General features: G+C 69.7%; 103 protein-coding genes and 1 pseudogene (2 of these 104 running past the window's edge). 51 read left to right on the forward strand and 53 right to left on the reverse strand.

Annotation, left to right across the window (positions count from 1 at the left end; translation table 11 throughout):
- From ACODR1_RS00305 to ACODR1_RS00330, 6 genes are all read left to right on the forward strand, one after another.
- Positions 1-578 carry the 3' portion of an SURF1 family protein gene (locus ACODR1_RS00305; protein WP_488878668.1) on the forward strand. It extends 109 nt beyond the left edge of the window, so only the last 578 of its 687 coding nucleotides appear in the window; its start codon lies beyond the left edge, outside the window; it ends in the stop codon at positions 576-578.
- Positions 578-1,975 carry a threonine synthase gene (thrC, locus tag ACODR1_RS00310; RefSeq protein ID WP_488878669.1) on the forward strand — a complete coding sequence of 466 codons (1,398 nt, stop codon included), beginning with the start codon at positions 578-580 and terminating at the stop codon, positions 1,973-1,975. Before ACODR1_RS00305 ends, thrC begins: the two co-directional genes overlap by 1 nt.
- Before the next feature lie 200 nt (positions 1,976-2,175).
- The gene (locus tag ACODR1_RS00315; RefSeq protein ID WP_488878670.1) at positions 2,176-3,447 is read left to right on the forward strand and encodes a M16 family metallopeptidase; all 1,272 of its coding nucleotides are present in this window, start codon (positions 2,176-2,178) and stop codon (positions 3,445-3,447) included.
- A gap of 42 nt (positions 3,448-3,489) precedes the next feature.
- Entirely contained in the window at positions 3,490-4,068 is a 579-nt protein-coding gene (locus ACODR1_RS00320; protein WP_101716064.1) for a GNAT family N-acetyltransferase, read from the forward strand.
- A 46-nt stretch (positions 4,069-4,114) separates the two neighbouring features.
- Positions 4,115-5,782: a putative bifunctional diguanylate cyclase/phosphodiesterase gene (locus ACODR1_RS00325; protein WP_488878671.1), complete on the forward strand. Its 1,668-nt coding sequence runs from the start codon at positions 4,115-4,117 to the stop codon at positions 5,780-5,782.
- Between the two features lie 13 nt (positions 5,783-5,795).
- On the forward strand, positions 5,796-6,101 hold the full coding sequence (locus tag ACODR1_RS00330) for a hypothetical protein (protein ID WP_488878672.1): 306 nt from the start codon (positions 5,796-5,798) through the stop codon (positions 6,099-6,101).
- A 4-nt stretch (positions 6,102-6,105) separates the two neighbouring features.
- Here ACODR1_RS00330 and ACODR1_RS00335 read toward each other — a convergent pair whose 3' ends face one another.
- The 3 genes from ACODR1_RS00335 to ACODR1_RS00345 form a co-directional block, all read right to left on the reverse strand.
- Positions 6,106-6,933, reverse strand: coding sequence for an SDR family oxidoreductase (locus ACODR1_RS00335; protein WP_488878673.1), 828 nt, complete (start codon positions 6,931-6,933; stop codon positions 6,106-6,108).
- 102 nt (positions 6,934-7,035) lie between these two features.
- On the reverse strand, positions 7,036-7,668 hold the full coding sequence (locus ACODR1_RS00340; protein ID WP_488878674.1) for a LysE family translocator: 633 nt from the start codon (positions 7,666-7,668) through the stop codon (positions 7,036-7,038).
- A gap of 88 nt (positions 7,669-7,756) precedes the next feature.
- A complete protein-coding gene (locus tag ACODR1_RS00345) occupies positions 7,757-8,206 on the reverse strand; it encodes a biopolymer transporter ExbD (RefSeq protein WP_058349874.1) in 450 nt (149 codons plus the stop codon).
- Between the two features lie 222 nt (positions 8,207-8,428).
- Between ACODR1_RS00345 and ACODR1_RS00350 the strand changes: the two genes are divergently transcribed.
- Positions 8,429-9,451, forward strand: coding sequence for a WD40 repeat domain-containing protein (locus tag ACODR1_RS00350; protein ID WP_488878675.1), 1,023 nt, complete (start codon positions 8,429-8,431; stop codon positions 9,449-9,451).
- Between the two features lie 24 nt (positions 9,452-9,475).
- Here ACODR1_RS00350 and ACODR1_RS00355 read toward each other — a convergent pair whose 3' ends face one another.
- The 8 genes from ACODR1_RS00355 to ACODR1_RS00390 form a co-directional block, all read right to left on the reverse strand.
- On the reverse strand, positions 9,476-10,792 hold the full coding sequence (locus tag ACODR1_RS00355; protein WP_488878676.1) for a bifunctional folylpolyglutamate synthase/dihydrofolate synthase: 1,317 nt from the start codon (positions 10,790-10,792) through the stop codon (positions 9,476-9,478).
- 130 nt (positions 10,793-10,922) lie between these two features.
- The gene (locus tag ACODR1_RS00360; protein WP_101716057.1) at positions 10,923-11,846 is read right to left on the reverse strand and encodes an acetyl-CoA carboxylase carboxyltransferase subunit beta; all 924 of its coding nucleotides are present in this window, start codon (positions 11,844-11,846) and stop codon (positions 10,923-10,925) included.
- Positions 11,847-11,858: 12 nt separating this feature from the next.
- Positions 11,859-12,686 carry a tryptophan synthase subunit alpha gene (trpA, locus tag ACODR1_RS00365; RefSeq protein WP_488878677.1) on the reverse strand — a complete coding sequence of 276 codons (828 nt, stop codon included), beginning with the start codon at positions 12,684-12,686 and terminating at the stop codon, positions 11,859-11,861.
- Between the two features lie 146 nt (positions 12,687-12,832).
- The gene (trpB, locus tag ACODR1_RS00370) at positions 12,833-14,065 is read right to left on the reverse strand and encodes a tryptophan synthase subunit beta (protein WP_488878678.1); all 1,233 of its coding nucleotides are present in this window, start codon (positions 14,063-14,065) and stop codon (positions 12,833-12,835) included.
- A gap of 17 nt (positions 14,066-14,082) precedes the next feature.
- Entirely contained in the window at positions 14,083-14,727 is a 645-nt protein-coding gene (locus ACODR1_RS00375) for a phosphoribosylanthranilate isomerase (RefSeq protein WP_488878679.1), read from the reverse strand.
- A gap of 60 nt (positions 14,728-14,787) precedes the next feature.
- Positions 14,788-15,057, reverse strand: a complete 270-nt coding sequence (locus ACODR1_RS00380) for an usg protein (protein ID WP_101714085.1) — start codon at positions 15,055-15,057, stop codon at positions 14,788-14,790.
- A 229-nt stretch (positions 15,058-15,286) separates the two neighbouring features.
- Positions 15,287-16,051: a 3-oxoacyl-ACP reductase gene (locus ACODR1_RS00385; RefSeq protein WP_488878680.1), complete on the reverse strand. Its 765-nt coding sequence runs from the start codon at positions 16,049-16,051 to the stop codon at positions 15,287-15,289.
- A 143-nt stretch (positions 16,052-16,194) separates the two neighbouring features.
- Entirely contained in the window at positions 16,195-17,616 is a 1,422-nt protein-coding gene (locus ACODR1_RS00390) for a sensor histidine kinase (protein WP_488878681.1), read from the reverse strand.
- Between the two features lie 262 nt (positions 17,617-17,878).
- On the opposite strand from ACODR1_RS00390, the gene ACODR1_RS00395 reads away from it, so the two are divergent.
- Positions 17,879-18,379 (forward strand): NINE protein, encoded by a 501-nt coding sequence (locus tag ACODR1_RS00395; protein WP_488878682.1) that lies wholly within the window; start codon positions 17,879-17,881, stop codon positions 18,377-18,379.
- 53 nt (positions 18,380-18,432) lie between these two features.
- On the opposite strand, the gene ACODR1_RS00400 is transcribed toward ACODR1_RS00395, so the two are convergent.
- Positions 18,433-20,715, reverse strand: a complete 2,283-nt coding sequence (locus ACODR1_RS00400; protein ID WP_116487590.1) for an NADP-dependent malic enzyme — start codon at positions 20,713-20,715, stop codon at positions 18,433-18,435.
- Positions 20,716-20,954: 239 nt separating this feature from the next.
- Here ACODR1_RS00400 and dapB point away from each other — a divergent pair, with 239 nt between their 5' ends.
- The 4 genes from dapB to ACODR1_RS00420 all read left to right on the forward strand — a co-directional run bounded on the left by dapB (position 20,955) and on the right by ACODR1_RS00420 (position 25,731).
- Positions 20,955-21,758 (forward strand): 4-hydroxy-tetrahydrodipicolinate reductase, encoded by an 804-nt coding sequence (dapB, locus tag ACODR1_RS00405; RefSeq protein ID WP_488878683.1) that lies wholly within the window; start codon positions 20,955-20,957, stop codon positions 21,756-21,758.
- A 118-nt stretch (positions 21,759-21,876) separates the two neighbouring features.
- Entirely contained in the window at positions 21,877-25,143 is a 3,267-nt protein-coding gene (locus ACODR1_RS00410) for an intermembrane phospholipid transport protein YdbH family protein (RefSeq protein WP_488878684.1), read from the forward strand.
- Between the two features lie 37 nt (positions 25,144-25,180).
- Entirely contained in the window at positions 25,181-25,360 is a 180-nt protein-coding gene (locus ACODR1_RS00415) for a YnbE family lipoprotein (protein ID WP_058349385.1), read from the forward strand.
- Positions 25,361-25,374: 14 nt separating this feature from the next.
- Complete coding sequence (locus tag ACODR1_RS00420) at positions 25,375-25,731, forward strand: YdbL family probable chaperone protein (protein ID WP_101716047.1); 357 nt, start codon at positions 25,375-25,377, stop codon at positions 25,729-25,731.
- A 304-nt stretch (positions 25,732-26,035) separates the two neighbouring features.
- On the opposite strand, the gene ACODR1_RS00425 is transcribed toward ACODR1_RS00420, so the two are convergent.
- Positions 26,036-27,850, reverse strand: coding sequence for a vWA domain-containing protein (locus ACODR1_RS00425; protein ID WP_488878685.1), 1,815 nt, complete (start codon positions 27,848-27,850; stop codon positions 26,036-26,038).
- Between the two features lie 128 nt (positions 27,851-27,978).
- On the reverse strand, positions 27,979-28,761 hold the full coding sequence (locus tag ACODR1_RS00430; RefSeq protein ID WP_165261107.1) for an SDR family NAD(P)-dependent oxidoreductase: 783 nt from the start codon (positions 28,759-28,761) through the stop codon (positions 27,979-27,981).
- A 57-nt stretch (positions 28,762-28,818) separates the two neighbouring features.
- On the opposite strand from ACODR1_RS00430, the gene ACODR1_RS00435 reads away from it, so the two are divergent.
- Complete coding sequence (locus tag ACODR1_RS00435; RefSeq protein WP_488878686.1) at positions 28,819-29,241, forward strand: YkvA family protein; 423 nt, start codon at positions 28,819-28,821, stop codon at positions 29,239-29,241.
- Positions 29,234-29,866 (forward strand): lysoplasmalogenase, encoded by a 633-nt coding sequence (locus ACODR1_RS00440; protein ID WP_488878687.1) that lies wholly within the window; start codon positions 29,234-29,236, stop codon positions 29,864-29,866. The genes ACODR1_RS00435 and ACODR1_RS00440 overlap by 8 nt, the downstream gene beginning before the upstream one ends.
- Positions 29,867-30,071: 205 nt before the next feature.
- Here ACODR1_RS00440 and ACODR1_RS00445 read toward each other — a convergent pair whose 3' ends face one another.
- A complete protein-coding gene (locus tag ACODR1_RS00445; protein ID WP_488878688.1) occupies positions 30,072-31,433 on the reverse strand; it encodes a glutamate--cysteine ligase in 1,362 nt (453 codons plus the stop codon).
- 258 nt (positions 31,434-31,691) lie between these two features.
- Positions 31,692-32,408 carry a 16S rRNA (uracil(1498)-N(3))-methyltransferase gene (locus tag ACODR1_RS00450; RefSeq protein WP_488878689.1) on the reverse strand — a complete coding sequence of 239 codons (717 nt, stop codon included), beginning with the start codon at positions 32,406-32,408 and terminating at the stop codon, positions 31,692-31,694.
- Between the two features lie 63 nt (positions 32,409-32,471).
- Here ACODR1_RS00450 and ppk2 point away from each other — a divergent pair, with 63 nt between their 5' ends.
- Positions 32,472-33,248 carry a polyphosphate kinase 2 gene (gene ppk2, locus ACODR1_RS00455; protein WP_488878690.1) on the forward strand — a complete coding sequence of 259 codons (777 nt, stop codon included), beginning with the start codon at positions 32,472-32,474 and terminating at the stop codon, positions 33,246-33,248.
- Positions 33,249-33,356: 108 nt separating this feature from the next.
- Here ppk2 and ACODR1_RS00460 read toward each other — a convergent pair whose 3' ends face one another.
- A complete protein-coding gene (locus ACODR1_RS00460) occupies positions 33,357-33,893 on the reverse strand; it encodes a redoxin family protein (protein WP_488878691.1) in 537 nt (178 codons plus the stop codon).
- A 231-nt stretch (positions 33,894-34,124) separates the two neighbouring features.
- Here ACODR1_RS00460 and ACODR1_RS00465 point away from each other — a divergent pair, with 231 nt between their 5' ends.
- Both ACODR1_RS00465 and ACODR1_RS00470 read left to right on the forward strand, forming a co-directional pair.
- A complete protein-coding gene (locus ACODR1_RS00465) occupies positions 34,125-34,745 on the forward strand; it encodes a helix-turn-helix domain-containing protein (RefSeq protein WP_488878692.1) in 621 nt (206 codons plus the stop codon).
- Between the two features lie 71 nt (positions 34,746-34,816).
- Positions 34,817-35,566 (forward strand): SDR family oxidoreductase, encoded by a 750-nt coding sequence (locus tag ACODR1_RS00470; RefSeq protein WP_488878693.1) that lies wholly within the window; start codon positions 34,817-34,819, stop codon positions 35,564-35,566.
- Between the two features lie 5 nt (positions 35,567-35,571).
- On the opposite strand, the gene ACODR1_RS00475 is transcribed toward ACODR1_RS00470, so the two are convergent.
- From ACODR1_RS00475 to ACODR1_RS00485, 3 genes are all read right to left on the reverse strand, one after another.
- Positions 35,572-36,351 (reverse strand): hypothetical protein, encoded by a 780-nt coding sequence (locus ACODR1_RS00475; protein ID WP_488878694.1) that lies wholly within the window; start codon positions 36,349-36,351, stop codon positions 35,572-35,574.
- 150 nt (positions 36,352-36,501) lie between these two features.
- Positions 36,502-38,907, reverse strand: a complete 2,406-nt coding sequence (locus ACODR1_RS00480) for a TonB-dependent receptor (RefSeq protein ID WP_488878695.1) — start codon at positions 38,905-38,907, stop codon at positions 36,502-36,504.
- A 313-nt stretch (positions 38,908-39,220) separates the two neighbouring features.
- A complete protein-coding gene (locus ACODR1_RS00485; RefSeq protein WP_488878696.1) occupies positions 39,221-40,717 on the reverse strand; it encodes a S10 family peptidase in 1,497 nt (498 codons plus the stop codon).
- A gap of 372 nt (positions 40,718-41,089) precedes the next feature.
- Here ACODR1_RS00485 and lpdA point away from each other — a divergent pair, with 372 nt between their 5' ends.
- Positions 41,090-42,493 carry a dihydrolipoyl dehydrogenase gene (gene lpdA, locus ACODR1_RS00490; RefSeq protein ID WP_488878697.1) on the forward strand — a complete coding sequence of 468 codons (1,404 nt, stop codon included), beginning with the start codon at positions 41,090-41,092 and terminating at the stop codon, positions 42,491-42,493.
- A gap of 62 nt (positions 42,494-42,555) precedes the next feature.
- Here the strand turns inward: lpdA and ACODR1_RS00495 are convergent, their stop codons facing one another.
- Positions 42,556-43,368: a hypothetical protein gene (locus ACODR1_RS00495; RefSeq protein WP_488878698.1), complete on the reverse strand. Its 813-nt coding sequence runs from the start codon at positions 43,366-43,368 to the stop codon at positions 42,556-42,558.
- 323 nt (positions 43,369-43,691) lie between these two features.
- Between ACODR1_RS00495 and ACODR1_RS00500 the strand changes: the two genes are divergently transcribed.
- The gene (locus ACODR1_RS00500) at positions 43,692-43,985 is read left to right on the forward strand and encodes a GIY-YIG nuclease family protein (RefSeq protein ID WP_488878699.1); all 294 of its coding nucleotides are present in this window, start codon (positions 43,692-43,694) and stop codon (positions 43,983-43,985) included.
- A gap of 167 nt (positions 43,986-44,152) precedes the next feature.
- Here ACODR1_RS00500 and ACODR1_RS00505 read toward each other — a convergent pair whose 3' ends face one another.
- A complete protein-coding gene (locus tag ACODR1_RS00505; RefSeq protein ID WP_488878700.1) occupies positions 44,153-46,159 on the reverse strand; it encodes a methyl-accepting chemotaxis protein in 2,007 nt (668 codons plus the stop codon).
- A gap of 275 nt (positions 46,160-46,434) precedes the next feature.
- On the opposite strand from ACODR1_RS00505, the gene ACODR1_RS00510 reads away from it, so the two are divergent.
- Positions 46,435-48,390 carry a sulfatase-like hydrolase/transferase gene (locus ACODR1_RS00510; RefSeq protein ID WP_488878701.1) on the forward strand — a complete coding sequence of 652 codons (1,956 nt, stop codon included), beginning with the start codon at positions 46,435-46,437 and terminating at the stop codon, positions 48,388-48,390.
- 198 nt (positions 48,391-48,588) lie between these two features.
- Here ACODR1_RS00510 and ACODR1_RS00515 read toward each other — a convergent pair whose 3' ends face one another.
- Together ACODR1_RS00515 and ACODR1_RS00520 are read right to left on the reverse strand one after the other, a co-directional pair.
- Positions 48,589-49,503: a tyrosine recombinase XerC gene (locus tag ACODR1_RS00515; RefSeq protein ID WP_488878702.1), complete on the reverse strand. Its 915-nt coding sequence runs from the start codon at positions 49,501-49,503 to the stop codon at positions 48,589-48,591.
- Between the two features lie 145 nt (positions 49,504-49,648).
- A complete protein-coding gene (locus ACODR1_RS00520) occupies positions 49,649-50,329 on the reverse strand; it encodes a DUF484 family protein (RefSeq protein WP_488878703.1) in 681 nt (226 codons plus the stop codon).
- A 145-nt stretch (positions 50,330-50,474) separates the two neighbouring features.
- On the opposite strand from ACODR1_RS00520, the gene ACODR1_RS00525 reads away from it, so the two are divergent.
- Positions 50,475-52,637, forward strand: a complete 2,163-nt coding sequence (locus ACODR1_RS00525; protein ID WP_488878704.1) for a primosomal protein N' — start codon at positions 50,475-50,477, stop codon at positions 52,635-52,637.
- Between the two features lie 135 nt (positions 52,638-52,772).
- On the opposite strand, the gene ACODR1_RS00530 is transcribed toward ACODR1_RS00525, so the two are convergent.
- Positions 52,773-54,335, reverse strand: coding sequence for an MDR family MFS transporter (locus ACODR1_RS00530; RefSeq protein WP_488878705.1), 1,563 nt, complete (start codon positions 54,333-54,335; stop codon positions 52,773-52,775).
- A gap of 309 nt (positions 54,336-54,644) precedes the next feature.
- On the opposite strand from ACODR1_RS00530, the gene ACODR1_RS00535 reads away from it, so the two are divergent.
- Together ACODR1_RS00535 and ACODR1_RS00540 are read left to right on the forward strand one after the other, a co-directional pair.
- Positions 54,645-55,121, forward strand: a complete 477-nt coding sequence (locus tag ACODR1_RS00535; RefSeq protein WP_488878706.1) for a copper chaperone PCu(A)C — start codon at positions 54,645-54,647, stop codon at positions 55,119-55,121.
- A gap of 132 nt (positions 55,122-55,253) precedes the next feature.
- Entirely contained in the window at positions 55,254-57,368 is a 2,115-nt protein-coding gene (locus ACODR1_RS00540) for a M13 family metallopeptidase (RefSeq protein WP_488878707.1), read from the forward strand.
- Between the two features lie 193 nt (positions 57,369-57,561).
- Here the strand turns inward: ACODR1_RS00540 and ACODR1_RS00545 are convergent, their stop codons facing one another.
- The gene (locus ACODR1_RS00545; protein ID WP_488878708.1) at positions 57,562-58,467 is read right to left on the reverse strand and encodes an alpha/beta fold hydrolase; all 906 of its coding nucleotides are present in this window, start codon (positions 58,465-58,467) and stop codon (positions 57,562-57,564) included.
- 74 nt (positions 58,468-58,541) lie between these two features.
- On the opposite strand from ACODR1_RS00545, the gene ACODR1_RS00550 reads away from it, so the two are divergent.
- Positions 58,542-58,976, forward strand: coding sequence for a DUF488 domain-containing protein (locus tag ACODR1_RS00550; RefSeq protein ID WP_477029323.1), 435 nt, complete (start codon positions 58,542-58,544; stop codon positions 58,974-58,976).
- Positions 58,973-59,581, forward strand: a complete 609-nt coding sequence (locus ACODR1_RS00555) for a class I SAM-dependent methyltransferase (protein WP_488878709.1) — start codon at positions 58,973-58,975, stop codon at positions 59,579-59,581. Before ACODR1_RS00550 ends, ACODR1_RS00555 begins: the two co-directional genes overlap by 4 nt.
- Here ACODR1_RS00555 and ACODR1_RS00560 read toward each other — a convergent pair.
- A pseudogene (locus ACODR1_RS00560) lies at positions 59,568-59,699 on the reverse strand (hypothetical protein); the annotation flags it as partial. The gene ACODR1_RS00555 and the pseudogene ACODR1_RS00560 overlap by 14 nt on opposite strands.
- A 13-nt stretch (positions 59,700-59,712) precedes the next feature.
- Entirely contained in the window at positions 59,713-60,501 is a 789-nt protein-coding gene (locus ACODR1_RS00565) for an SH3 domain-containing protein (RefSeq protein WP_488878710.1), read from the reverse strand.
- A gap of 124 nt (positions 60,502-60,625) precedes the next feature.
- On the opposite strand from ACODR1_RS00565, the gene ACODR1_RS00570 reads away from it, so the two are divergent.
- On the forward strand, positions 60,626-61,483 hold the full coding sequence (locus ACODR1_RS00570; protein WP_488878711.1) for a crotonase/enoyl-CoA hydratase family protein: 858 nt from the start codon (positions 60,626-60,628) through the stop codon (positions 61,481-61,483).
- 146 nt (positions 61,484-61,629) lie between these two features.
- On the opposite strand, the gene ACODR1_RS00575 is transcribed toward ACODR1_RS00570, so the two are convergent.
- The 5 genes from ACODR1_RS00575 to ACODR1_RS00595 all read right to left on the reverse strand — a co-directional run bounded on the left by ACODR1_RS00575 (position 61,630) and on the right by ACODR1_RS00595 (position 67,030).
- A complete protein-coding gene (locus ACODR1_RS00575; RefSeq protein ID WP_488878712.1) occupies positions 61,630-62,730 on the reverse strand; it encodes an SGNH/GDSL hydrolase family protein in 1,101 nt (366 codons plus the stop codon).
- Between the two features lie 74 nt (positions 62,731-62,804).
- Complete coding sequence (locus ACODR1_RS00580) at positions 62,805-64,052, reverse strand: pentapeptide repeat-containing protein (protein ID WP_488878713.1); 1,248 nt, start codon at positions 64,050-64,052, stop codon at positions 62,805-62,807.
- 81 nt (positions 64,053-64,133) lie between these two features.
- Entirely contained in the window at positions 64,134-65,093 is a 960-nt protein-coding gene (locus tag ACODR1_RS00585) for a magnesium transporter CorA family protein (protein WP_101716018.1), read from the reverse strand.
- An 83-nt stretch (positions 65,094-65,176) separates the two neighbouring features.
- Positions 65,177-65,863 (reverse strand): CHAP domain-containing protein, encoded by a 687-nt coding sequence (locus ACODR1_RS00590; RefSeq protein ID WP_101716017.1) that lies wholly within the window; start codon positions 65,861-65,863, stop codon positions 65,177-65,179.
- A 69-nt stretch (positions 65,864-65,932) separates the two neighbouring features.
- Positions 65,933-67,030 carry an acyltransferase family protein gene (locus tag ACODR1_RS00595; RefSeq protein ID WP_488878714.1) on the reverse strand — a complete coding sequence of 366 codons (1,098 nt, stop codon included), beginning with the start codon at positions 67,028-67,030 and terminating at the stop codon, positions 65,933-65,935.
- Between the two features lie 117 nt (positions 67,031-67,147).
- On the opposite strand from ACODR1_RS00595, the gene ACODR1_RS00600 reads away from it, so the two are divergent.
- On the forward strand, positions 67,148-67,939 hold the full coding sequence (locus tag ACODR1_RS00600; protein WP_101716015.1) for a TerC family protein: 792 nt from the start codon (positions 67,148-67,150) through the stop codon (positions 67,937-67,939).
- Between the two features lie 314 nt (positions 67,940-68,253).
- Here ACODR1_RS00600 and ybaL read toward each other — a convergent pair whose 3' ends face one another.
- Positions 68,254-69,903 carry a YbaL family putative K(+) efflux transporter gene (gene ybaL / locus ACODR1_RS00605; protein ID WP_488878715.1) on the reverse strand — a complete coding sequence of 550 codons (1,650 nt, stop codon included), beginning with the start codon at positions 69,901-69,903 and terminating at the stop codon, positions 68,254-68,256.
- 71 nt (positions 69,904-69,974) lie between these two features.
- Between ybaL and ACODR1_RS00610 the strand changes: the two genes are divergently transcribed.
- The 6 genes from ACODR1_RS00610 (at position 69,975) to ACODR1_RS00635 (ending at position 77,696) form a co-directional block, all read left to right on the forward strand.
- Positions 69,975-70,235, forward strand: coding sequence for a helix-turn-helix domain-containing protein (locus ACODR1_RS00610; RefSeq protein ID WP_101716119.1), 261 nt, complete (start codon positions 69,975-69,977; stop codon positions 70,233-70,235).
- Between the two features lie 32 nt (positions 70,236-70,267).
- Positions 70,268-72,046, forward strand: a complete 1,779-nt coding sequence (locus ACODR1_RS00615) for a cation:proton antiporter domain-containing protein (RefSeq protein WP_488878716.1) — start codon at positions 70,268-70,270, stop codon at positions 72,044-72,046.
- A gap of 351 nt (positions 72,047-72,397) precedes the next feature.
- Positions 72,398-73,597 (forward strand): OmpA family protein, encoded by a 1,200-nt coding sequence (locus tag ACODR1_RS00620; RefSeq protein WP_488878717.1) that lies wholly within the window; start codon positions 72,398-72,400, stop codon positions 73,595-73,597.
- A 604-nt stretch (positions 73,598-74,201) separates the two neighbouring features.
- On the forward strand, positions 74,202-76,076 hold the full coding sequence (locus ACODR1_RS00625; protein ID WP_488878900.1) for a ribonucleoside-diphosphate reductase subunit alpha: 1,875 nt from the start codon (positions 74,202-74,204) through the stop codon (positions 76,074-76,076).
- Between the two features lie 367 nt (positions 76,077-76,443).
- Entirely contained in the window at positions 76,444-77,277 is an 834-nt protein-coding gene (locus ACODR1_RS00630) for a lipid A-modifier LpxR family protein (protein WP_488878718.1), read from the forward strand.
- A gap of 95 nt (positions 77,278-77,372) precedes the next feature.
- The gene (locus ACODR1_RS00635) at positions 77,373-77,696 is read left to right on the forward strand and encodes a hypothetical protein (protein ID WP_488878719.1); all 324 of its coding nucleotides are present in this window, start codon (positions 77,373-77,375) and stop codon (positions 77,694-77,696) included.
- Positions 77,697-77,863: 167 nt separating this feature from the next.
- Here ACODR1_RS00635 and ACODR1_RS00640 read toward each other — a convergent pair whose 3' ends face one another.
- Positions 77,864-78,265, reverse strand: a complete 402-nt coding sequence (locus ACODR1_RS00640) for a winged helix-turn-helix transcriptional regulator (RefSeq protein ID WP_488878720.1) — start codon at positions 78,263-78,265, stop codon at positions 77,864-77,866.
- A 104-nt stretch (positions 78,266-78,369) separates the two neighbouring features.
- On the opposite strand from ACODR1_RS00640, the gene ACODR1_RS00645 reads away from it, so the two are divergent.
- Positions 78,370-79,104, forward strand: a complete 735-nt coding sequence (locus ACODR1_RS00645) for an SDR family NAD(P)-dependent oxidoreductase (protein ID WP_488878721.1) — start codon at positions 78,370-78,372, stop codon at positions 79,102-79,104.
- 7 nt (positions 79,105-79,111) lie between these two features.
- Here ACODR1_RS00645 and ACODR1_RS00650 read toward each other — a convergent pair whose 3' ends face one another.
- Positions 79,112-79,552, reverse strand: coding sequence for a copper-binding protein (locus tag ACODR1_RS00650; protein WP_488878722.1), 441 nt, complete (start codon positions 79,550-79,552; stop codon positions 79,112-79,114).
- 139 nt (positions 79,553-79,691) lie between these two features.
- Between ACODR1_RS00650 and ACODR1_RS00655 the strand changes: the two genes are divergently transcribed.
- Positions 79,692-80,303 carry a hypothetical protein gene (locus tag ACODR1_RS00655; RefSeq protein ID WP_488878723.1) on the forward strand — a complete coding sequence of 204 codons (612 nt, stop codon included), beginning with the start codon at positions 79,692-79,694 and terminating at the stop codon, positions 80,301-80,303.
- On the opposite strand, the gene ACODR1_RS00660 is transcribed toward ACODR1_RS00655, so the two are convergent.
- The 4 genes from ACODR1_RS00660 to ACODR1_RS00675 all read right to left on the reverse strand — a co-directional run bounded on the left by ACODR1_RS00660 (position 80,275) and on the right by ACODR1_RS00675 (position 84,404).
- A complete protein-coding gene (locus ACODR1_RS00660) occupies positions 80,275-81,531 on the reverse strand; it encodes a patatin-like phospholipase family protein (RefSeq protein WP_488878724.1) in 1,257 nt (418 codons plus the stop codon). The two genes, ACODR1_RS00655 and ACODR1_RS00660, sit on opposite strands and share 29 nt — an antisense overlap.
- A gap of 4 nt (positions 81,532-81,535) precedes the next feature.
- Positions 81,536-82,201, reverse strand: coding sequence for a PAQR family membrane homeostasis protein TrhA (trhA, locus tag ACODR1_RS00665; RefSeq protein WP_058350211.1), 666 nt, complete (start codon positions 82,199-82,201; stop codon positions 81,536-81,538).
- Between the two features lie 86 nt (positions 82,202-82,287).
- A complete protein-coding gene (locus tag ACODR1_RS00670; protein ID WP_488878725.1) occupies positions 82,288-83,055 on the reverse strand; it encodes a sulfite exporter TauE/SafE family protein in 768 nt (255 codons plus the stop codon).
- Positions 83,056-83,237: 182 nt separating this feature from the next.
- On the reverse strand, positions 83,238-84,404 hold the full coding sequence (locus tag ACODR1_RS00675) for an MFS transporter (protein ID WP_488878726.1): 1,167 nt from the start codon (positions 84,402-84,404) through the stop codon (positions 83,238-83,240).
- Positions 84,405-84,503: 99 nt separating this feature from the next.
- On the opposite strand from ACODR1_RS00675, the gene ACODR1_RS00680 reads away from it, so the two are divergent.
- Both ACODR1_RS00680 and ACODR1_RS00685 read left to right on the forward strand, forming a co-directional pair.
- Positions 84,504-85,445: a LysR family transcriptional regulator gene (locus tag ACODR1_RS00680; RefSeq protein WP_488878727.1), complete on the forward strand. Its 942-nt coding sequence runs from the start codon at positions 84,504-84,506 to the stop codon at positions 85,443-85,445.
- A gap of 44 nt (positions 85,446-85,489) precedes the next feature.
- Positions 85,490-85,774 (forward strand): hypothetical protein, encoded by a 285-nt coding sequence (locus ACODR1_RS00685; RefSeq protein ID WP_488878728.1) that lies wholly within the window; start codon positions 85,490-85,492, stop codon positions 85,772-85,774.
- 83 nt (positions 85,775-85,857) lie between these two features.
- On the opposite strand, the gene ACODR1_RS00690 is transcribed toward ACODR1_RS00685, so the two are convergent.
- From ACODR1_RS00690 to ACODR1_RS00705, 4 genes are all read right to left on the reverse strand, one after another.
- Positions 85,858-86,466: a hypothetical protein gene (locus ACODR1_RS00690; RefSeq protein ID WP_488878729.1), complete on the reverse strand. Its 609-nt coding sequence runs from the start codon at positions 86,464-86,466 to the stop codon at positions 85,858-85,860.
- A gap of 181 nt (positions 86,467-86,647) precedes the next feature.
- A complete protein-coding gene (locus tag ACODR1_RS00695) occupies positions 86,648-87,694 on the reverse strand; it encodes an aspartate-semialdehyde dehydrogenase (protein ID WP_488878730.1) in 1,047 nt (348 codons plus the stop codon).
- A gap of 220 nt (positions 87,695-87,914) precedes the next feature.
- The gene (locus ACODR1_RS00700) at positions 87,915-88,166 is read right to left on the reverse strand and encodes a hypothetical protein (protein ID WP_488878731.1); all 252 of its coding nucleotides are present in this window, start codon (positions 88,164-88,166) and stop codon (positions 87,915-87,917) included.
- On the reverse strand, positions 88,163-88,834 hold the full coding sequence (locus ACODR1_RS00705) for a glutathione S-transferase family protein (RefSeq protein WP_488878732.1): 672 nt from the start codon (positions 88,832-88,834) through the stop codon (positions 88,163-88,165). The genes ACODR1_RS00700 and ACODR1_RS00705 overlap by 4 nt, the downstream gene beginning before the upstream one ends.
- A gap of 133 nt (positions 88,835-88,967) precedes the next feature.
- Here ACODR1_RS00705 and ACODR1_RS00710 point away from each other — a divergent pair, with 133 nt between their 5' ends.
- Entirely contained in the window at positions 88,968-90,005 is a 1,038-nt protein-coding gene (locus tag ACODR1_RS00710; protein ID WP_101715996.1) for a ribonucleotide-diphosphate reductase subunit beta, read from the forward strand.
- Between the two features lie 164 nt (positions 90,006-90,169).
- On the forward strand, positions 90,170-91,036 hold the full coding sequence (locus ACODR1_RS00715) for a 2-dehydropantoate 2-reductase (RefSeq protein ID WP_488878733.1): 867 nt from the start codon (positions 90,170-90,172) through the stop codon (positions 91,034-91,036).
- Here the strand turns inward: ACODR1_RS00715 and ACODR1_RS00720 are convergent.
- The 3 genes from ACODR1_RS00720 to ACODR1_RS00730 all read right to left on the reverse strand — a co-directional run bounded on the left by ACODR1_RS00720 (position 91,033) and on the right by ACODR1_RS00730 (position 93,586).
- On the reverse strand, positions 91,033-91,413 hold the full coding sequence (locus tag ACODR1_RS00720) for a YidB family protein (protein WP_116569170.1): 381 nt from the start codon (positions 91,411-91,413) through the stop codon (positions 91,033-91,035). The two genes, ACODR1_RS00715 and ACODR1_RS00720, sit on opposite strands and share 4 nt — an antisense overlap.
- 157 nt (positions 91,414-91,570) lie before the next feature.
- Positions 91,571-91,975, reverse strand: coding sequence for a DUF6491 family protein (locus ACODR1_RS00725; RefSeq protein WP_488878734.1), 405 nt, complete (start codon positions 91,973-91,975; stop codon positions 91,571-91,573).
- Positions 91,976-92,332: 357 nt separating this feature from the next.
- Positions 92,333-93,586, reverse strand: a complete 1,254-nt coding sequence (locus ACODR1_RS00730) for a dicarboxylate/amino acid:cation symporter (RefSeq protein WP_488878735.1) — start codon at positions 93,584-93,586, stop codon at positions 92,333-92,335.
- 227 nt (positions 93,587-93,813) lie between these two features.
- On the opposite strand from ACODR1_RS00730, the gene ACODR1_RS00735 reads away from it, so the two are divergent.
- Positions 93,814-95,268: an AMP nucleosidase gene (locus ACODR1_RS00735; RefSeq protein WP_488878736.1), complete on the forward strand. Its 1,455-nt coding sequence runs from the start codon at positions 93,814-93,816 to the stop codon at positions 95,266-95,268.
- 131 nt (positions 95,269-95,399) lie between these two features.
- On the opposite strand, the gene ACODR1_RS00740 is transcribed toward ACODR1_RS00735, so the two are convergent.
- The 3 genes from ACODR1_RS00740 to ACODR1_RS00750 all read right to left on the reverse strand — a co-directional run bounded on the left by ACODR1_RS00740 (position 95,400) and on the right by ACODR1_RS00750 (position 97,842).
- Complete coding sequence (locus ACODR1_RS00740; protein ID WP_488878737.1) at positions 95,400-96,611, reverse strand: TonB family protein; 1,212 nt, start codon at positions 96,609-96,611, stop codon at positions 95,400-95,402.
- Entirely contained in the window at positions 96,608-96,970 is a 363-nt protein-coding gene (locus tag ACODR1_RS00745; RefSeq protein ID WP_488878738.1) for a BlaI/MecI/CopY family transcriptional regulator, read from the reverse strand. Before ACODR1_RS00745 ends, ACODR1_RS00740 begins: the two co-directional genes overlap by 4 nt.
- A 113-nt stretch (positions 96,971-97,083) precedes the next feature.
- The gene (locus ACODR1_RS00750) at positions 97,084-97,842 is read right to left on the reverse strand and encodes an alpha/beta fold hydrolase (RefSeq protein WP_488878739.1); all 759 of its coding nucleotides are present in this window, start codon (positions 97,840-97,842) and stop codon (positions 97,084-97,086) included.
- Positions 97,843-97,918: 76 nt separating this feature from the next.
- Between ACODR1_RS00750 and ACODR1_RS00755 the strand changes: the two genes are divergently transcribed.
- The 4 genes from ACODR1_RS00755 (at position 97,919) to ACODR1_RS00770 (ending at position 102,739) form a co-directional block, all read left to right on the forward strand.
- Positions 97,919-98,692 (forward strand): tyrosine-protein phosphatase, encoded by a 774-nt coding sequence (locus ACODR1_RS00755; protein WP_488878740.1) that lies wholly within the window; start codon positions 97,919-97,921, stop codon positions 98,690-98,692.
- 480 nt (positions 98,693-99,172) lie between these two features.
- A complete protein-coding gene (locus ACODR1_RS00760) occupies positions 99,173-100,603 on the forward strand; it encodes an MFS transporter (protein ID WP_488878741.1) in 1,431 nt (476 codons plus the stop codon).
- Between the two features lie 40 nt (positions 100,604-100,643).
- Entirely contained in the window at positions 100,644-101,975 is a 1,332-nt protein-coding gene (pabB, locus tag ACODR1_RS00765; protein ID WP_488878742.1) for an aminodeoxychorismate synthase, component I, read from the forward strand.
- The gene (locus tag ACODR1_RS00770) at positions 101,972-102,739 is read left to right on the forward strand and encodes an aminotransferase class IV (protein ID WP_488878743.1); all 768 of its coding nucleotides are present in this window, start codon (positions 101,972-101,974) and stop codon (positions 102,737-102,739) included. The genes pabB and ACODR1_RS00770 overlap by 4 nt, the downstream gene beginning before the upstream one ends.
- 4 nt (positions 102,740-102,743) lie before the next feature.
- Here the strand turns inward: ACODR1_RS00770 and ACODR1_RS00775 are convergent, their stop codons facing one another.
- The 3 genes from ACODR1_RS00775 to ACODR1_RS00785 all read right to left on the reverse strand — a co-directional run bounded on the left by ACODR1_RS00775 (position 102,744) and on the right by ACODR1_RS00785 (position 104,404).
- Positions 102,744-103,295 carry a TadE/TadG family type IV pilus assembly protein gene (locus tag ACODR1_RS00775; protein WP_488878744.1) on the reverse strand — a complete coding sequence of 184 codons (552 nt, stop codon included), beginning with the start codon at positions 103,293-103,295 and terminating at the stop codon, positions 102,744-102,746.
- Positions 103,292-103,870, reverse strand: a complete 579-nt coding sequence (locus tag ACODR1_RS00780; RefSeq protein ID WP_488878745.1) for a TadE/TadG family type IV pilus assembly protein — start codon at positions 103,868-103,870, stop codon at positions 103,292-103,294. The genes ACODR1_RS00775 and ACODR1_RS00780 overlap by 4 nt, the downstream gene beginning before the upstream one ends.
- Before the next feature lie 102 nt (positions 103,871-103,972).
- Positions 103,973-104,404, reverse strand: coding sequence for a pilus assembly protein N-terminal domain-containing protein (locus ACODR1_RS00785; protein ID WP_488878746.1), 432 nt, complete (start codon positions 104,402-104,404; stop codon positions 103,973-103,975).
- A gap of 313 nt (positions 104,405-104,717) precedes the next feature.
- On the opposite strand from ACODR1_RS00785, the gene ACODR1_RS00790 reads away from it, so the two are divergent.
- From ACODR1_RS00790 to ACODR1_RS00820, 7 genes are all read left to right on the forward strand, one after another.
- Positions 104,718-104,894, forward strand: a complete 177-nt coding sequence (locus ACODR1_RS00790; protein WP_488878747.1) for a Flp family type IVb pilin — start codon at positions 104,718-104,720, stop codon at positions 104,892-104,894.
- Positions 104,895-104,921: 27 nt separating this feature from the next.
- The gene (locus tag ACODR1_RS00795) at positions 104,922-105,098 is read left to right on the forward strand and encodes a Flp family type IVb pilin (protein ID WP_488878748.1); all 177 of its coding nucleotides are present in this window, start codon (positions 104,922-104,924) and stop codon (positions 105,096-105,098) included.
- A 171-nt stretch (positions 105,099-105,269) separates the two neighbouring features.
- Positions 105,270-105,782 (forward strand): A24 family peptidase, encoded by a 513-nt coding sequence (locus ACODR1_RS00800; protein ID WP_488878749.1) that lies wholly within the window; start codon positions 105,270-105,272, stop codon positions 105,780-105,782.
- A gap of 206 nt (positions 105,783-105,988) precedes the next feature.
- Positions 105,989-106,867 carry a Flp pilus assembly protein CpaB gene (gene cpaB, locus ACODR1_RS00805; protein ID WP_488878750.1) on the forward strand — a complete coding sequence of 293 codons (879 nt, stop codon included), beginning with the start codon at positions 105,989-105,991 and terminating at the stop codon, positions 106,865-106,867.
- Entirely contained in the window at positions 106,864-108,606 is a 1,743-nt protein-coding gene (locus tag ACODR1_RS00810) for a type II and III secretion system protein family protein (RefSeq protein ID WP_488878751.1), read from the forward strand. Before cpaB ends, ACODR1_RS00810 begins: the two co-directional genes overlap by 4 nt.
- A gap of 11 nt (positions 108,607-108,617) precedes the next feature.
- Complete coding sequence (locus ACODR1_RS00815; RefSeq protein ID WP_488878752.1) at positions 108,618-109,304, forward strand: CpaD family pilus assembly protein; 687 nt, start codon at positions 108,618-108,620, stop codon at positions 109,302-109,304.
- Positions 109,301-109,592, forward strand: the beginning of a protein-coding gene (locus ACODR1_RS00820) for a CpaE/TadZ family protein (RefSeq protein ID WP_488878753.1). Its footprint extends 1,271 nt past the window's final position; 292 of the gene's 1,563 nt are visible here — the first part of the coding sequence; it begins with the start codon at positions 109,301-109,303; its stop codon lies beyond the right edge, outside the window. The genes ACODR1_RS00815 and ACODR1_RS00820 overlap by 4 nt, the downstream gene beginning before the upstream one ends.

A 109,592-nucleotide genomic window follows, 5' to 3' on the forward strand; every position in this document is an offset into this window, starting at 1 on the left:
TGGCCTGGAAGCAAGACCTGCTGGCGCGGATCGAGACGCTGAAGACCGCGCCCGCCATCCCGCTGGCCCAGGCCCTGGCCCGCGCCGACCAGGGCGAGGACGTCGATTTCGTGCGCGTGGCCGCCGACTGTGCGCCGGGCGCCACCGCGCCGCTGCCGCTGGTCTACGGCGTGCGCGACGGCGACATGGTCTGGCGGGCCATGGCCGCCTGCCGGCTGGCCGGCCAGGCGCACGGCGTCGTCCTGCTCGACCTCGGGCTTGTCGACGCCCTGAGCGGCCAGGTCCAGCCCAAGGCCCAGGCGTTCGCCGCGCCGGCCCAGGTGGTCGGCGTGCTGATGGCCCCCAAGGCGCTGGGCGGCGATCGCGGCAAGGCCCTGGCCGCCTTCGCCGCCGACAGGCCCGCCTCGCACATCCTCATGGTCGAGACCGCCACCCCCGCCGTTCCCGGCGTCACGCCCGCGCCGCTGCCGGCAGAAATTTCCAATCGGCACCTGGAATACGCGCTTACGTGGTTTGGTCTTGCTGTCACCCTGCTCTTTATCTATGCCGCCATGCTCTGGCGTAGGATGAGGCCCTGATGCGTTACGTCTCGACCCGGGGCGAGTCCCCTTCGATCGGTTTCCTGGACGCGGTGCTCGCGGGCCTGGCCCCTGACGGCGGCCTGTACGTGCCCGAGGCCTGGCCTGCCTTCACGCCCGAAGAGATCGCAGCCTTTGCCGGCAAGACCTATGCGCAGGTGGCCGCCGCGGTTCTGGGCAAGTTCGTCGGCGACGACATCCCGGCCGACGATCTGGCCCAGATGTGCGACGAGGCCTATGCCAGCTTCACCCACGCGGCGGTGACGCCGCTGAAGCAGCTGGCCGCCAACCGCTACCTTCTGGAGCTGTTCCACGGCCCGACCCTGGCCTTCAAGGACGTTGCGATGCAGCTCCTGGGCCGGCTCTACGACTACGTGCTGTCGCGCCAGTCGCGGACGATGACCATCATCTGCGCCACCTCGGGCGACACCGGCGGCGCGGCCGTCGAGGCCTTCCGCGGCCGCAGCAACGCCCGCATCGTCGCGCTCTTCCCGGAAGGCCGGATCAGCGAGGTCCAGCGCCGGTTCATGACCACGGCCGAAGACGCCAACGTGTCTTGCGTCTCGGTGCAGGGCTCGTTCGACGACTGCCAGGCCATCGTCAAGCAGGCCTTCCAGGACGACCAGTTCCGCCACGCGGTGGACCTGTCGGGCGTCAACTCGATCAACTGGGCGCGGATCGCGGCCCAGAGCGTCTACTACTTCACCGCCGCCGTCAGTCTGGGCGCGCCGGCCCGCGAAGTGGCCTTCGTGGTGCCCACAGGCAATTTCGGCGACGCCTACGCCGCCTTCGTCGCCAAGCAGATGGGCCTGCCGATCGCCAAGGTCGTGGCCGCCACCAACAGCAACGACATCCTGGCCCGCGCCTTCGAGACCGGCCGCTACGCCCGCGGGGCGGTGGCCGCCACCCAGAGCCCGGCCATGGACATCCAGGTCGCCTCCAACTTCGAGCGGCTCTATTTCGAGGCCGTGCGTCGCGACGGCGTCGAGACCGGGCGGGCTTTCCGCGGTTTCGCCACCACCGGCTCGCTCGACATCCCGCCCAGCGCCCACGCCATGATGCGCGAGCTGTTCGCCGGGGCCTCGGTCAGCGAGGCCGACACCGCCAAGACCATGCTCTCGACGCTGAACGAGACCGGCGAGGTGGTCGATCCGCACACCGCCGTCGGCCTCGCCGCCGCCCACGGCCTGCGCCTGGAAAACCCCACGACCCCGGTCGTGGTGCTGTCGACCGCCCACCCGGCCAAGTTCCCCGAGGCCGTTCTGGCCGCCACCGGCGTGGTCCAGGGCGTGCCGCGCGGCGCGCCGGACCTGTCGGCCAAGCCCGAGCGCTTCGACCGCCTGCCGGCCGATCCGGCCGCCGTGAAGGCCCACGTGCGGGCGTTCGCGGGGAAGTGAGAGCTGTCCTCTGGCGGTAACGGATTCCAATATCCGTAAAACCCCGCGAAAGCGGGGGCCCAGGCTTTTTCTGGAACGCGTGGCTCTCGACGATAAAACGCCTGGGTCCCCGCTTTCGCGGGGATTTTACGGAAGAAGAGTGCCTGCGTCGCCAGCCCGCGGGGTCGCTTTCCCGGGCTTGTGCGGCTACACGGAGGGAAATGAGCCTTCCGACCCTCCATACCCTGCCCAATGGCGTCCGCGTCGTCTGCGATCCGATGCCGGGTCTCGAGACCCTGGCCCTCACCGTCGTCGCCGGACGCGGCGCGGGCTACGAGGATCCGGCGCGGTCGGGCTGGTCGCACCTGCTCGAGCACATGGTGTTCAAGGGTGCGGGCGGGCGCAGCGCGCGCGACATCGTCGAGGTGATCGAGACCGAGGGCGGTTCGATCAACGCCGCCACCGGCTATGAGCGCACCAGTTTCCAGGTGCGGGCCCTGAAGGGGGGCGCGCCTCTGGCCATGGCGGTGATCGCCGACCTGGTGCGCCGACCCACCCTGGACGCCGGCGACCTGGCCCGAGAGAAGCAGGTCGTGGCCCAGGAGATCGCCGAGGCCGCCGACGCCCCTGACGACTACGTCTTCGACCTCCTGCAGAAGGGCGCCTGGGGCGACCATCCGGTCGGCCGGCCGATCCTGGGCACGGTCGACAGCGTCGAGGCCGCCACTCCCGAGGCCCTGGCGCAATGGCGCGCGGCCCTCTACGCCGCCGACCGGCTGGTGGTCAGCGCCACGGGCGCGGTCGACGAGGCCGAGATCCTGGCCCTGGCCGAGCAGGCCTTCGGCGACATGCCGGCGACGCTGGGCGCGGCCATTCCTGATCCGGCGCTGTTCGTGGGGATGAGCTTCGCAGAGACCCGCAAGCTGGAGCAGGCCCACCTCGTTCTGATGCTGCCGGCGTTCGGCTCGTGCGACGACGACTACTTCGCCCTGCGCGTCTTCGCCGAGGCCCTGGGCGGGGGCATGTCGTCGCGCCTGTTCCAGGAGGCCCGCGAGAAGCGGGGGCTGGCCTACAACATCGACGCCTATGCCGACACCTATGCCGACATCGGAGCCCTGGGCATCTATGTCGGCTGCGCGGCCAAGGACGCGGCCGAGACCGCCAAGGTCTGCGCCGAGCAGGTCCTGGCCCTGGTCGAGCGCATCGAGCCGGCCGAGCTGGCCCGCTGCAAGGCCCAGCTGAAGGCGCACATGTTCATGGCCCGCGAGCAGCCGCTGGCCCGCGCCGAACAGAACGCCGGCCAGGCCCTGACCTTCGGAAAGCTGTTCCCGCCGGCCGAGCTGGCGGCCGGGGTGGACGCGGTCACCGCCGACGACATCACCCGCCTGGGCCGGCGCATGCTGGACCCGGCGCGGGCGGCGACCGCCGTGCTGGGGGCCAAGACCGCGCTTTCGGCCGGCGAAATCTTCCGGCGGACGTTGTTCGGCGGCTGATAAGCCGCGATGGTGCGGCTTCGAGATCTGAGACCCCCCTGCTTGTCCGCCATCCTCCGCCTGTTCCGTATCGACCATGGTCCGCGCATCGACGCCGAGCGCGTCTATCTGCGCCTGCCGCGGCTGGCCGACCACAAGCCGTGGGCGCAGTTGCGGGCCGCCTCGCGCGGCTACCTGACGCCGTGGGAGCCCAGCTGGCCGGCCGACGACCTGACCCGCACGGCCTTCCGCCAGCGCCTGGCCGCCTACGCCCGCGAACTGGAGGCCGGCGAGGCCTTTCCCTTCTTCGTCTTCCGCAAGGACGACGACGCCATCGTCGGCGGGGTGCGGCTGTTCAACATTCGTCGGGGCGTCTCGCAGACCGGCGTGCTGGGCTACTGGAGCGGCCAGGCCCATGCGGGGCAGGGCTATACGACCGAGGCGGTGAAGGCGGTGATCGACTTCGCCTTCGGGCCGCTGGGCCTCCACCGCCTGGAGGCGGCGTGCATGCCGCACAACGCGCGCTCGGCGGACCTGTTGTCGCGCTGCGGGTTTTCCGAGGAGGGATACGCCCGCGCTTATCTCAAAATTAACGGCGAGTGGCGAGATCATCGTCTGTTCGGGTTGATCGCTCCGTCATAGCGATCGCCCGGGCTGTGACGCCGGCTTTTTCGGCGTGGGAACGGGCATGTCATTCAAGGTTGCCGAGCGACGCATCTGGGACGCGACGACCACGCTGGAAGCGCTGGGCGCCGCCGAGGTCGCGCTGTGGCACTGGGAGCCCGAGTCCGATCGCCTGCGCATCAACGGCGCGGCCCGGGCCCTTGGCCTGTCGCCGCTCGCTCCTGAATGTTCCTCCGCCGCCTTCCGGGCGCTGGCCCTGCCGCAGGACCGCGCCCAGGCCGAAGAGCTGCTGCGGGTGCGCGAGGCCGGGGCCGAGATCGTCGTGCGCCTGCGCATGCGCAGCGGCGGTGTCTGCATCTGGCGGGGCGTGTGGCTGGAGGAGGGCGTGCGCGCCGCCGGCGTCATCGCCCCGGAAGTGAAATTCGCCGCCTCCGGCAAGGACGAGCTCACCGGGCTCCTGGACCGTCGCAGCTTCATCGCCCGCGCCCGCGAGCGCCTGACCCATGACGGCGTGCACGAGCTGGTCGTGGCCGACCTCGACCGCCTGCGCCGCCTGAACGAGGCCCTGGGCCACGAGCGCGCCGACCTGGTGCTGGCCGCCCTGGGCTCGCGCCTGGCCGCCGCCTTCCCCGAGGGCTCGATCCTGGGCCGCATCGGCGAGGACGAGTTCGCCGTGCTGTGCGAGCCCAAGGGCTATGAACCGGCCGAGCTGCTGCGCTCGGCGCTCGAGCAGCCCCTTCGCATCGCCGGCTTCGACATCCACCCGACCCTGACCATCGGCGCCGTCTCGGCCGAGGGCGGCGAGGATGCCCCCGAGGCCGCCGAACTGGTCCGCCGCGCCGAGCTGGCCGTCGAGGCCGCCGCCGCCAACGGGCGCGGCTCGGCCGCCGCCTACGGCCGCTCGATGGAGACCGACGGCCTGTCGCGTCTGGCGCTTGAAGCGGATCTGCGCGGCGCCATCGGCCGCGGCGAGATCGTTCCCTATTTCCAGCCGGTCGTGCGGCTGTCGACCGGAGCCCTGTCGGGCTTCGAGGCCCTGGCGCGCTGGATCCATCCCCGCCGTGGCCTGCTGCCGCCCGACGAGTTCCTGCCGCTGATCGAAGAGATGGGCCTGATGGCCGAGCTCGGCGAGCACATGATGCGCAGCGCCGGCAAGCAGCTGGCCGCCTGGCGCCGCAGCCACCCGGCCGTTGGCGCCCTGACCGTCAGCGTCAACCTGTCGACCGGCGAGATCGATCGTCCGGGCCTCGTCCACGACGTGGCCCAGGTGCTGGCCGAGAACGGCCTGCCGCGCGGCGCGCTGAAGCTGGAAGTGACCGAAAGCGACATCATGCGCGATCCCGAGCGGGCCGCGGTGATCCTGAAAGCCCTGCGCGAAGCGGGCGCGGGCTTGGCGCTCGACGACTTCGGCACCGGCTTCTCGTCGCTGTCCTACCTGACGCGCTTGCCGTTCGACACGCTGAAGATCGACCGCTACTTCGTGCGCACCATGGGCGGCAACGCCGGCTCGGCCAAGATCGTCCGGTCGGTGGTGAAGCTGGGCCAGGATCTCGACCTGGAAGTGGTCGCCGAGGGCGTCGAGAACGCCGAGATGGCCCATGCGCTGCAGAAGCTCGGCTGCGACTATGGCCAGGGCTTCGGCTACGCGCCGGCCCTGTCGCCGCAGGAAGCCGAGGTCTATCTCAACGAGGCCTATGTGGACGGCGCGGCCCCGGTGAAGGCGCGGGGCTGAGGCGCGAGTGCATATGCTGCTGGTCGCGGCCGTCTGGGGCGGCGGGATCGCCAGCCTCGTCTTCGCGATCTATGCCTGCATCCGCGCCAACCGGGCCATGTCCGCCATAGTCGACGTGGTCAATCGCCATGCAGATCCCGCTGCGCCGAGAGAGACGGGGTTCAGCCGGGATCCGGTCACGTGGCGGCGGGTGAGCTCACGCTATCGCGCCATCGACCCCGCAACGCCCCTGATCTGGCGCTACAGGCTGTGGTTTGGCTTGATGGTGCTCAGCGGACTGTTCGCGTTCGCGGTGCTCGCGGCCCAGGCGCCGGCCTAGTCGCTCACCCCTTGGCGAGGTCGCCGTACCACCAGGCGGCCGTCACCCCGCCGTCCATCAGGAAATCGCTGCCGGTGATGAAGCCGCCGTCGGGACCCATCAGGAGGGCGCCGACCGCGCCGACCTCGTCGGGCGTGCCGGCGCGCTTGGCGGCCGAGGCTTCGATCATCCGGCGATAGCCTTGGCCGCGCGGGCCCGTGAGCTCGTCGCGGGCCAGGGGCGTCATGACGATGCCGGGGCTGATGGCGTTGATCCTGGCCCCCCGCTCGCCCCAGGGCACGGCCTGGGCGGCCACCCGCAGGGAGTTGCCGCGCTTGGACAGCTGGTAGGCCTTCAACGGGTCTGTGACCTCGCTCGGCGACAGGAAGGGCAGGGCCAGGAGCGCCTCGGTCGGCGTCGTGGCCAGGGCGTGGTTCTGCTCGACGGGCAGCGGCGCCAGGCGGTGGCCCGATTGCGAGGCGATGACCACGCCCGAGCCGCCCCGGGCGATCACCTCGCCGAACAGTTCCAGCACCAGGGCCGTGCCGTAGAGATCGACCTTGAGGATCACCTCGGGCGGCGCCTGGCTTGGCGAGACGCCGGCGGCGTGGATCAGGCCGGCGACCTCGCCCAGGCCCGTGGCGGTCGCCACCAGGGCCTCGACGGACGGTCGCGAGGCGACGTCGACGGTGGCCACATGGGTGTCGTAGCCGGCGTCGGCCAGCACCTCGGCGGCGGCCTGGGCGTTCTGCGGCTTCATGTCGGCCAGCAGCACGCGCTTGCCCACGCCCACCCGGCGGGCGATGGCCTGGCCGATCTGGCCGGCCCCGATGACGACGATGACCTGGCTCATGGCCTCTCCTTGCTCAGGAGGGCGTCATAACGCCGTCGGAGGGCTAGGATTAGTCGGAGCCTCGTCCATGGCCTGCTGAGCGATCCTCAGCAGTCCTGGCGGCTAGCGGCGGGCCTCGGTGGCCATGCGGACGGCGAGGCCGCCAAGCACGCTGGCCATCAGCCAGCGCTGCACCAGGGCGAAGCTGGGGCGCGTGGACAGGAAGCCGGCGATGGTCCCGGCCGCCAAACAGATCGCGGCGTTGACCGACAGGCTGATGGCGATCTGGCTGCCGCCCAGCAGCAGCGACTGGCTCAGCACGTTGCCGTGGCGGGGATCGATGAACTGCGGCAGCAGCGACAGATAGAGCATCGCCGCCTTGGGATTGAGCAGGTTGGTCAGGAAGCCCATGGCCATCAGCTTGGCCGGCGGGTCCTTGGGCAGCTCGCGAACCTGGAAGGGCGAGCGGCCGCCGGGCTTGATCGCCTGCCATGCCAGCCAGCCCAGGTAGAGGGCCCCGCCGAAGCGCAGGATGTCGTAGGCGATCGGGGCGGCGATCAGGAGGGCGGTGATCCCCAGCGCCGCGCAGACCAGATAGACGACGAAGCCCGCCGCCGTGCCGGCCAGCGAGACGATGCCGGCCCACTTGCCCTGGCAGATCGATCGGCTGACCAGGTAGAGCATGTTCGGGCCCGGCGTCAGCGCCATCCCCAGGCAGACGAGGCAGAAGGCGATCCAGGTCTTGGCGTCGGGCATGGGGGTCTCCGTGGAAGCGGGCACGAAAAAGGGGCCGGAAGCTTTCGCCGCCGGCCCCTCGATACTTTCGGCGATCGCCGAAGACGTCTTAGTGGATGTCTTCGTTGATCAGGCCGACCTTGTACCAGCCAGCGGTCTGCAGCTGGTTCAGGACGCCCATGAAGTCCGAATACAGCACGTCGGCGTCGGCGCGGATCATCACGCGCTGATCGTCCTTCGGACCGGCTTGACCCTTCGAGGTGAACGAAGCGTCCAGGTCGATCGGCAGGTTGTCGAGGCTGGTTTGCTTGTCCGCGATGAACAGAGCGCCCGACTTCTGGATCGAGATGAAGACCGGTTCCTTCGGCTTCGGCGCGTTCGGCGGCGGCGGGACGGCCGGCGGCAGATCGATCTTGATCGAGGTCACGGCCATCGGCACGGCGACCATGAAGATGATCAGCAGAACGAGCAGAATGTCGACGAAGGGCGTGACGTTGATTTCGGAATTCTGGTTCAGCGAGTAGCGACCGCCGCCGCCGCCAGCAAGTTTAGCCGCCATAGCCTGACTGTCTCCCGGGGACCGCCCCCAGGCGGTCCAGAAATTGTTAGATGCCACGTCTGGCGCAGACGAGCGCGGAAGTAAAGCCCGACGAGACGGCGCGATGGCAACCCCTTTTGTGAGTCTTTTTGGCCTAACGGCGTTCAGGAGGCGGAATCCGGGCCAGGCCTTCGCGCAAGACGCGACTAGCGCTCGCAAACCGGCCGCGCTAAGCCCCCGCACATGATCTTTTCGTTCGACGCCTACGTCACCGCCGCCCTGTTCGATCGCGCTGGACGCGCCGGATTCGCCCTGGGCGACGGCACTGTCCGATTCGAGGCCGAGGGCGGCTTCGTCACCGTCGAGGCTCATGGCGGGCCGATGGGGGGGGCTGCGCTGGCCGCCTGTGTCCATCCGTCGGGCCGGGGCCTGGTGACCGGCGGCGACGACGGCCGCGTGGTCTGGAGCCGCCTGGAGGGCGACGAGCTGGTCGCCACCCTGCTGGCCGAGGTCAAGGGCAAGTGGATCGAGCACGTGGCCGCAAGCCCCGCCTCGGGCCTGATCGCCTTCACGGCCGGCAAGGAAGTGCACGTGCTGGACGTCGCCGACGACAGCTTCCGCCGCGTCTATGCGCACGAGAAGACGGTGTCGGCGGTGGCCTTCGACCCGAAGGGCAAGCGCCTGGCCGCGGCCGGCTACGGTGGCGTGTCGCTGTGGTGGGGCCGCATCGCCGACCAGAAGCCGACGGTGATGAAGTGGGCCGGCAGCCACGTCGGCCTGGCCTACAGCCCCGACGGCAAGTTCCTGGTCTCGGCCATGCAGGAGAACCAGCTGCATGGCTGGCGCCTGTCGGACGGCAAGGACATGCGGATGGGCGGCTATCCGGCCAAGATCAAGAGCATGGCCTTCCTCGACAAGGGCAACCTGCTGGCCACCGCCGGGGCCAACGGCGCGGTCATCTGGCCGTTCGCCGGCGCCAGCGGCCCGATGGGCAAGGAAGCCGCCGAGATCGGCTTCTCGCGGGATTCGCTGGTCGTGCAGGTCGCGGGCGTCGACGCCCTGCCGGTGGCCATCGCCGGCCAGGACAACGGCCGCATCTGGGCCTGCCACCTCCGCTCGGGCCGCATCGAGACCCTGAAGGCCGAGAAGGGCGCCGCGATCAGCAGCCTGTCGGTCAACGCCGACGGCACGCGCCTGGCCTGGGGCGACGAAACCGGCGAGGCCGGCGTGCTGGCCGTGCCGGACATCTCGGTGCGGAATTTTTAAAACCCTCTCTCTGAGAGAGAGGGGTCAGGTCGGCCACGTCTCTTCGCTGGCGCCCAGCACCTCGCCGGCCAGGTAGAGCGAGCCGCAGATCAGTACGTGCGGGACGGGGTCCAGCGCCAGGGCGCGGGCCAGGGCGTCGTCGAGGCTGTCGCAGGCGGCCGCCCGTAGGCCGGCCAGTTCGGCGGCGGCGGCGGTCTGGGCGGCGCTGGCGGCGGCGTGACCTTCGAAGGTGACGGTGAAGACCTTGGTCGCGATCCCCCGGAAGGCCTCGAAGAAGCCGGCGGCGTCCTTGTTGGCCAGGAGGCCCGAGATCAACGCCACGGGGCGGCCGTCGCGGACGGCCAGGTCGGCCACGGCGCGGGCCACCGCGCGGCCGGCGTGCGGGTTGTGGCCGCCGTCGAGCCAGAGGTCCGTCCCGGCCGCCTGCGCGGCCCGCGCGTAGGGGCCGGCTGTCAGGCGCTGGAAGCGGGCCGGCCAGACCGTGCCGGCGATCCCCCGGCCCATGGCCTCTTCGTCGATGCGCGGGTCGTCCAGGGCCAGCAGGGCGGCGACGGCCAGGCCCGCGTTGGCGAACTGGTGCTCGCCGGGCAGGGACGGAGCGGGCAGGTCGAGCAGGCGGTCGGGCATCTGCACCAGCAGGCGGCCGCGCTCTTCCCAGGCGTCGAACTCGCGGCCCATCAGGGTGAGCTCGACCCCGGCCATGGCCGCGGCGGTCTCCAGCACGCCGTCGACGGCGTCCTGCTGGCGGGCGCTGACGGCGGGAGCGTCGGGCTTGATGATGCCGGCCTTCTCGACGGCGATCTGCTCGATCGTGTCGCCCAGGAACTCGCGGTGATCCAGATCGATCGGCGCGATGACGCTGACGGCGGGGCTGGAGATGACGTTGGTGGCGTCGAGCACGCCCCCTAAGCCCACCTCGACGATGCACAGGTCGGCGGGAACCTCGGCGAAGGCGACGAAGGCCGCGACCGTGGTGATCTCGAAGAAGGTGATGGCCTGGCCGTCATTGGCCGCCTCGACCCGCTCCAGCACGTTCGCCAGGTGCTCTTCGGTCATCAGCGCGCCGGCCAGGCGGATGCGCTCGACGAAGCGCACCAGGTGGGGCGAGGTGAAGACGTGGACCTTGAGCCCCGCGGCCTCGGCCATGTGGCGCAGATAGGCGACCGTCGAGCCCTTGCCGTTGGTGCCGGCCACGTGGATCACCGGCGGCAGTCGGTCCTGCGGATCGCCCAGGGCGGCGCACAGTCGGCGCATGCGGCCCAGCGACAGGTCGATCTTCAGCGGATGTAGCGCCCGCAGGCGCTCCAGCGCGGCGTCGTGGGCGCGGAGGTGGTCGGTCATGATCCCAAGATCCTCCCCCTCTGGGGGAGGGGGACCCCGAAGGGGTGGAGGGGGCCGCCGTCAGGCGGCTGCGCCGCACCCCCTCAGTCGCTGTCGCGACAGCTCCCCCGGAGGGGGAGCATCAGTTCGTTCAAGCCGCCTTGCGACGGCCCAGCATCAGGGTGCCGAGGACCGAGCCGAGGGTGGACGGCAGGTCCTTGCGGGCGGTGACGCGGTCGACCATGCCCTTTTCGACGAGGTACTCCGAGCGCTGGAAGCCCGGCGGCAGGGTCTCGCGGATGGTCTGCTCGATGACGCGCGGACCGGCGAAACCGATCAGCGCGCCCGGCTCGGCCAGGTGCACGTCGCCCAGCATGGCGTAGGACGCCGTGACGCCGCCGGTGGTCGGGTCGGTGAGGACCACGACATAGGGCAGGGCCGCGTCGTTCAGCTCGTTGATGGCCAGGGTGGTGCGGGCCATCTGCATCAGCGACAGCGCGCCTTCCTGCATGCGCGCGCCGCCGGCGGCGGTGAAGGCGACCAGCGGAACCTGGCGGGCCAGCGCGGCCTTGGCGGCGGCGATGAAGCCTTCACCGGCGGCCATGCCGAGCGATCCGCCCATGAAGGCGAAGTCCTGGACCAGCACGACGGCGTCGACGCCGGCGATCTTGCCGTAGCCGATGGCCATGGCGTCCTGCTCGCCGGTGCTCTTGCGCGCGGCGGCCAGGCGGTCCTTGTAGGGCTTGCCGTCCGAGAACTTCAGCGGGTCCTCGACCACCGACGGGGTCGGCAGGGCCTCGTACTGGCCATCGTCGAAGGTGAACTTGAAGCGCGCTTCGGGACCGATGCGCATGTGGCGTCCGGCCGGGGTGACCCACAGGGCCGCCTCCAGGTCGGAGCGGTAGATCATCTCGCCCGTGTCGGGGCACTTGACCCACAGGTTCTCGGGCGTCTCGCGCTTGGCGAACGCACCGCGCACGCCGGGGGCGATACGCGACAGCCAGCCGCCTCGGCGGTCGGTCGAGCTCTTGGTCTTGTCGCCCTTCTTGGGGCCTTGGGGTTCAGCCATCGCCATAGCCTTACAGCCTCACACCGTATCTTGTCGCGCGGATCGCACAGCCTTAGCCAGCTCCGACGCCTTGGAAAGAACCTTTTGGGTCACGTTTTCGTTCAGCTTGCCCGCTGATTCAATCTCGTCGACCAGCGCCGAGCCCACGACGGCGGCGTCGGCGACGCGGGCCACCTCGGCGGCGCGCTCGGCCGTGCGGATGCCAAAGCCAACCGCCACAGGCAGTTGCGCGGCCGCGCGCAGGCGCTCGACGGCGGGAGCCACCGCATCGGCGTCAGCTTCCTTGACGCCGGTCACGCCGGCCACCGACACGTAGTAGACGAAGCCCGAAGTGCGGCGCACGACGGCCGGCAGGCGCTTTTCGTCGGTCGTCGGCGAGGCCAGGCGAATCAGCGAGACGCCTTCGGCCTCCAGCGCGTCGCTCAACGGGTCGGCTTCTTCCGGCGGGCAGTCGACGACGATCAGGCCATCGACGCCGGCTTGCGCGGCGGCCTTGGCGAAGACGTCGAAGCCCTTGTTCACCAGCGGGTTCAGGTAGCCCATCAGGATCAGCGGGGTGTCCTGGTCGCCTTCGCGGAAGGCGCGGGCCAGCTCCAGCGTGCCGTTCAGGGTCATCTTGCCGGCCAGGGCGCGCTGGCTGGCGCGCTGGATGGTCGGACCCTCGGCCATCGGGTCCGAGAACGGGAAGCCCAGCTCGATCAGGTCGGCGCCGGCGGCCGGCAGGCCCTTGAGGATCTCGAGCGCGGTCGCGGCGTCGGGATCGCCGGCCATCACATAGGCGACGAAGCCGGCGCGGTTTTCGGCCTTCAGCGCCGCGAAGCGGCGGTCGATGCGGTCTTTGGTCATTGGTCTCAGTTCCCGCTGACGACGGCGGAGCCGAAAACCCCGCCCTTCGACAGGCTCAGGGTGAGGTTTTCTACTGCGAGGTCGGAAATAGCCCTCATCCTGAGCTTGTCGAAGGACGAGGGCGCTTGGCGCGCCGGTCGAAGCATCTAGATGCTGCGCCCGAGCGCGTCGGCCACGGTGAAGATGTCCTTGTCGCCACGGCCCGACAGGCACATGACGATCACGCCGCCCTCGCCGATCTCCTTGGCCAGCTGGGGCAGCTTGGCGATGGCGTGGGCGCTTTCCAGGGCGGGGATGATGCCCTCGAGCTCGGCGCACAGCTGGAAGGCCTTCAGGGCCTCGTCGTCGGTGCAGGTCAGGTACTGGGCCCGGCCGATGTCGTGCAGGAACGAGTGCTCGGGACCGATGCCCGGATAGTCGAGGCCGGCGCTGATCGAGTGGGCGTCGAGGATCTGGCCGTCGTCGTCCTGCAAGAGGTAGGTGCGGTTGCCGTGCAGCACGCCCGGACGCCCGCCGGTCAGCGAGGCGGCGTGCTTGTCGGTGTCGAGGCCGTGGCCCGAGGCTTCCACGCCGTAGATCTTCACGCCCTCGTCGCCGAGGAACGGGTGGAACATGCCGATGGCGTTCGATCCGCCGCCCACGCAGGCCAGGACGGCGTCGGGAAGGCGGCCTTCCAGGTCCTGGATCTGCTCGCGGGCTTCATTGCCGATCACCGCCTGGAAGTCGCGGACCATGGCCGGATAGGGGTGGGGGCCGGCGGCGGTGCCGATCAGGTAGTAGGTGTCTTCGACGTTGGTGACCCAGTCGCGCATGGCTTCGTTCATGGCGTCCTTGAGGGTCGCGGCCCCCGAGGTCACCGGACGCACTTCGGCGCCCAGCAGGTTCATGCGGAAGACATTGGGCTTCTGCCGGGCGACGTCGACGGCGCCCATGTAGACGATGCAGGGCAGGCCAAAGCGCGCCGACACGGTGGCCGAGGCGACGCCGTGCTGGCCAGCGCCGGTCTCGGCGATGATCCGGGTCTTGCCCATGCGCTGGGCCAGCAGGATCTGGCCCATGCAGTTGTTGATCTTGTGCGCGCCGGTGTGGTTCAGCTCTTCGCGCTTGAAGTAGATCTTGGCGCCGCCGAAATGGCGGGTCAGGCGCTCGGCGAAATAGAGCGGGCTGGGACGGCCGACATAGTGCGTCAGGTAGCCCTTCAGCTCGGCCTGGAAGGCCGGGTCGTTCTTGGCTTCCTGGTAGGCCTTGTCCAGCTCGAGCACGAGCGGCATCAGGGTTTCGGCCACGTACAGGCCGCCGAACTCGCCGAAGCGCCCCTTGGCGTCGGGATAGGCGGACCAGTCGTTGGGCCGGTCAGAAGCTTGGACAGGAGCGTTCACGGGCGTTTCCAGTTAGGTCAGGCGCGTTTGACGGCGTCGAGAAACGCCGTGATCAGAGCCGGGTCCTTTAGGCCCGGACCGCGTTCCACGCCAGAGGAAACGTCCACCAGCGGGGCCCCGGAGGCGGCCACGGCGGCGCCCACGTTCCACGGATCAAGGCCGCCCGCGAGGAAATGCGGGCGAGAAAATCGCCGGCCTTGCAGCAGGCTCCAGTCGAACCTTGCGCCGGTGCCGCCGGGCAGGACGGATCCTTCCACCGGCCGGGCGTCGAAAAGAAACTGCTCGGCCACGGTCTCGTACGCCTTGGCCTGGTCGACATCGGCCGACGAGGAAACCGAGAAGGCCTTGATGACGCCGACGCCGCTGCGCTGAGCGATCTCGCGGACGCGGGTGGGGGTCTCCTTGCCGTGCACCTGGATCAGGTCGGGGCGCATGGTGGCCATCAGCCGGTCGATCAAGGCGTCGTCGGGATCGACGGTCACCGCCACGGTCGACACGCCGCGGCCGCGCACCGGCTCGACCAGGCGAGCGGCGGCTTCGGGCTCGAGGTTTCGGGGGCTCCTGGCGAAGAAGACGAAGCCCAGATAGGCCGCGCCGCCGTCGAAGGCGGTCTTCACCGTCTCCGGCGTCGAGAGCCCGCAGATCTTGGCCTTGGTGGTCATCGGGGGGGAGTTACGGTGGGGAAGTCGCCAGCGCAACCCCCGCCGCCCAACCGGCGAGGTTCACTGGAGGGTGAAGACCCCGTTGACCGCCTTCCACTCGGCCGGGCCGATCAGCCGGTCGTGCGCCACCTGCACCGAGTGCAACACTCCATCGAGCTCGCGGCTCCAGAAATCGAGGAAGCCCTTGAGGGTGGGGAACCTGGGGGCCAGGTCGTACTCCTGCCAGACATAGAGCTGCAGCAGGTGCGGATGGTCGGGCAGATGGTAGCAGATGTTGGCCGTGGTCAGGCCGTAGCCCAGCATTTGCAGTTCGAACGCGCGGGAAGTCATCGAGAGCAGTCTCCGACAACGGTTAAGCGTCACCGAGAAACCGTCCGCCCGAGCGCTGAGTCGCTCAAGAGGGCAGGGCGTCGCACCTCGAGATCCTTCTCCCCTTGCGGGAGAAGGTGGCGCCGAAGGCGTCGGATGAGGGGTTGCACGGCGTTCGACGTCTGAAAGACCCCTCACCCGACCCGCCACGCGGGCCACCCTCTCCCGCAAGGGGAGAGGGGGCCAGATATCAGTCCCGCACCAAGCCGCCGTCGACCACCAGGTTCTGGCCGGTCACGGCCCGCGCCCAGGGACTGGCGAAGAACAGCACCGCGTCGGCGAACTCGGCCGGGGTGGTGACCGAGCGCAGCGGGGTCATGCCGGCGATCAGGTCGAAGACCGGCTCGGGCGTGGCGGCGCTGGCGCCGGTGACGCGCAGAAGGCCGCCGGAGACCATGTTGACCGTGATGCCCGCCGGGCCAAGGTCGCCGCAGGCCGTGCGGGTCAGCGACAGCAGGGCCGCCTTGACGGCGGTGTAGTCGTGATAGGGCACGACCGGGTTCTGGAAGAGGTTGGTGCCCACGTTGATGACGCGACCGAAGCCGGCGTCGGCCATGTCGGGGGCGGCGGCCTGGATGACGTTCAGCGCGCCCTTCAGGACGGTGAGGTTCTGCTTCTCGAAGTCTTCCCAGGCGATGCTGGCCAGGTGGGCGCGGGCGTCGCCGTTGAAGCTGTAGTCGAGGGCGTTGTTGACCACCGTGGTCACGGGACCGCCGAAAGCGGCCTTGGCGGCGGCCAGCATGGCCTCGACGGCGGCGCGGTCGGCGACGTCGGCCTGGACGGCGATGGCGCGTCCGGGCCCGCCCAGCTCGGTGGCCAGGGCCTCGGCCGCGTCCTGGCTGGCGCGGTAGTTGACGACGACGCGGGCGCCCTGGCGGGAAAAGGCGCGGGCGATCTCGGCCCCCAGGCCCCGGCCGGCGCCGGAGACGAGGACGATCTGGTCGGACAGCTGCATTCTTTACTCCTGGAACGCTTGGGGCGGAGAAAACCCTCGTCCTTCGACAAGCTCAGGATGAGGGCCTTCCACTGCTCGGGCCATGAATTGGTCCTCACCCTGAGCCCGTCGAAGGGCGAGGACCACGCAAAGGGGAGGAGCTTCTACCGCCGCTCGTCCAGGCTCGCCACCACCCCCAACTCCGGCGAAGGCGGGGTGGGCAGGGGCGCGACGGCCTCGAGCCGGCAGACCAGCCCTTCCTCGCGCCAGTCCATCCGGACGTGGCCGCGCAGCTCGCCGCGCAGGCTGCGCTCGATCAGCCGCGAGCCGAAGCCGCGCCGGGTGGGCAGGCCAACGACCCTGGGGCCGCCGGTCTCGGTCCAGGTCAGCGACAGGGCGCGGGTGGTCTCGTCGAACCGCCAGGCCACCGCCACCGAGCCGTCCAGATTGGACAGGGCCCCGTACTTCAGGGCGTTGGTGGCCAGTTCGTGGAAGACCAGCGACATGGTCAGGGCCCCACCCGGCGGCAGGAAGCAGGGCGGCCCGGCCACCGACACCCGGCCGGCCGCGGCGGTGAATGGCGCGAGCGCCCGCTGGGCCACCTCGCACAGGTCCGCCCCGTGCCAGCTCTCGCGGGTCAGCACGTCGTGGGCCAGCGACAGGCCCAGAAGCCGCAGCTCGAACTTCTCGAAGGCGGTGACGGGGTCGGGCTCGTTGCGCAGGGTCTGGGCGGCCATCGACTGGACGGTGGCCAGGGTGTTCTTCACGCGGTGGTTCAGTTCGTTGATCAGCAGGCGCAGCTGGCCCTGGTGGCGCTCCTGCTCGGCCTCGACCACCTTGCGGGCGGTGATGTCGGCGATGATCGCCACCAGATAGGCCAGGCCCCCGCGCGGCTGCACCTTGGAGACGGTCAGGCGGATCCACAGAACCTCGCCGTCGCCGGCGATCAGCCGGCGCTCGGCGGCGTAGGTGTCGAGCCGGCCGGCCAGCAGGGCCCGCACGTGGGCCTGCGCGCCCGGCAGGTCCTGGGGCGCGATCAGTTCGGCGGCGTTGCCGGCCACCAGGGCCTGGCGGCTGCGGCGGGTGATGGCGCAGAAGCGGTCGTTGACCTCGAGGAACACCCCGCGCGGCGAGATCCGCGCCACGCCCATGGCCGCCTGCTCGAACACCGCCTTGTAGCGGGCCTCGGCCGCCTCCAGCCGCAGGCGCGCCTCGACGGCGGCGGTGACCACTTCGGTATAGAGAACCAGGCCCCCGACCGCGCCCTCGTCGGTGCGCCAGGGCGCCATCGACCAGCGGATCCACTCGACCCGGCCGTGGCGGTCGACATAGCGGTCGCCGCCGTCCTCGCGCAGCTCGACCCCCTCGTTCAGCACCCGCGCGTGCAGGTCGCGCCAGTAGCGGGGGATCTCGGGGAACACCTCGTAGTGCACGCGACCCAGCAGCGGCAGGTCGGCCGGCAGGCCCTGGTCGGTCAGGTACTGGGCCGAATGGGCGAGATAGCGCATCGACCGGTCGAAGATGGCGATGCCCATCGGCGCGTGCATCAGCGCCGTGGTCAGGCTGGGCGAGACCGTATCGATCATCGGTCCGGGCGGTCTCCGAGGGGAGCAGGCGACGGGACCGATATCATGGCCCCGTTCGCGCATGAGGTGAAAGGGGCAATTCTCGCGTGCCTCCTCCGGTCCTCCGGGCTACCTCGCGGGGGCAGGGTCTGGGGCACGGCTTCGCCGTCTTCCGCGCGGTTGCGCAGAGCGTGTTACTCCCGGTACGGTGAAGCCTGACCGGGCGGGGGCGGTGGTTTCGGCGGCGCGGGTCGTCGGGCGCTCCTCGCCGTCGAGGAACACGATGACCGACGTAGCGAGCAACGGCCTCAGCGCCGACACCCAGGCCCTGATGGCGTTCGAGGCCAGCAAGAAGTCGACGGGCGTCACCTACCTGCTGTGGTTCTTCCTCGGCGGCTTCGGCGGTCACCGCTTCTATCTGGGGCGCACGGGCTCGGCGGTCGGCCAACTGGTGCTGAACATCTTTTCCTGGATGACGATCTGGTTCGGATTGGGCTTTTTCACCCTTGCCGCTCTCGGTGTCTGGCTGATCGTCGACATCTTCCTGATCCCCGGCATGGCCCAGGAGCACAACGCCGCGCTGATGAAGCGCCTGAACGTCGCCTCACGCCCCGCCGCCCAGCCCGTCGCCAACGTGGCGGACGAGTTGACCAAGTTCGCCGCCCTCAAGGACAGCGGCGCCATTACCACCGAGGAATACGAGGTCCAGAAGGCGCGGCTGATGGGGACCCCGCTTGCGATCACCTCGCCGCCGGCCGACCAGACTGCTCCCGGCTCGGTCTAGGAAGTGATCCAAAGCCTAGGCGGCGCGGTCCGTGAGGACCGCGCCCGCTTCCCCTACTCCCCGGCCTCCACCGGCTGGTCGTAGGCGGCCATCATCGCCATGTTGAGGATCTTCGACACCGAAGCGCCCAGCGGGCAGATCTGCACCGACTTGGACAGGCCCAGCAGCACCGGGCCGATCACTGTGGCGCCGCCCAGCGACTGGACGAGCTTGGTCGAGATCGAGGCGGCGTGGATGGCCGGCATGATCAGGATGTTGGCGCTGTCGGTCAGGCGCATGAACGGGTAGGCGAGGCGCTTTTCCGGGTCGAGGGCCAGTTCGGGGGGCATTTCGCCCTCGTACTCGAACTCGACGCCCATCTCGTCCAGCGTGGCCACGGCCTGGCGCACCTTGTCGGAGCGCTCGCCCATGGGGTTGCCGAAGGTCGAGTAGCTCATGAAGGCCACGCGCGGCTTGAAGCCCAGGCGCGTGACGGCCGAGGCGGCCTCGCAGGCGATCTCGACCAGTTCGTCGGCGTCGGGCAGCTCGGTGACGTTGGTGTCGGCCACGAAGATGGTCCGGCCCTTGGCCAGCACCACCGACATGCCCATGATCCGGCCGCCGGGGGCCGGATCGACGACGCGCAGCACCTCGTCGAGCGCCTGGTCGAAGCTGCGGGTGACGCCGGTGACCATGCCGTCGGCCTCGCCCATCGTCACCATCGAGGCGGCGAAGCTGTTTCGGTCCTGGTTGATCAGGCGCTGGACGTCGCGCTTGAGGAAGCCCTGGCGCTGCAGCCGCGCGTACAGGGCGTCGACATAGTCGGGGTTGCGGTCGGAGAGACGGGCGTTGTGGATCTCGATGCCGGCGGTCTCGGGGTCCAGGCCCACGAGCTTCATGTTCTCGTGCACCAGGTTCTCGCGGCCGCAGAGGATGGCCTTGCCATAGCCGCCGGTCTGGAAGGCGTAGGCGGCGCGGATCACGGACGGCTCTTCACCCTCGGCGAAGACGATACGCTTGGGCTTGGCCAGCACCGAGCCGGCGATCTTCTGCAGGAAGCCGGCGGTGGGGTCGAGGCGCTGGGCCAGGCTCTGGCGGTAGGCCTCCATGTCGGCGATCGGCTTGCGGGCCACGCCGGTGTCCATCGCCGCCTGGGCCACGAACGGCGGCACGTACCAGATCAGGCGCGGGTCGAAGGCCGAGGGGATGATGTAGTCGGGGCCGAACTTCAGCTGGCGGCCGTGATAGGCGGCGGCCACCTCGTCGGGCACGTCCTCGCGGGCCAGCATCGCCAGGGCCTGGGCGCAGGCGATCTTCATCTCGTGATTGACGCGACGGGCGCGCACGTCGAGCGCGCCGCGGAAGATGTAGGGGAAGCCCAGGACGTTGTTGACCTGGTTGGGATAGTCGCTGCGGCCCGTGCCCATGATCGCGTCGGGGCGCACGCGGTGCACTTCCTCCGGGGTGATCTCGGGATCGGGGTTGGCCATGGCGAAGATCACCGGATTGGGCGCCATGCTGGCGATCATCTCCGGAGTGAAGGCGCCCTTGGCCGACAGGCCGAGGAGAACATCCGCGCCCTGCACGGCCTCGGCCAGCGTGCGCTTGTCGGTGTCGACGGCGTGGGCGCTCTTCCACTGGTTCATGCCGTCGGTGCGGCCGCGATAGAGCACGCCCTTGCTGTCGCAGGCGATAACGTTCTCGGGGCGCACGCCCATGGCCTTGATCAGGTCCATAGAGGCGATGCCGGCCGCGCCGGGACCGTTCAGCACCACCTTGATGTCGGCCAGGTTCTTGCCGGTGATGTGGCAGGCGTTGATCAGGCCGGCGGCGCAGATGATGGCGGTGCCGTGCTGGTCGTCGTGGAACACCGGGATGTCGAGCAGCTCCTGCAGCTCGGTCTCGATGCGGAAGCACTCGGGGCTCTTGATGTCTTCCAGGTTGATGCCGCCGAAGGTGACGCCGATGTTCTTGACGACGGTGATGATCTCGTCGGCGTCCTTGGTGGTGACCTCGATGTCGATGCTGTCGACGTCGGCGAAGCGCTTGAAGAGGACGCTCTTGCCTTCCATCACCGGCTTGGAGGCCAGCGCCCCCAGGTCGCCCAGGCCCAGGATCGCCGTGCCGTTGGAGATCACCGCCACCAGGTTGCCCTTGGAGGTGTAGTCGTAGGCGGCGTCGGGATCGGCGGCGATCGCGTGCACCGGCACGGCCACGCCGGGGGAGTAGGCCAGCGACAGGTCGCGCTGGGTCGCCATCGGCTTGGTGGGGGTCACCGCCAGCTTGCCCGGCTGGGGATAGCGGTGGAAGGCCAGGGCCTCCGCGTCGGTGAAGGTCTTGCGTTCCGCGTCGCTCATGGCGGCGTTTCCTGTCCTGCGTAGCCAGTTGAAATGGACCCGCCGAACGATGCGACGCGTCCTTATGCGAGGGTCAGCCTAGCGACGCGTCTGGCCGGCTACAACCGGACAATATCAAATGGTACCGGTACAAACGCTTGTTGGGCAAAGGTTTGCGGTTTTGTCGTCGCTCCCGCTACGGAAGCTCACCGGATAAATCCGTTGACCCCGGAGAGGGGGTGGGCGACGAGGCGCGGCGCATGTTTCGTGGAGAAAACCCCGTGTCCCAGTCCCCCGTTCGGATCGCCGTCGCCGGAGCCCTGGGCCGCATGGGCAAGGCCGTCTCCGCCACCCTGGAAGGCCGCGCCGACGCGCTTGCCGTGGCCCGCTTCGACCGTCCGGGCGCGGAGGGCGAGGGCCTCGTGGCGCTGGAGAGCGCCCTGGCCGACGCCCAGGCGATCATCGACTTCACCATCCCCGAGGCCTCGGTCGCCCTGGCCGAGACCATCGCCGCGGCCGGCGGCGGGATCGCCCTGGTCATCGGCTCGACCGGCTTCACGGCCGAGCAGGACGCGCGCCTGGCGAAGGCCGCCGAAAAGGTCACGATCGTGCGCTCGGGCAACTTCTCGCTGGGCGTCAACATGCTGATGGGCCTGGTGCGCCAGGCCGCCGCCGCCCTGCCGGCCGCCGACTGGGACATCGAGGTCTTCGAGGCCCACCACAAGCGCAAGATCGACGCCCCCTCGGGCACGGCCCTGATGCTGGGCCAGGCCGCCGCCGAGGGGCGCGGCGTCGTGCTCTCCGAGGTCGAGGACCGCGCCCGCGACGGCGTCACCGGTCCGCGCAAGGAAGGCGCGATCGGTTTCTCGGTCGTGCGCGGCGGCGGCGTCATCGGCGAGCACAGCGTGATCTTCGCCGGCGAGAGCGAAAGCCTGACCATCGCCCACTCGGCCATCGACCGGGGCCTGTTCGCGCGCGGCGCGGTGGCGGCGGCGGTTTGGGCGCAAGGCCAGGCGCCGGGGATCTACGACATGCAGCAGGTGCTGGGGTTCAAGGCGGTCTGAGCCGCCTTCTCCCTTCCCCCTTGATGGGGAAGGGGGATTTGTTTCCGGATCGTCGCTTTCCTGACTTTTCTCGAACCGGGGCCTCACAAACGCCACGGCTTGCGGCATGGTGCGGCCGATGGCCGAGCCTCACGCCGACCCCGATTCCGTCACGAAACCCGCCAAGCCCGCGCGGAGCCCGCGCCTGAGCAAGGCCGCGCTGGCCGACGCCGGTCTGGAGGCGGCGTCGTTTGCCATGATGGCGTTCATCGCGCTGGGCATGTCGGCCTATGCCGGCCGGCGCGAGATCAGCCAGGCGCTGGCCGAAGCGTGGCTGGCCGAGCGTGGCATCGAGGGCCTGATCTCGGTCGAGAGCCTGGACGCCTCGGGCTTCGCCGGCTCGATCCGGCTGGGCCCCAAGAACGACCCTTACTTCTCGGCCAAGCGCATCGAGGTGGCCTACGACCTGCAAGCCCCGTGGTCGGGCGGGCCGTTCGCCATCGACACCCGGGCCGTGCGCATCACCAGTCCGCGCCTGCAGGCCCGCTATGACGGCCAAAAGCTGACCTTCGGCAAGTTGCAGCCCCTGATCGACGAGGCGCTGAAGTCGCCCGGCGAGGAGAAGGAGGGCGGGCCGGCCGTGCTGGTCGAGGACGCCCGCGTCACCTTGCAGACCCCGGGGGGCGTGGCCCGCCTGACCGGCGACGCCAGCCTCGACGACGGCCAACTGCTGCGGCTGGATGCGGCGATCGCGGCCATGCGCTACGCCACCGGCGACCTGCAGGTCGAACTGCGCGGGGCGATGCTGAAGGCCCGCAAGCGCGGCGATCGCCTGGCCATCGACGCCCGCGCCGAGATCGACGCCCTGGACGCCGAGCAGGTCGACCTGGAAGGCGCCGACGCCCGGGTCGAGGCCGATGTCGCCTATCCCGACCTCAAGCGCCTGGCGGCCACGGGGCCGGCCGACGTCAAGCTGTCGATCAAGGCCCAGGGCTTGAGGGCCGGCGAGACCAGCCTCGACGACGTCGAGACCCGCCTGACCCTGGCGGGCCTGGTGGCCGGCAACTTCACCCAAGGCGGCGCGGCCGCGCGGCTGTCGGGCCAGGCCCGGGCCGGACGGCTGGTGGCGCCGGGGCTGGAGGCGCGCAGCTTCACCGCCGAGCTCGACAGCGACGCCCTGCGGGTGGACTTCGACAAGGCCGGCGCGCGGGTGCTGGGGCCGGCGCGCCTGCGCGGCACGGCCGAGCGGGCTGTGGCCGGCGGCGCGGCCCTGACCCGCACGGCGGTCGACATCAAGTCCAAGACCTTCGTGTTCAGCGCGCCCAAGGGCCGGCCGATGAGCGTGTCGGGTCCGATCCAGGTGGCCGCCGGCGTCGGCCGCGCGGCGCGCGACGGCCTGGGGCTGTCGGCCCTGGTGCTGGACGCCAGGGGCCGCTTCCAGGCGGGCGAGAGCCTGAGCCTGACTCTGGAGGGCCGGGCCGGGGCGGACGGGGCGGTGGCCGCCCCCGACGCCGAGCGCCTCACCGCCGGCCTGCCCAGCCCCGAATATGCGGCGGCGGCCCGCAAGGCCCTGACCGACTTCTCGCTCGACGCCGACGACCTGCGGCTGGAGATCGGCGAGGGCCGGGTGGCCGCCTTCGCCGGCAAGCCCGTGACCCTGGCGGCGGCCAGCGGCGCCAAGGCGACCCTGACCCCCGGCGGCGGGCGGTTGATGGAAAGCCTGCATGGCGTCTCGCGCGGGGCTGCGACCCTGGCGCTGGGCGGCGGCGGCCTGCCCGAGCTGACCCTGACGGCCAGCGACTGGCGGGCCGACGCGCGTGGCTTTACCTCGCCCGTTACCCTGGCCGGCAAGCTGGACGTGCCGCCCGCCGAGGGGATCAGCGCCACGATCAAGGGCCAGGCCCGCGCCGCCGGCGGCGTGTTCGACTTCCGCCTGGCCGGGTGCACGCCGGTCACGGTGGCGGCCATCGAGGCGGGCGAGGCCGGCGAGCGGCCGATCCAGGATATCGCGCTCGACCTCTGCCCCGTCGCCGCGCCGCTGGTGCGGGTGGCGGGCGGCCGCTGGGAGGCCCAGGCCCGCTTCGCCAATGGACGCGGCGCGATCACCGCTGCCGAAGCCAAGGCCGAGGGCGTGGCCGGGACCTTCGTCGGCGGCGGCCAGGGCTTCGACCGCGCCGAGGTGCGGCTGACCGAAGGCCGGCTGATCGATGCGGCCTCGGCCAAGCGCTTCGAGCCGGTGAAGGCGACGGGAAAGCTCAACCTGGCCTCGGGCGTGTGGAGCGGCGGCGTCGACGTCGGCACCGCCAGCGGGTTCGCCCTGGGCCGCATCGACATCCGCCACGGGGTGGAGAGCGGTCGAGGCTCGGCGCTGATCGACGCCTCGAACATCGTCTTCACCAAGGAGGCGGGCCTGCAGCCGGTGGCGGTCAGCCCGATGGCCGCCTTCGCCAGCGAGGCCGAGGGCAAGGCCAGCTTCAAGGGCCGCTTCGACTGGACCGACAAGGGCGTGACCAGCAGCGGCGAGGTCTCGACGCAGGGCCTGGACTTCCGCGCCAGCCCGCTGGGCTTCGTGGCCACCCTGGCCGGCGACGTGAAGTTCGACAGCCTGGCGCCGCTGACCAGCGCTCCCGACCAGAGCCTGAAGATCACCCGCATCGACTCCATCGTGCCGCTGGAGGCCGTGGGCGCGGTGTTCACCCTGGGCGCCACCTCGCTGAAGGTCAGCGAGGCCAGCCTGACGGCCGCCAAGGGCAAGATCTCGATCGAGCCCGTGGACGTGCCGCTGAACGGCGGCCCGATCAGCGGCGTCATCGTCATCGACGGCCTGGACCTGGGCGAACTGACCGCCGGCTCGACCCTGGCCGAGAAGGTCAAGCTGGACGCGGTGGTCTCGGGCCGCCTGCCGTTCCAGTTCAGCGACAAGGGTTTCAAGCTGCTGGACGGCAAGCTGTCGGCGATCAAGCCCGGCCGCATCTCGATCGCCCGCGAGGCGCTGACCGGGGTCGAGGCCAACCAGGGCGAAAGCGACAGCCCGGGCAACCCCAACAACCAGCCGCCCGCCGACGCGCCCGTCAACGCCATCCAGGACTTCGCCTACCAGGCCATGGAGAACCTGTCGTTCGACACCCTCGAGGCGGGCGTCAACTCGACGCCGAACGGTCGCCTGGGCATGCTGTTCCACATCAAGGGCGAGCACGATCCCAAGGTCGCCGAGAAGGCCCGGGTGGGCATTCTGGAGCTGATCCGCGGCAAGGCCTTCCAGCGGCGGATCCCGCTGCCGGCCAAGACGCCGGTGGACCTGACGCTCGACACCTCGCTCAATTTCGACGAGCTTCTGGCCGCCTGGGGCCGCCGCTTCGCCGAGGAAACCGAAGAAACCCGTCGTTCAGCGCCTGTTCAGCCGTGAACGACGAACGTGAAGCCCGAAATGGAGACTTAAAGCCATGCACAAGCGCGTCCTGATCGCGACCCTGCTGGCGGCGGGAGGCCTTGCGGCCTGCACCCCGACCGTCCGCGTCAAGGTCGATCCGATCAACATCTACGCCAAGCTGGACGCCGACGTGCGGGTGCGGCTGGACAAGGAAGTCCAGACGCTGATCCAGCAGAACCCGAACCTGTTCTAAGAGGAGGAACCGCCATGATCCGCAAGACGATGACGGTTTTGGCCATCGCCGCCGCCCTGGGCGCGGTCGCCGCCGCCCCCGTGATGGCCCAGTCGGCCGCCGCCAAGGCCGCTGTTGACTCGGCCAAGTCCGCCGGCACGGTCGGCGAGCAGGCCGACGGCTTCCTCGGCATCGTGTCGGGCGGCGACGCCGACCTGCGCGCCGCCGTGGCCGAGATCAACACCGGCCGCGCGGCCGTCTACAAGGACACCGCCGCCAAGACCGGGGTCACCGCCGACGCCGCCGGCCAGGCCACCGCCAAGCAGCTCTATGCCCGCCTGGCCGCCGGCCAATACTGGAAGCCGCTCGGCGGCGGCTGGGTGAAGAAGTAGGGGCGTCGAAGATGCTCCCCCTGAAGGGGGAGCTGTCGCCAAGCGACTGAGGGGAAGTTCCGGCGGCGCGTCAGCAGCCGCTTCCCCCTCCGGCCCTACGGGCGACCTCCCCCTTCGGGGGAGGATCCTTTGTCCGGATCCTTCTCCCCTTGCGGGAGAAGGTGTCGCCGCAGGCGACGGATGAGGGGTTTCTCAGACGCAAGACGCCGCGAAAGCCGATCGGCTTTCGCGGCGTTTCTGTTGGTACGACCCCTCACCCGACCCCACTGCGTGGGGCCACCCTCTCCCGCAAGGGGAAAGGGCTCTAGTCCCCCTTCACCCCCGCGGCCGCCCGCGTCAGCTGCACGAACTCCGCCCGCAGGCCGTAGGGGTCGTCGCCGCGCGCGCCTTGCGCCAGGGCGGTGACGGCGGGCCAGTCGAACGCAGGGGCCAGCCAGGGATCGCCGCGCAGCTTCTGGCCGTAGGCGGCGACCGCCACGGCGAAGCGGGTGGCCTCCGGCGCGGCCGCCAGGCTGGCATAGGTGTCGGCCGGGCCGATCGGCCGCTCGATCAGTTTCGACACGCTGCCGCCGGGCGGCTTGTAGCGCACCTTCAGATAGGCCAACTCGCCCGCCTTGCCGGCCGCAGGGGCAGGCTTGGCCCCGCCATAGCGCAGCGGATCGGACGAGGGCGCCGCGCCGGCCGGCGTGATCTCGTACAGCGCGGTGACCGAGGCGCCCGAGCCGACCTCGCCGGCGTCGACCTGGTCGTTGTTGAAGTCCTCGCGGTTCAGCAGGCGCGTCTCGTAGCCGATCAGCCGGTACTCGGAGACCTCGCGCGGATTGAACTCGACCTGGATCTTCACGTCGTCGGCGATCGGGAAGAGGTTGCTGGCGAAGTCGTCGCGCAGCAGCTTCCTGGCCTCGCGCAGGCTGTCGACATAGGCCGCCGTCCCGTTGCCGTTCTGGGCCAGGGTCTGCATCATCACGTCGTTGTAGTTGCCGCGCCCGAAGCCGTAGACCGACAGGTAGACGCCGCTCTTGCGCTGGTCGGCGACCACGTCCTTGAGCCGCGAGGGATCGGCGATCCCGACATTGAAGTCGCCGTCGGTCAGCAGGATCACGCGATTGACCGCCCCCTTGTCGAAGTTCTGGCGGGCCAGGGCGTAGGCCAGCTCCAGCCCCTGGCCGCCGGCGGTCGAGCCGCCCGACTGCAGGGCCTCGAGCGCGCAGCGCATCTTCAGCTTCGAGCGGCCGTCGGTGGGCGCCAGCACGGCCCCGGCCGAGCCGGCATAGGCGACGACGGCCACCCGGTCCTGCGGCCGCAGCTGGTCGATCAGCACGTTCAGCGCTTTCTTGGCCAGCGGCAGGCGGTCGGGCCCGCGCATGGAGCCGGAGGTGTCGACCAGGAAGACGAGGTTCAGCGGCGGCTGGTCGGCGCGGGGGCGCTCATAGCCTTGCAGGCCGATGTGGACGAGCTTGCGCTGCGCCGACCACGGCGAGGGCGCGACCGCGACGGTGGCCCGGAACGGGGTGTCGGCCGAGGCCGGGCGCGGATAGCCGTAGTCGAAATAGTTGACCAGCTCCTCGACCCGCACCGCGTCGCGCGGCACGGGGCGGCCGTCGTCGAGGAAGCGGCGGACATTGGCGTAGGCGGCGGTGTCGACGTCGATCGAGAAGGTCGAGACCGGCTCGTCGGCCGTCCGCTTGATCGGGTTGGAGGCTGCGCCGGGATAGCGTTCGGTGTCGCGCGGGGCCTGGATCGGGACCGACTGGATGACGGCGGGACGCGCGGGGGCGTAGCCGAGCGCGCCGACGTCGCTGCGTTCCCTGACCGGCGGGATAGGCAACGGGATCGGCAGCGGGGCGGAGGCCGTTAGTGGCGGCGGCGGCGGCGGCGGCGGCGGAGGAGGAGGAGGAGGGGGCGGAAGGGCGTGGGTGGCGGTGCGCCGGCTCGTCCGGGCGCCTGAGACGGCCACGCTCTCGTGCACGTCGGCCCAGGTCGCGAAGCCGAGGGCGGCGCAGGCGTCGGCCGTGGGAGCGCCGTCCTGCATGGGCGGCGGCGGCGTCATGGCGCCGGCCGGCAGGGCGATCAGGACGGACAGCAGGCCGGCGCTGGCCAAGCGGATGGTTTTGTTCATGGCGCTTATCCCCCTCTGGTTGAGGCGATGATTACGCGCGTAAACGAAAAGCGCCAGGGGTTTTTGAAGGCTCCTCCCCGTGAAACGGGGGAGGAGCAAGGAGCAGTCGGCGAAGCCGACTGAACGCGTCAGCGCGGCGCCATGCGGATGCCGCCGTCCAGGCGGACGTCCTCGCCGTTGAAGTAGCCGCAGGTGATCATGGTCAAAGCCAGCTGGGCGTACTCGGCCGGGTTGCCCAGGCGCTTGGGGAAGGGCACCGAGGCGGCCAGGGCGTCTTTGACGTTGTCGGGGGCGGCGTTCATCAGCGGGGTGTTGAAGATGCCCGGCAGGATGGTGTTGACGCGGATGCCGTCGTTCATCAGGTCGCGGGCGATCGGCAGGGTCATGCCGATGACGCCGCCCTTGGAGGCCGAATAGGCGGCCTGGCCGATCTGGCCGTCCTCGCCCGCCACGCTGGCGGTGTTGACGATGGCGCCGCGCTCGCCGTCCTGCAGCGGCGGGAGGTCGAGCATGCCCTTGGCCGACTTGGCGATGCAGCGGAACGTGCCCACCAGGTTGATCTGGATCACGCGGTCGAAGATATCGAGCGGGAAGTGCTTGGTCTCGCCGGTGGCCTTGTCGCGGCTGGCGGTCTTGGCGGCGTTGCCGACCCCGGCGCAGTTGACCAGGATCCGCTCCTGGCCGTGGGCGGCGCGGGCCTTTTCGAAGCCGGCGTCGACATCCGCGTCGCTGGTGACGTTGACCTTGCAGTAGACGCCCCCGATCTCCTTGGCGACCTCTTCGCCGCGGGCCTCGTTCATGTCGAAGATGGCGACCTTGACGCCTTGGGCGGCCAGGGCGCGGGCGGTGGCTTCGCCGAGGCCCGAGGCCCCGCCGGTGACGACGGCGGCGACGGTGTTGTCGAGTTTCATGGACGTTTCCCCTGGGGTTGCGTTTAATTGGTCTCTGTTGAGGAGCGGTTTAACCCGATGAGCGCCGACGCCAAACCATCCCCCGACGTCAACGGCGGCGTTACGCCTGACGACGTGCTGGATCCGAGGAAGGCGCTCGTGCCGGCCACGGTGCGGGTCAACGAGCAGCGGGTCAGCCGCGGCTTTTGGCCGAAGATGCGCAGGGTGGCCTCGAAGATCCCGTTCGCCGCCGACGCCCTGTCGCTGTGGTGGTGCGCGCGCGACCCGGAAACCCCGGCGGCGGCCAAGGGCATGATGTTCGCGGCCCTGGCCTATTTCGTGCTGCCCACCGACGCCATTCCCGACGTGCTGCCGGCCATCGGCTTCACCGACGACGCCGCGGTGATCGCCGCCCTGCTGGCGATCGTCGGCAAGAACCTGAAAGCCCGCCACAAGGACGCCGCCCAGGCTTTCCTGACCAAGCTCTCCAAGGATGACTGACACCGTCCTGTGGGCGATCTGTGGCGCGTGCGCCCTGGCCTATGGCCTGGTGCTGGTGGAGCGCCCGCCGTCGTTCCTGCGTACGGTGGTCAAGACCGCCGCGACCGGCGCGCTGGCGGTGCTGGCCTATCTGGAGGGCGGCACGGTGCTGCTGGCCGTGGCCCTGACCCTGTGCGCCCTGGGCGACGCCTTCCTGGCCGGCGATCCCAAGCGCTGGCTGCCGTTCGGCCTGGCGGCGTTCCTGGCTGGGCACGTCGTCTATGTGATCGTCTTCTGGCGCGAGCGCGCGGCGCCCAGCCAGGCCTTCTTCGTGCTGGCCCCGGTCGCGGCCCTGGTCGGCGCGGTGATGCTGCGGCGGCTGTGGGGCTCGCTCGGCCCGCTGCGGTCGGCGGTGCTGGCCTATGTGGCGGCGATCCTGGCCATGGTGGTCTCGGCGGCCGCCCTGCCGACCATGCGCTGGCCGGCGACGGTCGGGGCCGTGGCGTTCATGGCCTCTGACGCGATCCTGGCCTTCGACCTGTTCAAGGGCGCGAAGCTGCTGGGCTCGGCGAGGCTGACCGCCTGGGCGGTGTGGTTCCTCTATATCGGCGGCCAGGCGGGCATCGTGCTGGGGATGCTGCGGTAGGCCCCCTCAGTCGGCTTCGCCGACAGCTCCCCCAGAGGGGGAGCATCTTCCTGGCGCGGCGCCGCCAAATCCTCCCCCTCTGGGGGAGGTGGCCCGGAGGGCCGGAGGGGGGACGTTTCAGCTTTCGAGGCGGTGGCCGATTTCCCAGCCGCTTCCTTCTCAGTCGCTCCGCGACAGCTCCCCCTTCAGGGGGAGCATCTGGCGGTCAGTAAGCCCCTTCGTCGAACAGCTTGCCGATGTCGCCGCCCCATTCGCCGTGGAACTTTTCCAGCAGGCGTTCGGCAGGCGTGATCCCGCTGTCGGCGATCTCTTCCAGTTCGCCCAGATAGATCGACTCGTCGAGGAAGCCGCCGTTCAGCTGGCCGCGGGCCTTCAGGCCCTGCTTGGCGATGGCGACGAAGTCCTTGGCGACGTCCTGCACGGTGCGGCCGGCGACCTTGGCCTTCAGGCCCAGGGTCGGCACGTCGCGGCGCAGGCCTTCGCGGTCCTCGACCGTCCAGTCCTTGGCCAGGTCCCAGGCCGCCGCCAGGGCCGCGTCGTCGTAGAACACGCCGGTCCACAGGGCCGGCAGGGCGCACAGGCGGCTCCACGGACCCGCGTCGGCGCCGCGCATTTCCAGGTAGGTCTTCAGGCGGACTTCCGGGAACGCCGTGGTGGCGTGGTCGGCCCAGTCCTTGATGGTGGCGCGCTCGCCGCCGACTTCCTCGATCTTGCCGTCGATGAAGTCACGGAACGACCGACCGGCCAGGTCGATGTAGCGGTCGCCGCGCTTGGCGAAATACATCGGCACATCCAGCACATACTGGGCGTAGCGCTCGAAGCCGAAGCCGTCCTCGAACACGAACGACAAGAGGCCCGTGCGGTTGGGGTCGGTGTCGGTCCAGACGTTGGCGCGCGCGGAGAGGAAGCCGTTGGGCTTGCCTTCCGTGAACGGAGAATTGGCGAACAGGGCCGTGGCGATCGGCTGCAGGGCCAGGCTCATGCGGAACTTGGCGACCATGTCGGCTTCGCTCTCGAAGTCGAGATTGGCCTGCACCGTGCAGGTGCGCAGCATCATGTCGAGGCCCAGGCCCCCGACCTTGGGCATGTAGTTGCGCATGATCACGTACCGGCCCTTGGGCATGACCGGCACCTCCTCGCGCTTCCACTGCGGCGAGAAGCCGACGCCGAGGAAGCCCAGGCCCAGCTCGTCGGCCACGGCCTTGACCTCGTCGAGGTGGCCGCCGGTCTCCTCGCAGATGTCGTGCATGGTCAGCAGCGGAGCGCCCGAAAGCTCGAACTGGCCGCCGGGTTCCAGGCTGACATTGGCGCCGTTGCGCTCAAGGCCGATGACCACTTCGCCTTCCATCACCGGCTTCCAGCCGAAGCGCTGAAGGCCAAGCAGCAGGGCGTGCACGCCTTTCTCGCCGTAGTAGGGCACGGGCGCGTGGGAGCCGAGATAGAAGCCGAACTTCTCGTGCTCGGCGCCGACGCGGAAGGCCGACTTGGGCTTGCTGCCCTTGGCGAAATAGGCGGTCAGGTCTTCGAGGGTCAGCGGGCGCTGATCCAGGCTGGCGGTGTCGGCCATCGCCGTCTCCCCTAAAATCGAACGCTACAGGAGGGGAGGGGCCCAATTCCCCCCGACCGCCACGAAACGCGTGGAGCGCAGTTGGGCGCTGTCTTAGCCGACCTCAAGAGGGTCCGCTACAATTAGCGTTACCGTTCGGTCTCAGCCCCCTCCGGCCCTCTGGGCCACCTCCCCCAGAGGGGGAGGATCTATGAGCGCGGCGCCTCCAGATGCTCCCCCTCTGGGGGAGCTGTCGGCGAAGCCGACTGAGGGGGTCTTCTAGCGCCAATCCCCCGCCGCGGCCTGCCACAGGGTCATGGCGCTGATCGCGGCCGTGTCGGCGCGCAGGATGCGCGGGCCCAGCGAGATCGGCGTCACGAACGGCAGGGACCGCAGGCGCTCGCGCTCCTCGGGGGCGAAGCCGCCTTCGGGGCCGATCAGGATGGCGGCGGGATCGCCGGCGCCGGCCAGGGCCTCGATGGCGGGCTTGGCGTCGCCGCCCTCGTCGCAGAACACCAGGCGGCGGCTTTCGTCCCAGCCGTCGAGGATCTTGTCGAGCTTCTCGGGATCCAGGATCGCCGGCACGTCGAGGCGGCCGGTCTGCTCGGCGGCCTCCATGGCGATGGCGTCCAGGCGGGCCAGCTTCATGTAGTCGACATTGGTGCGGCGGGTGACCGTCAGGCGCACCCGGCGGGCGCCCAGCTCGGCGGCCTTTTCGACGATGGTCTCGACCCGGCCGCGCTTGACCATGGCGACGATCAGATCAAGGTCGGGCGGGGTGGTCTGCTCGCGGGTCTGCTCCTCGGCCTTCAACAGGCAGCCGCGCTTGCCGGCGTCGACCAGGCTGGCGCGCCACTCGCCGTCGGCGCCGTTGAACACCAGGATCTCGGCGCCGACGCCAAGGCGCATGACCTGGACGAGATAGCGCGACTGCTCCTGGGTCGGAGCGATTCCGGCGTCCTTGGACAGCGGCTGGGGCACGAAGAGGCGGATCATGCGCTCCTTCTAGCCCAGGTTTCCGTTTCGGGGGTAGGCTCCCGCCAGCAGCAAGGAGTGGGCATGAGCAAGACCCGCGACTACGACGAGGAACTGCGCGACCTCCAGATCGCGCTGATCGCCCTGCAGAAGCACGCCATCGACAAGCAGTGGAAGCTGCTGGCGATCTTCGAGGGACGCGACGCGGCCGGCAAGGACGGCGCCATCGCCCGCATCACCGAGCATCTGCACCGGCGGCAGACCATCGTGGCGGCCCTGCCCAAGCCCAGCGACCGCGAGGCCAGCGAGTGGTACTTCCAGCGCTACGTGGAATGGCTGCCGGCCTGCGGCGAGGCGGTGATCTTCAACCGCTCCTGGTACAACCGGGCCGGGGTCGAGCGGGTGATGGGCTTTTCCACCCCGCAACAGCAGGAGCAGTTCCTGCGCGACGTGCCCGGCTTCGAGCGGATGCTGGTCGAGAACGGCATGCGGCTGTCGAAGTTCTGGCTCGACATCGGCAAGGACGTGCAGGCCGAGCGGTTGAAGGCGCGGCGCGACGATCCGCTGAAGGCCTTCAAGACCAGCTCGCTGGACGCCGTCGCCCAGGAGAAGTGGGACGACTACACCGCCGCCCGCGACGACATGCTGACCCGCACCCATACCGAGGCCGCGCCCTGGGTGTGCGTGCGCGCCGACCACAAGAAGGCCGCCCGGCTGAACATCATCCGCTGGCTGCTGCACGCGGCCGCGCCTGACGGGGCGGCGGGCAGGAAGATCCTCAAGGGCGTGCCCGAGCCCGATCCCGAGGTGATCTTCCGCTTCGAGCCGGCGGCGCTGAGCGACGGGCGGTTGGCGCGGTAGGGGGCGTGATCCTCGCCCTTCGACAGGCTCAGGGTGAGGATCATTGATGCGTTCGGGATAGGAAACCTCATCCTGAGCTTGTCGAAGGACGAGGTTTCCGCTGGGGCGCTAGCCGACCGGCGCGGCGCAGACGCCATCCGCGCAGCCATCTTCCGGTTCGGCCGATCCAGCGGGCGCCGGCGCCTCTCCCGACTGCACCAGGGCCTGGACGGCCGCGCCGAGGGTCAGGTCGGGCGGGTGGCCGAACAGCTTGTGCACGAGGCGCCCCTGGCGATCGAACAGCAGCAGGCTGGGCGTGCCCTGCAGGGCGTAGGCGGCCATGGTCTGGGGGATCGGGCCGCCGTTCGGGTCGGGGGCGTCGATCCCGACCGGGAACCTGATCCGGTACTCGTGCAGGAAGGCCTCCAGCGCGGCGGGGGTGTTGGCCTCGTGGTGTTCGAACACCGTGTGCAGGCCGATCACCGCCAGGTCGGACTCGGCGAAGGCCTCGCGCAGGCGCTGGGCCTGGGGCAGGGCGTTGGCCACGCAGCCGGGGCACAGCATCTGGAAGGCGTAGACCGCCACCACCCGGCCGGCCAGGGCGGGCAGGTCGAGCGGCGTCTTGCTGTTGAACCAGCGGCTGGTGGTCAGGGGCGGGGTGGTCATCGGAACCTCTTGGCTTGCCGCCGATAGATGGGCGCCCGCCTGCGCCGACCCAGGCCGGTACTGGGACAAGCCGGCCGGGAAATCACGACCGGAATATCCAAGACCTCACGATCACTGCGTAAAAATTGGAAAAGATAGCTTTCCATCATTTCCATTTCGCGATCATTCGGGTCCCGCCATTCTCTCCTTCAACGCCGCGGCCGCCGGGCCCGCCAGGGGAGATTTGAGACCATGTTCGCCACCCAGACGATGACCGCCCGCGCCGCCCAGATCGGTGAAACCTCGCGCAGCTTCGCCCCCCGCGAGCACGACGACGTGCAGGCCAGCGCCCTGCCTAAGCGCATCGCCGACCTGCTGCGCGACGCCCAGCGCACCGCCCGCGAGGATCGCGGCGAAGCCGAGCGCCGCATCCAGGAGGCCATGGCCCTGGTCCAGCGCGAAGGCCTGCGCCTGCTGGAAGCCGCCGCCCCGGGCGAACTGGATCGCGGGGGCCTGGCCCCCTGGCAGATGCGCCGTATCGACGCCCACCTCTCGGCCAATCTCGACGGCTCGGTGCGGGTGACGGACCTGGCGGCGATCGCCAAGCTCAGCGTCAGCCACTTCTCGCGCGCCTTCGCCGCCAGCTACGGCATGGCTCCGCGCGACCACATCCTGGGCCTGCGCCTGGAGCAGGCCCGCGCCATGATGCTGGACTCGGCCGAGCCGCTGGGCCGCATCGCCATTGCTTGCGGCTTCTCCGACCAGGCCCACCTGTCGAACCGCTTCCGCCGCGCCTTCGACATCAGCCCCAACGCCTGGCGCCGCCAGAACCTGCGCGGCGCCGCCGCCTCCGCCGACCCGGTCTACGCCTGAGGTCGCAGCAGGATCCGGGTGGCCGCCCCACGCCGTTTGCCGGACCCTGGCCTCCAGATGAGGAGGCAAGCATGTCGATGCTGAACAACAAGGTCGCGATCGTCACCGGCGCGTCGTCGGGGATCGGTCGGGCCACCGCCCTGCGGCTGGCCGCCGAAGGGGCGGCGGTGGTGGTCAACGCTCGCGGCGGCCACGCCCTGGAGATCGTCGCCGAAGAGATCCGCAGCCACGGCGGACAGGTCCTGGCGGTCACCGGCGACGTCGTCGAGCCCGCCACCCACGAAGCCCTGGTGGCCGCCGCCGTCGAGCGGTTCGGCGGGCTGGACATCGCCATCAACAACGCCGGCGCGGTCGGCCCCTATGCGCCGCTCGCCGATATCACGCTGGACGACTGGAACGCCGTGCTGGCCGCCAACCTGACCTCGGCCTTCCTGGGCGCGCGCGCCCAGGTCCCGGCCATGCTGGCGCGCGGCGGCGGGTCGCTGGTCCTCGTCTCGACCTTCGTGGGGACCAGCGTCGGCATTCCCGGCATGGCCGCCTACGGCGCCTCCAAGGCCGGGCTGATGGGCCTGGTGAAGGGGCTGACCGCCGACTACGCCGCGCGGGGGATCCGCGCCAACGCCCTGCTGCCCGGCGGAACCGACACCCCGATGGGCGGCGACGCCGCGCAGAAGGAATGGGCCGCCGGCCTGCATGCCTTGAAACGCATCGCCGATCCCGACGAAATCGCCAGCGCGGCCCTGTTCCTGGCCAGTCCCATGGCCAGCTTCGTCGCCGGCTCGGCCCTCTATGCCGACGGCGGCAACGCGGCGGTGAAGTAGGGGCTTCAGCCGGCCTTGGCGGTCTGGGGAGCTGGCGGCGAGGCCGCCGGTTTCGCGGGCGCCTTGGCCGGCTGGCGGTCATGGGTCAGCACCAGGCCGTCCTTGCCGATGATCACGTAGTCCGAAGGGGGCTTGGCGTCGGCGCAGCGGACGATCGTGGTCTTGTCGCCCATCCACATGACCCGGCCGTCGCACGGGATCTTGTCGCTCTTTGCGGCCCAGCGCCCGCCGACGAAACCCTTCACGGATAACAGGTCGATCATCATGCCCGACCAGACGACATGCACGGCGATGAACAGGGTGACGGCGGGCAAGATCAACAAGGCTCGCCAGCGCTTTTTGTCTGCGAAATCATTGACCCGATAGAGGACGTAGACCGCGAGGCTCAGTCCCAGCCAGGTCGCGGCGAACATGGTCAGCCATCGGGCGTCGGTGTCGGCAAGCGAGGCGCCGACGAGGAAAAGCACCACCAGCGGCAATGCGAAGAGCAGGACCATCAGCGGGCGTCGCTTTGCGCCGACCAGCTCGCCGATGGCTTCTAGGAGCGGAGTGAAGATCCAGGCCAAGACGAAAGGAAACGGCGCGAGCAGGCCGGTCAGCGTGCTCAGAGCCAGGATGTCGCTCGAACTGGCTAACTGGATGTAGGGCAGGCCCCAGCGCCGAAAGATCTGGACGAGCGCGAGGTTGGTGGCGCCGGCGGCGACGAGGCTGATGATCGCCCAGATCTTCAGCATCTGGTCGAGGCCGAGACGCGGCGGCGAAGTAGCGACGGTGGAAGCGGCCATGCGAAGTCCTTGAACCGGGATGCATGGCCGAGTTCCCGACGAGTCGGTCAATCGAAAATTGATTTTCTCGGTTAAGGCTCTCGCTTTGCGATTGTGGTCGGCGTCCGTCCCCGGCGTGTGGAGCGCCGGGGGACGGAGCGTTCCTGGCGCCTAGTAGCTGGCGCGCAGGGTGAAGGCGACCGCCCGAGCGTCGCCCGGCGTGCCGACCACCAGGCCCGAATTGCCCGAGACCACGGTGATGTTCTGCAGGTACTCGGCGTCGAAGGCGTTGCGCACCGAGACGAAGGCCTCCCAGCCTGCCTGCGACTTGAAGCCGGCCCGCAGGTTGACGATCTCGTAGGCCTTGATGATCGAGTACCGCGAGTCCGAGCTGTCGGCGTAGTAGTTGGAGCGGAAGCTGGCGTCGACGCCAGCATAGACCTCGCCGGTCAGGCGGCCCAGGGTGGCGTCCTGGCGATACTCCGCCCCGGCCGAACCGGCCCACTTGGACAGGCCCGGTAGCGGGCGGCCCGACAGGTCGCACTGGGCCGTCGAGGCGCCGATCCGCTCCAGCGGGCAGGGGCCGTTGACGAAGTCGGCGTACTTGCCCTCGGTCCAGGCCAGGTTGCCGTAGAACTTGAAGCCGCCGATCGAGCGGGTGGTGGTGTCCAGTTCCACGCCGCGCACCTCGACCTTCTTCACATTGGCCAGGTAGCCGCGCAGGGCGCCGGGGCCGCTGTCGACGACGTTGGCCTGGAAGTCCTTCACGTCGGTGGCGAAGGCGGCGAGGTTGGCCGTCAGCAGGCGGTCGAACCACTGGGTCTTCAGGCCAACGTCGATCGTCGTCACCTTTTCGGGGCGGATCACCGCGGCCTGCTGCGAGGGCAGGTTGGCGCTGGTCAGCGGCAAGGACGTCATGTTGATGCCGCCCGACTTGTTGCCGCTCGACACCGTGGCGTAGGCGTTGATGTCCTTGGAGAGGGCGTAGACCACGGCGATCTGGCCCGACCAGGCGCCGTCGTCGGTGTTGGCGGTGAAGTTCTGCGGCCGGGCCAGGCCCAGGCGGCGGTTGTTCTGGGCGGTGGTGGGATTGGCCAGCCCGCCCGTGGTGGTCTGGATGTAGGTGCCGTCCTTCTTTTCCTGGGTGAAGCGAACGCCGGGCGTGACGCTGAGGCGGTCGTTGATCTTCCAGGTCAGCTGGCCGAAGGCGGCGTAGCTGGTGGTGTCGATCGTGCTGTCGTTGAACACGGTGTAGCCGTCCAGCAGCGCCGGAACCGAGGCCTCGGGTGTGCCGGGCAGCAGCCAGTACGAGGCGTCCGAGCCGTATTCGGTGACGCCGTGCGTGGTGACGTTCTGGTCGAAATAGTAGAGGCCCACTGTCCAGTCGAACGCTTCGCCGCCGTTGTTGGACAGGCGGAATTCCTGGCTGAACTGCTTCTGGTGCGAAGGGTTGTTGGAGCGGCGGGTGACGTCCAGCGCGGTGTAGTCGCGGTCGTTGCGCGGCTCCCAGTCCCATTCGCGGTGGGCGGTGACCGAGGTCAGGGTGACCGGGCCGAAGTCGTAGTCGACGACCGCCGACAGGCCGTTGACCCACTGGTCGGCCTGGATCGGGTCGTCGATGTCGGAGATGCGGTCGTAAGGGTTGGTGCTGGCGACCGTGTAGTTCTTGCCGGCGGCCAGGAAGGCGTATTCCAGGTTGCTATTCTTGGCGGTGTCGCCGACCGTCACATAGACCTGGGTGCAGCACTCGGGCTGCTGGACGGCGTAGTCGCCATAGAGCTTGACCGTAAGCTTCTCGTTCGGGGTGAACTTCAGCTGGCCGCGGTAGCCGGTGCTGGACCGGGCGTTCTGGTAGGTGTTGCTCTTGGGATTGTAGAGGTCGCCGTCGCGCCAGGTGCCGACGAACGAGAGGCGGGCGGCCAGGATGTCCTTGATGATCGGGCCGGCGACGGTGGCCTTGAACTGGCGGAAGTTCAGGCTGCCGTAGCTGGCTTCAAGGTCGGCCTCGAAGTCCTGGGTCGCGTCGCGGGTGGTGATGTTCAGCGCGCCGGCGGTGGTGTTCTTGCCAAACAGCGTGCCCTGCGGGCCGCGCAGCACCTCGATCTGCTGGATGTCGATGAAGTCGAGCGTCGCCGCGCCGGGACGCGAGTTGTAGACTTGGTCCACATAGATGCCGACGCCCTGCTCCAGGCCGTCATTGGCCAGGCCGTAGCTGGCGCCGAGACCGCGGATGGTCAGGGCGGTGTTGCGCGGGTTGGGCGACAGCACCTGCAGCGTCGGGACCAGCTGGGTCAGGGCGACGATGCTGTTGACGCCGGTCTGGGTCAGGGTCTCGGCCGAGGTCACCGTCAGGGCGATCGGCACTTCCTGGGCGCTTTCCTCGCGGCGGCGGGCGGTGACGAAGACCTGTCCGACCAGGCTGGCGTCGTCGTTGGCGGCCGGATCCGCCGGATCGGCCGGGGTCGCGGCGATGGGCGCGACATCGGCCTCGGCGGCCAGCGCCAGGCCCGCGGTGGTGGAAAGAAGCGCGCCCAGCAGGGCGGCGCGGCCGAGCCGCTTGGCCGAAAGTGCGATCATCAGAGAGCCCCCTCAATTCGAGATAACGCCATTCGGCGATTGGGCTGCGGTGATATCTACCTATTCCTATCGGTGAAATGGAGAATGGCTCCGCCATCGGCCAGTTTTTCTACGGGGCGGTCCGCGGGTCTGGTCGTGGGGCGGACAAGCGAAAGGCCGCCCCGGTCTCCCGGGACGGCCTTTGGAACGGCGTCCATGGCTCGCGCCTTGCGTGGTCCTCGTCCTTCGACAGGCTCAGGATGAGGACCAAGCGAAAGCGGCGCAGTAGAAAACCTCACCCTGAGCTTGTCGAAGGGCGAGGTTTTCGCGGTCGTCAGTTCGCGCCGTACAGCTTCTTGACGTCGGCGCGGAAGGCAGCCCCGCTGTCGGGGCGGCTGTAGAACATGTGGCCGCCCGCATAGTTGGCCAGGGTCACCCGGCCGTTCGCCGTCGCCGGCATGGCGTCGACCACCAGGCGCGAGGCGAAGAACGGGCACGACAGGTCGTTGTAGCCGTGGACGATCAGCACCTTCAGCTTGGGGTCGACCGAGACCGACTTGCGCAGGTCGGTGACGGACTCGGTGTCGGGGCCGCGGCCGCGATCCCAGGCCTGGTTCACCTCGCCCGACAGGGCGTCGTAGCGGCCCTCGACCTTCCAGCCGACGGTGCGGGTGGTGAAGTCGACGATGGCGCTGGTGGTGGGCGCGATGATCGAGTCGAGGATCGGGTCGTTGATTTCCTGCTCGGGGGCGAACGGGAAGGGGTCCAGCGAGGTGACGTTGCTGTCGTAGCGGCTGCCCAGGCGCCCCGTCTGGCGGAACACCTCGCGCAGGAACGACTGGGTCTCCAGCCGGCCGCCGGCGCGGCGGACATAGGTCGGATCAAGGCCGGTCATGGCCGAGACCTTGGTGGTCAGGCGATCCAGGGCGGCCGGGTCCGAACCCTTCATCAGGTCGACCATGTATTCGCCGCGGGTGTAGTCCTCGACGTCCTTGATGGCGGCCGGGGTCAGCTTGCCGTCGCGCTCCAGCTTGGCGGCGGCGATCGACGGCAGGGTCCACATGGCCGGCAGGGGGGAGATCTCCTGGGCGGTGCGGCCGGCGCTCGACAGCAGCGGCGAGACCAGGACCAGGCCGTTGATCCCGACGCCGTAGTCGGTCTGCAGGGTGTAGGTCAGGCGCGGGCCGCGGAAGCCGCCGTAGCTTTCGCCGACGATGTATTTGGGCGACTGCAGGCGCTCGTTCTTGACCAGCCAGTCGAAGACGATGCGCGACAGGTAGTCGATGTCCTGCTTGACGCCGTAGAAGCGCTTCTTGGTCTCTTCCGGCGTCGTCGTGCTGCGCGAGAAGCCGGTGCCGACGGCGTCGATGAAGACGAGGTCGGTGAAGTCCATCCAGCTGGCCGGGTTGTCCTGCAGGCGGGTGGGGGCCGACGGGCTGTCGCCCTCGGCGCCGAACTGCACGCGCTTGGGGCCAAGCGCGAAGTTCAGATAGACCGAGGCCGCGCCGGGGCCGCCGTTGAAGGCGAAGGTCACCGGACGGTTGGGATCGCGCGGGCCGTCCAGGGTGTAGGCGGTGAACACCACCTCGGCGATCTTCTTGCCCTTCTCGTCGCGCCCCGGCAGCGAGCCGACGGTGGCGGTGTAGGCAATGGTCTTGCCGGCCAGGACGGTGGTCTGCTTGACCGACTTGTCGGCCGGGAAGGCGGGCAGTTCGGCGGCCGGCGCCTTTTCAGGCGCGGGTTTGGCGTCCTGAGCCATGGCGTTTCCGCCAGCCATCATGCCGATCGCGAGGGCCGCCCCCGCGGTCCACGACTTCCAAGTGCTGAGCATGTCGCCTCCCGAACGCCCGCCTGCCGGCTGGGCGCCTTGCCATCTTGAATTTGGAGCGCGCGCGGCATGGCGGGCTCCGGTGATGGGCGAAATGGCTAGAGCATGGCCAAGCTGTCGGCAAGGACGACGCGGAAAAGTGGGCGGGCGGCAAGAACGTGCCCATGGGCGGGGCAGCGCGCGCTTGTTCAAGACGCGGGCGGCGCGACGGAATTTCCCTTTCCGGATCACGCATAAGGGCGAAAAACGGGTTCCGTTTTGTCCCCCGCCGCACTAGGAGTAGCCCCGCCTCGGCAAGGCCTGCCAAAGCGTCTTGCCGACACCATATTTCTGTCCGGCGCCGTTCCTGGCGCGTTGCTGCAAGGCGAAGATCCCATGGCCCAATACGACGTCGTCATCATCGGGGGCGGCCCCGGCGGCTACAACGCGGCGACCCGCGCCGGCCAGCTGGGCCTGAAGACGGCCATTGTCGAAGGTCGCGGCAAGCTGGGCGGCACCTGCCTGAACGTCGGCTGCATGCCCTCCAAGGCCCTGCTGCACGCCTCGGAATACTATGAAGCCGCCGCCGGCGGCGAGTTCGCCAAGCTCGGCATCGAAGTGAAGCCGAAGCTGAACCTCGACCAGATGATGGCCCAGAAGGCCGAGAGCGTCGAAGCCCTGACCAAGGGCGTCGAGTTCATCATGAAGAAGAACAAGGTCGAGTACGTGAAGGGCTGGGGCCGCATCGACGGACCCGGCAAGGTCGTCGTCAAGGCCGAAGACGGCAGCGAACGCGTCCTTGAGACCAAGAACATCGTCATCGCCACGGGTTCGGAACCCACCCCGCTGCCGGGCGTGACCATCGACAACGCCGGCCGCATCGTCGACTCGACGGGCGCCCTCTCCCTGCCGGCCGTGCCCAAGAGCCTGATCGTGGTCGGCGCCGGCGTCATCGGCCTGGAGCTGGGTTCGGTGTGGCGTCGCCTCGGCGCCGAAGTCACCGTCGTCGAGTACCTGGACCGCATCGTCCCGGGCACCGACACCGAAGTGGCCACCGCCTTCCAGAAGATCCTCACCAAGCAGGGCTTCAAGTTCAAGCTGGGCGCCAAGGTCACCGGCGCGGCCGACAAGGGCAAGCAGGCCGAACTGACGCTGGAGCCGGTCGCCGGCGGTCCCGCCGAGACCCTGCAGGCCGACTACGTGCTGGTGGCCATCGGCCGTCGCCCGTTCACCCAAGGCCTGGGCCTGGAAACCGTGGGCATCACCCCCGACAAGCGCGGAATCATCGCCAACGACCACTACAAGACCGGCGTCGACGGTATCTGGGTGATCGGCGACGTGACCTCGGGTCCGATGCTGGCCCACAAGGCCGAGGACGAAGCCGTGGCCTGCATCGAGCTGATCGCGGGCAAGGCCGGCCACGTGAACTACGACATCATCCCGGGCGTCATCTACACCAAGCCGGAAGTCGCCACCGTCGGTAAGACGGAAGACGAGCTGAAGGCCGCGGGCGTCGCCTACAAGGTCGGCAAGTTCCCGTTCCTGGCCAACAGCCGCGCCAAGATCAACCACGAGACCGACGGCTTCGTGAAGGTGCTGGCCGACGCCAAGACCGACCGCATCCTGGGCGCCCACGCCGTGGGTCCCAACGTCGGCGACATGATCGCCGAGATCTGCGTGGCCATGGAGTTCGGCGGTTCGTCGGAAGACGTCGCCCGCACCTGCCACCCGCACCCCACCCGCTCGGAAGCCCTGCGCCAGGCGGCCATGGGCGTCGAAGGCTGGACGATGCAGGCCTGACGGGCCGCACATCGCCCTAGAGATCGGAAAGCCCCGCCGGAGACGGCGGGGCTTTTTCTTTCTCAGCCGACGGCCTCGGCGGCGACCGAAAGCGGCAGCGGCGGGGCCTCGAGCGTGCGGGTGTGTTGCATGGCGATGCGGGCGTTGCCCTTGGCCAGCGGTGGGAGATGGCCGCCGCTGAAGCTCTCGATGAATTGGCTGACGCCGTTCCAGTTCAGGCCCGTGGGCAGGTGCTTGTTGCTGAAGTAGACGGCGACCTCGACGTTGATCAGGAACGGATCCGCCGAATGGGGGCGGCGCACCAGCACCTGGCCCAGCAGGGGCGTCGCGCCCTCCGCCTCCAGCGACTTCGCCGCGATGATGTATTGCCAGGAGCCGGCGACGCTGCCGCTCACGCCCGAAAGGTTGAGGACCTCCAGGCTCGCGATCGAGCTGGTGGTCGTGTTGGAAATCGTCTGGCTGCTGCCGATCGAGACGCTGGGCCCCGACGGCGAGAAGCCGATGCTTCCGTTGAAGCTGTAGCTGAGCGAGTCGCTGTAGGTCGTCGTCGTCACCGTCGTATCGGGCGAACTGAGGATCAGTTCCACGGGCGGCGGCGGCTCGTTGGGCGTGTTGAAGTCGATGGTGAGACCGTAGCCGACGGGCGGGCGGTTGCCCTTGTTGACGGTCAGCGAGCTCTGGCCGACCAGCTCGATCAAAAAGTAGTCGTAGATGTCGGTCTGACCCGTCGGCTGGACCGACACGGCCTTGCCGGTGACGGAGATCGTGGACTGCCAGACCCCGATCGCGGTGTTGCCGTTCCAGGTGTCGTTCAGGACGTAGGGGACGGTGGCGATATCGGCGAAAAGGTTGTCGGTGGTCGTTCCGGTAGACATTTGCGGTTCCCCCAGTGGATGGTGCGGTGCGATCGGCGCGTGGTGTCCGGGCAATCAATCTTAAATTGCGCCGCGGTTCTGGCGGCGCAACAGGATCGGCGGGGGGCGGCGCAGATTGAGACGCCTGGTCGAATCCGGGTCCACTGGGCAGCCCCGACGACTGCCCGGTGGGCCCACCGATGGTGGTGAACCGGCGGAAGTCTCCGATCAAAAAAGTTCGTCATCCCGGCCGAAGCGTAGCGAAGAGCCGGGACCCAGGGGCCGCCGGCATTGCCTTGGTGGCCTCATGATGTTTCTATTTTGTTCTCGAATTCGAGGGCGAGATGGAGCACGTTTCCTACGTTTACATCCTCGCGAGCGATCGCAACGGCACGCTCTATGTGGGCGTAACCAACGACCTGTCGCGTCGGGTCTGGGAGCATCGCGAGAAACTGACGCCAGGGTTTAACCGCAAATACGGCGTCACGCGGCTCGTCTGGTACGAGGTGCACGACGAGATCGGCGCGGCCATCCAGCGCGAGAAGCTGATCAAACGATGGCGGCGAGCGTGGAAGCTGGAGCTGATTGAGCGGATGAACCCGCTGTGGCTGGATCTGTACGAGACCCTGAACTGCTGAATGGCGGTGCGCTTGGCCCCTGGGTCCCGGCTCTACGCTGCGCTTCGGCCGGGATGACGGGCTTTTGTGCACGAGCGACTGGTCAAACAAAAACCCCGCCGGACGGGCCGGCGGGGCTGGTAGTCATGAGGAGGATACGCCCCCGATACGCGGGGCGCGTTACGCGATCAGAATTCTTCCCAGTCGTCGCTGCTGGCCGCCGGGGCCGACGAGGCGAAGGCGGCGAGCTTGGCCTGGGCCGAGCGGACCGGGTTGACGCCAGGGCGGCTCTCGGCGCCGGCCAGCGACACCGCCGGCTTGGCCGCGGCCGGGGCCGGACGCGAGACCGGCGGCGGGGCTGCGGCGCGGCGGGTCGAACCGCCGCCGGCCGAGGCGCGGCGGGCTTCGGCGCCCGAGACCTGGAAGCGCGAGATCATCTGCATCAGGCCGTTGGCCTCGCCCTTCAGCGAGTGGCTGGCCGCGGTCGACTGCTCGACCATGGCGGCGTTCTGCTGGACGGTCTGGTCCATCTGGTTGACGGCGGCGTTGACCTGGTTGAGGCCGGTGGCCTGCTCCTGGCCCGAGGCCGCGATCTCGCTGACCAGGGCGTCGATCTCGCCGACCTTGCTGACGATGGCCTGCAGGGCCTCGCCGGTCTGGCCGACCATCGAGACGCCCTGATTGACCTGCTGGCTCGAGGTCGAGATCAGGGTCTTGATCTCCTTGGCGGCTTCGGCCGAGCGCTGGGCCAGGGCCCGCACTTCCTGGGCGACGACCGCGAAGCCCTTGCCGGCGTCGCCGGCGCGCGCGGCTTCGACGCCGGCGTTCAGGGCCAGAAGGTTGGTCTGGAAGGCGATCTCGTCGATCACGCCGATGATCTGGCTGATCTCGGTCGAGGACTTCTCGATCTGCTGCATGGCGTCCACGGCGCCCTTGACGACGACGCTGGAGCGTTCGGCGTCGGCGCGGGTTGAGCCGACCACGCGCGAGGCTTCCTGGGCGCCGGTCGAGCTGCGGCGGACCGTGGCGGTGATCTCGTCGAGGGCGGCGGCGGTCTCTTCCAGGCTGGCGGCCTGCTGCTCGCTGCGGCGCGACAGGTCGTCGGCGGCCGAGGCGATCTCGTCGCTGCCGGCGCCGATGCCGTTGGCGGCGTGGACGATGGTGCGCATCGCCTCTTCCATCTGGGCGATGGCGCCGTTGAAGTCGGACTGCAGGCGCTTGTAGTCGGCGGGGAAGTCGGCGTCGACGCGATAGGTCAGGTCGCCCTCGGCCAGGCGGTTCAGGCCCGTGGCGATCTCTTCCATCACGAAGGCCTGCTCCTTGGCGGCGGCTTCGCGAACCTGCTCGTTGCGGCGGCGCTCGGCCTCGGTCTCGGCGGCGGCGCGCTGCTGCGCGGCCTCGGCGGTGCGCAGGGCCAGGGCGTTGTCCTTGAACACCTGGACCGAGCGGGCCATGGCGCCGACCTCGTCACGACGCTGGGCGCCGTTGACGTCGACCTCGACCGAGCCCTGGGCCAGGATTTCCATGGTCTTGGACAGCTGGACCAGCGGGCGCGAGATCTTGCTGCGGCCGATCCACACGGCGAACACCATGGCGGCGGCGGCCGAGATCAGGCCGAACAGCAGGCTGACCATGACGCCCATCTGGGCGTCCTTGCTGGCCTTGGCGACGATGGCCTTGGTTTCGGCGGTGTGCTTGTCGGTCCAGTCCGACACGTCCTTGGTCAGGGCGGTGATGTCCGGATCGATCACGGCCATGACCATGATGCCGGCCTCGTTGGCGTCCTGCAGGCCCAGGTCAGCGCCCTGGCGGCCGCTGTCGTAGACCTTCTTGAAGCGGGCGCGGAAGCCGGCGACGTCCTTGGCGGTCGACGGATCAGCCTTGACCACGGCGTCGAGACGCTCGTTGCCGCTCTTCAGGGCGTCGTCGATTTCCTGCGAGGCCTGCTTGGCCGCGTCGGAGGCGCCCTCGTTGGCGACGGTGCGATAGGCGGCGTAGCCGATGCTGGCGACGCGGCGGTTGAAGCGGGCCATTTCCAGCTCGGCCGGGGCGCGCTGCTGCACGATGGTCGAGGTGGTGGCTTCCAGCTTCTTCTGCTGCCACACGCCCATGCCGACGCAGGCGACGGCGACGACCGCCAGCACGATGGCCGGCAGCATCACCTTGGTGGCGATCTTCAGATCGTCGAGCTTCATCAGGACTGTCCCGCTTTCAGCGTCCTCTCGCGCACCGAACGCGGCGGAGGTGTTTCATCTTTGGATCCACAAAGCAGGGCGCGCGGTAAAAGCGTGGTTAAGCGCGGCGTTTTCACCAACTCGCGCGACTCCTTGTCGCAGGGCGAACGGCGGTTTCTGCGGCCGGCGAGGCATGGGTGAAACCGGCGTTCTGTGAAGGCGAGCACAGTCGTGTCACAACTTCGGCGTCAGCTTCCCGACTTTCGGGGCCGACAATCGCCCGAGGGGAGGCCGACATGACCAAGCGACCCAACATTCTCTTGATCACCTGCGACCAGTATCGCTTTCCGCGCTTCTCCTACGGCGCCGCCCATGGCCTGGCCGAAGGGCTGAAGGACGTGCTGGGCTTCCAGCCGCTGAAGCCGGGGAACGACTACATCCAGCACTTCCCGGGGCTTGCGGCCCTGCGCGACAACGCCGTGCTGCTGGCCAACCACACCATCGCCGCCAGCGCCTGCACGCCCAGCCGCACGGTGATCTATACCGGCCAGTACGGCACGCGCACCGGCGTCACCCAGACCGACGGCCTGTTCAAGAGCGGGGATTCGCCCAACTTCCCGTGGCTGGCGCAGGGCGGCATCCCGACCCTGGGCAACTGGATGCGCGAGGCCGGCTACACCACGCACTATTTCGGCAAGTGGCACGTCAGCGACCCGGTCCGCCACACGCTGGAGGACTACGGCTTCGACGACTGGGAAGAGAGCTGGCCCGAGCCGCACGGCGCGGCGATCAACAATCTGGGCCTCTATCGCGACGCCGGCTTCTCCGACACCGCCTGCGCCTTCATCCGCCGCCAGGCCCTGGCGGTGAACTACGATCGCGCCAGCGCCACCGCCCAGTCTCACGACCCCTACGCCTCGGGTCCCGATCCGGAAAACCTCAAGCCGTGGTTCGCGGTCGCCTCGTTCACCAACCCCCACGACATCGCCACCTATCCGGCGGTGATCGGCCAGGCCCTGCCCAAGCCCGACGACAGCGGCGTGCAGGGCATCTTCCAGCCGCTGACCGTGCCCCTGCAGGGCCAGCGCTCCCCGCCGCCGACGGCGGGCACGGCGACCGTCCGGCTCAATCCCGGCGGCTTTTCCCAGGAGTGCGGGCACGTGCCGCCGACCTGGGACGAGGACCTGTCGACCAAGCCCTCGGCCCAGCACGACTACGCCTGGAAGATGGGCCTGGCCCTCAATTCCAAGACCGGCTTCAACGTCGCGCGCGGCATGGGGATCACCGAGACCGACAAGGCGCTGGAGGCGGCCGCCGACATCGCCCTGCAGGGGCCGATCCCGTTCCAGCTGACCAGCGACCCGCGCGGCGGGGTCGAGGCCTTCGTCCAGCTCTATGGCTGGCTGCACAGCGTGGTCGACGTGCACATCGCCGCCGTGCTGGAGACGCTGGAGGCTACGGGCCAGGCCGACAACACCATCGTCGTCTTCCTCACCGACCACGGCGAGATGGCCGGCGCCCACGGCATGATGCTGGAGAAGTGGCACACCGCCTATCAGGAGGTGCTGCACGTGCCGGTGGTCGTGCGCTTCCCGCCGGGCCTGGCGCCCGAAGGTCTGCCGGAAGGCGTTCCGCTGGCCAAGCAGGCCCTGACCAGCCACGCCGACATCGTGCCGACCATACTGGGCCTGGCCGGCGTCGCCGAGGCCGAGCGCGACGCCATCGCCGGCGTGCTCGCCAAGACCCGGCCCGTCCCGCCGCTGCCGGGCGCCAACCTGGCCCCGCTGATCCGGGGCGAGACCGACCGGGTGATCGAGCCGGACGGCAGCGACCGCCAGGGCGTGCTCTTCATCACCGACGACGAGATCACCGCCCCCTTGGCCCCGCTGAACAATCCGCACAACACCAAGTGCGAGAAGGAGTACGCGGTGTTCGACGCGGCGGTCGAGAAGGTGCGCAAGGGCAATCCCGTGCGCGCCCCCGTCGACATCGCCCCCGGCTCGGTGCGCCAGCCCAACCACGTGCGCTCGGTGCGCACCCTGACCCACAAGCTGACCCGCTATTTCGACCCGTCGGGCCGCGTGGGCCAGGAGTGGGAGATGTATGACCTGGTCGCCGATCCCAACGAGACGGTGAACCTCGTCTACGTCCAGGCCGATCCGCCCAAGGCGCGGCTGGACCCGGCGCTGCAGCCGGAGGTGGACAGGCTGGCGGCGCTGCTGGCGGCGCTGGAGGAGCGGGATCTGAGCTGAGGGCGCTTTTCCACTTCCCTCAAATCTCGTCATCCCGGAAAGCCCGAAGGGCTTATCCGGGACCCAGGGGGCTGGGCTCCGTGGTTGGGTTCGCGCTCCAGCGCTGGCTGATGCATTGCGTCGGCCCCTGGGTCCCGGCTCTTCGCTGCGCTTCGGCCGGGATGACGGATTGGGGGGAGCTAGGGGGAGAGGGGGCGCTTACGCCCGCGGATGCGCCTTGCCATACGCCGCCAGTAGGCCCTCGGCGTCGACCTGGGTGTAGCGCTGGGTCGTCGACAGCGAGGCGTGGCCCAGCAGGTCCTGGATCGAGCGCAGGTCGGCGCCGGCGCCCAAGAGGTGAGTGGCGAAGCTGTGGCGCAGGGCGTGGGGCGTGGCGCGGTCGGACAGGCCAAGGCGCCCGCGCAGCACCTGCATGGCCGCCTGCACGTGGCGCGGCGACAGCGGCCCGCCGCGCTTGGCGCGAAACAGCGGCTCTTCCGGCGCCAGCACGAAGGGCAGGGCCGCCAGATAGGCGTCGACCGCCGTGCGCACGGCGTCGAGCACCGGCACGATCCGGGTCTTGCCGCCCTTGCCGGTGATGCGCAGCGTCTCGGCCAGCGGCGCGTGGGCCCGGGTCAGGGACAGGCCTTCCGAGATCCGCAGGCCGCAGCCCCACAGCAAGGTCAGCACCGCCTCGTCGCGGGCGGCCTCCCATTCGTCGCGGTCGGGATCGAGCGCGATCTCGGCCAGCAGGCCGCGCGCCTGGTCCTCGGAGACCGGACGAGGCGCGCCGATCTTGATGCGCGGGCCGCGCACCAGGCCGATGGCGGCGTTGGGCGTTCCAAGGCGCGCGTCGAGAAAGCGGTGGAAGGCGCGGATCGAGGATAGCGACTGGCTGACCGAGCGCGGCGACAGCGGATGATCGCCCGCGCGCCGGAAGGCCAGATAGGCCCGAAGGTCGGCGGCCGAGACCGCGCCGAGATCCTTCAGCGACAGGGCGCCGCCGTTATGGCCCTCGATGAAGTTCAGATAGGCCAGCACGTTGTCGCCATAGGCCCGCACGGTGCGCGGCGAGGCGCGGCGCTCGTCGGCCAGGTGGGTTAGCCACGCGGCCAGGGCTTCGCGGGCGGTCATGGCTGGAAGATCCTCCCCCTCTGGGGGAGGTGTCGCCGAAGGCGACGGAGGGGGGAGTGGGGGCAGGACGTCCAGTGCCTAGGCAGCTGAAACCGCCCCCCCTCCGGCCCTCTGGGCCACCTCCCCCAAAGGGGGAGGATCTGGATCAAGGAACCGGCCAACGTTCGGCCGTGCGCTCGACGACACGGGCCAGGAAGGCCACGAGGTCGGAGCCCATGTCGGGGGTGAAGGCTTCGGGGTCGGTGGAGCCGAAGGCCAGGACGCCCTGGCGCGAGGGCTCCCACAGGGCCATGCGGACCAGGGCCATGCTGCGGATGGTGTCGAGCTTGTCGCCGAACAGGCCCAGCGCCGGGGCGAAGAAGCCCATGCGGGCCACGCCGTGGTCGCCCATCAGCATGTCGACCTGGCCGTCGACCAGAACATGCCAGCCGGCCGGCACCCGGGCGGGGCCTTCCAGGGCCACCGTGCCGGCGGCCAGGCTGAAGCGCAGGGCGGCCATCTCGTCGACGCGGCGGGCCAGATCGGAGTGGTTGCGCGCGTCGAGCAGGTCGATGACCGCGGCGTGCACCTGGGCCTGGGCCGACATGTTGGCGCGGGCCGTGTCCTCGATGGTCTTGCGCACCTCGGCCTCGCGCTCGCGGGCGGCGGCGGCGCGGGCGATGGCCACGTGGCCGAATTCGACGACGTTGCCGGTGTCGAGCTTGAGCCCAAGGTCGCTCAGCAGGTCGGTGTCCTCGCGCAGCACGTCGGGCTGCTCACGCAGAAAGTCGCGGACCAGATCGGGATCGATCTGCGGCTGGACCATAGCCTGGCTGGATTCGCTCATGACCCCTCACAACAACGACCGCCTGCACGCTTCAGGCGAGGCCGATGAAGCCCTGTTTCGGTTAACGCCGGCTTGATGACAGCGTTGGCCTTCACTCGTCAGGCGCCTCGACGCGGCGACGTTTCCGTTGCAGAAGGCGGGTCTCATGCCGCGCATCGCCTCCGTCCTGCTGCCCATGCCGCTGCCCGAGGCCTTCGACTACGCCGAGCCGGAGGGCCTGGAGCTGGTCGTCGGCGACCACGTGTCGGTGCCGCTGGGCCCCCGCACCGTGCGCGGCGTGGTCACCGCCCTGCGCGACGGGGTCGGCGGCAACCGCCGCCTCAAGCCGGTTCTGGCTCGGGTGGACGATCCGCGCCTGCCCGCCAATGTCATCACCTTCGTCGAATGGGCCGCGCGCTACAGCGTCGACGTGCCCGGCTGGCCGCTGGCCATGGCGCTGCGCGGCCTGCGCCACCCGCCCGCCAAGCCCGAGAAGGCCGTGGCCCTGACCGGCGTGCAGCCCGCCCGCATGACGCCGGCCCGGCTGAAGGTGCTGTCGGCGGCGCAAGCCGGTCCGCTGAGCGCCGCCGAACTGGCCCGCCAGGCCGGCGTATCGGCCGGGGTGGTCAAGGGCCTGGTCGACGAGGGCGCGCTCGAACCCGTCCTGGTCGCCGCCGACGACAGCGTGGCCCAGCCCGACCTCTCCCTGCCGGCCCAGACCCTGAACCCGAGTCAAAAGGCCGCGGCCGACGAGATGGCCGACATGCTGGCGGCCGGCGGCTTCCAGGCCGCGCTGCTGGACGGCGTCACCGGCTCGGGCAAGACGGAAGTCTATCTCGAGGTCGCCGCCGCGGCGCTGGAGGCCGATCCGGCCGCCCAGGTCCTGGTGCTGTTGCCCGAGATCGCGCTGACCCAGGCCGTGATGGGCCGCTTCGAGCAGCGGTTCGGGGCCGCGCCGATCGAGTGGCACTCGGGCGTCTCGCCGCCGCGCCGCCGCCGCGCCTGGGAAGCCGTGGCCGACGGCCGCGCCCGCATCGTGGTCGGGGCCCGCTCGGCGCTGTTCCTGCCGTTTACCAACCTCAAGCTGATCGTCGTCGACGAAGAGCACGACGGCTCGTTCAAGCAGGAGGAGGGCTTCATCTACCAGGCCCGCGACCTGGCGGTGGCGAGGGCCAAGATCGAGGGCGCGCTGGTGGTGCTGGCCAGCGCCACGCCGTCGCTGGAAAGCCTGTGGAACGCCCACCAGGGCCGCTATCGCTGGCTGCGGCTGGGCGCGCGCCACGGGACGGCGCAGCTGCCCGACGTGCACCTGATCGACATGCGGGCCACCCCGCCCGAGCCCGGCCGCTGGCTGTCGCCGACCCTGGTCAAGGCCGTGTCGCTGACCCTGCAGAAGGGCGAGCAGTCGTTGCTCTTCCTCAATCGCCGGGGCTATGCGCCGCTGGTGCTGTGTCGGGCCTGCGGCGAGAAGCTGAAGTCGCCCGACAGCGACAGCTGGCTGGTCGAGCACCGCTATACCGGGCGCCTGGTCTGCCACCTGACCGGCTTTTCGATGAAGAAGCCCGAGGCCTGCCCGCACTGCGGGGCCAAGGACAGCCTGGTTTCGATCGGCCCCGGCGTGGAGCGCGTGGAGGAAGAGGCGCGCTACCTGTTCCCCGACGCCCGCATCGCCGTCTTCTCGTCGGACACGGTGTTCGATCCGGCCGGCGCGCGGGCCCTGGTCGATTCGATGGCGGCCGGCGAGATCGACATTCTCGTCGCCACCCAGGCGGCCGCGAAGGGCCACAACTTCCCCAACCTGACCCTGGTGGGCGTCATCGACGCCGACCTTTCCTTGCGCGGCGGGGATCTTAGGGCCGGCGAGCGGACCTTCCAGCTCCTTGCACAAGCGACGGGCCGCGCCGGCCGCCACGAGAAGCCGGGCCGCGCCTATCTGCAGACCTATTCGCCCGAGCACGCCGTGCTGCAGGCGCTGAAGGCCCAGGACCGCGACGCCTTCGTCGAGGCCGAGATGGCCATGCGCGAGGAGGCCGGCCTGCCGCCGTTCGGCCGCCTGGCCGCCGTGATCGCCTCGGGTCCCGACGCCGAGGCATTGGAGGCCTATGTCCAGGCCCTGGCCGCGGCGACGCCCAATGCCGAGGGAGTGGAGGTCTACGGCCCCGCCGATGCGCCGCTGGGCCTGGTGCGCGGCCGGCGGCGCAAGCGGTTCCTGGTGCGGGCCGGCCGCAATGTCGACCTGCCGGGCTTCATGGCCGCGTGGCGGGCGCGGGCCAAGGTTCCCAACTCCGTGCGGGTGACGATCGACATCGACCCGTATTCGTTTCTCTGATCCTCCCCCTGTGGGGGAGGTGGCCCGAAGGGCCGGAGGGGGGACGTTTTCAGCCGCCGCTGAGCGTGGCCGATTTCGCAGCCACTCCCCTCTCCGTCGGCTTCGCCGACACCTCTCCCACAGGGAGAGGGGCCTTTAGGCCGGTTCCTTCTCGAGCACCGGCTCCTGCGTCGGCATGCGCGAGCGCAGCGGCAGCGCCGGGACGAAGAAGATCACGATCACGCCCAGCACGATCACCGCCAGGGCCGCCTGCATCACGCCGCTGACGGCGAACGACAGGGCCTGGCCCAGGGCCGGGTCGCGGTGGCCGCCGGCGACGCCGGTTTCCAGGGCCATGCCCTGCAGGGCGCCGAGGTCAAGTTTGCCGCCGCCGTAATTGGCCAGCTGCGTGGTCAGGAGGGCGCCGGCCACGGCCACGCCCACCGTCGAGCCGATCTGGCGGAAGAACTGGTTGGAGCTGGTGGCCACGCCGATGTCGCGCGGGGTCACCGCGTTCTGGGAGGCCAGGTTGAACAGGCTGTGGTTGGGGCCCAGGCCGATCCCGACCACCAGCAGCAGGCCGCACAGCAGGCCAAGGCTGAGGCTCGCCAGATGGGTCATCGGCAGCACGCCGATCAGCAGCAGCACCGCGCCGCCCAGCATGAACGGCTTATACTTGCCGGTGCGGGTGACCAGCACGCCCGACACCGACGAGCCGACGATCATCCCGCCCATCAGCGGCAGCATGGCCAGGCCCGAGGTGGTGGCGTCGACGCCCAGGCCCAGCTGCATGTAGAGCGGCAGGAACACCGCCACCCCCATGAAGGCCATGGAGATCAGGAAGGCGGCAAGGTTGGCGGTCACGAAGGTGCGGTTGGCGAACAGCCGCAGCGGCAGGATCGGGTTGGAGACCTTGCTCTCGACATAGACGAAGAGGGCCAGGGCCACGGCCGCGCCGACGAACAGGCCGATGCTCTGGGGCGAGGCCCAGGCGATGTCGTGGCCGCCGAGGCTCAGCGCCAGCAGCAGCGGCACGAAGGCGGCGATCAGCAGGGCCGCGCCCAGGAAGTCGATCGAGCCCGAGCGCTGGTGGGGCAAGGCCGGCATCTTCACCAGGATCATGAACAGCGACAGCAGGCACAGCGGCAGGTTGACGTAGAACACCCAGCGCCAGCCGGCGACGACGTGGCCGGCCAGGGTGATCGTGCCGTGGTCGGTGAAATAGCCGCCGATCAGCGGGCCCAGCACGCTGGAAAGCCCGAACACCGAACCGAAGATGCCGGCGAACTTGCCCCGCTCGCGCGGCGGATAGAGGTCGGCGATGATCGCGAAGGCGGTGGTGAACAGGGCGCCGCCGCCGATCCCCTGCAGGGCGCGGAAGACGATCAACTGCACCATGCCGCTCATGCCGGCGATCGTGCCGAACTCGCCCGACACCCCAGACAGCCACGAGCCGACCATGAAGATCGAGATGCCGACGACCAGGACGGGCTTGCGCCCGTAGATATCGCCCAGCTTGCCCCAGATCGGCACCATCACCGTCGAGCTCAGCAGGTAGGCGGTGGTCACCCAGCTATAGAGCGTCAGGCCGTGCAGTTCGGAGATGATCCGCGGCATGGCGGTGGAGACGATGGTCTGGTCGAGCGCGCTGAGCAGGAAGACGATCATCAGGCCGGCCAGGGTGGTGCGGCGTTCGGCGTCGGTGAATTGGCCGGTCATGCGGTGGTCCGTGCAGCGTGGACGCCCCGCCTAGCACGGTTCGCCGGATGCAGGGCAGAAGCGATGCGCGAGAGGTCGAAGAGCGGTTGTTCAGCGATCCTCCCCCTGTGGGGGAGGTGTCGGCGAAGCCGACGGAGGGGGGGAGTAGGGGCAGGGGCTGTCGGCGTTTGGGAAGCTGAAAACGGCCCCCCTCCGGCCCTCCGGCCACCTCCCCCAGAGGGGGAGGATCTTTGATCCAACCTCAGGTCGCTCGCCGCCCGCGTCCAACCGGAGTAAGGCGTCTTTCGATCGTTTCGTCGAGAGCGCCCCATGCGTCGTTTTGCTCCCCTCCTGGCCCTTGTCCCCGTGCTCTGCGCCGCCGCGCCCAAGGCGGTGGAGGTCGACGTGCGCCAGGCCTGGGCCCGGCCGGTGGCGGCTGTCGGCATGAACAGCGCCGGCTACATGGTGCTGGCCAATCGCGGCCGCGCGCCGATCACCCTGACGGGCGCTGCGAGCCCGCTGGCCCGCGAGGTGATGGTCCACCGCACTATGGAAGCGAACGGCGTCTCGTCGATGCGGGCCATGAGCCACGGGCTGGTGATCCCGCCGGGCGGCCAGGTCGCCTTCGCCCCGGGCGGGAACCACTTCATGGTCATGGGCCTCAAGCGGCCCCTGAAGCCCGGCGAGCGTCTGCCGCTGACCCTGGCCTTCGACGGCGGGCGCAGGATCGAGGCGCAGCTGGCGGTCCGCACCGGTCCGCCGCAACCGGCGGCTGCGGTCGCGCCCGTTCCGCCGCACCGGCACTGACCCAAGGTGGCGCTTTGATGGCCCGTCAGCGGCCATCGCCCCGTCCTGTGGAAACATGACAGAATTTTAAGGCAGGAAATTCCGTTGTCCGGCGCAGATTGCCGCCGGGTTTTCCAACGGATCTGCCTTTCGATGAAAAAAGCTTGGTTCGGCGCCGCTGCGGCGGTCGCCCTCTCGATCTCTGCCTACGGCGCCCAGGCGCATGAAGAGCACGCCTGCGTCGACGACGCCTGCACCGTCCAGTCGCTGTTCGCGCAGGGCGCCGAAGGCGGCGGCGCGGCCGTCTCGCTGGAGTCGCCGCGCTACGGCGCCTGGGGCTTCGACCTCACCGGCATGAACACGTCGGTCAAGCCGGGCGACGACTTCTACAAGTACGCCAACGGCAAGTGGGACGAGACCACCCAGATCCCGTCGGACCGCACGCGTTACGGCAACTTCGACAAGCTGGCCGAGCTGTCGGAAGCCCGCACCCGCGCGATCATCGAGGGCGCGGCCGCCGGCAAGACCACCGACGCCGACAGCGTCAAGGTCGGCGCGGCCTACAAGGCCTTCATGGACGAGGCCCGCATCGAGAAGCTGGACGCCGCCCCGATCGCCGGCGAGCTGAAGCAGATCAAGGCCGTCAAGACCAAGGACGAGTTCACCGCCCTGATGGGCAAGAGCCCGACCACGGCCTTCGCTTCGCTGCTGAGCCTCTATGTCTCGACCGACGCCAAGAACCCCACCCGCTACACCGTCTATGCCGGCGCCGGCGGCCTCTCGCTGCCCGACCGCGACTATTATCTCGACGCCAAGTTCGCCGACAAGAAGGCCGCCTACGAGGCCTATGTCGCCAAGCTGCTGGGCTTCGTCGGCTGGGCCAATCCGGCCGAGAGCGCCAAGGCCGTGGTGGCCTTCGAGACCCAGCTGGCCGAAGCCAGCTGGACCCGCGTCGAGCGCCGCAACCGCGACAAGACCTACAACCCCAAGACCTGGGCCGAGCTTCAGGCCCTGACCCCCGGCTATGACTGGAACCGCTATCTGGTCGGCACCGAGCTGCCCAAGCTCGACCGCGTGGTGGTGACCACCGACACGGCCTTCCCGAAGTTCGCCAAGGTCTATGGCGACACCTCGCTCGACACCCTGAAGGCCTGGCAGGCGTTCAAGGTCGTCGACGGCGCCGCGCCCATGCTGTCCAAGCGCTTCGCCGACGCGGCGTTCGAATTCCGCGGCAAGACCCTGTCGGGCCAGCCCGAGCAGCGCCCGCGCTGGAAGCGCGGCGTCGCCCAGGTCAACGGCATGCTCGGCGAGAGCGTCGGCAAGGTCTATGTGGCCGAATACTTCCCGCCGGACTCCAAGGCCAAGATGGTCGACCTGGTGGCCAACCTGCGCACCGCGCTGAAGGCCCGCATCGAAGGCCTCGACTGGATGGGTCCGGAGACCAAGGACAAGGCCCTCGACAAGCTGGCCAAGTTCACCGTCAAGATCGGCTATCCCGACAAGTGGCGCGACTATTCCAAGCTGGAGATCCGCGCCGACGACGCCTACGGCAACGCCCTGCGGGCCGGCGCCTTCGAATGGCGCCATGACGTCGAGCGCCTGAACCAGCCGGTCGACAAGACCGAGTGGGGCATGACCCCGCAGACGGTCAACGCCTACTACAACTCGGTCAACAACGAGATCGTGTTCCCGGCCGCCATCCTGCAGGCGCCGTTCTTCCATCCGGACGCCGACCCGGCCGTCAACTACGGCGGCATCGGCGGCGTGATCGGCCACGAGATCGGCCACGGCTTCGACGACCAGGGCCGCAAGTCCGACGGCGACGGCGTGCTGCGCGACTGGTGGACGGCGGAAGACGCCGCCAAGTTCGACGTGCAGAAGGCCAAGCTGGGCGCCCAGTATTCGGCGTTCGAGCCCTTCCCGGGCGTGCACGTCAACGGCGACCTGACCATGGGCGAGAACATCGGCGACATGGGCGGCCTGTCCTTCGGCCTCGACGCCTACCACGCCTCGCTGCACGGCAAGCCGGCTCCGGTGCTGGACGGCTTCACCGGCGACCAGCGGGTCTATCTGGGCTGGGCCCAGGTGTGGCGCCAGAAGAGCCGCGACGACGCGCTCAAGCAGCAGATCGCCAGCGACCCGCACTCGCCGGCCTACTACCGCGTCAACGGCACCATCCGGAACCAGCCGGGCTGGTACAAGGCCTACGACGTCCAGCCGGGCGACAAGCTCTACATCGCGCCGGAAGATCGCGTGAAGATCTGGTGATCTGAGTAAAGACCCTCTCCCTGTGGGAGAGGTGTCCGCGAAGCGGACGGAGAGGGGCGTGGCTGGGAAGCCGGCCATGTCAGCGGCAGCTGAGAACGGCCCCCCTCCGGCCCTTCGGGCCACCTCCCCCAGAGGGGGAGGATCTGAACAGGCGAAACCCCGGGCCTCACCGCCCCGGGGTTTTTCTTTGGCCCTACGTCGCCGCGTCGAGGATGGCTTCGCGCACCAGGTCGGGGCGCTCCATCGGCAGGAAGTGGCTGGTTCCGGCCAGGGTCTCGATGCGCACGGCCTTGCCGCGGCGGGCGAAGGCTGCGCCGTCGCCGATGCGGCAGGTCGAGCCGGTCTCGGCCGCCAGGATCCGCACCGGGCCCCGGAACTGGCTGACCGCCCGCCAAGGATCGTGGCCCTGGGCGGCGTAGTTCGAGGCCTCCCAGGCCGGCGAGCAGGCCAGCTCGACCTTGCCGTCCGGGCGATCCTTGAAGCCGCCGCCGACATAGTCGGCCAGCATGGTCTCGGGCCAGGTCTTGAAGGCGCCGCGGCCGCGATAGGCGGCGAAGGCGGCCTCGCGGCTGTCGAACACCTCGCGGCGGCGGCTGGCGGCCTGGGCGATCGGCATGCGCTTCCACAGGCGGCCCGAGGTCCACGGCGCCTTGGCGTAGAGCGCCACCAGGCGCGGCATGATCACCGGGTCCAGCAGGACCAGGCTGGAGACCTTGCCGGGCGCCTGGGCGGCGGCCAGCAGGCTGACCGTGGCCCCCATCGAGTGGCCGGCCAGAACCACCGGGGCCTGGTCGAGCGCGCGCAGCAGGGCCAGCAGGTCGTCGCGCAGGTCGAGCCACGAGCGGCGATCGTTCGGATCGGCGGCCAGGCGGCTGTCGCCGTGTCCGCGCTGGTCGACGGCCAGCACCCGCAGGCCCGCCGACAGCGGCGCCAGCAGGGCGCGATAGGTCTGGGCGTTGAAGCCGTTGGCGTGCACGAAGACGACGTCGACCGCGCGATTGGCCGGGCCGAAGTCCAGCGCCGCCATCTCGCCGTCGCCGGCGGGGCTGTCGATGGCGATGAAACGCCGCTTGGGCTCGCGGAAGACGGCGGCGTCCATCGGCCAGAGGTTCCTTCTTCGGCTCTTCCCGCTAACCTAGGCGCCCACAGCCCCGCCGTCCAATGGAGCCGACGATGAATCCGCTCGCCACCATCGGCTACGAGACCGACACTCAAGGCGGCATGATCGACCGGCTGAAGGCGGCCGGGGTGGAATTGGTGGTCGACGTGCGGGCGGTGGCTTCGTCGCGCAAGGCCGGTTTTTCCAAGACCCTGCTGGGAAACAGCCTGCAGGATCAGGGCATCGGCTACCTGCATCTGCAACCCCTGGGCACGCCCAAGGCCGGCCGCGACGCTGCCCGCGCGGGACGCACCGACGAGATGCGGGCGATCTTCGCCGCCCACCTGGAAGAGCCGAAGGCCCAGCTGGCCCTGGCCCAGGCCACGCAACTGGCCGGAGAAAAGCGCATCGCCCTGCTGTGCTATGAGGACGACCCGGCCTGCTGCCACCGCCGCATCGTCGCCGACCGCATCCGCCAGGCGCTCAAGTGCGAGGTCGTGGACCTGTGATCGAGACGGTGCTGGCCGGCTACCAGGCCGACGGAGCGGACCTGGTCGACCGGTTCGAGGCCATAGATTCCGCCGGGCTCTATGCGCCGGTGGCCGACTTCATCCCAAAGACCCCCGCCAGGATCGCCGACATCGGCGCCGGCACGGGGCGCGACGCGGCCTGGCTGGCCGGCCTGGGCCACGCGGTGGTCGCCGTCGAGCCGGTCGCCGCCCTGCGCGAGGCGGGGCGGGCGCTGCGGCCGGGACTGACCTGGGTCGACGACCGCCTGCCCGCGCTTTCCAGCCTGCGGCGACAGCGCTTCGACCGGTTGCTGCTGAGCGGGGTGTGGCAGCACCTGGACGATCCGGCCCGCGCGGCGGCGATGCCGGTGCTGGCCGGGCTGCTGGCGCGCGGCGGGGGGCTGGTGATGTCGCTGCGCCACGGCCCCGGCGCGCCGTCGCGGCCGGTCTGGCCGGTGGACGTCGAGGCGACGGTTGGGCTCGCTGAGGCGGCGGGGTTGCGGCTGGTCCACCGCGTCGAGGCCGCCTCGGTGCAGGCCGGCAACCAGGCGGCGGGGGTGACCTGGACGTGGGTAGTTTTCGAGAAACCAGCTCCTCCCCCGTGAAACGGGGGAGGTGGCGCGCTGCGGATACGCAGCGTGACGGAGGGGGCGAGGGACAGAGCTCGGCGCCCAGTCTCGCCCCCTCCACCGCTTCGCGGTCCCCCTCCCCCGCAAGCGGGGGAGGAGCTAGCTCACTAAACCTGCGTCAGCTGCCACTCGCCGCGGCCGTCCTTGCAGGCGTTGTAGCGCTCGGTGGCCGGGCGCTGGCCGCGGGTCGAGATCGAGGCGGCGATGGTGCGGCACGACGGCTCGGGGCCGTAGCCGCTGGCGGTCAGCAGGCTGCTCGACACATAGCCCGTACCGTAGCCGCCGCGGCCGACCAGCAGCCAGTTGGAGCCGGGCACGCCGCCCAGCACCTCGACGCGCTCGCCGGCCGACAGCTTGCCGACCACGCTCTCGCTGGTCGACGGGCCGGCGCGCAGGTTGGCGGTCGAGCGGACGGTGTAGTCGGCGCCGACGGCGTCGTAGCTGGAGAGTTGCCGCACGTTGCGCTCGAAGCGCAGCTGGTCGCCGGCGATCGGCGGGCCGTAGGTGGAGGCCACCACGTCGACGCGGCCCGAGGCGCCGGTGCGCGGGTTGCTCCAGGCCTGCGACTGGCCGGTTTCCAGCGCCTTCTTGGTGGCGGCCTGGGCGCGGGCGGTGTCGGTCGACTGCATGCGGCAGCCGATGTACGAGCCCGCCGCCGCGCCCGCGGCCGCGCCGACCAGGGCGCCCAGGCCCTTTTCGTTCTTGGCCACCTGGGTGCCCAGGAGGGCGCCGACGCCGGCCCCGATCAGGGCGCCGCCCTCCTGCTTGCCGCCGCCGGCGTCGCACGAGAACAGGCCGCCCAGCGGCTTGCCTTGGGCCAGGACGGGGGTGGGCGCGGCCAGGCCCGTGGCCAGCAGGGCCGCGATCGACAGGGCGGCGGGGATGGACTTGCTCATGACGTGGCTCCTTGCGCGGGGCGGATCGTCGTCCTTTGCAGAAAGGACGATGCGTCCGCCGGATTTGACGTCGCCGCCGCCGCCCGTGCTATCGTTCAGGTGAACAATGATAAGGGAGGCGACGATGGGTAATGAAACACCGTCCGACTATAGCTGCTTTAAGGTAGAGGTCGAAGCGGGCGTCGCTCACCTGAAGCTGATAAGGGCGGAAAGCTTCAACAGCATGACGCGTTCGTTCTGGCGTGAGCTGCCGGCGATCGTGAACGACCTCGACCAGCGGGGCGGCGTGCGGGCCATCGTCATTTCCTCGACCGGCAAGCACTTCAGCGCCGGCATGGATCTTTCGGTGTTCGCCGACGAGGGCATCACCGGCGGCGAGCCGGTCGACCGCCACGTGGCCGCCGAGGCCTTCCGCCACAAGGTCAAGGGCCTGCAGGAGACCTTCTCGTGCCTGGAGCGGGCGCGGATGCCGGTGATCATGGCCATCCAGGGCGGCTGCATCGGCGGGGCGGTCGACTTCGCCACCGCCTGCGACATCCGCTACGCGACCTCGGACGCGTACTTCGTGATCCAGGAGATCAACATCGGCATGACCGCCGACGTCGGCACCTTCCCGCGGCTGTGCAAGCTGATCCCCGAGGGCTGGGTCAAGGAACTGGCCTATACCGGCCACAAGCTGCCGGCGGCCAAGGCGCTGGAGCTAGGCCTGGTCAACGCCGTCTTCGACAGCCACGAGGCCGTGGTCGCCCACGCCCTGGAGACCGCCCGCGAGATCGCCTCCAAGACGCCGCTGGCCGTGACCGGCAGCAAGGTGGTCATCAACTACGCCCGCGACCACTCGGTGGCCGACACCCTCGACTATCTGGCCGTCTGGCAGTCGGGCATGCTGGCCGGCCCTCACATGGCCGAGGCCTTCGCCGCCAAGGCCGGCAAGCGCGAGCCGGTCTATCCGGACCTGGCGCCGATCAAGGCGGGGATCTGAGGGAATAGATCCTCCCCCTCTGGGGGAGGTGGCCCGCAGGGCCGGAGGGGGGACGTTTTCAGCTTCCGCTGAGCGTCTCGCCCTCGCAGTCACACCCCCCCTCCGTCGCCTTCGGCGACAGCTCCCCCAGAGGGGGAGCATCTCCGTCACCGCCCCTGCCAGAGCTCCGGTCGTTGGTCGAGGAAGGCCGCCAGCTTGTCGGAAATGCCCTGCTGGTCGCGGGCCGAGGGGTGTCCGTCGCAGGCGGTCTGCTCCATCTTGCCCACCGGGATGACGGCCAGGCGGGTCTCGCCGTGGGCCTTGAGGGTCTCGGCGACGCGGTCGACCTGGGCGGCGATCTCGTTCTCGGCGCTGGGCGGGGCCAGCAGGATCACGAAGGCCTGGGGCTGGCGGGCGCGGACCTCGCCCACGAAGCGGGCGTAGGTCGCCACGTAGTCGTCGCGCAGGGCCTGGCGGTCCTCCCATCGTTCGCCGGCCTTCAGGGGGGTGGAGAAGTCGTTGGTGCCCAGGTTGATGACCACGACCTGCGGGCGCCAGTCGTCGTTGGCGTAGGCGGGCGCGGCGCCCAGCAGGACCTTGGGCCAGGCCTGGGGCAGGGTATCGCCGCCCATGCCGTCGAAATTGCGCACGATCCCCCGGCCGGAGATGGCGTTGACCTGGCGGTCGGCGCCGAAGCGCTGGGCGGTCAGCGGCCCGAAGGCGATGGAGTTGTCGGTGGTCATCCACACGCCGTCGCCGGGGCAGGCGTGCACCTCGGAGGCGACGCCGTAGCCGACGCTGTGAGAGTCGCCGATGAACTCGATCTGGCGGCGGGGCGCGGCGAGTGGCAGGGCGCGACCGCCCTCCAGGAAGAAGCCGCCGAAGCGGGCCGGGGCGGCCTGCATCTCGTTGACGACGCTGGCGCGCACCAGGTGGCGGCCGTTGGCCAGGCCCTCGATGCGGTAGAGGCCGGGAGCGGGCTTGACCAGGCGGCCGACCGGCGCGCCGTCGATGGAAAGATGCAGGGTCTGGTCGCCGGCCCCGACCTTGAACAGCACCGCCTCGCCGGCGAAGGCGGCCTCGAAGCGGGCGCTCGGCCACTGGTAGGTCCAGCCTTCGGGACCGGTCACGACGCGGCCGCCGGCCAGGGCGGGCAGGGGCGTCAGGGCGGCGGTTTCAGTGGCGGGGGCCAGGCGCGGCTGGGCCAGCGCAAGAACGGGAACCAGGGCGGCCAGAGCCGCGGCCGTCAGAAGCCCTCGAAGTCCCATCGCGCCCTCCCCTAGTGTGCGAGGGCTCGGTGTAGCGGTTAGACGCAATAAGGAAAGATGAAAAAGGTATTCGCTCAGCCCTTGGGCGGGACGCACCCTTCGGGCAGTTCGGCGCCGCGCAGGTCGCAGCCGGCGAGGTTGGCGCGCGACAGGTCCGCGCCGATCAGGCGGGCGCGGGAGGCGCTGGCGCCCGACAGGTTGGCGCCGCGCAGGGTGGCGCGGGTGAGGTCGGCGCGCAGGGCGCGGCCCTCGCCGATCACCAGCGGGCCCAGCTTGGCGCCCGACAGGTCGGCGCGGGCCAGGTCGGCGTCGGCCAGGCGCGCGCCGCGCAGGTCGGCCTTGCGCAGGTTGGCCCCGCGCAGGTCGGCGCCGACCAGGTTGGCGCCCTGCAGCTCGACGCCCTCCAGGTCCATGCCGAAGAGGATCGCGCCGGGGGCGGAGAGGCCGCTCAGCTTGCGGCCCTTAAGGCGGCGAAGCGGACGGAAGTCGACCTGCGGGATGTTGGCTGCGCGGCCCTTGGCGCCGCCGCTGGCGCAGAACGCCTCGTGCGCCTCGAGCAGTTCGTGCAGCGGCTGGTCGTCGACATAGATCAGCGGCGGCGGCGCGCGCAGCACCTCGGCGAGGTCGGCGTCTTCAAGGTTGGCGCCGGAGGTGTCCACGCCGGTCATCACCGCCCGTCGCAGCAGGGCGCCCGACAGGTCGGCCCCGAAGATCTCGGCGCCGGTCATGTCGACCCGGTTCATGGTGGCGTTGTTCAGCCGCGCGCCCGACAGCGTGGCGCCCGACAGGTCGGCGTCGGTCAGGTCGGCGGCGCGGGCGAAGGCGCCCGACATCTGGGCCCCGCTCATCTTGGCGCCCTTCAGCAGGGCGTAGTCGAGGCCGGCGCCGTCCTCGGCGTGGCGTAGCAGGCGAAAGCCCTCGGCCCCGTCCTGAACGGCGGTCAGGCCCTCGCGCAGGTCGCAGCCCGACAGGTCCGCGCCCGACAGGTTGGCGCCGCGCAGATAGGCCCCGCGCATGTCGACCCGGGTCAGGCGGGCGCCGCGCAGGTCGGCGTCGCGCAGGTCCGCGCCGTACAGCACCGCCCGATCCAGCACCGCCCCGCGCAGCGAGGCGCCGGCAAGCAGCGCGCCGGTCAGGTCGGCCTCGGAAAGGTCCGCGCCGTCGAGCTCGAAATGCGACAGGTCCAGATAGGCCAGGGTCGCGCGCCGCCCGCCCGGCAGGCCCTTCAGGTAACGGCCGTGCGCCTCCACCGCGGCCTTGACGGCGGCGGCGGGAGCCTTGCGGATCAGGCTCTGCGGCGATGAGGCGGGAAGGGGCGACATTGTTTGTTTTTATCAAGCGTTCCGGCCATTTATGCCGAAGCTCCGCTTAAGGAACGGTTTGTTTTCCGGCTGTGAAACAAGTCACAGCCAGCCCTTTCGCCTGAACCAGATCAGGGGCGCGAGGGCGGCGATCAGCATCAGGCCGAGCGCCATGGGGTAGCCCTCCTTCCAGCCCAGCTCGGGCATGTGCAGGAAGTTCATCCCGTAGATGCCGGCGATCAGGGTGGGCGGCAGGAACACCACCGAGAACACCGAGAAGATCTTGAAGATCTGGTTCTGCTCGATGTTGATGAAGCCGAGCGCCGCGTCGAGCAGGAAGGTGATGTTGCCCGACAGGTAGCTGGAATGGTCGGTGATCGACTGTACGTCTCGCTGCAGCGACTTGAGGTGGTCGCGCAGTTCCTTGTCGCCCTCGAACTGCTCGGCGAGGCTGGCGAAGCTGAGCAGGCGCGCCAGGCTGACCAGGCTGTCGCGGGCCTTGGCGTTGACGTTCTGGGCCCGGCCCAGGCGGCTGAGGATCTTTTCGAAGGCCACGCCGCGCGGGCGGCCGAAGATGGCCCGCGACTGGGTCTCGACCTCGCTGGCGGTGCGCTCGAGGATGTCGGCGGTGCGGTCGACCACGGCGTCCAGCAGGCCCAGGAAGGTCTGCGGCCCGTGCGGGCACAGGCTGGGCTGGCGCTCGGCCTGGGCGGCGAACACCGAGAAGGCGCGCGGCTCGACGTAGCGGATGGTCACCAGCTTGTCGCCGGCCAGCACGAAGGTCACCGGGGCGGCCGTGGGCAGCTCGCCCTCGGCGTTGACCAGGATCGTGGCGGTCATGAATGTGCCGCCGTCCTCCTGGTAGAGGCGCGAGGAGGCCTCGATCTCGGCCATTTCCTCGCGGGTGGGCAGCAGGAGGCCGATCGATTGCTCGACGGCCACTTCCTCGGCGCGGGTAGGGTCGACGAGCTCGATCCAGACGGCGTCGGCCGGCAGCCGCCAGTCAGGCGTCTGGCCGCCGGGTTCGAAGCCCGGGGCGCCTTGTCGGAGAACTCTCAGCATGGATCGACCCGGACCTTCACCTCTCGGGTGTGGCAGGGGCTTTGGATCGCGTCAACGCACCTGGGCGTCGATCGATGTGGAGATCAGCGCTGCTGCTGGGCCGGCTTGTCGTCGCCTTGGGCGGCGGCGATCAGGGCGGCGATGCGGTCGGTGGAGTCGGCGGCCTGGTTGATCATGTCCAGCGGGTTGGCGCGGACCGACGAGGCGACCTGGTTGGCGGCCTGCTTGGCCAGCGACACGGCGGCGTTCTGGGCAAGCGCCAGCTTGCTGGTGGCCGCGGCGATCGTGATCGCCTGCTGGTTCTGATAGATGAAGCCGTGGGTCGGATAGACCGTGGTGCCCAGGTCGCGGATCGGGTCGTACCAGACCTTGACCTGGCTCCAGTCGCCTTCCGGAGAGACGTCGACGACGGTGACGTCCTTCTCGACCTGGCCGCGGGCGCCGTTCATGACGGACCAGTTGGCGTGGGTGACCTGGATCACCCGGTCGGTGAGAACCTGCGAAACGAAGGCCACGTGGCCGAGGTTCATGCGGCCGGTGGGCTTGAAGCAGAGGACGGCGCCGGCCTTGGGCGTGAAACCGGTCTCGTACTTGCCGGTGGCCTGGCCCCACCAGGTGCGGGCGTCGCCGAAGATCTGGATGCCCGACATCAGGCGGGCGAAGGGCACGCACTGCCAGTACCCGTCGGCCACGGCGCTCGAGATCGGCGCGAGGCTGATCATGGCCGCAGCGGCCAGGGAACCCCAAAGGGCTCTCTTCCGTTTCGTCATGCTTGGGTACTCCCCCGCGTCACTGGGTAGGGGGATAACCCTGACGGAAAAATATGAAAAGAGTGTTTATTAGGCCACAGTGGCGGTTGCCGCCGCGCTACGGCGTCGCTTGGCGATAGACTTCATGAAGTCCCGGGCCGGCTTTTCCACCAGGTGATAGGAAGCGGCCGACAGTGGAATCAAGGCTGCGACGATTAACGCCCAGACGGCCAGCGGCAGTTTGTCGCCCTCTATGTTCAGCAGCTTTGCCGCACCGTTGATCGCCAGGATCTTCCACGGGATGCAGATCATGTAGGTCGAGTAGCTGATCTCGCCCAAATACACGAACATGCTTTGCGTAGCGAAGGTCGAACCGGCCTTGGCCAGGCGCGCCAGGGATAGAATAAATCCGCCCAAAATGGTCACGATCAACGCATCGGGCGCCTGAAGCTGCACCGTGGCGAGCAGAAGAAGGCCGGCGAAAGCGGCGCCGATTCCCGCCGCGCGCAGGCTGACCTCCTGGCTCTTCCACAGGGTGTAGAGGGCGCAGCCGTAGAAGAAGCACGGCACGATGCGCAGGGCGCCCCAGCGGATCGTCGCCTCGGTCAGCGGGAAGCCGGCCAGCTTTTCGAAGGCCGGATAGAGGGCGGCGATCACCAGCAGGGCCGCGCCGGTCAGCACAAGCGGCCGCTCGCGCAGGCGCCAGGCGACGAAGGCGAAGGCCGGGAAGGAAAGATAGGCGAACCACTCGGCCGAGATCGACCACGAGGGGTGGTTCCAGCCCGAGACGGGGGCGAAGCCCCAGGCCTGGACCATCAGCAGATTGGCCGGCAGGGCGTCCCAGGCCAGCATGTTCTTGTCGACGGCGATGCCGGCGGCCCCGGCCGCGAGGGCCATGGCGCCGACCCCCGCCAGGGTGAACAGGTGCAGCGGATAGACCCGCGCCAGCCGGTTCCACAGGAAGCCGCCATAGCCGAACCGCCCCTCGCCGAAGGCCGTCAGATAGACGTGGCAGAGGATGAAGCCCGACAGGATGAAGAAGGCCTCGACGCCCAGATAGCCCTTGGCCACCACGCCGGGAACCGCACCGGTCACGGCGAGGTTTGGCCAGTAGTGGTACATCACCACCCAGAAGGCGGCGAAAAACCGCAATGCGGTTAGGGGCTTGATATGGGCGGCGTCAGGCATATCTGCTTCTTCCGTGTCCGAGTTTCGCCGCAATTCGCCGACCGCCGTTTGGCGGCCGCGGCGGGCTCAGCGGCGGGCTGGGACCTGCTCAATTCTTCTCCAGCCTAATCGGGACCCATGAACGAACTCCTTCAACTCGCCACCGACCCGGGCGCCTGGGCCGCCCTCGTCACCCTGGTGACCATGGAAATCGTGCTCGGGATCGACAATCTGGTCTTCATCTCGATCCTGTCGAACCGGCTGCCGCCAGAGCACCGCCAGCGCGTGCGCCGCATCGGCATCTCGCTGGCGCTGATCATGCGCCTGGCCCTGCTGTCGACCATCGCCTTCATCGTCGGCCTGACCGCACCGGTCTTCAACCTGGGCATCGTGGGTCCGTTGGGCGCGCACGGCGAGCCGGCCTTCGAGACCGCCTTCTCCTGGCGCGACCTGATCCTGATCGCCGGCGGCCTGTTCCTGATCTGGAAGGCCACCAAGGAGATCCACCACACGGTCGATCCCAAGCACGAGAGCGGCGACGTGCTCGACAAGACCGGCGTGGTGATCTCCAACGTCGGCGCGGCGATCTTCCAGATCATCCTCTTGGACCTGGTGTTCTCGATCGACTCGATCCTGACCGCCGTGGGCATGACCGACCATCTGCCGATCATGGTCATCGCCGTTGTCGCCGCCGTGACCGTGATGCTGCTGGCCGCCGACCCGCTGGGCAACTTCATCAACGCCAACCCGACCGTGGTCATGCTGGCCCTGGGCTTCCTCTTGATGATCGGCACCGTGCTGATCGCCGAGGGCTTCGGGGTGCACGTGCCCAAGGGCTACATCTACACCGCCATGGCCTTCTCGGCCGGCGTCGAGGGCCTGAACATGCTCTCGCGCCGGGCCTCGGAGCGGAAGCACAAGAAGGAGTAGTCGCCTCTGACGGGGCGGCCCTCTCCGGCCCTCCGGGCCACCTCCCCCAGAAGGGGAGGATCGAAGAGCGCCAAGATGCTCCCCTCTGGGGGAGCTGTCGCGGAGCGACTGAGGGGGTGTTCACCCCGAATGAAAACGCCGCGACGGCCCTTCGGCTGTCGCGGCGTTTCTCGTTTCAGGACCCTCTCCCTGAAGGGAGAGGTGTCGGCGAAGCCGACGGAGAGGGGAGGGGCTGCGAAGCCGGCCACCTCTCCGGCAGCTGAAAACGTCCCCCCTCCGGCCCTTCGGGCCGCCTCCCCCAGAGGGGGAGGATCTCAGTGCGCCGCTGCCGGCGGCGGCTGGCGCCGCGGAGCCCGCTGGAGCATGCCGCGGGCGATCTCCTGCTCCCCGATCAGGGCCTCTGTCGCGCCCATCTGGCCCAAGAGCTCGACGTCGGCGTCGGTGTAGGCGCGGGCGATGATGCGGGCGTCGGGATTGGCCGCGCGGGCCTGCTCGATGATCCGCGCCGCCTCGAACGGACTGGGCACCGCCACGAAGACGTGGGTGGCCTTTTCCAGGCCCGCCTTCATCAGCACCTCGGGGCGCACGGCGTTGCCCTGCACCACCTCGTAGCCGGCCGCGCGCAGTTCGGCGGCGCGCTCGACCTCGTCCTCGATGACCACCAGCGGGGTGCGGTTGCGCAGGCCCTCGGCCACGGCCTTGCCGACCCGGCCGTAGCCGACCAGCACCGCGTGCGGCTGGGCCGCGACGGCCACCGGCGGGGGCGCCTCGCGGGCCGAGACCTTGACCATCGCCTTGTCGAGCCAGGCGAACAGCAGCGGGTTGAGCAGGATCGACAGGATGGCGCCCGCCAGGATCAGGTCGCGGCCTTCCGGCGGCAGCAGCTTCAGCGACACGCCCAGGCCCGCCAGGATGAACGAGAACTCGCCGATCTGGGCCAGGCTGACCGAGATGGTCAGGGCCACGCTGCGCGGGCGCTTGAAGGCGACGACGATGAAATAGGCGGCCACCGACTTGCCCAGCACGATGATCGCAACCGTGGCCAGCACCGCCAGCGGCTCGCGCAGCAGCACCATCGGGTCGAACAGCATGCCGATCGAGACGAAGAACAGCACCGCGAAGGCGTCGCGCAGCGGCAGGGTCTCGTTGGCGGCCTGATGCGACAGCTCGCTCTCGGCCATGATCATGCCGGCGAAGAAGGCCCCCAGCGCGAAGGATACGCCGAACAGCGCGGCGGAGCCGAACGCCACCCCCAGCGCGATGGCCAGCACCGCCAGGCGGAACAGCTCGCGCGAGCCGGTATGGGCGATGCGGTGCAGGATCCACGGAATGACCCGGCGGCCGACGATCAGCATGAAGGCGACAAACGCGGCGACCTTGCCGATGGTCAGGGCGAAGGCGCCGGCGATGCCGCCGGCGCCGTGGGCGGTGGTGACCCCGCCCAGAGCGCCCGACAGCGCCGGCAACAGAACGAGCGCCAGCACCATGGCCAGGTCCTCGACGATCAGCCAGCCGACGGCGATGCGGCCGCGGTCGGTCTCGATCAGCCGGCGCTCCTGCAGGGCGCGCAGCAGCACCACGGTCGAGGCCACCGACAGGGCCAGGCCGAACACCACGCCCGCGCCCCAGCCCCAGCCCAGCGCCACGGCCAGGCCCACGCCCATCAGGGTGGCGGCGGTGATCTGGGCCACCGCCCCGGGAATGGCGATCTTGCGCACCGCCATCAGGTCCTTGACCGAGAAGTGCAGGCCCACGCCGAACATCAGCAGGATGACGCCGATCTCGGCCAGCTGCGGGGCCAGTTGCTGGTCGGCGACGTAGCCGGGCGTGAACGGCCCGACGATGACGCCCGCCAGCAGGTAGCCGACCAGCACCGGCAGCTTCAACCGATTGGCGAGCGCGCCGAAGACGAAGGCCAGGCCCAGGCCCGCGACGATGGTGGCGATCAGCGAGGTATGGTGCAAAGGGCCTCCTTGACGGTCATCTTTTTCGGGCGTACTCACCCATTATGGGTGACGAACCCGTGGGACACCAGATGCCACACGCAAAAATTCTCCTTCCTGCCCAGTGTCGGGGCGCCCGCGGGCTGCTCAACTGGTCGCAAGGCGAGCTCGCGGACAAGGCGGGGGTGTCGCGCAGCACGGTGAAGGACTTCGAGACCGAGCGCCACGCCTTGCACCATAGCACCGAAAGGCTCCTCATCGAGGCGCTGGAGACGGGCGGCGCGGTGCTGATCCCGGCGGCCGAGACCGGCGAGCCCGGTCCGGGCGTGCGGCTGAAGATGGTCGTCGACTAGAGGCAGGAAACTATCGAGGAGGGGCTGGGGCGTTGAACCACGAGGTTTCACCGGCGGACTACAAGGATCTGGTCCTGTTCCTGGCCACGGCCGGGATCGTCGCGCCGCTGTTCAAGCGCCTTCGCATCAACCCCATCCTCGGTTTCCTGCTGGCCGGCGTGATCCTGGGCCCGTTCGGCCTGGGCCGGTTGATCGGCGTCGCGCCGTGGCTCGACTACGTCACCGTCGACAATCCCGACGAGATCGGCCAGCTGGCCGAGTTCGGCGTCGTCTTCCTGCTGTTCATGATCGGGCTGGAACTGTCGTGGGAGCGGCTGCGTCTCTTGCGCAAGTACGTGTTCGGCCTGGGCGCGGCCCAGGTGATCGGCTGCTCGCTGGCGTTGGGCGCGGTGGCGATGATGCTGGGCCAGACGCCGGTGGCGGCCCTGGCCATCGGCTCGGCGCTGACCCTGTCGTCCACCGCCATCGCCGTGCCGGTGCTGGCCGAGCGCAAGCGCCTGCACGCCGAAGGGGGGCGGGCGACCTTCTCGGTGCTGCTGTTCCAGGACCTGGCGGTGGCCCCGATCCTGATCACCCTGGCGATCCTGGGGCGCGGCCACGGCGAGTTCGACGCCCGCGGCCTGCTGGCCCTGCTGCCGGCGGCCCTGGGCCTGGGCGTCATCGTGCTGGTCGGCCGCCTGGCCCTGCGGCCGATGATGCGATCGGTCGCCAAGGCCAAGAGCGAAGAGATGTTCATGGCTGCCTGCCTGCTGGTGATCATCAGCGCGGGCCTGGTCAGCTCGCTGTCGGGCCTGTCGATGGCCCTGGGGGCCTTCGTGGCCGGCGTGCTGCTGGCCGAGACCGAGTATCGCCACGAGGTCGAGGTCAAGATCGAGCCGTTCAAGGGGTTGCTGCTCTCCTTGTTCTTCGTGTCGCTGGGCATTCGCCTGGACCTGTCGCTGCTGGTCGCCTCGCCGGTGCTGGTGCTGGGCACGGCGGTCGGGCTGGTGGCGGTCAAGGCGGTGATGGTGTTCGGCCTGGGCAAGCTGTTCGGCCTGTCCAACCGCGCCTCGGGCGAGGCGGCCCTGGCCCTGGCGGCCGGCGGCGAGTTCGCCTTCGTGCTGCTGGCCAACGCGATGGACGCCGAGGTGGTCGAGCCGGCCATCGGCCAGGCGGTGCTGGTGGCCGCCACCCTGACCATGTTCCTGATCCCGGTGCTGACCGGGGTGGGCGCGCGACTGGGGCGCAAGGCCCCGGCCGAGACCACCGAGGCGCCGGACGGCGTCGACCTGTCGGTGGAAGAGCCCAAGGGCCGGGTGCTGGTGGTGGGCTTCGGCCGGGTCGGCCGGCTGGTGGGGGAGATGCTCGACCGCCACGAGCTGCCCTGGATCGCCATCGACCGCGACCCGCGCCTGGTCGAACAGGGCCGCCGCGCCGGCCACCGGGTCTATTTCGGCGACGCCGCGCGGGTGGAGCTGCTCGAGCGCTGCGGCCTCGACCACGCCCGGGCGGTGGTCGTCACCATGGACGGCCCGGAGGCGGCCGAGGCGGTGGTCGAGGCCGCTCGCGGCCACCGGCCCGACCTGACCATCGTCGCGCGCGCGCGTGACGCCCGCCACGCCGCGCGCCTCTACGAGCTTGGCGCCACCGACGCCGTTCCCGAGACCATCGAAGCCTCGTTGCAGCTTTCTGAGGCCGTTCTGGTCGACATCGGCGTGCCGATGGGCCTGGTGATCGCCTCGATCCATGAGCGCCGCGACGAGTACCGAAAGGTGCTCAACCGCCCCGACGCCCTGGGCGGCCGACGTCGGCGGCTGCGCGACGCGGGCTGAGGCCGAGGGGCCGGAGCGGAGCCGTTCGGCGGCGCAGGTATCCCGACACCGCGCCTCGAACTTGGCTGTTTGCGTTGTTTTTCAGCGTCTCAGGCCCGCCCGACGCTACGGAAGGCCTTGCGCGGAAACGCTTTGCGTGCGAACCGAGGGGCGCGGGCGCCTTTCGAGGAGACCTTGCCGCCGAATTCGGCGCCGGGGAATTCGCAAGGCGTGACCGCGAGGTGTCGCGGGGGACTTCCGCCTCGGTGAAACTTTGGACGGTGTTGCCGAGCCGACACTTTCGCGGGACGCGCGCCTTGGTATAACGATGCTCGGCCGTTGGGCCGTGCAGGGCAATAGAGGGCTCTTGATATGAAACTCAAACTCCTGGCGGGAGCCGCCCTGGCCGCGGTGTTCGCCGCGTCGGGCGCTTCGGCCCAAGAGACCGGCTGGTACGGCGCGGTCGACCTCGGCTACCACTGGCCGACGGGCATCAACAGCGAGTCGGACGCCAACGCTCCGGACGGTCAGCACTACCACTGGACCTGGAAGTCGGAGAGCGACTGGGCTGGTTTCGTGCGTCTGGGCTACCAGTTCACCCCGAACTGGCGCGCTGAACTCGAAGGCGGCTACCGTCCGGGCGACCTGGAAGGCGTCCGCGGCAACCCCGTCCGTCAGCAGCCGATCGCGCTCTGCACCCCGGGTGTGACGCGCTCGGCCACGAACCCGAAGTGCGGTTCGCCGGAAGGCTCGGTCGAGTCGTGGTCGCTGATGTTCAACGTCCTGTACGACTTCGCGCCGGACGCCAAGATCAACCCGTTCGTCGGCGCCGGCCTCGGCGTCAACCGCCTGGACGTCAAGACCCTGGGTCAATTCTCGGGCGTTCCGACCGGCCAAGCCGCCATCCAGAACCTGACGGTCGACGACGACGACATCGCGATCGCCTGGCAAGGCATCGCCGGTCTGGCCTGGAAGGCGACCGACAAGCTGAAGCTCGACGTCACCTACCGTTACTTCGCCACCGACGACCACAGCTGGAAGTCGACCGGTTCGGGCGCTCTGCAGCCCGGCACCTTCGAAGGCCAGTATAAGGACCAGTCGCTGACGGTCGGCCTGCGGTACTCGTTCGCGGCTCCGCCGCCCCCGCCGCCGCCCCCGCCGCCGCCGCCGCCTCCTCCGCCCCCGCCGCCGCCTCCCCCGCCGCCGCCGCCGCCTCCGCCGGCTCCGGCTCCGTTCGAGGCCAAGGAATTCATCGTCTACTTCCCGTTCGATCAGTACGTGCTGACGCCGGAAGCCCAGTCGGTGGTTTCGGAAGCGGCCAAGTACGCCAACGACGGCAAGGCCACCCGCATCGTGGTCGTCGGTCACACCGACACCTCGGGCTCGCCGAAGTACAACGTCCGCCTGTCGGAACGTCGTGCGAAGGCCGTGGCTGACGCCCTGGTCGGTCTGGGCGTCGCCCAGCAGACCCTGGCGGTCGACTGGAAGGGTGAAACCGCCCCGGCCGTCGCCACCGGCGACGGCGTGAAGGAACCGCTGAACCGTCGTTCGACCATCTCGATCAACTTCTAAGATCGAGGTCGGACGGAAGTTCTAGGCTTCCCGACGAATGCGAAGGCCCCGGAGGAAACTCCGGGGCCTTTTGCTTTTGATCCTCCCCCGCTTGCGGGGGAGGGGGACGAAGTCCGGCGTTGGCCTGCTCTCCCTTCCCCTTGATGGGGGAAGGGCCGGGGATGGGGGTGATCTGCTGAGCCGGCCACAGCGCCAGGCTTCCGCCGCCGCGCCACCCCCACCCAACCCTCCCCCATCAAGGGGGAGGGCTTTCTGGTGATGCCGGCCCCAGATATCCCCGCTCTTTTTTGCTCCGAACCCTTCCGAAGAATCCGGAATCGACGGGTGCAAAGGCGCTCCGGTCGCGGAGTTTCGTTAACGCTGGTGCGGCGCGTTGACGCGGCGAAAAATTATCGTGTGGGCAACCCCTTGATCCACACCGAGAACCTCGACGCGTTCACAGGTTGTTAACGAAAAACTCGCCTCGGAGGCGTTCCTACCCGTTGACGAAGCGGCGGCGCCTGTGGCCCCATATATGGGCTCTGGGGGCGCAACGCCCTACTATATCTAGCGGCTTGGCGGGAAGCGGACGGCTTCTCGCAAGCGCATGGTAAATGGACGGGTTCTGCTCATGACCGCTGGTGAAGCGACCAAGATTCAACCTGCCGCGCGCCCTGCGTCGGCCTTCAAGGAACGTCCGGCGCTGGCGCTGGTGCGCAAGGTCCAGGTGGACCGTTCGCGCGACGCGCTCCTGACCGATTTCGGCAAGACCACGCTGGAAGACCGCTATCTGCTGCCGGGCGAGTCCTACCAGGACATGTTCGCGCGCGTGTCGACGGCCTTCGCCGACGACGCCGACCACGCCCAGCGCGTCTACGACTACATGAGCCGCCTGTGGTTCATGCCGGCCACGCCGGTGCTCAGCAACGGCGGCGCCGATCGCGGCCTGCCGATCAGCTGCTTCCTCAACGCCGTCAACGACAGCCTCGACGGCATCCTGGGCGTCTGGAACGAGAACGTCTGGCTGGCGGCCAACGGCGGCGGCATCGGCACCTACTGGGGCGGAGTCCGCTCGATCGGCGAGAAGGTCAAGGGCCAGGGCCAGACCTCGGGCATCATCCCCTTCATCCGCGTGATGGACTCGCTGACGCTGGCCATCTCGCAGGGCAGCTTGCGCCGTGGTTCGGCCGCGGTCTATCTCGACATCCACCACCCGGAGATCGAAGAGTTCCTCGAGATCCGCAAGGCCTCGGGCGACTTCAACCGCAAGTCCCTGAACCTGCACCACGGCATCTCGATCTCCGACGAGTTCATGCACGCCGTGCGCGACGGCCAGAAGTTCGGCCTGCGCTCGCCCAAGACCAACGAAGTGCTGCGTGAAGTCGACGCCCGCGGCCTGTGGCAGAAGATCCTCGAGCTGCGCCTGCAGACCGGCGAGCCCTACCTGATCTTCTCCGACAGCGTGAACCGCGCCATGCCGTCGTTCCAGCGCGAGCTGGGCCTGAAGGTGCGCCAGTCGAACCTGTGCAGCGAGATCATGCTGCACACCGGCACCGACCACCTGGGCCAGGAGCGCACCGCGGTGTGCTGCCTGTCGAGCGTCAACGCCGAGACCTTCCTGGAGTGGCGCGACCACCCGACCTTCATCGAGGACGTCATGCGCTTCCTCGACAACGTCCTGCAGGACTTCATCGATCGCGCTCCGGACGCGGCCTCGACCGCCGCCTACGCCGCCATGCGCGAGCGTTCGGTGGGTCTGGGCCTGATGGGCTTCCACTCGTTCCTGCAAAGCCAGAACGTGCCGTTCGAGAGCGCCCTGGCCAAGAGCTGGAACATGCGGATGTTCAAGCACCTGCGCCGCGAGGCCGACAAGGCCAGCCTGGCGCTGGGCGAGGAAAAGGGTCCGTGCCCCGACGCCGCCGACCGCGGCTCCAAGGAGCGCTTCTCGCACAAGCTGGCCATCGCCCCGACCGCCTCGATCTCGATCATCTGCGGCGGCACCTCGGCGGGCATCGAGCCGATCCCGGCCAACATCTACACCCACAAGACCCTGTCGGGCTCGTTCGCGGTGAAGAACCCCTACCTGGAGAAGCTGCTCGAGGAGAAGGGCCAGAACACCGACGTGGTCTGGGGCTCGATCCTGGAGAACGAAGGCTCGGTCCAGCACCTGGAGTTCCTGAGCCAGGACGAGAAGGACGTCTACAAGACCGCCTTCGAACTGGACCAGCGCTGGGTGGTCGAACTGGCCGCCGACCGCACGCCGGAAATCTGCCAGAGCCAGTCGGTCAACGTCTTCCTGCCGGGCGACGTCGACAAGTGGGACCTGCACATGCTGCACTGGATGGCCTGGGAACGCGGCGTCAAAAGCCTCTACTACCTGCGCTCCAAGTCGGTTCAGCGCGCGGCCTACGCCGGCGCCGACGGCAAGGAGGAAGCGGTCTCCGCAGGCTTCGACGCCCCGGGCAAGACCGACTACGAGGAATGCCTCGCCTGCCAGTAAGGCGGGCGGACCAGGGCGCGGCAGGTGAGAGAGTAAGCGCTCTCGCCGCTCGCCGCGCTCCACTCCAGCGACGATTAACCACAGCGGCGCGACATATCGCGCCGCTGTTTTTCTGCGCGGAACAATTACCGTCACAAGCTGTTCACCGAACGCCGGCGTTTTCCCGGTGGACGTATCCGATCAGGCGGATACGGTGGGCAGGATTGGGATTGGGGAATCCGCAATGCGTATCGTTTGCGTGACGATCGCGACGTGCTGCGGCGCCAGTTTGGCGCTGTCCGCGGCATCGTCGGAAGCTGCTGTCCGGAAGGGCAAGCGCAAGGCGACGGCCAGGCCGGCCGCCGCGGCGCCGACTCTTACGCCTACCTTGCAGAAACTGGATCTGACACGTCGCGAGCCCTCGCAGGCCGCCGCGCCGTCGGTCGCGGCCTTCGCCGCCCGCCCGGTCGACTCCCGGGCTACCGAGGCCGAGGGCGAGCCGTTCGCCGTTTCGCCGGCGGCGCTCTATGGCGACGCCAACCTGCTGGACGCCGATCGCTACTACAATGAGCGCGGGCCGGTCAGCTGGCGTTCGGGCAGCTACGTGGTCGGCGACAACGGCCACAGCGTGGACTCCGTGCGCGTGTCCGTCGCCAGCTCCTCGCGCCTGGCCCAGAGCGCGCCGCTCAGCCTGGTGCGCCCGGGCGCGGCCAATTTCGACGCCGACAGCGTCGACGTCAGCGTCTCGCGTGGGTGGCCCGCCGCGGTCAAGTTCGGCGCCGGCAAGCTGGCGGTCGACTTCACGCCGCACGCGGGCCTGGGCTTCGGCGGGGCCGGTGGTTCGGCCGAGGCCGGCGGCATGGTCCGCATCGGCAAGAGCGTCGAGGACCGGGTGATCAGCGGCCTGGGCGTGCGCGACGGTCGCGAGACCTTCGGCGATCGCGGGCGCTGGTACCTGTTCGCCGGCGCCAGCGGCCAGCTGGTCGGCATGAACCTGCTGCGCGGCCAGGACGGCGACTGGACCCGGGCCGGCGTCACCTCCGACACCGGCAGCCGCCTGGTCGGCGACGCCCAGGCGGGCGTGGGCTGGCGGCGCGGGCCGATGCAGGCCTCGGTCGGCTACATCCGCCGCGAGATCAAGGCCAAGGACCAGATCATGGGCATGGCGACCCAGGAAGACTCGGTCGTGGCCCTGTCGTTCAGCCTCAAACCGCATTGGTGACCGGCGTTTGATTTGCGCTGCGGCCTCGCGGCGCTTGAGTTTCCGGCCGCGATCATGCAGCTAGCGTCGATCCGTCCGCAAAATCGTCGAGCGTCATGAGCGAGAGCGAGCCCCCGCGCCGCAAGATCCTGAGCCTGAAGAGCGGCGTCGCCGCGCCTGGCGGCCCGCCGCCGCTGGAGCGGCTGCAGAAGGCCGTCAAGGTGGTGACCCCCGAGCCGGCCCCGCCGCCGCCTCCGGCCGTCGGCGACTGGAAATGCAAGCCCTGCGGCACCCGGTTCGATCCGCCGGCCGAGCTGGACGACGGCGACCACGTGCGCTGTCCCTCGTGCAACGCCCGCCTGGGCCTGGCCTCGGACTTCCGCGCCGATCCGCCGAATGTGGCCAAGCTGCGCGCCCGTTACCTGAAGAAGGCCGGCTGAGGCCCGTCTCGCGTCCGAGTCCGATGGGACGGAGGCGAAAGATCGAAATGCCCAAAGCCGTCATCCCGGAAAGCGCGCAGCGCTTGTCCGGGATCCCGGCGACCGGGCGCCGCGCCTGGGTTCGCCGCGCCCGCCCGCTTGGCGGGCGTACGGCCGGGGTGACGGTCTCAAGAAGCTGAAGCCGAGCTTGGCTCTCCCGCCCGTCCCGGCCAGCTCTGGCGCTGGGCGAGCACCCTGGCCACCTCGGCCATGTTCTCGGTTCCCCACAGGCACAGCGGCTCCAGCGCCTTGGTCAGGCTCAGCCCCAGCGGTGTGAGGCTGTAGTCGACCCTGGGCGGCACCTCCTTGTAGTCGGTGCGCACGATCAGGTCGTCGCCCTCCAGCTCCTTGAGCTGCTGAATCAGCACCTTGTCGCTGACCCCCCGCACGGCCCGGCGCAGCTCGCCGTAGCGGGTGGGGCCCTGCAGCAGGAAATAGAGGATCAGCGGCTTCCACTTGCCGGAGATCACCCGAAGCGTGGCGTCCAGCCCGCAGCTGAAGCCGGTCGCGCAGAGGGGAGCGTCGCTCATGGTCTGGGGATCCAAACTTTCTTGGCACTTACCAAAAGGTGCATACTTGTTGAAAGGTATGTAGGTCGCCAACTCCCTTGCCGCCACAGCAAAGGAGGCAGGACATGAGCAGACTTCAAGGCAAGACCGCCGTGATCACCGGCGGCGCAACCGGCATCGGCCTGGGCGCGGCCAAGCGCTTCGTCGAGGAAGGCGCGTTCGTCTACATCTTCGGACGTCGGCAGGAGGCGCTGGACGCGGCCCTGAAGGAACTGGGCCCCAACGCCCGCGCCGTGCGCGGTTCGGTGACCGACCTAGCCGACCTGGACCGCCTGTACGAGACGGTGAAGGCCGAGCGCGGCGGGCTCGACATCGTGCTGGCCAACGCCGGCACGGGCTCGTTCGCGCCGCTCGGCGAGATCACGGTCGAGCACTACGACCAGATCTTCGACCTCAATGTGAAGGGTCTGGTGTTCACCGTGCAGAAGGCTTTGCCGCTGATGGGGCAAGGCGGCTCGATCATCCTGACCGGGTCGAGCACCGGGGTGATGGGCACCCCGGCCTTCAGTATCTACAGCGCCACCAAGGCCGCCGTGCGTAACCTGGCGCGCAGCTGGGCGCTGGACCTGCGCGGTACGGGCGTGCGCGTCAACGTGATGTCGCCGGGTCCGATCACCACGGAACTGGCCCAGGAGGTGCTGGGCGACGAGGGCGTGGCGGCCATGGGCGCCTCGACGGTGCTGGGCCGCATGGGCGATCCGGCCGAGACCGGCGCGGTTGCCGGGTTCCTGGCCTCGTCGGACTCCAGCTTCATGACCGGCGGCGAGGTGTTCGTCGACGGCGGCCTGGCCCAGGTCTGAACGCTCGTCAGCGCGGAGGCGGCGGGGGCCGGTCGTTCCCGTCGCCGGAGCCTTCGCCGCCCGGCGGCGGAGGCCCGTCCGGGGCGCCGAGGCCGCCGTCCGGGAGGAAGGCGGCGATGCGATGGTTCGACAGGGAGAAGCGCACCGCCTGGCCGACCGCGACGCCGCCCAGCATGCCCGGCTTGGCCGTGGCGAACGGCATGGTTCCGGCCGGCCAGTTCAGCGCCTCGTTGGCCGCGTAGGCGATGGTCACCCGGTCGGTCGCCGGATCGATGGCCCGCACGACGCCGACGATCACCACCTTGTCGAGATCGGCCTGCTTGCCCCCGCCTGGTCCAGATCCCGGGCCAGGGCCGCCGCCCGGGCCCCGGCCGCCCCCGGGCGGCTGGGCGTGGGCGGTCGTGGCGAGGAGGGCGACGGCGAGGGCGGGGAGGATGAACTTGCGCATGACCGGATCGAGCGTGACTGGAGCAAGCCCTGCCTAGCGGCCGAGTGCTGCACGATGACTGCGCTCGGTTTCGCGCCTGCAATCCGGGCTCGACCGGATCCGGCCCGCGACCTAGAAGCGGATCGCGGGCGGGGCGGCGATGAGCGGCGTGAAGAACAAGGTGGGCGGCCGGATCGGGGGCGTGTGGACGACGCTCTGTCTCGTCCTGGCCGCAGTTCTGGCCTGGCCGGCGCTTTACGCCCTGTTCGGTCCGCCGCCGATCTGGCTGCCGGGCTACATCCGCGGGGTGGAGGGCGCGGTCTGGGTCCCGACCGAGCCCAAGCCCGACGCGGCCTACGTGCTCAAGCTTTCCGACGGCCGCGCCATCACGCTCCATTGCGCGCCGCTGGCGGCGAGGAAGCCGCGTCCTTGCCTGCATGAGGGCCTGTCACGGCTAGGCCTTGGAGCCGGGCGGACCTATCGCCTGACCGCGACCTACGGGGCCGAGCACACGCGAACGGGTCGGATGCGCAACGTGCTGGTCCACGCCCAGATGGGCGGGGGTGTCCTGTTCGCCGCCGACGAGCAGCTGCGCTCCTGGCGCGACAAGGGCGCGCTGCTGGAACAGATGAGCGATCCGGACTTCCTGTTCCTGCCGGGCCTTCTGGCCTTCATCGGCTTTGCCGGCCTGTTCCAGCTCATCCAGGAAGCGGAGGAGCGGGCCTGGAAGCGCCGGCGCGCCCTCAGCCGTCGCTGGTCGGATCCAGGCTGATCGCGCCGGGCTCGGGCTTGGGCCGGTTGCCGGCCCGCTTGAACAGGCCGCGCCAGCCGGTCGGCTCCAGCACGGGGCTGGCCCAGACCTTGTCCTCCATCGCCAGGGCCTCGGCCGCGTCGTAGATCTTCCGCATGGTCGAGGTCTCGAACCGCAGCATGTTGAAGCCGTCGAAGTCGCCCGGGATCGAGGCCACGCTGAGCGGCAGGTTGTGGCGCGTGCAGAAGCCCTCGGCCAGGCTCAGGGCCTGGCGGTAGGAGAAGCGCAGCATGGTCTCGAAGCTGCGGCCCATGATCGAGGCCACCCCCGGCGGGGTCGAGCGCGGCGAGGGGTCCAGCACCGTGTTGACGATGACATAGACCCGCCCCCGGCGCAGGCGCTGGCCCAGGTTGCGCCAGTGCAGCAGGGCGTCGGGCATCAGGAACAGCGGCGCGGCCACGCCGCCGTCCACGTGCATCTCCTGGCGCCGCTCGCCATTGGCCTCGACGTCGAACATCTTGGGCGGAAACAGCCCTGGCACGCTGGCCGAGGCGACCAGGACCTCGCGGAACAGCTTGGCGGCTTCGGGACCGCCGCGCTTGGCGATGGCGCCCATGTCCCAGATCGAGGCCCGCTGGTTGTCGAGGTTGGTGGTGGCGATCAGCAGTCGCCGGCCCTTGGCGTGCTCGGCGGCGACGGCCTCGATCATCGCCTCGTCGACGAAGGGCTCGACCAGGGCGTCCAGGCTCTCGCCCTTGAAGATGCTGGGGCCGAGGGCGGGGGCGAGGCGCCGCAGGCTGAGCAGTTCGGCGGCGCGGCCGCCCAGATAGGCCTCGGTCAGGCGGTCGTCCCAGGCGGGACCCAGGAAGGCCAGGGGCGCGATCAGGGCGCCGGTCGAGACGCCGGTGACGATGGCGAAGTCGGGCCGCCGGCCGGCCTTGGTCAGCCCCGTCAGCACGCCCGCGCCATAGGCGCCGCCGGCTGCGCCGCCGGACAGGGCGAGAATGTTGAATTCGTCGACGCCGATCAGCGAGCGCACCGGCGCCAGTCGATCGGCGGCGGCCTTCAGCGCGTCCTCGGCCTGTTCGATCGACAGCCGCACGCCGGGGAAGTCGAGCGCCTCGACGTGGGCGTCGGCCGGCGGGGCGGGCAGGCGCTTGCCACGCAACGGGTCGGGACCCTTCCAGTCGCGGAAGAAGCCCTGGATGGTGATCTTGTTGTCGCCCCCGCGGTCCCCTCCGCGTTCCATGGGGTCAGGCCCGGGCGCCGGCCAGGACGACCCCGACCAGCACGGCCGCGTAGTGCAGGCCGGCCCCGCCGATCACGTGGCCGTGCCAGATGGCGCGGCGGAACTTCAGCCGGCGCATCAGGTAGAAGACCGTGCCGGTGGAATAGACCAGGCCGCCGATGGCCAGCAGCAGCAGGGCCACCCAGGACAGGCCCTCGATCATCGGCTTGATGGCGACCAGCACCAGCCACCCCATGGCCATGTAGAGGCCGACCCAGAAGCGCTTGTCGAGGCCGGGCAGGAACAGCTTGGCCGCAACGCCCAGGGCCGCGACGCTCCACACCGCCGTGGTCATGCCGATCGCCCACCAGCCCTCGAGGTTCTGGGTGGTGAAGGGCGTGTAGGACGCGGCGATCATGATGAAGATGCCGGCGTGGTCGAAGCGGCGCAGCAGCGGCTGCCAGCGCGCCTTGGAGAAGTTGTAGGCGGTCGACAGCGACAGCATGGTCACCAGGCCGATGGTGTAGACGCCGATGGCGGCCATCTGGCCTAGCGAGCCCAGGCCGAAGGCCAGGCCCAGCAGGATGCCGCCGCCCAGCAGGGCGCAGGCCAGGCCGGCGAGGTGCACGATCAGGTCGGCCAGCTTGGCGCCCGTCGTCGGGTAGTGCTTGGTGAAGTCGGAGATCGTCATGGCCCGCCCAGCCTACTCAAATTCGATGACGTATAAACGGCGATCATCATGGCGCCGAAAGGGCGGCGCGCAAGCGTGACCAATCGTCATGCCAGTCCGAAGAAGCCGTCCCAGGCCAGCTTGGTTCCGACGAGGATCAGAAGAACGTAGATCACCTTGTAGAAGCCCTCGGCCGGCACCTTGCGCACCAGCAGCACGCCGGCCCAGGTCGAGGCGATCGCCACCGGCAGCAGCACGGCCACGGTGGCCAGGACCTGCGGCGTGAACTGGCCCAGGGCGATATAGGCCGGCAGCTTCATCCAGTTGACCACGGCGAAGAAGATGGCGCTGGTGCCGACGAAGACGTCGCGCGGCAGGCGGCGCGGCAGCACGTAGATCTGAAACGGCGGGCCGCCGGCGTGGGCGATCTGGCTGGTGAAGCCCGAGGCCATGCCGCACAGCACGCCCAGCCACGGCCGGGCGGGGCTGGTCTCGATGGCGGCCGCGGCCTTGACCGCCCGCTCGGCCCACAGCCGCTGGGCGGCGAACAGGATGGAGACGAGGCCCACCGCCAGCTCCACCGCCGCCGACGACACCAGGGCCGCCAGCGCCCAGCCCAGGAAGATGCCGAAAGCCGCCGGCGGGGTCATCAGGATCAACAGGCCCTTGTCCCAGGTCTTGCGATAGGCCCAGACCCCGACGACGTCCTGCACGATCAAGAGCGGCAGCAGGATCGCCGCGGCTTTCACCGGCCCGACCGCCAGGGCCATCAACGGTGTGGCCACCACGCCGATCCCCGCGAACCCGCCCTTGGCCAGCCCCACCAGGATCACGGCGGGAATGGCGACGGCGTAGAAGAAGGGGTCGGTGAGCATGGCGGGGCTTTAGCACCCCCTCAGTCGCTACGCGACAGCTCCCCCAGAGGGGGAGCATCTGGGCGAGGCGTCGATCAAGATCCTCCCCCTCTGGGGGAGGTGGCCCGAAGGGCCGGAGGGGGTCTTTTCAGCTTCCGCTGAAACTCTCCTCCCTCGCTTTGGAGCGGGGAGGAGCTAAGTCTCTACGCCGTCGCCAGCCGGGTCTTGCGCTCGAGGCCGAGGCTGATCCCGGCCAGGACCAGGGCGCCCAGGGGCACCAGGGCCGCGATCGGGGCGATGGCCGAGAGGCCGAGGCCATGGGCGATCACCGCGCCGCCCAGGGCCGCGCCGATGGCGTTGCCGAGGTTGAAGGCGGCGATGTTGAGGCTGGAGGCCAGGCCTTGGCCCGCGCCGCCGGCCTGGCTCAGCACCCGCATCTGCAGCGGGGCGACGGTGGCGAAGGCGGCCGCGCCCAGCAGGAAGGCGGCCAGGACCGCGCCGACCTTGTCGTGGAACGCCCAGCCGGCGGCCAGCATGACCACGGTCAGTATGGCGATGCTGCCGGCCAGGGCCGTGTTCAGCCGCTTGTCGGCCCAGCGGCCGCCAACGAGGTTTCCGGCCACCAGGCCCGCGCCGAACACCAGCAGGATCGGCGAGACGGCGGCCTTCGAGAAGCCGGCCAGCTCGGTCAGGATCGGCTGGATGTAGGTGAACACCGCGAAGACGCCGCCGAAGCCCAGCACGGTCATGGCCAGGCCCAGCTGCACCTGCGGACGGGCGAGGACCGCGAACTCTTCCTTCAGGGCGGCGGGTTGCGCGGCCTTCTCGCCCCTGGGCACCAGCAGGGCCAGCACGACCAGGGCGACGGCGCCGATGGCGGTCACCGCCCAGAAGGTCGAGCGCCAGCCGAAGGCCAGGCCCAGCCACGCGCCGAACGGCACGCCCAGAAGGGTGGCCAGGGTCAGGCCGGTGAACATGATGGCGATCGCCGAGGCCTTGCGCTCGGGCGGCACCAGCGAGACGGCGACCAGCGAGCCGACGCCGAAGAAGGTGCCGTGGGCCAGGGCGGTGATGATCCGCGCGCCCATCAGTATGCCGAAGTTGGGGGCCAGGGCGGCGACCAGGTTGCCCAGGGTGAAGATGGCCATCAGGGCCAGAAGGGTGGTCTTGGGCGGCAGGCGGCGGGTGGCCAGGGTGAGGATCGGCGCGCCGACGAAGACGCCCAGCGCATAGCCGGTCATCAGCCAGCCGGCCGTGGGGATCGAGACGCCGAGATCGGCGGAGACCTGCATCAGCAGGCCCATGATGACGAATTCCGTGACGCCGATCCCGAAGGCGCCGACGGTCAGGGCGTAGAGGGCGAGAGGCATGGCTGCCGGCTCCGATGATTGTTCGAGCCGTCAGATAGCGCTGGTGTCTTCGATGAATTAGATTGCCGAAAAGACTATCACTTGTGACGTGAAGGCACGATGGCGCGGCAGGAAATCAATCGTACGGCCGAGATGGAGGTCTTCGCCCGGGTGGTCGAGCAGGGCGGCTTCTCGGCCGCGGCGCGCTCGCTTCGGATGACGCCGTCGGCGGTCAGCAAGCTGGTGGCCCGCCTGGAGGCGCGGCTGGGCGCGCGGCTGGTCAACCGCTCGACCCGCAAGCTGATCCTCACCGCCGAGGGCCAGACCTTCCACGAGCGGTCGCTGCGGGTGCTGGCCGATCTTGACGAGGCCGAGCGCGCCGTGGCCGCCAGCGCCGTTCCGCGCGGCCGGGTGCGGGTCAATTCCAGCGTGCCGTTCGGCCAGCACTACCTGCTGCCGCTGGCGCCGAGGTTCCTGGCCGAGCACCCTGAGATCCAGCTCGACATCACCGTCACCGACCAGGTGATCGACCTGATGGACGAGCGCGCCGACGTGGCCATTCGGGTGGGGCCGATGCGGGCCTCGCAGCTGATGGCCCGCAAGATCGCGCAGAGCCGCATGGTGCTGGTCGCCTCGCCTGCCTACCTGGCCCGGGCCGGAACGCCCGCCCATCCCGACGACCTGGGCGGCCAGGAACTGGTGACCTTCAACTTCGCCCGCCACTGCGACTCGTGGGGCTTCCAGATCGACGGCGAAGTCGCCTTTCGCCCGGTCCACGGCCGGGCCGAGGTCGGCGACGGCGAGAGCGCCCGCACCCTGGCCCTGGCCGGCCAGGGGATCGCCCGGCTGTCGGTGATCCATGTGGGGCCCGACATCGCCGCCGGCCGCCTGGTTCCGGTGCTGGAGGCCTTCAACCCCGGCGACGTCGAGCAGATCCACGCCGTCTATGTCGGCCACGGCGGTCAGCTGCCGGCCCGGGTGCGGGTGTTCATCGACTGGCTGGCGGCGGCGATGAGCGTGGGCCGCGGCGAACCGGCGGCGCTGGAGCAGTTCGGGAGCTAGGCAGGGGATTGGCGGGACGGCTGCGTCAACGCTAGGGTTACAGCATGAAGGCGCCTACCAAGATCCCTGCTCCGGCGCATGCCGCGGCTACGCCGCAGATCGTGCAGGTCCTGCGCGATCTGGTCGCCGCCGGCGTGGCGCCGACCAAGTCGCAGATCTTCGCGCTTCAGGCCTTGATCTGGGACGCGGAAGAGGCGGCGGTGGGGGAACTGCTGCACGATCTGGCTTATGACCTGGCCTACGACCCCGTGGCCGCCCCGGACGGGGCGCTGGGCGAGATCACCCGGGCCCTGCAAGAGATAGAGGCGGCGGCATGCGCGCCCCGCTGATCGCGCTCGCGCTGCTGGGCGTAGCCGGCCCGGCGCTGGCGCAGTTCGGTTTCCCTCTCTCTTAGAGAGAGGGGCTTTCAACTCTAACCCGCCGCCTTGCCGTAGGCGCTGAGGGCGGCGGCCATCTGGGGGGTCGGTTCGACCGCTGGAGCGGCGGGGGCCTGCGGCGCTGCGGCGCCCGAGAGGCGCGCCTGGGCTTCGGGCGACAGGGTGACGGTGTCGCGCGGCGTGGCCTGGGTCGGCTGAGCGGCGTCGAGATCCGACTGCAGGCGGGCGCGATAGTCGCCGACGGTGGCCGGTCCCCGCGCGCCGGGAACGCCGACCTGCAGCGAGGCGACGATGGTCTGGTCGGTTTCCGACAGGCCGTCGAAGGCCTTCAGCGCCTGGGCCTGCGGGGCCGGCGGCGCGGCGTCCGATCCTGCCCAGGCGGCCTTGGTGAAGGTGTTCAGCGCCGACTGCACCGTCTTGGCGAACGGCGAGTCGTTCAGCGCCGGCGCGAGGCTGGCGCGCTCGGCATGACCGGCCCCGGCCCAGCGATTGGACAGGGCGTGATAGGCCGACAGCTTCTGGTCCAGCCCCACCGCGCCGGCGGTGTCGTTCAGCGCCGCCGCCGCGCCGGCCGCGCCGCCGGGATAGGCGACGGCGGACGCGGCGGCGCTGGCTTCGGTCGAATAGGGCTGGGCTATCTTCATCTCGCCGCCAGCCTTCGCGCGGGCGCGATGAAGAGGGTGTGAACGCTGACGCTTGGGCTGCGTGGCATGCTGTCGCAGCGCCTGGTCCTCGCCCTTCGACGCGCTCAGGGTGAGGACCAGTTCGAACGTCGGGTCAGCAGAAAGCCTCGTCCTGAGCCTGTCGAAGGACGAGGCTTTCGTTTCACGCCCCGACCAGCACCTCGGCCACCTGCACGGCGTTCAGCGCCGCGCCCTTGCGCAGGTTGTCGCCGACAACGAACAGGGCCAGGCCGTGCTCGACCGTCGGGTCGGGACGCACGCGGCCGACGAACACGGGGTCCTGGCCGGTGGCGGCGAGCGGGTTGGGCACGTCGTCGACGACCACGCCCGGCGCCTTGGCCAGCAGGGCCAGGGCCTCTTCCACCGAGATCGGGCGATCGAACTCGGCGTTGATCGAGAGGGCGTGGCCCGAGAACACCGGCACCCGCACGCAGGTGCCGCTGACCGGCAGCTCGGGAAGGCCCAGGATCTTGCGGCTCTCGTCGCGCAGCTTCAGCTCTTCCTCGGTGTAGCCGTCCTCGCCCAGCACGTAGTTCAGCGGCACGACGTTGTAGGCCAGCGGCACGGCCCACTTCCTGGGCTCGGGCAGCGGGGCGGCGTCGGGGCTCATGGCCAGGCCGTCGAGATCGCCCGCCGCGCCGGCGCGCAGTTGCTGCGACAGCACCTGGATGCCCTCGACCCCGCCGCCCGAGGCGGCCTGGTAGGTGCTGACCGTCAGGCGCTTGAGGCCGGCGTGGTCGTGCAGGGGCTTGAGCACCGGCATGGCGGCCATGGTGGTGCAGTTGGGGTTGGCGATGATGCCCTTGGGCAGGTCGTCGAGGGCCTCGGGATTGACCTCGGCCACCACCAGCGGGACCTGCGGGTCGTTGCGCCAGGCCGACGAGTTGTCGATGACGATCGCGCCGGCCGCCGCGGCCTTGGGGGCCAGCTCGCGCGAGGTGTCGCCGCCGGCCGAGAAGAACACGATGTCCAGCCCGGCGAAGTCGGCGGTCGCGGCGTCTTCAACCGTAACCGAGCCGTCCTTCCAGGCCAGGGCCTGGCCGGCCGAGCGGCTTGAGGCGAAGACCCGCAGGGCGCTTAGCGGAAAGTCCCGCTCGGCCAGCAGCTTCAGCATCATGCCGCCGACCAGGCCGGTGGCGCCGACGACGCCGACGGCGGGCGGGTTCGAACGGGAAAACTTGCGGCTCATGGGTAGCGTCTCCTGGTGATGTGGAGCGCGGGGAGCCTTGAGGTCTCGTGGATTGAGAGCCGCCCCGCGCAGTGCGGGGCTGGTCTGAGGATGCTCGCTTAGATCGCGCGCATACCCGCCGCCCCGCCGTAGCGGGTCGTTTTGCGGGTAATAATTTTGGTCGCGGCCAATTGCATCGAGCGGGGCTAATAGCGGGCAAGCTGGTCGCCGTAAAGTCGGCTCAGCGGGGAGGACCAAGCAGCGCGACCAGCACGAAGAGGGCGAAGACCGTCACGTTGATGTAGAGCGCGGCCGTTCGCGCCTTGCGACCCGCGGGCGTGAAGACATCGTCCGGGAGGCGCAGGGCGAAGGGGGGCAGGCGCTTGTCGGGCCTGATCTGGGACATGACGAACAGCCGCAGCCCTATGTTCACGGGGACCCAGGCCACGAAGATGGCCCCGAGCGCGAAGCCGGCGATCTGCGACAGGCTCATCCGCTGGCTCCCTTGCTCTCCCAGCCGTCGACGAATGGGAAGCGCCTTTCCCAGAACTCGGCCAGGCGCGGATCGGCGTCCACGCGGCGCACCACGTCGGCCATCTTCGGCGCGCGCTCGTAGAAGCGCACGCGGCGCGAGCCCCAGCGGCTGACCACGGCGACATAGAGATCGAGGACGGAAAGCTCGTCGCCCAGGATGTAGGTCCGCGGCTCGACCTGGGCGTCCATCATCGCCCAACAGTCGGCGATGCGGTCGGCGGTGGCGGCCTTGACCCTGCCTTGCGCTTCGGGATCGGGTCCGGCCAGGCGCGAGGGCTCGTCGCGCACCCAGAACAGCGAATAGATCGAGGCCGGTATGAAGGTCATCCAGCGCAGGAACTGTCCCCGGCGGGGGTCGCCGATCGCCGGCGCAAGCTGCGCCTCGGGGTGGTTGTCGGCCAGCCAGATCAGGATCGCCGCGCTCTCGGTGATCGTCTCGCCTTGTGGGGTGACAAGCGCCGGGATCTGCTTCATCGGATTGACGGGGGCGACCTTGGCCTGCTGCGCCTGGCCCTCCCAGGTGGGCGCCTCGACCACCTTGTAGGCCTGCCCCAATAGGGTCAAAGTCGCTTCGACAGGGACCGAGCCGGAGCCGAGCGCGCCATAGACGGTGTAATCGCTGTTCATCTTTGGTTACCCATTCTGCCCACAACATGTTGTGCCATGGGGCAATTTGACCACTAGATGGGGCGTGTCGCCCTAGGGTACGAAGAGACTACCCGCCCGACCGATTCGTGTCCGACCGCTCTGGAGCCCGCCCATGTCCGCCTCGTTGATCACCAAGCCCGGCCTCATGATCCCCTCCGGCGGTTACAAGCCCTTCCGCTATCCGTGGGCCTACGACTTCTGGAAGAAGCAGCAGCAGGTCCACTGGATGCCCGAAGAGGTGCCGCTGGGCGAGGACCTCAAGGACTGGGCCGTCAAGCTGAACGACAAGGAGCGCAATCTGCTGACGCAGATCTTCCGCTTCTTCACCCAGTCCGACGTCGAGGTGCAGGACAACTACATGGAGCGCTACGGTCGGGTGTTCAAACCGACCGAGGTGAAGATGATGCTGGCCTCGTTCGCGAACATGGAGACGATCCATATCGCGGCCTACGCCCTGCTGCTCGAGACCATCGGCATGCCCGAGACCGAGTTCTCGGCGTTCATGGAATACGAGGCCATGAAGGACAAGCATGACTACATGCAGACCTTCGGCGTCGAGACCAACGCCGACATCTGCCGGACGCTCGCCATGTTCGGCGGCTTCACCGAAGGCCTCCAGCTGTTCGCCTCGTTCGCGATGCTGATGAACTTCCCGCGCTTCAACAAGATGAAGGGCATGGGCCAGATCGTCTCGTGGTCGATCCGCGACGAGAGCCTGCACTGCGACGGCATCATCAAGCTGTACCACGCCTTCAACAAGGAAACCGGCGCGGTGACCAAGTCGGTGGCCGACGACATCGTCGACTGCTGCAAGCACGTGGTGGGCCTGGAAGACAAGTTCATCGATCTGGCCTTCGAGGCCGGCGACGTGCAGGGCATGGTCCCCGACGACATCAAGCAATACATCCGCTTCGTGGCCGACTGGCGCCTGCGCCAGCTGGACCTGCCGGAAGTCTACGGCGTCAAGGACAACCCGCTGCCGTGGCTGCAGGCCCTGCTGTCGGGCGTCGAGCACGCCAACTTCTTCGAGGCGCGCGCCACCGAATATTCCAAGGCCGCCACCAAGGGCCAATGGCACGGTTCGGACGGCGTGTGGTCGAGCTTCGAGGCCATGCTGCAAAAGCGCACGGACGTTCCGGCCGAGCACTGAGTCTTGCTCGAGTAATCGACCCGACTTTCGACCATGCGTGGCCCTCGTCCTTCGACAAGTTCAGGATGAGGGCCATTTCGTATGCCCGCGACGCTTCACTCGAAACCTCACCCTGAGCTCGTCGAAGGGCGGGGGTTCGTCGCCGGGCGGAGGGAGAGCATTCCATGCGCATCGCGGTGATCGGTCCCGGCGCGGTCGGCGGAACCCTGGCGGCGTGGCTGGCCCAGGCCCATGAGGTGACCCTGTGCGCCCGCACCGCCTTCGAGCGGCTGGCGGTGGAGACGCCGCAGGGGCCGCTGGTCGCCAGCCCGACGGTGCTGATCGATCCGGCCGCGGCTGCGCCCGTCGACTGGGTGCTGGTGACGACCAAGACCTATGACGCCGCCGGCGCGGCCGCCTGGCTGGCGGGGCTGGTCGGGCCGGACACCCGCGTGGCCGTGCTGCAGAACGGCGTCGAGCACGTCGAGCGCTTTGCTCCCTACCTGCCGGCCGAGCGGATCACGCCTGCGGTGGTCGACATCCCGGCCGAGCGCACGGCGCCGGGCGTCATCCACCAGCGCCGGATGGGCTGGATCAAGGTTCCGGCCGGAGAGGCGGGGCAGGCCTTTGTCGCCCTTTTCGCCCACACGCCGATCGAGGTTTCGACCACCGGCGACTTCGCCACCGTCGCCTGGAGCAAGCTGGCCCTCAACTGCGCGGGCGCGGTCAACGCCCTGACCCTGAAGCCGGCCGGCATCGCCCATCGCGACGACGTCGCCGCGATCATGAAGAGCCTCGTGGCCGAATGCGTCGCCGTCGGCCGGGCGCAGGGCGCGGACCTTCCAGACGACCTGCCAGAGCAGGTGGTGGCCGGCTATCGCGCCGGGCCCGCCGACGGGATCAACTCGCTGCACGCCGACCGTCTGGCCGGCCGCCCCATGGAGATCGACGCCCGCAACGGCGTCATCGTTCGGAAGGGCGCCGCCCATGGCGTCGCCACGCCGGTCAACGCCATGGTCGTGGCGCTGCTGGAGGCGGCGGGGGAAGTCTAGCTCTTCAGGAAGCCGCCCAGCAGGTCGCCGACCGCGCCGCCCAGGCCCTCGTCGGGCAGCTTACCGCCGGGGGTGAGCTTGTCGACCAGGCCCGGCAGGATCTCCGACAGCTTGGCCGCCGCGGTCTGCGGGTCGACGCCCAGCTTCTCGGCGAACTGGCCGACGACGCCCGAGCCGAGCACGGCCTGGATCTGTTCGGGCGAGACGGGCAGGTTCTGGCCGCTCGACACCCACGACTGGGCGACTTCGGAAAGGCCGCCCTTCTGGAAGGCGTCGACGAGGCCGCCTACCCCGCCGGTGACGCCCAGGCTCTTGACGGTCTCGGCAAGGTCGCCCTGGCCGCCCAGCGCGCCCATCAGATTGTCCAGCAGGCTCATGTCTCGCTCCGCTCGATCGTCGCTTGGCCCGCTGCGGGCCCGCCCGACGTGACGGGGATTAAGCGCCCCTCCAGGATGCTTGGCGAGTCGGCAAAGGAAAAGGCGCGGACCTTGCGATCCGCGCCTTTCGCGTGTTCGGCCTCGCGCCGGATGCGTCTTACGGACGGTCCTTCTTGGGGATGGCCGCCACTTCCTCCGGCGTCAGCTTGGTGATGGCCTTGGCGCGGATCGGCATGGCGAAGCCGGTGCCGTCGGCGACGCGCAGGTCCAGGTCTAGCGGGCGGCAGACGGTGTCGATGCCGCGCACGTTCGAGACCAGGAAGCTGCCCGGGGCGGTCAGCGAGTTGGTGCCCCACGACAGGTCCACGCGATAGACGTCGCGGTTGCGGATCTTCATGTAGAGCGTGTTCTTGTCGGGAGCGCTCCAGCCCTGCCAGTCCGACAGCTGGAAGCACTCGCGCGGGGCCTTTTCCGCGGAGGCGGCCTTTTCGGTCGCCAGGGCCGGGCCCGCGAGAAGCGCGCCGGCCAGGCCGGCCAGGGCGATGGTTTTCAACTTGACCATTGCGTTTATCCTCACAGTCCCTCGCGCGAAAGATTGGGCCTGGAAGCCTCGCCGTCAATGGTCAAGTCGCCCCATTTTTGCGCGCGAAAGGGGCGTTTTACGTCGTTGCGTTTTGATTTGCGCCGAGTTCGGAGGAGTTTCGCGCGTCCGCTGCGACACCCTTCCTCGCTTTCCTGGGCCTTGTGCCCAGGATCCAGGGTTCAGCCTGCTCAGACCTTTCGAGCACGACCAAGATCTGAGCAGCCGCCGGCATGGGCCCTCGCCACAAGGGCGAGGGAGGCAGGGTAAGGGAGCGCGCAAAAGAAAAGGGCGGGACCGCGAGGTCCCGCCCTTCTCATGTTCGCTTGGCGAGGAGGATCAGGCCGAAGCCTTGGCCAGTTCCGGATCCACCTCGTCCAGCTCGCCCTCCCACTTGGCGACGACGGCGGCGGCGACGGAGTTGCCCACGACGTTGGTGGCCGAGCGGCCCATGTCTAGCAGGTGGTCGACGCCGAGGACCAGGGCGATCCAGGCCTCGGGCAGGCCGAAATAGGTCAGGGTGGCCATGATGACCACGAGCGAGGCGCGCGGCACGCCGGCGATGCCCTTGGAGGTGACCATCAGGAGCAGCAGCATGAAGATCTGCTGCTGGATGGTCAGGTGCACGCCGTGCGCCTGCATGATGAACATGGTGGCGAAGGTGCAGTAGAGCATCGAGCCGTCGAGGTTGAACGAATAGCCCAGCGGCAGGACGAACGAGACGATGCGGCGGCGCACGCCCACCTTGGGCAGGCTGTCGAGGATGCGCGGATAGGCGGCTTCGGACGAGGCGGTCGAGAAGGCCAGCAGGGCCGGTTCGCGGATCACCCCGAACAGCGGGATGGCGCGCTTGCCCAGCACCACGAAGGCGGCCAGGAACAGCAGGCCCCACAGGGTGGCCATGGCGCCGTAGAAGCCCAGCACGAACTTGGCGTAGGTGCCCAGCATGGCCAGGCCCTGGGTGGCGATGGTCGAGGCCAGGGCCGCGAAGATCGCCAGCGGGGCCAGCTTCATGACGAAGCCGGTGACCTTCAGCATGATCTGGGCGCATTGCTCGACCAGGTGCAGCACCTGCGGGGCCTTGTCGTCCAGCGCCGCCACGGCGGTGCCGACGAACAGCGAGAACACCACGATCTGCAGGATCTCGTTCTTGGCCATGGCGTCGAAGATCGAGGTCGGCACCAGGTGGGTGATGAAGCCCTTCAGGGTGAAGGCCTCGGTGGTGGCGGCCTGCTTGGTGGAGACGGCGGCTTCGACGAGGTGCAAGCCGTGGCCCGGCTGCAGCAGGTGGACCATCAAGAGGCCCAGCACCAGCGACACGGCCGAGGCGCCGATGAACCAGCCCAGGGTCTTGGCGCCGATGCGGCCCACCGCGGCGGCGTCTTCCATGTGGGCGATGCCGGCCACCAGGGTGGTGAACACCAGCGGCGCGATGATCATCTTGATCAGCCGCAGGAAGATGTCGGTGATCAGGCTCAGGCCCGAAGCGGCCGACTTGGCCCCCGCCGCGTCCAGGAACTGGTTGCACCCCCAGCCGACGAGCACCCCCAGCACCATCGCGCCGACGATCAGATAGGCGAAGCGTTTGTTCATAGGGTCTTCCGTTCCCCCTCGACCGCGTGGCGACCGGGCCTGCTGAAGCGCCCTCCCAGCAGGCGCATTCGTTTCGTGGACACCCCGAGCGGGGGCATGTGGCGCCCCTTTTGGCCGAGCGGGAAGGCTTCGTCCATGCCTGCGGCGTCACAAAGGCTTCAGTCTTGGGGCGCAGGCTGGCGGCGCCCCGGTCTGGTCAGGCTGCGGCAAGGCTGATATAGGACGCCATGTCTAACCAAGAAAAAGCAATCGCCGTCGTCGAACGGCTCAACTCCGAATACGAACGCGCCGTCGAGGCGCTGCGCACCGCCCTTCGGGCCTATCTCGAAAATGGAACCCGCCCCGACCCGCAGATGCGGTTCGACGGCTCGTTCACCTATCCCGAGCTGCGCCTCACCTACGATCCCGAGGCCCTGCCGCCGAAACTGGCGCGCGCGTTCGCCCGGGTCAGCCGTCCCGGCGTCTACTCGACCACGGTCACCAAGCCGGCCCAGTTCAAGGACTATCTGGTCGAGCAGCTGACCCTGCTGATGGACGACTTCGACGTCGAGATCGAGATCGCCCGCTCCGAGCAGGAAATCCCCTATCCCTACGTGCTGGACGCCAGCATCGACCTGAACCAGGCCGATGTGCGCAGCGAGGACATCGCCCGCTTCTTCCCGACCACGGACCTAGCCTTCATCGGCGACGAGATCGCCGACGGCGTCTGGAGCCCGGTGCTGGAAGAGACCCGGCCGCTGGCCTTGTTCGACGGCTTGCGCACGGACTTCTCGCTGGCCCGCCTGCGCCACTACACCGGCGCTCCGGCCGAGCACGTGCAGCCGTTCATCCTGTTCACCAACTACCACCGCTATGTGGACGAGTTCGTCCGCTGGGGCGTGGAGCAGCTGAAGAAGCCCGACAGTCCGTACACGGCGCTATCGTGCTCGGGCGGCGTGGTGGTCACGGCGCAGACGCCGAACGCCGAGCAGGCCATTGCGGATGGCGCCTGGCGCAAGCACCAGATGCCGGCCTACCACCTGATCGCCCCGAACGGTCAGGGCGTCAGCCTGGTCAACATCGGCGTCGGCCCGTCCAACGCCAAGACCATCTGCGACCACCTGGCGGTGCTGCGCCCGCAGGCCTGGCTGATGATCGGCCACTGCGGCGGCCTGCGCGACACCCAGACCATCGGCGACTACGTGTTGGCCCACGCCTATCTGCGCGACGACCACGTGCTTGACGTGGTGCTGCCGCCGGAGATCCCGGTGCCGTCGATCGCCGAGGTGCAGCGGGCCCTCTACGACGCGGCCAAGGCGATCAGCGGCGACACCGGCCAGGAGCTGAAGAAGCGCCTGCGCACCGGCACCGTGGTCACCACCGACGACCGCAACTGGGAACTGCGCCACAGCCTCTCGGCCCTGCGCTTCAACCAGAGCCGCGCGGTCGCCATCGACATGGAAAGCGCCACCATCGCCGCCCAGGGCTACCGCTTCCGGGTGCCGTACGGGACGCTGCTGTGCGTGTCGGACAAGCCGCTGCACGGCGAGATCAAGCTGCCGGGCCAGGCCAACGCCTTCTACGAGCGGGCGATCAGCCAGCACCTGCAGATCGGCATTCTCACCTGCAAGCTGCTGCACGAGGAAGGCCCGAACCTGCACTCGCGCAAGCTGCGCGCCTTCGACGAGCCGCCCTTCCGGTAAGGGCGGGCCCTAACGGCGCCAAGCGAAACCCTCGCCCTTCGACAAGCTCAGGGCGAGGGTTTCTTTTTGCGTTGCGGATCTGGTCCTCACCCTGAGCCCGTCGAAGGGCGAGGGTCACGCACCGTGCGACCCTACCGGGGAGCCATGAAGGCGATCGGGATCGTCACCATGCCGCCGGCGGTGGGCTTGCCGTCCACGGTCTTGGGCTGCATGCGGAAGAACTGGCTGAGTTGTAGGGCCGCGTCGCCGAACGCATAGGGGCCTTCGCTCTGGCGCAGCACCTCGCAGTTCTCCAGCGTGCCGTCGATGGCGACGCCGCAGGTGATGAGCGCGCGGCCCGAGGCCTTGGCCGCCATGGCGTCGGCCGGATAGTAACGGGCCAGATCGTTGGCGTCGGGCTTCTGGATCCAGTTGGGGCGTTCGACGATCGGCTTGGGGGTCACCTCGGGATTGGCGGCCCAGACGCCGCCGGCGGCGGCCGAGGCCAGCAGGGCGACGAGGGCCAGGCCGGCCTTGCGGCGCAGCGGGGTGAGGGAGGCGGCGTTCAGCATGGTCAGTCTCTCCTTCAGGGGATGGGGCCCCGTCGCCGGCCAATGGCAGCCGAGCGGGGCGGTCTTGGCCGTCAGCACCGTGCTGAGCAGCGTTTCGGCGTAGAGGCGGCGGGCGTGCGGATGGCGCGCGATCACCGCCGCGTCGCAGGCGATCTCCTGGTCGACCCGCAGGGCCCGGGCGGCGAGGTGGACCAGCGGGTTGAACCAGCACAGGCATTGCAGGGCCACGACCAGGCCGTTGATGGTCGCGTCGCCCCGGCGCAGGTGAACCTCTTCGTGGGCCAGCACCAGGGTGCGGGCCTCGCCCTCGAAGCGTTCGGCGAAGTCGGCCGGCACGACGATGCGGGGACGCAGGGCGCCCAGGACCAGAGGTCCGGCGTCGACATGCTCGCCGCGCAGCACGCCGGGGGCGCCGTCCAGGGGCGTCAGCCGGCCGGCGGCGCGTACGAAGCGGTGTTGCCGCAGGGCCAGCAGGCCAAAGGCCAGCGCCGCGCCGATCGTCCAGACCCATACGGCGATGTCCGTCAGGCTGGCCATCTGCTGGGTGGTCCGGGCGGCGGCGGCCAGCGCCTTGGGCGCCAGTTCCACCGTCTGATAGAAGGTCATGGCCGTGGGCGCGCGGACCGGGATCAGGCTGACCAGGGCGCACAGCGGCGCGGCCAGCCACAGGGCGTAGGCGGCCAGCGGGCCGAGCCGTCGGCGGACCGGCTTGCGCAGCAGCATCACCGCGACGATGGCGGCGGCCAGGGCGAGGTTGGTGCGGACCAGCGCCTCGACGATGTCGCCGCTCATTTGGAGATCCTCTCGACCAGGGCCTTCAGCTCGGCGACGTCCTCGTCCGACAGCTTGCCGCCCTCCGAGAACTGGGTGACCAGCGGGGCCAGGCGACCGTCGAACAGTCGGTCGAGCAGGCCCTGGCTCTCGGCCTGCACATAGTCGCGGCGACCCAGCAGGGGGCTGTAGAGATAGCGGCGGCCGTCGGGCTGGGCGGCGATGGCCTTCTTCTTCAGCAGCCGGCTGATCAGCTGCTTGACGGTGCCCTCGGTCCAGCCGTTGGGCTCGCCGACCTCGGCGATGATCGCCTCGGAGGTCAGCGGCTGCTTCCGCCACAGCGCCTCCATGATGACGCTCTCGGCCGAACTGATCTTCATGGCGCTCCTCCCGATCGATGACGCTTGTCAACGATGGCGACGTTGACAGCTGTCAACGGAGTCGTCAATCGGCGTTTTCCTAAAGCCCTCTCCCTATGGAAGAGGGGGCTTCTTCACCGCGACACCCTATCCAGGAACCCCACGATCCCGGCCGCCAGGGACGGCTCCATCACCGCGCTCATGTGGTCGCCGGGCACGCGCTGGGCGCGGCCGTCGGGCAGCATGCCGGCCAGGGCCTCGGCCGAGCCGTTGTCGTCGTCGCGCTGGCCGGCGATGACGAGGGTCGGGACGTCGATGCGGGCGATATCCTCCGCCGAGGTCGGCACGAAGGCGTTGAGCACGCCCAGCATGGCCTCGGGCTTGAGGTCGCCGGCGGCCATCATCGCTCGCACGCGGCGGCCGGCGCGGGGATCCTTGGCCTGGTCGCCGTTGCGGATGGCGTCGGCGAACATCGCCGCCCGCTCGCCCGCGCCCATCAGGCCCGTGGCGCCCATGCCCGCCAGCACCAGCCGCTCGGGCCGCGCGCCGCGCACCATCATCCGCACCGCCGTGCGCGCGCCCAGCGAGTAGCCGACGAGGTCGTAGTCGGTCAGGTGCAGGTGCGTGACCAGGGCCTGCTGGTCCATGGCCAGCACGTCGGCGGGCCAGGCGGCAGGGTCGCTGGGCGCGTCCGAGCGGCCGTGGCCGCGCAGGTCGGGGGCGATCACCTTGCGGCCAGCGCTGACCAGGGCCTGGGCGATGCCGGGCAGGAACCAGTTGCCCTCGGCGCTGGCCAGGAAGCCGTGCAGCAGCAGGGTCGGCCACCCCTCGCCCAGGGTGCGGTAGGCGATGGAGACGCCGTCGAAACTCTGGAATCGCTGGACCGGGAGCATGGCGGCACAATCTGCGCGGACGCACCATTCGTCCAGAGTCTCGATTTCGTCGCAGCCTGGGACTACATGCACGCCCATGACCCGTCACATCCCCCTGCAAGGCGTCGAGAACTTCCGCGATTACGGCGACTACGCCGCCGGGACGGGCCGGCTGAAGAAAGGGCTGCTGTTCCGCGCCGCCCACCAGGCCGACGCCACCGACGCCGACCTCCAGGCCCTGGGCGGCCTGGGCCTCGTCACCATCGTCGACCTGCGCCGCGCGCCCGAACGCCAGCGCGAGCCGTCGCGCCGCTGGGCCGGCTTCTCGGCCCAGGTGATCGACAACGACCTGGGCGGGCAGGGCGACGATCCCTGGCAGACCTTCCTGCGCGGCTGGGACTACGCCGAGGCCGACCTGCGCGGCTACATGGTCGAGTCTTACCGCCGCAAGCCGTTCACCCCGCGCCACGTCGACCTGTTCACCCGCTACTTCGCGGCGCTGGCGGAGGGGAGGGGGCCGGTGCTGATCCACTGCGCGGCCGGCAAGGACCGCACGGGGCTTCTGGCCGCCCTGACCCACCACCTGGCCGGCGTGTCGCGCGACGACCTGGTCGAGGACTACCTGGCCACCAACGATCCAGAGCGCTACGCCCGCATCGGCGAGCGGATCGGCCGCTACCTGGCCGGCTACACCGGCTCGGTCCCGCCCGAGGCGGCGATCCGCGCGGCCCTGGCGGTGGAGGGGGAATACATCCTGGCCTCGATCGAGGCCATCGAGGCCGCCCACGGCTCCATCGACGCCTATCTGGAGACTGTGCTGGGCGTGGACGGCAAGGCGCGCGAGGCGATCCTGGCGCACATCCTGGCTTGACGGTATTTAGGTTGGGCTTGGCTTCTCTATCCGCCCAGTTCCGTTGCAGTGCGTACAAGGGATACGTGGCGCTTCAAGGATGTTCATGGAGGGAATACTATCGAAGGGCCCTTCCTCGGTGCCTTCGCCATGACATTTCGGGCAATAGATTTGTTCTTGAACCATGCGACAGGATGTCGGGTTCATCTTCAAACGCCAAGATGAAACTCGCTAACGGCGCGTGACAAAATGGCAGTAGCGGTCAATGACTATAGAGGCCGGCCATGACTCGACGGAAGTGTATCTGGAGATAGTGCCGGGCATGACGTGGTGCTCAAGCTCGCGGACCTGCGCCCGGGATGGCGACTGAAACCGGCGGTGAGCATTGCCGGACAGTTGGGCGATTTTCGCGTCTTGATGAAGAAGGCGTGACAAACCGGTGTTCGCGGGCGAGGCTCAGCTTCAGGGCCGCGTCAGACGGCCCGCAGCAGGGCGGACACCATGAGCGAGGTCTTGGACGGCGCGCCCGCGCGCCTGGGCGCCGAGTCGAAACCGGCGCGAAAGCCGCTGACCCGAGGCGGATGGTCCTGGGTGCTGCACCAGGGCTCGCGCGACGTCTATGTGGTGCTGGTCACCATCTACATCTTCGCTCCCTATTTCTCCGGCGTGCTGGTCGGCGACCCGGTGCGGGGCCAGGCCCTGATGGCCCAGATCGCCACCACCTACGGCCTGATCGTCGCCCTGACCGCTCCGATCCTGGGCGCGGCGGTCGAGAAGTACGGCCCGCGCAAGCCGCTGGCCGCGACCTTGCTGACCCTCATGCTGCCCGCGCTGATCGTGCTGTGGTGGGCGACGCCGGCCGGCGGGCTGCCGCTGGCGGCGACGGCCGGAGCCCTGATCGTGCTGGGCGTGGCCTATAACTGGGGCGACGTGGCCGCCAACTCGCTGCTGCCGCGCGCCGCCGCCGAACCCGGCCAGGCCTCGCTGCTGTCGGGCCTGGGCTACGTGTTTTCCAACGGCCTGTCGGTGCTGATGCTGATCCTGATGCTGTGGGGCTTCGTGCTGCCGGGTCAAGTCGACTGGCCGGGGATACCCAAGACGCCGCTGCTGGGCCTGTCGACCGGCCATCATGAGCCCAGCCGCCTGTCGGGACCGCTGTCGGCCCTGATCATGGCGCTGGGCGCGATCCCATTCCTGCTTTGGACGCCGGACGCGCCGCGCACCGGTCTTGGCGTCGGCGCGGCGCTGAAGGCCGGCCTGGCCTTGCTGCGCGACACCTTCGCCAACCTGAAGGGCCACCGCGACGTGGCCACCTTCCTGGCCGCGCGGATGCTCTATTGCGACGGCATGACCGCGCTCCTGGTGTTCGGCGGCCTGTTCGCGGCGGGGGTGATGGGCTGGGGCGCGCTGGAGATGCTGGTCTATGGCGTGTCGCTGAGCCTGGTCGGCGTGCTGGGCGGCTTCCTGGCCCCCAAGCTCGACCGGGTGCTGGGGCCCAAGCGCGCCGTGCAGATCGAGATCGCCGGTTGCCTGGCGGCGCTGATCTGCCTTCTGGGCATGCGGCCCGACCGCATCCTCTACGTCTTCGCCTACGACCCGGCTGGGCCGGCGGCGTGGGACGGGCCGATCTACCGCACCCTGCCCGAGCTCTTCTATGTGGGGCTGGGTCTGATGATCGCCATCTGCGTCACCGCTCAGTACGCTTCGAGCCGCACCCTGCTGGTGCGCCTGGCGCCGGCCGACCGCACGGCGGCGTTCTTTGGGCTCTATGCGCTGTCGGGCACGGCGACGGTGTGGCTGGGCTCGGCCCTGGTGGCGGCGGCCACGACCCTGTTTCACAGCCAGGTGGCCGGCTTCGTACCGATCGTCGCCCTGATGGCTCTGGGCGCGCTTGGCCTGTTCGCCGTGCGCGGCGGCGGGCGCGAGGCTTGAGGCTGTAGCCGCCAGCCGCGCGCGGCGCTATCACCCGCCGATGCGCGACGTCGCCCTCATCGCCGCTCCGTGGCGGGACCCCCTCTGGGCCGCAGCCCCCTTCCGGGACGAGCCGTACGCCTGCGCCCTCCTGTCCGGCGGTTCGGGCGAGCGGTGGTCGTACCTGCTGCGCGCGCCCGACCAGACCCTGACCCTAGAACCCGAAGATCGCCGCGATCCGTTCGCGGCCCTGGCGGCCATGGTCGGCCCGGCCCTGCCCAGCGATCCCGAAGGCCCGCCGTTCCAGGGCGGGGTCGTGGGCCTGGCCGCCTATGAGCTGGGCGACCGTATCGAGGTCCTGGACCTGGCGCGCGGCGACTGGCCCGACCTGGTCTGCGCCCGCTATCCGGCGTTGCTGGCCTTCGACCACCTGCAGCGCACGGTCGTCGCCGTCGGGCGCGGCGTGGGAAAGGCGCAGGCGGAGAGCCGCGCCCGCGCCGCCCTGGCCTGGCTGGACGCGCCGGCCCGCGATCCTTTCGAGGGCCGGCTTTGCGAGGCGCTGGAGGCCGAGCCGCCGGCCGCCTATGAGGCCGCCGTGGCCGACGTGGTCGAGCGCATCCTGTCGGGCGAGATCTTCCAGGCCAACATCGCCCGCGCCTGGCGCGGCCGCTTGGCGCGGGGCGCCGACCCCTTCGATCTGTTCGCCCGGCTGCGTAGCGCCAGCCCCGCGCCGTTCGCCGCCTGGCTGCGCCTGCCCGGGCGGGCGATGGTGTCCAACTCGCCCGAGCGGTTCCTCAAGGTGCGAGGCGGCGAGATCGAGACCCGGCCGATCAAGGGCACGCGTCCGCGCGGCGCCGATCCCGCCAGCGACCGGGCCCTGGCCTTCGAGCTGTCGGACAGCGCCAAGGACCGGGCCGAGAATCTGATGATCGTCGACCTGATGCGCAACGACCTGGCCCGGGTCAGCCCGCCCGGCTGCGTGCGCACGCCGCAACTGTTCAAGGTCGAGACCTTCGCCAACGTTCATCACTTGGTGTCGACGGTGGAGGGGCGACTGAAGCCGGGCCTGGGCGTTTCCGACCTGCTGCGGGCGACCTTCCCGCCGGGCTCGATCACCGGCGCGCCCAAGGTGCAGGCGATGAAGGTGATCGCCGGCCTGGAGGGGCCGCGCGGGCCCTATTGCGGTTCGCTGTTCTGGGCCGGCTTCGACGGGGCCTTCGAGTCCAGCGTGCTGATCCGCACCGTCGGCCTCGTCGAGGACGGCGACGGTTGGGCGCTGGAGGCCAAGGCCGGGGCGGGCATCGTCGCCGACAGCGACCCTGTGTCCGAGCGGTTGGAGACCGAGGCCAAGATCGACGCCCTGCGCCGGGCGCTGACGGGGGAGGGCGCATGATCCCGCTCAATGATCGCGGCCTGCTGCTGGGCGATGGCCTGTTCGAGACCCTGCTGGCGCTCGACGGCGAGGTCCGTCATGTCGAGGCCCACCTCGACCGCATGGCGGCGGGCTGCGCGGTACTGGGCCTGCCGGCGCTGGATCGCGACCGGGCGCGGGGCTTGATCCTGGCTGCGCCGGACGGGGCGGGGCTGACCTCTGGCCGCGCCGCCGTGCGCCTGACCCTGACCGCCGGCTCGGGCGGGCGCGGGCTCGACCGGCCCGAGGCGCCGGCCTGCGTGCTGCTGGCGTCGTGCGCGCCCGCGCCGCCGGCCGGCGCGCCGGCCCGGGCGGTGGTCGCCTCCGTCCGTCGCAACGAGGGTTCGCCCGCCTCTAGGCTGAAGACGCTGTCCTATCTCGACAACGTGCTGGCCCGCCGCGAGGCGCGCGCGGCCGGCGTCGACGAAGCCCTGATGCTGAACAACCAGGGCTGGCTGGCCTGCGCCTCGGCCGGCAATCTGTTCTGGCTGCAGGGGGAGACGCTGTCGACCCCGGCCCTGGGCTGCGGCGTGCTGGCCGGCCTGGCCCGGGCGAGGGTGATGGCCGCAGCTGGAAGCCTGGGGCTGGAGGTGCGCGAGGTTCATGTCGGCCTCGAAGCGCTGGCGAGCGCCGACGCCGTCTTCCTGACCAACAGCCTGACCGGGGTGCGGCCGCTGGTCCTGCTCGACGGCCGTGGCGTGGGCGAGGACCCGCGCGTGGCGGCGCTGGCCGTCGCGGCCGGCTAGAGCCCTACTTCACCCACTCCACCGTCTCGGTGCGGCGGGGGCGCAGATAGTAGGTGCGCTGGAAGGTGAACGAGGCGTTGTTGAGGCTGACGGTCGGCTTGTAGTCGTAGCTCGTCGTGCTGACGATGACGCTGCTGCTGACGGGCAGCACGCTGTCGGGCACGTTGGTGACCACGGCCGCCGCCGCCGGGCAGTTGGTCGGGCTGTTCTTAGGCGAGACCCAGGCCACGGTGTCCTTGCCCTTGGTGTCGGAGGTCACGCTGTAGAGGCACAGGCGCATCGGCGTGGCCGGGAACGGCTTCATGACGGCCAGGCTGATGTTGTAGATGTCGTCGACCCGCGCCTGATTGATCTGGCCGTTCTGGGCGGCCATGTCGCCGATCAGCGAGGTGGCGTGGAACAGGCGTCGCTGGGCCATCATCGCCTGGGTCAGTTCGGCCAGGCCGAAGTAGAACAGCAGCAGCAGCGGCGCGAGCAGGGCGAACTCGACGGCGACGGCGCCGCGAACGTCGCGGGCGAAACGCTTCGGGGCGGGGCTGTGGCGGCGCGGGATCATGTGGGGCAGCTCACGCTGGCGGCCGAGCTGCTGTTGTAGGGCTCGTTGGCGAAGGCGGTGGTGAAGCCCAGGGTCGCCTTGCCGTTGGCCGTCTGCATGACCGACGCCATCAGCGGCGTAATCAGCGGCCAGTCGTAATAGGCGCGCACGACCACCAGCGAGCTGGGGCCGCCCGGATCCCAGCACGGGGTGTTCGGCGTGGTCAGGCCGCTGCTCGAGGTGAAGGTCGACACCGTGCGCACGTCCACGCGCAGGCGTCCGGCGCAGCCGCTCTGCAGCCAGCTCATGCGCGCGCAGACCTTGCTCTTGAAGGCGGTGGTGGAGTTGTCGCTCGAGGTCTGGACCTGGCCGGTGCGGATCTCGCGGCCGGCGTCGATGACCGCGTTCTCCAGCACCATCGAGGCGAAGAAGATCAGCGCCAGCTCGATCAGCCCGAAGAACAGCAGCAGGAACGGCGCCAGCACCAGGGCGAACTCGACGGCGGTCGCGCCGTCTTCGGCGCGCGCGAAGCGGCCTAGCCGGCGACGGCCGGCCAGCTCCAGGCGAGCTTTCAGCGAAACGGGAGGCTTCCCCATGCGGCGGTCCGAGTTTGCGACTGGGGGGACCATAGCCGCCGCTCCCTAACCGCGCCCTAACCGACCGGCGCGCGCACGCACGCGTACGTGCGGCCTATTGCTTCAGGGTTGGCCGGGCGCCGGCTGCGGGGTGGTCGGCTCGGCGGCGGTCAGGGCGATGCAGCGGCTGTCGCAGGCGTAGGCCGAGGCGGCCGAGCCGCGCTGCACGGTCACGGCGTCGGCCGAGACGTCGGTGACCAGCACCTGGCCGCCGGCCAGCGAGCGGCCCTGGGCGTCGAAGGCGAACAGGGTGGTCACGCCCACCCGCTTGCCCAGGATCACCAGGGTGCGGTCGTTGACGACGCTGACATCGGCGATCTGCGGATCGCCGACGACGATCTCGCGGGCCGATCCGCTCAGCGGAATGGTGGTCGCCTGGCCCGCGGCCACGGTCATGGTGCGCGGGGCAGGGGTGGTCGGGGCGGCCGCCTGGGCGGCCACGGCGGCGCCGCAGAGGCTGAAAAAGGCGGCGATGGCGAGCGAGAGGCGGCGCATGGCGGTCCTGTCGGAGCGAAATCTGTGACCTCACCCTGACTAAGAATGGTCAATAAAGAACTAAGATGGGCCGGGGTGCGACAAGCTGCGCATTCTCGAATCCCTTGAGCAATAACGGATTTTTGCTCCAGAATTGCCACGTAGTTAAGCGTTGGTAATGGTAAATTCAAATAAACCAAAAGAAAAATCGCGAGAAAGTCTCGATGTTTACTGGCGATTAATCGAGGTGGGCGAAATTGATCGTGTTTTCGGGGGTGAACAAGTCGCCATGGCTTGCCGGCCCAACCAAGTTTTCTCAGCAGGAGATCAAGTCATGTCGAAGTTTGTCACGCGCTTCCTGAAGGACGAGTCGGGCGCCACGGCCATCGAGTACGGCCTCATCATCGCTCTGATCTCGGTCATCATCGTCGCCGCTTTCGGCGTCCTGAAGGGCGGCCTGGATAGCGCCTTCAAGGGCACCGCCGACACCCTCAAGAACCCGAACCCGTAAGCTGCGGGCCGGAAGGGGAGACGTCCAATGGCTCGGCTGTTCGGTCGCTTCCTGAAGGACGAAAACGGCGCCACCGCTATCGAGTACGGCCTCATCGCCGCTCTGATCAGCGTCATGGTGGTCGCCGTCTTCCCCCTGCTCGGGCCGCCCTTGGAGGCGCTTTTCAAAGGGACGGGCGACCGTCTCGAAAGCGCCGGCCACTAAGGGCGACAAGCCGAGAGGCTGCTAAGTCAAGGGTCGCGACATTTCGATGTCGCGGCCTTTTTCTTTGCCCGCCGAACTGACGTCTTCTTGCGTCTCCGGACGGTATAGTCTGGAAACCATTGCTTCATCGGCGGCCACTAGACTGGCGAACGTTCAGGATCGAGAACCGCCATGCAAAGCCTGCAAATCCTTCCGCTGATCGTCTTCGCCGGCCTGGCCGTCGTCGCCGGCCTGAAGGACGCCACCAGCTACACCATTCCCAACTGGATCTCGCTGGCGCTGGTCGCGGCCTTTCCGGTCGCCGCCCTGGTCGGCGGCGTCGGCTGGGCGCAGGCGGGGCTGTCGCTCGCGGTGGGTTTCGGCCTGCTGGTGATCGGCATGGTCATGTTCGCCCTGCGCTGGGTGGGCGGCGGCGACGCCAAGCTTCTGGCGGCCTGCGCGCTGTGGATGGGCGTTTCCGGCATCGCGCCGTTCCTGCTGACCACGGCCCTGGCCGGCGGCGCCCTGACCATCGGCCTGATGAGCCTGAGGTCGGGATGGCTGGCCCCGATGATCGCCGGCGGCCCGGCCTGGGTGCGTCGCCTGGGCGACAAGGAGGGCGACATTCCCTATGGCGTGGCGATCGCCGCCGGGGCCCTGGCGGCCCTGCCTCACAGCGTCATCGGCCAAGCTTTGCTCAACTGATCGCGCGGGGCTCCCGGCTTTCGGGAGCCCGCGTCAGGCTGTCGCGGCCGGAACCCGCATTCCACGGGGCTTCCTTTAGCGGCTGTTAACCATGGGCGCCGCAGTTTGCGATGCGGCCAGAACGGCTGTTCGATCCCTGCGTCCGGCGGAGTGAAGCTCTCCAGGCGCGCCGAACCCGTCCTGCCGACGCCAGAGCTCCGCCGCGCATGAACCCTGTCAGAGTCATCATCGTCCTGGTCGCCGCCGTTTCGGCGATCGGCCTGGCCGTGCTGATGCAGAAAGCCATGGGCGGCAAATCCGCCAAATCCGAGGCCGTCGCCTCGGCGCCCGGGGCGCCGACGCTCGACGCCAAGCCCATGACCCTGGTCCTGGTCACCAAGCGCGACCTGGCGATCGGCACGCGCCTGACCAAGGACGACGTCGATTGGAAGGCCTGGCCGGCCGACGCCGTCAGCCCCGTCTACATCACCAACGGCGCGGCTCCGGTCGAGCCCCAGGGCGCGGCCAAGGTGGTCAAGACCGCCGCCGAAGCCACCGGCGTGCTGGGCGGCGCTCCGCCCGAGGCCGCCGTCGAGGGCGCGATCGTCCGCGACCCGCTGCTGGCCGGCGAGCCCATCGTGCCGCGCAAGATCGTCCGCGGCGGCGAGGGCGGCTACCTGTCGGTCGTGCTTTCGCCCGGCGCCCGCGCCATGGCCGTTCCGGTCACCTCCGAGACCGCCGCCGGCGGCTTCATCCTGCCCGGCGACCGGGTCGACGTGCTGATGAGCCGTGACGCGTCCAATGGCGACGGCAAGCAGGTGGTCGCCGAAACCGTGCTGCAGAACATCCGCGTCCTCGCCCTCGACCAGGCCACCGCCGCCGAGAAGGACGCCAAGACCATCGTCGCCGCCACGGCCACCCTCGAGGTGCGCCCGGCCGAGGCCGAGGCGCTGACCCGCGCCAAGGCCAGCGGCCCCGTCACCCTGGCGCTGCGCGCCTATACCGACCTGGGCGGCCCCTCCGGCGTCGCCGCCCCGACCCAGGATTCCACGGTCATCCGCATCAATCGCGGCGGACAGACCTCCAGCATCGCGGTGCGCCCATGACCCGCCGGTTCGCCTCTCTCTCGCTCTGCGCCTCGCTCGCCGTCCTGACGGCCCTGGCGCCCGCCGCGTCGGCCCTGGCCGACGGCTATGCCGGCGACCGGGTCTATCGCCCGACCCGCGCCGCGCCGCGCGCGCCGGCCCCGGTCGTGACCTACGCCCCGCCGCAGGTCGCCGACCAGGTGCTGCGGGTCGACCTGACCGCAGGTCCCGACGCCCGGGTGCTGAACCTGCCGCGCGGCAAGTCGGCGATCATCGAGCTGCCGGTCGACGTGCGCGACATGCTGGTGACCAACCCGCAGGTGGCCGACGCCGTCCTGCGCAACCCGCGCCGCATCTATGTTCTGGGCGTGGGCAAGGGCTCGACCGACGCGGTGTTCTTCGACGCCGCCGGCCGCAAGCTGCTGACCCTGGCCATCCGCGTCGACGAGGACGCCGGCCTGCTGCAGGACACCCTGCGCAAGGTGCTGCCGGACTCGCGCATCGAAGTGCAGCCGGTGCGCGACAGCGTGATCCTGACCGGCACGGTCGCCAACGCCGGCGACTCCAGCAAGGCCGCCCTGGTCGCCCAGCAGTTCGTGGGCAAGCCCGAGCTGGTGGTGAACATGCTCAGCATCGCCGGCAAGGACCAGGTGATGCTCAAGGTGCGGATCGTCGAGGTCCAGCGCAGCATCATCAAGCAGCTGGGCGTCTCGACCAACAACCTGCTCAACGATGGCTTCAAGACCTACAGCCTGGGTCGTGAGAACACCTTCGCCGTCAACGGCGGCATGGTCGGCGGCCTGAACGCCTGCTACGGCCGCAACAACGTCCGCACGACGAACTACTCCAACAACGCCTCGGTCACCAACCAGGGCAGCGTGACCAGCGGCAACACGACGTCCAACGGCAGCTCGGTCTCCACGACCGTGGAATCCACCGACCCGCTGACCGGCACGGTGACCACTACGACCACCACGAGCGCTGGCCCGACGTCGACGACCGGCACGAGCAATTCGCTGACGGGCATGATCTCCAGCGCCGCCAGCACCGCCTACAGCATGGCGACCGGCAACAACCTCAACGCCTGCCTCCAGGCCTTCGAGCGCGTCGGCCTGATCCGCACCCTGGCCGAACCCAACCTGACCGTGGTGTCGGGCGAGGCCGGCAAGTTCCTCGCCGGCGGCGAGTTCCCGGTTCCGACCGGCAGCGACGACACGGGGCGCGTGACCATCGAGTTCAAGCCCTACGGCGTGGGCCTGGGCTACACGCCCGTGGTGATGTCGGGCGGCCGCATTTCGCTGAAGCTGTCGACCGAGGTGTCGGAGCTGTCGAGCCTGGGCGCCTTCACCGTCGGGTCGGGAACCTCCTCGACCCTGGTGGTCCCGGGCCTGTCGGTGCGTCGCGCCGAGACGACCGTCGAGCTGCCCTCGGGCGGCGCGCTGATGATCGCCGGTCTGCTGCACCAGCAGACCAAGGAGAACATCGACTCCCTGCCGGGCATGACCTCGCTGCCGATCCTCGGCTCGCTGTTCCGCTCGCGCGACTACCTGAACGGCGAGACCGAACTGGTGGTGATCATCACCCCCTACATCGTCGATCCCACCCGGCCGCAGGACCAGCAGACGCCGGCCGACGGCCTGCAGATCGCCGGCGACATGAGCACCGTGCTGCTGGGCCGCCTGAACAAGGTGGTCAAGGCCCCGCCGGGCGCCAACTCCGAGCGGACCTACCAGGGTCCGGTCGGCTACGTGATCGAATGAGGACGCGGACCATGACGCGAGCCAACACCCTTCGCGCGGTCCTCGCCGGCGCGGCCCTGCTGACCCTGGCGGCCTGCGCCACGACGGGCGCGCAGGGGCCCGCTCCGGCCACCGCGACCATGCAGTGGGACGACAAGGTCAAGGTGGTCTCCGCGCCCGACGAGGTGCTGCTGGCCGTCCACGTCGAGGGACTTTCGCCCCGCCAGGTCCAGGCGCTCGACGCGCTGCTTGCCCGGTTCGCCGAGGCCGAGGCCAGGGAGCTGGTCGTGCTGGCGCCGGTCGGCGGGCCGCAGGCGCCGGCCGCGGGCCGGATGGCCGCCGCCGCGCGCGCCTACCTGATCGAGGCAGGCGCGCCGCGCTTCGCCGTCCGCATCGACTCCTATCCGGCCGACGGCGACAAGGACCCGCCGCTGCGCGTCGGCTATCTGCGGCACACGGCGCAGATCCCGCGTTGCGGATCCTGGGAGAACCTGTCGGCCACCCGCAACAACGAAGCCTACGGCAACTTCGGCTGCGCGGTGACCGCCAACATGGCCGCCCAGGTGGCCAATCCCGCCGACCTGCAAGGCCCGCGTCGCGAGGATCCGGTCGACGCCATGCGCCGCGGGGTGGTGATGGAGAAGTATCGCGCCGGCCAGATGACCGCCTCGCAGAGGGACTCGCAGTCCGACGGCGCTGTTTCTCGGGTGGTGAAATGACGACCTTCCGGACGACCGATCCCGATCCGTTCGACCTGGGCTTCGAGGCCGACGACGAGTTCGCCGCGCCCGCTGGCGGCGATCCCTGGCGCACGGCCCCCGCCCCGGCCCCTGCGGCCGCGGCCGGCGATCCCTTCGCCGACTTCCCGCCGGCCCGGCCCCAATCGCGACCGGAAGCCCGCTCGGCGGTCGCGCCGGGACTGGCCAGCCTGGCCTCCAACCCGTTCGCCGACCTGGCCCCGCCGGTCGTGGAGCCGCCGCGCCCGGCGCCGGTCGCCGCGCCCGAGC

The sequence above is a fragment of the Caulobacter sp. FG7 genome (genome assembly GCF_057808875.1).

What these genes read in the sequence shown, in the direction of transcription:
- ACODR1_RS00685 (WP_488878728.1), top strand. Translation starts at nt 85,490, where the DNA reads ATGAAGGCGCCTACCAAGATCCCTGCTCCGGCGCATGCCGCGGCTACG.
- ACODR1_RS00700 (WP_488878731.1), bottom strand. Translation starts at nt 88,166, where the DNA reads ATGAGCCTGTCGCAGATCGCCGGCTTCGCGCTCGGGGCCATCTTCGTG.
- ACODR1_RS00550 (WP_477029323.1), top strand. Translation starts at nt 58,542, where the DNA reads ATGAATCCGCTCGCCACCATCGGCTACGAGACCGACACTCAAGGCGGC.
- ACODR1_RS00425 (WP_488878685.1), bottom strand. Translation starts at nt 27,850, where the DNA reads ATGAACAAAACCATCCGCTTGGCCAGCGCCGGCCTGCTGTCCGTCCTG.
- ACODR1_RS00465 (WP_488878692.1), top strand. Translation starts at nt 34,125, where the DNA reads ATGTTCGCCACCCAGACGATGACCGCCCGCGCCGCCCAGATCGGTGAA.
- ACODR1_RS00415 (WP_058349385.1), top strand. Translation starts at nt 25,181, where the DNA reads ATGCACAAGCGCGTCCTGATCGCGACCCTGCTGGCGGCGGGAGGCCTT.
- ACODR1_RS00745 (WP_488878738.1), bottom strand. Translation starts at nt 96,970, where the DNA reads ATGAAGATCAGTTCGGCCGAGAGCGTCATCATGGAGGCGCTGTGGCGG.
- trhA (WP_058350211.1), bottom strand. Translation starts at nt 82,201, where the DNA reads ATGACGATCTCCGACTTCACCAAGCACTACCCGACGACGGGCGCCAAG.
- ACODR1_RS00660 (WP_488878724.1), bottom strand. Translation starts at nt 81,531, where the DNA reads ATGGAACGCGGAGGGGACCGCGGGGGCGACAACAAGATCACCATCCAG.
- ACODR1_RS00390 (WP_488878681.1), bottom strand. Translation starts at nt 17,616, where the DNA reads ATGATCGATACGGTCTCGCCCAGCCTGACCACGGCGCTGATGCACGCG.
- ACODR1_RS00475 (WP_488878694.1), bottom strand. Translation starts at nt 36,351, where the DNA reads ATGGCCGCTTCCACCGTCGCTACTTCGCCGCCGCGTCTCGGCCTCGAC.
- ACODR1_RS00785 (WP_488878746.1), bottom strand. Translation starts at nt 104,404, where the DNA reads ATGCGCCGCCTCTCGCTCGCCATCGCCGCCTTTTTCAGCCTCTGCGGC.
- ACODR1_RS00810 (WP_488878751.1), top strand. Translation starts at nt 106,864, where the DNA reads ATGACCCGCCGGTTCGCCTCTCTCTCGCTCTGCGCCTCGCTCGCCGTC.
- ACODR1_RS00410 (WP_488878684.1), top strand. Translation starts at nt 21,877, where the DNA reads ATGGCCGAGCCTCACGCCGACCCCGATTCCGTCACGAAACCCGCCAAG.
- ACODR1_RS00380 (WP_101714085.1), bottom strand. Translation starts at nt 15,057, where the DNA reads ATGACTTCCCGCGCGTTCGAACTGCAAATGCTGGGCTACGGCCTGACC.
- ACODR1_RS00345 (WP_058349874.1), bottom strand. Translation starts at nt 8,206, where the DNA reads ATGGCGGCTAAACTTGCTGGCGGCGGCGGCGGTCGCTACTCGCTGAAC.
- ACODR1_RS00770 (WP_488878743.1), top strand. Translation starts at nt 101,972, where the DNA reads ATGATCCCGCTCAATGATCGCGGCCTGCTGCTGGGCGATGGCCTGTTC.
- ACODR1_RS00655 (WP_488878723.1), top strand. Translation starts at nt 79,692, where the DNA reads ATGAGCGGCGTGAAGAACAAGGTGGGCGGCCGGATCGGGGGCGTGTGG.
- ACODR1_RS00580 (WP_488878713.1), bottom strand. Translation starts at nt 64,052, where the DNA reads ATGTCGCCCCTTCCCGCCTCATCGCCGCAGAGCCTGATCCGCAAGGCT.
- ACODR1_RS00340 (WP_488878674.1), bottom strand. Translation starts at nt 7,668, where the DNA reads ATGCCCGACGCCAAGACCTGGATCGCCTTCTGCCTCGTCTGCCTGGGG.
- ACODR1_RS00800 (WP_488878749.1), top strand. Translation starts at nt 105,270, where the DNA reads ATGCAAAGCCTGCAAATCCTTCCGCTGATCGTCTTCGCCGGCCTGGCC.
- ACODR1_RS00335 (WP_488878673.1), bottom strand. Translation starts at nt 6,933, where the DNA reads ATGAGCCAGGTCATCGTCGTCATCGGGGCCGGCCAGATCGGCCAGGCC.
- ACODR1_RS00575 (WP_488878712.1), bottom strand. Translation starts at nt 62,730, where the DNA reads ATGGGACTTCGAGGGCTTCTGACGGCCGCGGCTCTGGCCGCCCTGGTT.
- ACODR1_RS00570 (WP_488878711.1), top strand. Translation starts at nt 60,626, where the DNA reads ATGGGTAATGAAACACCGTCCGACTATAGCTGCTTTAAGGTAGAGGTC.
- ACODR1_RS00620 (WP_488878717.1), top strand. Translation starts at nt 72,398, where the DNA reads ATGAAACTCAAACTCCTGGCGGGAGCCGCCCTGGCCGCGGTGTTCGCC.
- ACODR1_RS00650 (WP_488878722.1), bottom strand. Translation starts at nt 79,552, where the DNA reads ATGCGCAAGTTCATCCTCCCCGCCCTCGCCGTCGCCCTCCTCGCCACG.
- ACODR1_RS00500 (WP_488878699.1), top strand. Translation starts at nt 43,692, where the DNA reads ATGGAGCACGTTTCCTACGTTTACATCCTCGCGAGCGATCGCAACGGC.
- ACODR1_RS00385 (WP_488878680.1), bottom strand. Translation starts at nt 16,051, where the DNA reads ATGCAGCTGTCCGACCAGATCGTCCTCGTCTCCGGCGCCGGCCGGGGC.
- ACODR1_RS00395 (WP_488878682.1), top strand. Translation starts at nt 17,879, where the DNA reads ATGACCGACGTAGCGAGCAACGGCCTCAGCGCCGACACCCAGGCCCTG.
- thrC (WP_488878669.1), top strand. Translation starts at nt 578, where the DNA reads ATGCGTTACGTCTCGACCCGGGGCGAGTCCCCTTCGATCGGTTTCCTG.
- ACODR1_RS00670 (WP_488878725.1), bottom strand. Translation starts at nt 83,055, where the DNA reads ATGCTCACCGACCCCTTCTTCTACGCCGTCGCCATTCCCGCCGTGATC.
- ACODR1_RS00705 (WP_488878732.1), bottom strand. Translation starts at nt 88,834, where the DNA reads ATGAACAGCGATTACACCGTCTATGGCGCGCTCGGCTCCGGCTCGGTC.
- ACODR1_RS00520 (WP_488878703.1), bottom strand. Translation starts at nt 50,329, where the DNA reads ATGAGCGAATCCAGCCAGGCTATGGTCCAGCCGCAGATCGATCCCGAT.
- ACODR1_RS00635 (WP_488878719.1), top strand. Translation starts at nt 77,373, where the DNA reads ATGAGCGAGAGCGAGCCCCCGCGCCGCAAGATCCTGAGCCTGAAGAGC.
- ACODR1_RS00565 (WP_488878710.1), bottom strand. Translation starts at nt 60,501, where the DNA reads ATGAGCAAGTCCATCCCCGCCGCCCTGTCGATCGCGGCCCTGCTGGCC.
- ACODR1_RS00525 (WP_488878704.1), top strand. Translation starts at nt 50,475, where the DNA reads ATGCCGCGCATCGCCTCCGTCCTGCTGCCCATGCCGCTGCCCGAGGCC.
- ACODR1_RS00595 (WP_488878714.1), bottom strand. Translation starts at nt 67,030, where the DNA reads ATGCCTGACGCCGCCCATATCAAGCCCCTAACCGCATTGCGGTTTTTC.
- ACODR1_RS00435 (WP_488878686.1), top strand. Translation starts at nt 28,819, where the DNA reads ATGAGCGCCGACGCCAAACCATCCCCCGACGTCAACGGCGGCGTTACG.
- ACODR1_RS00695 (WP_488878730.1), bottom strand. Translation starts at nt 87,694, where the DNA reads ATGAGCCGCAAGTTTTCCCGTTCGAACCCGCCCGCCGTCGGCGTCGTC.
- ACODR1_RS00710 (WP_101715996.1), top strand. Translation starts at nt 88,968, where the DNA reads ATGTCCGCCTCGTTGATCACCAAGCCCGGCCTCATGATCCCCTCCGGC.
- dapB (WP_488878683.1), top strand. Translation starts at nt 20,955, where the DNA reads ATGTTTCGTGGAGAAAACCCCGTGTCCCAGTCCCCCGTTCGGATCGCC.
- ACODR1_RS00545 (WP_488878708.1), bottom strand. Translation starts at nt 58,467, where the DNA reads ATGGACGCCGCCGTCTTCCGCGAGCCCAAGCGGCGTTTCATCGCCATC.
- ACODR1_RS00400 (WP_116487590.1), bottom strand. Translation starts at nt 20,715, where the DNA reads ATGAGCGACGCGGAACGCAAGACCTTCACCGACGCGGAGGCCCTGGCC.
- ACODR1_RS00610 (WP_101716119.1), top strand. Translation starts at nt 69,975, where the DNA reads ATGCCACACGCAAAAATTCTCCTTCCTGCCCAGTGTCGGGGCGCCCGC.
- ACODR1_RS00585 (WP_101716018.1), bottom strand. Translation starts at nt 65,093, where the DNA reads ATGCTGAGAGTTCTCCGACAAGGCGCCCCGGGCTTCGAACCCGGCGGC.
- ACODR1_RS00725 (WP_488878734.1), bottom strand. Translation starts at nt 91,975, where the DNA reads ATGGTCAAGTTGAAAACCATCGCCCTGGCCGGCCTGGCCGGCGCGCTT.
- ACODR1_RS00755 (WP_488878740.1), top strand. Translation starts at nt 97,919, where the DNA reads ATGACCCGTCACATCCCCCTGCAAGGCGTCGAGAACTTCCGCGATTAC.
- ACODR1_RS00510 (WP_488878701.1), top strand. Translation starts at nt 46,435, where the DNA reads ATGACCAAGCGACCCAACATTCTCTTGATCACCTGCGACCAGTATCGC.
- lpdA (WP_488878697.1), top strand. Translation starts at nt 41,090, where the DNA reads ATGGCCCAATACGACGTCGTCATCATCGGGGGCGGCCCCGGCGGCTAC.
- ACODR1_RS00350 (WP_488878675.1), top strand. Translation starts at nt 8,429, where the DNA reads ATGATCTTTTCGTTCGACGCCTACGTCACCGCCGCCCTGTTCGATCGC.
- cpaB (WP_488878750.1), top strand. Translation starts at nt 105,989, where the DNA reads ATGAACCCTGTCAGAGTCATCATCGTCCTGGTCGCCGCCGTTTCGGCG.
- ACODR1_RS00645 (WP_488878721.1), top strand. Translation starts at nt 78,370, where the DNA reads ATGAGCAGACTTCAAGGCAAGACCGCCGTGATCACCGGCGGCGCAACC.
- ACODR1_RS00430 (WP_165261107.1), bottom strand. Translation starts at nt 28,761, where the DNA reads ATGAAACTCGACAACACCGTCGCCGCCGTCGTCACCGGCGGGGCCTCG.
- ACODR1_RS00730 (WP_488878735.1), bottom strand. Translation starts at nt 93,586, where the DNA reads ATGAACAAACGCTTCGCCTATCTGATCGTCGGCGCGATGGTGCTGGGG.
- ACODR1_RS00325 (WP_488878671.1), top strand. Translation starts at nt 4,115, where the DNA reads ATGTCATTCAAGGTTGCCGAGCGACGCATCTGGGACGCGACGACCACG.
- ACODR1_RS00795 (WP_488878748.1), top strand. Translation starts at nt 104,922, where the DNA reads ATGGCTCGGCTGTTCGGTCGCTTCCTGAAGGACGAAAACGGCGCCACC.
- ACODR1_RS00760 (WP_488878741.1), top strand. Translation starts at nt 99,173, where the DNA reads ATGAGCGAGGTCTTGGACGGCGCGCCCGCGCGCCTGGGCGCCGAGTCG.
- ACODR1_RS00735 (WP_488878736.1), top strand. Translation starts at nt 93,814, where the DNA reads ATGTCTAACCAAGAAAAAGCAATCGCCGTCGTCGAACGGCTCAACTCC.
- ACODR1_RS00315 (WP_488878670.1), top strand. Translation starts at nt 2,176, where the DNA reads ATGAGCCTTCCGACCCTCCATACCCTGCCCAATGGCGTCCGCGTCGTC.
- ACODR1_RS00355 (WP_488878676.1), bottom strand. Translation starts at nt 10,792, where the DNA reads ATGACCGACCACCTCCGCGCCCACGACGCCGCGCTGGAGCGCCTGCGG.
- ACODR1_RS00480 (WP_488878695.1), bottom strand. Translation starts at nt 38,907, where the DNA reads ATGATCGCACTTTCGGCCAAGCGGCTCGGCCGCGCCGCCCTGCTGGGC.
- ACODR1_RS00535 (WP_488878706.1), top strand. Translation starts at nt 54,645, where the DNA reads ATGCGTCGTTTTGCTCCCCTCCTGGCCCTTGTCCCCGTGCTCTGCGCC.
- ACODR1_RS00530 (WP_488878705.1), bottom strand. Translation starts at nt 54,335, where the DNA reads ATGACCGGCCAATTCACCGACGCCGAACGCCGCACCACCCTGGCCGGC.
- ACODR1_RS00775 (WP_488878744.1), bottom strand. Translation starts at nt 103,295, where the DNA reads ATGATCCCGCGCCGCCACAGCCCCGCCCCGAAGCGTTTCGCCCGCGAC.
- ACODR1_RS00445 (WP_488878688.1), bottom strand. Translation starts at nt 31,433, where the DNA reads ATGGCCGACACCGCCAGCCTGGATCAGCGCCCGCTGACCCTCGAAGAC.
- ACODR1_RS00420 (WP_101716047.1), top strand. Translation starts at nt 25,375, where the DNA reads ATGATCCGCAAGACGATGACGGTTTTGGCCATCGCCGCCGCCCTGGGC.
- ACODR1_RS00360 (WP_101716057.1), bottom strand. Translation starts at nt 11,846, where the DNA reads ATGGCGATGGCTGAACCCCAAGGCCCCAAGAAGGGCGACAAGACCAAG.
- pabB (WP_488878742.1), top strand. Translation starts at nt 100,644, where the DNA reads ATGCGCGACGTCGCCCTCATCGCCGCTCCGTGGCGGGACCCCCTCTGG.
- ACODR1_RS00750 (WP_488878739.1), bottom strand. Translation starts at nt 97,842, where the DNA reads ATGCTCCCGGTCCAGCGATTCCAGAGTTTCGACGGCGTCTCCATCGCC.
- ACODR1_RS00790 (WP_488878747.1), top strand. Translation starts at nt 104,718, where the DNA reads ATGTCGAAGTTTGTCACGCGCTTCCTGAAGGACGAGTCGGGCGCCACG.
- ACODR1_RS00440 (WP_488878687.1), top strand. Translation starts at nt 29,234, where the DNA reads ATGACTGACACCGTCCTGTGGGCGATCTGTGGCGCGTGCGCCCTGGCC.
- ACODR1_RS00715 (WP_488878733.1), top strand. Translation starts at nt 90,170, where the DNA reads ATGCGCATCGCGGTGATCGGTCCCGGCGCGGTCGGCGGAACCCTGGCG.
- ACODR1_RS00600 (WP_101716015.1), top strand. Translation starts at nt 67,148, where the DNA reads ATGAACGAACTCCTTCAACTCGCCACCGACCCGGGCGCCTGGGCCGCC.
- trpA (WP_488878677.1), bottom strand. Translation starts at nt 12,686, where the DNA reads ATGACCAAAGACCGCATCGACCGCCGCTTCGCGGCGCTGAAGGCCGAA.
- ACODR1_RS00505 (WP_488878700.1), bottom strand. Translation starts at nt 46,159, where the DNA reads ATGAAGCTCGACGATCTGAAGATCGCCACCAAGGTGATGCTGCCGGCC.
- ACODR1_RS00540 (WP_488878707.1), top strand. Translation starts at nt 55,254, where the DNA reads ATGAAAAAAGCTTGGTTCGGCGCCGCTGCGGCGGTCGCCCTCTCGATC.
- ACODR1_RS00375 (WP_488878679.1), bottom strand. Translation starts at nt 14,727, where the DNA reads ATGACCACCAAGGCCAAGATCTGCGGGCTCTCGACGCCGGAGACGGTG.
- ACODR1_RS00485 (WP_488878696.1), bottom strand. Translation starts at nt 40,717, where the DNA reads ATGCTCAGCACTTGGAAGTCGTGGACCGCGGGGGCGGCCCTCGCGATC.
- ACODR1_RS00460 (WP_488878691.1), bottom strand. Translation starts at nt 33,893, where the DNA reads ATGACCACCCCGCCCCTGACCACCAGCCGCTGGTTCAACAGCAAGACG.
- ACODR1_RS00450 (WP_488878689.1), bottom strand. Translation starts at nt 32,408, where the DNA reads ATGATCCGCCTCTTCGTGCCCCAGCCGCTGTCCAAGGACGCCGGAATC.
- ACODR1_RS00515 (WP_488878702.1), bottom strand. Translation starts at nt 49,503, where the DNA reads ATGACCGCCCGCGAAGCCCTGGCCGCGTGGCTAACCCACCTGGCCGAC.
- ACODR1_RS00675 (WP_488878726.1), bottom strand. Translation starts at nt 84,404, where the DNA reads ATGCCTCTCGCCCTCTACGCCCTGACCGTCGGCGCCTTCGGGATCGGC.
- ACODR1_RS00680 (WP_488878727.1), top strand. Translation starts at nt 84,504, where the DNA reads ATGGCGCGGCAGGAAATCAATCGTACGGCCGAGATGGAGGTCTTCGCC.
- ACODR1_RS00815 (WP_488878752.1), top strand. Translation starts at nt 108,618, where the DNA reads ATGACGCGAGCCAACACCCTTCGCGCGGTCCTCGCCGGCGCGGCCCTG.
- ACODR1_RS00720 (WP_116569170.1), bottom strand. Translation starts at nt 91,413, where the DNA reads ATGAGCCTGCTGGACAATCTGATGGGCGCGCTGGGCGGCCAGGGCGAC.
- ACODR1_RS00690 (WP_488878729.1), bottom strand. Translation starts at nt 86,466, where the DNA reads ATGAAGATAGCCCAGCCCTATTCGACCGAAGCCAGCGCCGCCGCGTCC.
- ACODR1_RS00640 (WP_488878720.1), bottom strand. Translation starts at nt 78,265, where the DNA reads ATGAGCGACGCTCCCCTCTGCGCGACCGGCTTCAGCTGCGGGCTGGAC.
- ACODR1_RS00470 (WP_488878693.1), top strand. Translation starts at nt 34,817, where the DNA reads ATGTCGATGCTGAACAACAAGGTCGCGATCGTCACCGGCGCGTCGTCG.
- ACODR1_RS00330 (WP_488878672.1), top strand. Translation starts at nt 5,796, where the DNA reads ATGCTGCTGGTCGCGGCCGTCTGGGGCGGCGGGATCGCCAGCCTCGTC.
- ACODR1_RS00780 (WP_488878745.1), bottom strand. Translation starts at nt 103,870, where the DNA reads ATGGGGAAGCCTCCCGTTTCGCTGAAAGCTCGCCTGGAGCTGGCCGGC.
- ACODR1_RS00495 (WP_488878698.1), bottom strand. Translation starts at nt 43,368, where the DNA reads ATGTCTACCGGAACGACCACCGACAACCTTTTCGCCGATATCGCCACC.
- ACODR1_RS00590 (WP_101716017.1), bottom strand. Translation starts at nt 65,863, where the DNA reads ATGACGAAACGGAAGAGAGCCCTTTGGGGTTCCCTGGCCGCTGCGGCC.
- ACODR1_RS00740 (WP_488878737.1), bottom strand. Translation starts at nt 96,611, where the DNA reads ATGAGCGGCGACATCGTCGAGGCGCTGGTCCGCACCAACCTCGCCCTG.
- ppk2 (WP_488878690.1), top strand. Translation starts at nt 32,472, where the DNA reads ATGAGCAAGACCCGCGACTACGACGAGGAACTGCGCGACCTCCAGATC.